This window comes from Streptomyces sp. 1331.2, assembly GCF_900199205.1.
Classification (GTDB): domain Bacteria; phylum Actinomycetota; class Actinomycetes; order Streptomycetales; family Streptomycetaceae; genus Kitasatospora.
The window spans coordinates 5,970,945-6,083,162 of the sequence record NZ_OBMJ01000001.1 but is presented as its reverse complement, the minus strand read 5'-3'; the positions used below and the strand labels follow the sequence as shown (position 1 = coordinate 6,083,162).

General features: G+C 73.0%; 100 protein-coding genes, 6 tRNA genes and 4 pseudogenes (2 of these 110 running past the window's edge). 32 read left to right on the top strand and 78 right to left on the bottom strand.

Annotated features, from left to right (window positions below; genetic code table 11):
* A protein-coding gene (locus tag CRP52_RS26415) for a chorismate-binding protein (protein ID WP_097238668.1) crosses the window boundary here: on the bottom strand, positions 1-731 show its 5' portion. 331 nt of this gene lie to the left of the window's left edge; the window shows 731 of its 1,062 coding nt (coding positions 1-731); the start codon lies at positions 729-731; the stop codon falls past the left edge of the window.
* Between the two features lie 350 nt (positions 732-1,081).
* On the opposite strand from CRP52_RS26415, the gene CRP52_RS26410 reads away from it, so the two are divergent.
* From CRP52_RS26410 to CRP52_RS26385, 6 genes are all read left to right on the top strand, one after another.
* Positions 1,082-1,154: transfer RNA gene (locus CRP52_RS26410), tRNA-Gly, on the top strand.
* Between the two features lie 40 nt (positions 1,155-1,194).
* A tRNA-Cys gene (locus CRP52_RS26405) sits at positions 1,195-1,268 on the top strand.
* Between the two features lie 34 nt (positions 1,269-1,302).
* Positions 1,303-1,374, top strand: a tRNA-Val gene (locus CRP52_RS26400).
* A gap of 44 nt (positions 1,375-1,418) precedes the next feature.
* Positions 1,419-1,490 (top strand) — tRNA-Val (locus tag CRP52_RS26395).
* A gap of 41 nt (positions 1,491-1,531) precedes the next feature.
* A tRNA-Val gene (locus CRP52_RS26390) sits at positions 1,532-1,603 on the top strand.
* Positions 1,604-1,644: 41 nt separating this feature from the next.
* Positions 1,645-1,716, top strand: a tRNA-Val gene (locus CRP52_RS26385).
* A gap of 292 nt (positions 1,717-2,008) precedes the next feature.
* Here the strand turns inward: CRP52_RS26385 and CRP52_RS26380 are convergent.
* On the bottom strand, positions 2,009-2,209 hold the full coding sequence (locus CRP52_RS26380; protein WP_097238667.1) for a hypothetical protein: 201 nt from the start codon (positions 2,207-2,209) through the stop codon (positions 2,009-2,011).
* Between the two features lie 406 nt (positions 2,210-2,615).
* On the opposite strand from CRP52_RS26380, the pseudogene CRP52_RS26375 reads away from it, so the two are divergent.
* Positions 2,616-3,899: pseudogene (locus tag CRP52_RS26375) on the top strand (protein kinase domain-containing protein); the annotation flags it as partial.
* A 1,011-nt stretch (positions 3,900-4,910) separates the two neighbouring features.
* Here CRP52_RS26375 and CRP52_RS26370 read toward each other — a convergent pair.
* Positions 4,911-5,717, bottom strand: coding sequence for a TrmH family RNA methyltransferase (locus tag CRP52_RS26370; RefSeq protein ID WP_097238665.1), 807 nt, complete (start codon positions 5,715-5,717; stop codon positions 4,911-4,913).
* An 89-nt stretch (positions 5,718-5,806) separates the two neighbouring features.
* Between CRP52_RS26370 and CRP52_RS26365 the strand changes: the two genes are divergently transcribed.
* Positions 5,807-8,548 carry a SpoIIE family protein phosphatase gene (locus tag CRP52_RS26365; RefSeq protein ID WP_097238664.1) on the top strand — a complete coding sequence of 914 codons (2,742 nt, stop codon included), beginning with the start codon at positions 5,807-5,809 and terminating at the stop codon, positions 8,546-8,548.
* A gap of 39 nt (positions 8,549-8,587) precedes the next feature.
* On the opposite strand, the gene cobA is transcribed toward CRP52_RS26365, so the two are convergent.
* The 16 genes from cobA to CRP52_RS26285 form a co-directional block, all read right to left on the bottom strand.
* Positions 8,588-9,835, bottom strand: a complete 1,248-nt coding sequence (gene cobA / locus CRP52_RS26360) for a uroporphyrinogen-III C-methyltransferase (RefSeq protein WP_097238663.1) — start codon at positions 9,833-9,835, stop codon at positions 8,588-8,590.
* A 109-nt stretch (positions 9,836-9,944) separates the two neighbouring features.
* On the bottom strand, positions 9,945-13,841 hold the full coding sequence (gene cobT / locus CRP52_RS26355) for a nicotinate-nucleotide--dimethylbenzimidazole phosphoribosyltransferase (protein ID WP_097238662.1): 3,897 nt from the start codon (positions 13,839-13,841) through the stop codon (positions 9,945-9,947).
* A gap of 482 nt (positions 13,842-14,323) precedes the next feature.
* Positions 14,324-15,580, bottom strand: coding sequence for a precorrin-6y C5,15-methyltransferase (decarboxylating) subunit CbiE (cbiE, locus tag CRP52_RS26350; protein ID WP_097238661.1), 1,257 nt, complete (start codon positions 15,578-15,580; stop codon positions 14,324-14,326).
* 130 nt (positions 15,581-15,710) lie between these two features.
* Positions 15,711-16,376: a GNAT family N-acetyltransferase gene (locus CRP52_RS26345; protein ID WP_097238660.1), complete on the bottom strand. Its 666-nt coding sequence runs from the start codon at positions 16,374-16,376 to the stop codon at positions 15,711-15,713.
* A 243-nt stretch (positions 16,377-16,619) separates the two neighbouring features.
* Positions 16,620-17,444, bottom strand: a complete 825-nt coding sequence (locus CRP52_RS26340; RefSeq protein WP_097238659.1) for a MetQ/NlpA family ABC transporter substrate-binding protein — start codon at positions 17,442-17,444, stop codon at positions 16,620-16,622.
* A 57-nt stretch (positions 17,445-17,501) separates the two neighbouring features.
* On the bottom strand, positions 17,502-18,230 hold the full coding sequence (locus CRP52_RS26335) for a methionine ABC transporter permease (protein ID WP_097238658.1): 729 nt from the start codon (positions 18,228-18,230) through the stop codon (positions 17,502-17,504).
* Positions 18,227-19,252, bottom strand: a complete 1,026-nt coding sequence (locus tag CRP52_RS26330) for a methionine ABC transporter ATP-binding protein (RefSeq protein WP_097238657.1) — start codon at positions 19,250-19,252, stop codon at positions 18,227-18,229. Before CRP52_RS26330 ends, CRP52_RS26335 begins: the two co-directional genes overlap by 4 nt.
* Positions 19,253-19,810: 558 nt before the next feature.
* Positions 19,811-20,326, bottom strand: coding sequence for a GNAT family N-acetyltransferase (locus CRP52_RS26325; protein WP_097238656.1), 516 nt, complete (start codon positions 20,324-20,326; stop codon positions 19,811-19,813).
* 227 nt (positions 20,327-20,553) lie between these two features.
* Positions 20,554-20,811, bottom strand: a complete 258-nt coding sequence (locus CRP52_RS26320) for a sigma-70 family RNA polymerase sigma factor (protein WP_097238655.1) — start codon at positions 20,809-20,811, stop codon at positions 20,554-20,556.
* 107 nt (positions 20,812-20,918) lie between these two features.
* On the bottom strand, positions 20,919-22,343 hold the full coding sequence (gene argH / locus CRP52_RS26315) for an argininosuccinate lyase (RefSeq protein ID WP_097238654.1): 1,425 nt from the start codon (positions 22,341-22,343) through the stop codon (positions 20,919-20,921).
* A 171-nt stretch (positions 22,344-22,514) separates the two neighbouring features.
* Positions 22,515-23,063 carry an arginine repressor gene (locus tag CRP52_RS26310; RefSeq protein ID WP_049652068.1) on the bottom strand — a complete coding sequence of 183 codons (549 nt, stop codon included), beginning with the start codon at positions 23,061-23,063 and terminating at the stop codon, positions 22,515-22,517.
* 23 nt (positions 23,064-23,086) lie between these two features.
* On the bottom strand, positions 23,087-24,292 hold the full coding sequence (locus CRP52_RS26305) for an acetylornithine transaminase (protein WP_097238653.1): 1,206 nt from the start codon (positions 24,290-24,292) through the stop codon (positions 23,087-23,089).
* A complete protein-coding gene (gene argB, locus CRP52_RS26300) occupies positions 24,289-25,164 on the bottom strand; it encodes an acetylglutamate kinase (RefSeq protein ID WP_097240358.1) in 876 nt (291 codons plus the stop codon). The genes CRP52_RS26305 and argB overlap by 4 nt, the downstream gene beginning before the upstream one ends.
* 240 nt (positions 25,165-25,404) lie before the next feature.
* Positions 25,405-26,577 (bottom strand): bifunctional glutamate N-acetyltransferase/amino-acid acetyltransferase ArgJ, encoded by a 1,173-nt coding sequence (gene argJ, locus CRP52_RS26295; RefSeq protein ID WP_097238652.1) that lies wholly within the window; start codon positions 26,575-26,577, stop codon positions 25,405-25,407.
* On the bottom strand, positions 26,574-27,602 hold the full coding sequence (gene argC, locus CRP52_RS26290) for an N-acetyl-gamma-glutamyl-phosphate reductase (RefSeq protein WP_097238651.1): 1,029 nt from the start codon (positions 27,600-27,602) through the stop codon (positions 26,574-26,576). Before argC ends, argJ begins: the two co-directional genes overlap by 4 nt.
* 169 nt (positions 27,603-27,771) lie before the next feature.
* Positions 27,772-28,986: a methyltransferase gene (locus CRP52_RS26285; RefSeq protein ID WP_097238650.1), complete on the bottom strand. Its 1,215-nt coding sequence runs from the start codon at positions 28,984-28,986 to the stop codon at positions 27,772-27,774.
* Between the two features lie 96 nt (positions 28,987-29,082).
* Between CRP52_RS26285 and CRP52_RS26280 the strand changes: the two genes are divergently transcribed.
* Both CRP52_RS26280 and CRP52_RS26275 read left to right on the top strand, forming a co-directional pair.
* Positions 29,083-29,487 (top strand): VOC family protein, encoded by a 405-nt coding sequence (locus CRP52_RS26280; protein WP_097238649.1) that lies wholly within the window; start codon positions 29,083-29,085, stop codon positions 29,485-29,487.
* A gap of 91 nt (positions 29,488-29,578) precedes the next feature.
* Complete coding sequence (locus tag CRP52_RS26275; protein ID WP_097238648.1) at positions 29,579-29,953, top strand: RNA-binding S4 domain-containing protein; 375 nt, start codon at positions 29,579-29,581, stop codon at positions 29,951-29,953.
* Between the two features lie 21 nt (positions 29,954-29,974).
* Here the strand turns inward: CRP52_RS26275 and CRP52_RS26270 are convergent, their stop codons facing one another.
* Both CRP52_RS26270 and CRP52_RS26265 read right to left on the bottom strand, forming a co-directional pair.
* On the bottom strand, positions 29,975-30,481 hold the full coding sequence (locus CRP52_RS26270) for an FBP domain-containing protein (protein WP_097238647.1): 507 nt from the start codon (positions 30,479-30,481) through the stop codon (positions 29,975-29,977).
* 115 nt (positions 30,482-30,596) lie between these two features.
* Positions 30,597-31,502, bottom strand: coding sequence for an SAM-dependent methyltransferase (locus CRP52_RS26265; protein ID WP_257032866.1), 906 nt, complete (start codon positions 31,500-31,502; stop codon positions 30,597-30,599).
* A 246-nt stretch (positions 31,503-31,748) separates the two neighbouring features.
* Here CRP52_RS26265 and CRP52_RS26260 point away from each other — a divergent pair, with 246 nt between their 5' ends.
* A complete protein-coding gene (locus CRP52_RS26260; RefSeq protein WP_097238645.1) occupies positions 31,749-32,666 on the top strand; it encodes a polysaccharide deacetylase family protein in 918 nt (305 codons plus the stop codon).
* An 11-nt stretch (positions 32,667-32,677) separates the two neighbouring features.
* Here the strand turns inward: CRP52_RS26260 and CRP52_RS26255 are convergent, their stop codons facing one another.
* On the bottom strand, positions 32,678-33,496 hold the full coding sequence (locus CRP52_RS26255; protein WP_097238644.1) for an SDR family NAD(P)-dependent oxidoreductase: 819 nt from the start codon (positions 33,494-33,496) through the stop codon (positions 32,678-32,680).
* A 282-nt stretch (positions 33,497-33,778) separates the two neighbouring features.
* Here CRP52_RS26255 and CRP52_RS26250 point away from each other — a divergent pair, with 282 nt between their 5' ends.
* Complete coding sequence (locus CRP52_RS26250; RefSeq protein ID WP_097238643.1) at positions 33,779-34,648, top strand: 3-hydroxybutyryl-CoA dehydrogenase; 870 nt, start codon at positions 33,779-33,781, stop codon at positions 34,646-34,648.
* 95 nt (positions 34,649-34,743) lie between these two features.
* Here the strand turns inward: CRP52_RS26250 and CRP52_RS26245 are convergent, their stop codons facing one another.
* From CRP52_RS26245 to infC, 11 genes are all read right to left on the bottom strand, one after another.
* Positions 34,744-35,586 (bottom strand): chitosanase, encoded by an 843-nt coding sequence (locus CRP52_RS26245; protein ID WP_097238642.1) that lies wholly within the window; start codon positions 35,584-35,586, stop codon positions 34,744-34,746.
* Between the two features lie 122 nt (positions 35,587-35,708).
* Positions 35,709-36,674 carry an ABC transporter permease subunit gene (locus CRP52_RS26240; protein ID WP_097238641.1) on the bottom strand — a complete coding sequence of 322 codons (966 nt, stop codon included), beginning with the start codon at positions 36,672-36,674 and terminating at the stop codon, positions 35,709-35,711.
* Positions 36,671-37,597: an ATP-binding cassette domain-containing protein gene (locus CRP52_RS26235; RefSeq protein ID WP_097238640.1), complete on the bottom strand. Its 927-nt coding sequence runs from the start codon at positions 37,595-37,597 to the stop codon at positions 36,671-36,673. Before CRP52_RS26235 ends, CRP52_RS26240 begins: the two co-directional genes overlap by 4 nt.
* Positions 37,597-38,034: a GntR family transcriptional regulator gene (locus tag CRP52_RS26230; protein ID WP_097238639.1), complete on the bottom strand. Its 438-nt coding sequence runs from the start codon at positions 38,032-38,034 to the stop codon at positions 37,597-37,599. The genes CRP52_RS26235 and CRP52_RS26230 overlap by 1 nt, the downstream gene beginning before the upstream one ends.
* A 125-nt stretch (positions 38,035-38,159) precedes the next feature.
* Positions 38,160-40,661, bottom strand: coding sequence for a phenylalanine--tRNA ligase subunit beta (gene pheT, locus CRP52_RS26225; protein ID WP_097238638.1), 2,502 nt, complete (start codon positions 40,659-40,661; stop codon positions 38,160-38,162).
* On the bottom strand, positions 40,661-41,782 hold the full coding sequence (pheS, locus tag CRP52_RS26220) for a phenylalanine--tRNA ligase subunit alpha (protein ID WP_097238637.1): 1,122 nt from the start codon (positions 41,780-41,782) through the stop codon (positions 40,661-40,663). Before pheS ends, pheT begins: the two co-directional genes overlap by 1 nt.
* 243 nt (positions 41,783-42,025) lie before the next feature.
* Entirely contained in the window at positions 42,026-43,129 is a 1,104-nt protein-coding gene (locus CRP52_RS26215) for a sensor histidine kinase (protein ID WP_097238636.1), read from the bottom strand.
* A gap of 109 nt (positions 43,130-43,238) precedes the next feature.
* Positions 43,239-44,105 (bottom strand): TrmH family RNA methyltransferase, encoded by an 867-nt coding sequence (locus CRP52_RS26210; protein ID WP_097238635.1) that lies wholly within the window; start codon positions 44,103-44,105, stop codon positions 43,239-43,241.
* A gap of 113 nt (positions 44,106-44,218) precedes the next feature.
* A complete protein-coding gene (gene rplT, locus CRP52_RS26205; protein ID WP_030055649.1) occupies positions 44,219-44,614 on the bottom strand; it encodes a 50S ribosomal protein L20 in 396 nt (131 codons plus the stop codon).
* 109 nt (positions 44,615-44,723) lie between these two features.
* Positions 44,724-44,918, bottom strand: a complete 195-nt coding sequence (rpmI, locus tag CRP52_RS26200; RefSeq protein WP_045701618.1) for a 50S ribosomal protein L35 — start codon at positions 44,916-44,918, stop codon at positions 44,724-44,726.
* Between the two features lie 244 nt (positions 44,919-45,162).
* Positions 45,163-45,795, bottom strand: a complete 633-nt coding sequence (gene infC, locus CRP52_RS26195) for a translation initiation factor IF-3 (protein ID WP_097238634.1) — start codon at positions 45,793-45,795, stop codon at positions 45,163-45,165.
* Between the two features lie 478 nt (positions 45,796-46,273).
* Between infC and CRP52_RS26190 the strand changes: the two genes are divergently transcribed.
* Complete coding sequence (locus tag CRP52_RS26190) at positions 46,274-46,651, top strand: DUF1844 domain-containing protein (RefSeq protein ID WP_097238633.1); 378 nt, start codon at positions 46,274-46,276, stop codon at positions 46,649-46,651.
* 67 nt (positions 46,652-46,718) lie between these two features.
* Here CRP52_RS26190 and CRP52_RS26185 read toward each other — a convergent pair whose 3' ends face one another.
* Positions 46,719-47,492, bottom strand: coding sequence for an SseB family protein (locus CRP52_RS26185; RefSeq protein ID WP_097238632.1), 774 nt, complete (start codon positions 47,490-47,492; stop codon positions 46,719-46,721).
* Between the two features lie 89 nt (positions 47,493-47,581).
* Here CRP52_RS26185 and CRP52_RS26180 point away from each other — a divergent pair, with 89 nt between their 5' ends.
* From CRP52_RS26180 to CRP52_RS26170, 3 genes are all read left to right on the top strand, one after another.
* Complete coding sequence (locus tag CRP52_RS26180) at positions 47,582-48,799, top strand: amino acid deaminase/aldolase (protein ID WP_097238631.1); 1,218 nt, start codon at positions 47,582-47,584, stop codon at positions 48,797-48,799.
* A gap of 43 nt (positions 48,800-48,842) precedes the next feature.
* Positions 48,843-49,277, top strand: a complete 435-nt coding sequence (locus CRP52_RS26175) for a hypothetical protein (protein WP_143685828.1) — start codon at positions 48,843-48,845, stop codon at positions 49,275-49,277.
* 241 nt (positions 49,278-49,518) lie between these two features.
* Positions 49,519-50,436, top strand: a complete 918-nt coding sequence (locus tag CRP52_RS26170) for a lytic polysaccharide monooxygenase auxiliary activity family 9 protein (protein ID WP_097238629.1) — start codon at positions 49,519-49,521, stop codon at positions 50,434-50,436.
* Between the two features lie 141 nt (positions 50,437-50,577).
* Here CRP52_RS26170 and CRP52_RS26165 read toward each other — a convergent pair whose 3' ends face one another.
* The 3 genes from CRP52_RS26165 to CRP52_RS26155 all read right to left on the bottom strand — a co-directional run bounded on the left by CRP52_RS26165 (position 50,578) and on the right by CRP52_RS26155 (position 54,114).
* A complete protein-coding gene (locus tag CRP52_RS26165; RefSeq protein WP_097238628.1) occupies positions 50,578-51,753 on the bottom strand; it encodes a DUF2510 domain-containing protein in 1,176 nt (391 codons plus the stop codon).
* Positions 51,754-51,883: 130 nt separating this feature from the next.
* Positions 51,884-52,684, bottom strand: coding sequence for a 3-oxoacyl-ACP reductase (locus tag CRP52_RS26160; RefSeq protein ID WP_097238627.1), 801 nt, complete (start codon positions 52,682-52,684; stop codon positions 51,884-51,886).
* A gap of 41 nt (positions 52,685-52,725) precedes the next feature.
* On the bottom strand, positions 52,726-54,114 hold the full coding sequence (locus CRP52_RS26155; RefSeq protein ID WP_097238626.1) for a glutamine synthetase family protein: 1,389 nt from the start codon (positions 54,112-54,114) through the stop codon (positions 52,726-52,728).
* 156 nt (positions 54,115-54,270) lie between these two features.
* Between CRP52_RS26155 and CRP52_RS26150 the strand changes: the two genes are divergently transcribed.
* From CRP52_RS26150 to CRP52_RS26130, 5 genes are all read left to right on the top strand, one after another.
* Positions 54,271-55,059 carry a gamma-glutamyl-gamma-aminobutyrate hydrolase family protein gene (locus CRP52_RS26150; protein ID WP_097240357.1) on the top strand — a complete coding sequence of 263 codons (789 nt, stop codon included), beginning with the start codon at positions 54,271-54,273 and terminating at the stop codon, positions 55,057-55,059.
* A 193-nt stretch (positions 55,060-55,252) separates the two neighbouring features.
* Positions 55,253-56,338 carry a cation diffusion facilitator family transporter gene (locus CRP52_RS26145; RefSeq protein ID WP_097238625.1) on the top strand — a complete coding sequence of 362 codons (1,086 nt, stop codon included), beginning with the start codon at positions 55,253-55,255 and terminating at the stop codon, positions 56,336-56,338.
* A gap of 75 nt (positions 56,339-56,413) precedes the next feature.
* On the top strand, positions 56,414-57,325 hold the full coding sequence (locus CRP52_RS26140) for a 5'-3' exonuclease (RefSeq protein ID WP_097240356.1): 912 nt from the start codon (positions 56,414-56,416) through the stop codon (positions 57,323-57,325).
* Between the two features lie 150 nt (positions 57,326-57,475).
* A complete protein-coding gene (locus tag CRP52_RS26135) occupies positions 57,476-58,270 on the top strand; it encodes a hypothetical protein (protein ID WP_097238624.1) in 795 nt (264 codons plus the stop codon).
* On the top strand, positions 58,267-58,617 hold the full coding sequence (locus CRP52_RS26130; RefSeq protein ID WP_097238623.1) for a winged helix-turn-helix domain-containing protein: 351 nt from the start codon (positions 58,267-58,269) through the stop codon (positions 58,615-58,617). Before CRP52_RS26135 ends, CRP52_RS26130 begins: the two co-directional genes overlap by 4 nt.
* Positions 58,618-59,043: 426 nt before the next feature.
* Here the strand turns inward: CRP52_RS26130 and CRP52_RS26120 are convergent, their stop codons facing one another.
* The gene (locus tag CRP52_RS26120) at positions 59,044-61,899 is read right to left on the bottom strand and encodes a DEAD/DEAH box helicase (RefSeq protein ID WP_097238622.1); all 2,856 of its coding nucleotides are present in this window, start codon (positions 61,897-61,899) and stop codon (positions 59,044-59,046) included.
* A gap of 253 nt (positions 61,900-62,152) precedes the next feature.
* Between CRP52_RS26120 and CRP52_RS26115 the strand changes: the two genes are divergently transcribed.
* Together CRP52_RS26115 and CRP52_RS26110 are read left to right on the top strand one after the other, a co-directional pair.
* Complete coding sequence (locus CRP52_RS26115) at positions 62,153-62,527, top strand: hypothetical protein (RefSeq protein WP_097238621.1); 375 nt, start codon at positions 62,153-62,155, stop codon at positions 62,525-62,527.
* A 30-nt stretch (positions 62,528-62,557) separates the two neighbouring features.
* Positions 62,558-62,917 carry an ArsR/SmtB family transcription factor gene (locus CRP52_RS26110; protein ID WP_257032865.1) on the top strand — a complete coding sequence of 120 codons (360 nt, stop codon included), beginning with the start codon at positions 62,558-62,560 and terminating at the stop codon, positions 62,915-62,917.
* Between the two features lie 78 nt (positions 62,918-62,995).
* Here the strand turns inward: CRP52_RS26110 and CRP52_RS26105 are convergent, their stop codons facing one another.
* Entirely contained in the window at positions 62,996-64,210 is a 1,215-nt protein-coding gene (locus CRP52_RS26105; protein ID WP_257032864.1) for an aminotransferase class V-fold PLP-dependent enzyme, read from the bottom strand.
* 121 nt (positions 64,211-64,331) lie between these two features.
* On the opposite strand from CRP52_RS26105, the gene CRP52_RS26100 reads away from it, so the two are divergent.
* From CRP52_RS26100 to soxR, 4 genes are all read left to right on the top strand, one after another.
* Positions 64,332-66,437: a S9 family peptidase gene (locus tag CRP52_RS26100; protein WP_306458890.1), complete on the top strand. Its 2,106-nt coding sequence runs from the start codon at positions 64,332-64,334 to the stop codon at positions 66,435-66,437.
* Positions 66,438-66,537: 100 nt separating this feature from the next.
* Positions 66,538-66,915, top strand: coding sequence for a YrdB family protein (locus CRP52_RS26095; RefSeq protein ID WP_097238619.1), 378 nt, complete (start codon positions 66,538-66,540; stop codon positions 66,913-66,915).
* Between the two features lie 155 nt (positions 66,916-67,070).
* Complete coding sequence (locus CRP52_RS26090) at positions 67,071-69,437, top strand: immune inhibitor A domain-containing protein (protein ID WP_097238618.1); 2,367 nt, start codon at positions 67,071-67,073, stop codon at positions 69,435-69,437.
* 166 nt (positions 69,438-69,603) lie between these two features.
* A complete protein-coding gene (gene soxR / locus CRP52_RS26085; protein ID WP_097238617.1) occupies positions 69,604-70,056 on the top strand; it encodes a redox-sensitive transcriptional activator SoxR in 453 nt (150 codons plus the stop codon).
* A 77-nt stretch (positions 70,057-70,133) separates the two neighbouring features.
* On the opposite strand, the gene CRP52_RS26080 is transcribed toward soxR, so the two are convergent.
* The 5 genes from CRP52_RS26080 to CRP52_RS26060 are packed head-to-tail and all read right to left on the bottom strand — an operon-like array spanning position 70,134 to position 75,907.
* Positions 70,134-71,171 carry an ABC transporter ATP-binding protein gene (locus CRP52_RS26080; RefSeq protein ID WP_097238616.1) on the bottom strand — a complete coding sequence of 346 codons (1,038 nt, stop codon included), beginning with the start codon at positions 71,169-71,171 and terminating at the stop codon, positions 70,134-70,136.
* Complete coding sequence (locus tag CRP52_RS26075) at positions 71,171-72,169, bottom strand: ABC transporter ATP-binding protein (RefSeq protein ID WP_097238615.1); 999 nt, start codon at positions 72,167-72,169, stop codon at positions 71,171-71,173. Before CRP52_RS26075 ends, CRP52_RS26080 begins: the two co-directional genes overlap by 1 nt.
* A complete protein-coding gene (locus CRP52_RS26070) occupies positions 72,169-73,155 on the bottom strand; it encodes an ABC transporter permease (RefSeq protein ID WP_097238614.1) in 987 nt (328 codons plus the stop codon). Before CRP52_RS26070 ends, CRP52_RS26075 begins: the two co-directional genes overlap by 1 nt.
* Positions 73,152-74,144: an ABC transporter permease gene (locus tag CRP52_RS26065; protein WP_097238613.1), complete on the bottom strand. Its 993-nt coding sequence runs from the start codon at positions 74,142-74,144 to the stop codon at positions 73,152-73,154. The genes CRP52_RS26070 and CRP52_RS26065 overlap by 4 nt, the downstream gene beginning before the upstream one ends.
* Before the next feature lie 11 nt (positions 74,145-74,155).
* Complete coding sequence (locus tag CRP52_RS26060) at positions 74,156-75,907, bottom strand: ABC transporter substrate-binding protein (RefSeq protein ID WP_097238612.1); 1,752 nt, start codon at positions 75,905-75,907, stop codon at positions 74,156-74,158.
* A 166-nt stretch (positions 75,908-76,073) separates the two neighbouring features.
* Here CRP52_RS26060 and CRP52_RS26055 point away from each other — a divergent pair, with 166 nt between their 5' ends.
* Positions 76,074-77,528 carry an aminopeptidase P family protein gene (locus tag CRP52_RS26055; RefSeq protein ID WP_257032863.1) on the top strand — a complete coding sequence of 485 codons (1,455 nt, stop codon included), beginning with the start codon at positions 76,074-76,076 and terminating at the stop codon, positions 77,526-77,528.
* Positions 77,529-77,655: 127 nt separating this feature from the next.
* Here CRP52_RS26055 and CRP52_RS26050 read toward each other — a convergent pair whose 3' ends face one another.
* The 3 genes from CRP52_RS26050 to CRP52_RS26040 are packed head-to-tail and all read right to left on the bottom strand — an operon-like array spanning position 77,656 to position 80,605.
* On the bottom strand, positions 77,656-78,684 hold the full coding sequence (locus tag CRP52_RS26050) for a nitronate monooxygenase (protein WP_097238611.1): 1,029 nt from the start codon (positions 78,682-78,684) through the stop codon (positions 77,656-77,658).
* Between the two features lie 44 nt (positions 78,685-78,728).
* Positions 78,729-79,361, bottom strand: a complete 633-nt coding sequence (locus CRP52_RS26045; protein WP_097238610.1) for a response regulator transcription factor — start codon at positions 79,359-79,361, stop codon at positions 78,729-78,731.
* Positions 79,358-80,605, bottom strand: coding sequence for a sensor histidine kinase (locus CRP52_RS26040; protein WP_097238609.1), 1,248 nt, complete (start codon positions 80,603-80,605; stop codon positions 79,358-79,360). The genes CRP52_RS26045 and CRP52_RS26040 overlap by 4 nt, the downstream gene beginning before the upstream one ends.
* Positions 80,606-80,784: 179 nt before the next feature.
* Here CRP52_RS26040 and CRP52_RS26035 point away from each other — a divergent pair, with 179 nt between their 5' ends.
* Positions 80,785-81,861, top strand: coding sequence for an ABC transporter permease (locus CRP52_RS26035; protein ID WP_097238608.1), 1,077 nt, complete (start codon positions 80,785-80,787; stop codon positions 81,859-81,861).
* Positions 81,858-82,538, top strand: a complete 681-nt coding sequence (locus tag CRP52_RS26030) for an ABC transporter ATP-binding protein (protein ID WP_097238607.1) — start codon at positions 81,858-81,860, stop codon at positions 82,536-82,538. Before CRP52_RS26035 ends, CRP52_RS26030 begins: the two co-directional genes overlap by 4 nt.
* Before the next feature lies 1 nt (position 82,539).
* Here the strand turns inward: CRP52_RS26030 and CRP52_RS26025 are convergent, their stop codons facing one another.
* The 3 genes from CRP52_RS26025 to CRP52_RS26015 form a co-directional block, all read right to left on the bottom strand.
* Positions 82,540-83,136 carry a Uma2 family endonuclease gene (locus tag CRP52_RS26025; protein WP_097238606.1) on the bottom strand — a complete coding sequence of 199 codons (597 nt, stop codon included), beginning with the start codon at positions 83,134-83,136 and terminating at the stop codon, positions 82,540-82,542.
* Between the two features lie 100 nt (positions 83,137-83,236).
* On the bottom strand, positions 83,237-83,947 hold the full coding sequence (locus CRP52_RS26020) for a GntR family transcriptional regulator (RefSeq protein WP_097238605.1): 711 nt from the start codon (positions 83,945-83,947) through the stop codon (positions 83,237-83,239).
* A 164-nt stretch (positions 83,948-84,111) separates the two neighbouring features.
* Positions 84,112-84,999: an NAD(P)-dependent oxidoreductase gene (locus tag CRP52_RS26015; protein ID WP_257032862.1), complete on the bottom strand. Its 888-nt coding sequence runs from the start codon at positions 84,997-84,999 to the stop codon at positions 84,112-84,114.
* Positions 85,000-85,130: 131 nt separating this feature from the next.
* Between CRP52_RS26015 and CRP52_RS26010 the strand changes: the two genes are divergently transcribed.
* On the top strand, positions 85,131-85,721 hold the full coding sequence (locus CRP52_RS26010; RefSeq protein WP_097238604.1) for a TetR/AcrR family transcriptional regulator: 591 nt from the start codon (positions 85,131-85,133) through the stop codon (positions 85,719-85,721).
* A gap of 107 nt (positions 85,722-85,828) precedes the next feature.
* Here CRP52_RS26010 and CRP52_RS26005 read toward each other — a convergent pair whose 3' ends face one another.
* From CRP52_RS26005 to arc, 25 genes and pseudogenes are all read right to left on the bottom strand, one after another.
* A complete protein-coding gene (locus CRP52_RS26005) occupies positions 85,829-86,776 on the bottom strand; it encodes an ornithine cyclodeaminase family protein (RefSeq protein WP_306458889.1) in 948 nt (315 codons plus the stop codon).
* A gap of 32 nt (positions 86,777-86,808) precedes the next feature.
* Entirely contained in the window at positions 86,809-87,837 is a 1,029-nt protein-coding gene (locus tag CRP52_RS26000; RefSeq protein WP_097238603.1) for a proline racemase family protein, read from the bottom strand.
* Positions 87,837-88,622: an aldehyde dehydrogenase family protein gene (locus CRP52_RS40615; protein WP_306458923.1), complete on the bottom strand. Its 786-nt coding sequence runs from the start codon at positions 88,620-88,622 to the stop codon at positions 87,837-87,839. The genes CRP52_RS26000 and CRP52_RS40615 overlap by 1 nt, the downstream gene beginning before the upstream one ends.
* The gene (locus CRP52_RS40610) at positions 88,508-89,203 is read right to left on the bottom strand and encodes an aldehyde dehydrogenase family protein (RefSeq protein WP_306458888.1); all 696 of its coding nucleotides are present in this window, start codon (positions 89,201-89,203) and stop codon (positions 88,508-88,510) included. Before CRP52_RS40610 ends, CRP52_RS40615 begins: the two co-directional genes overlap by 115 nt.
* 87 nt (positions 89,204-89,290) lie before the next feature.
* On the bottom strand, positions 89,291-90,295 hold the full coding sequence (locus CRP52_RS25990) for a proline racemase family protein (protein WP_097238602.1): 1,005 nt from the start codon (positions 90,293-90,295) through the stop codon (positions 89,291-89,293).
* 106 nt (positions 90,296-90,401) lie between these two features.
* Positions 90,402-91,265, bottom strand: coding sequence for a dihydrodipicolinate synthase family protein (locus tag CRP52_RS25985; protein ID WP_373560574.1), 864 nt, complete (start codon positions 91,263-91,265; stop codon positions 90,402-90,404).
* Between the two features lie 151 nt (positions 91,266-91,416).
* Positions 91,417-92,823 (bottom strand): FAD/NAD(P)-dependent oxidoreductase, encoded by a 1,407-nt coding sequence (locus CRP52_RS25980; protein ID WP_097238600.1) that lies wholly within the window; start codon positions 92,821-92,823, stop codon positions 91,417-91,419.
* Positions 92,804-93,121 (bottom strand): (2Fe-2S)-binding protein, encoded by a 318-nt coding sequence (locus CRP52_RS25975; protein WP_097238599.1) that lies wholly within the window; start codon positions 93,119-93,121, stop codon positions 92,804-92,806. The genes CRP52_RS25980 and CRP52_RS25975 overlap by 20 nt, the downstream gene beginning before the upstream one ends.
* 87 nt (positions 93,122-93,208) lie before the next feature.
* Complete coding sequence (locus CRP52_RS25970; protein ID WP_257032860.1) at positions 93,209-94,369, bottom strand: NAD(P)/FAD-dependent oxidoreductase; 1,161 nt, start codon at positions 94,367-94,369, stop codon at positions 93,209-93,211.
* 160 nt (positions 94,370-94,529) lie between these two features.
* Positions 94,530-95,426 (bottom strand): twin-arginine translocase subunit TatC, encoded by an 897-nt coding sequence (gene tatC, locus CRP52_RS25965; protein ID WP_097238598.1) that lies wholly within the window; start codon positions 95,424-95,426, stop codon positions 94,530-94,532.
* 148 nt (positions 95,427-95,574) lie between these two features.
* Positions 95,575-95,742, bottom strand: a pseudogene (gene tatA / locus CRP52_RS25960) (Sec-independent protein translocase subunit TatA); the annotation flags it as partial.
* A 222-nt stretch (positions 95,743-95,964) separates the two neighbouring features.
* A complete protein-coding gene (locus tag CRP52_RS25955; RefSeq protein ID WP_097238596.1) occupies positions 95,965-96,144 on the bottom strand; it encodes a hypothetical protein in 180 nt (59 codons plus the stop codon).
* Between the two features lie 88 nt (positions 96,145-96,232).
* Positions 96,233-96,463, bottom strand: a complete 231-nt coding sequence (locus tag CRP52_RS25950) for a hypothetical protein (RefSeq protein ID WP_097238595.1) — start codon at positions 96,461-96,463, stop codon at positions 96,233-96,235.
* A gap of 3 nt (positions 96,464-96,466) precedes the next feature.
* Positions 96,467-97,423: a helix-turn-helix transcriptional regulator gene (locus tag CRP52_RS25945; RefSeq protein ID WP_097238594.1), complete on the bottom strand. Its 957-nt coding sequence runs from the start codon at positions 97,421-97,423 to the stop codon at positions 96,467-96,469.
* A complete protein-coding gene (locus CRP52_RS25940) occupies positions 97,420-98,400 on the bottom strand; it encodes a helix-turn-helix transcriptional regulator (protein ID WP_097238593.1) in 981 nt (326 codons plus the stop codon). The genes CRP52_RS25945 and CRP52_RS25940 overlap by 4 nt, the downstream gene beginning before the upstream one ends.
* A gap of 199 nt (positions 98,401-98,599) precedes the next feature.
* On the bottom strand, positions 98,600-98,998 hold the full coding sequence (locus tag CRP52_RS25935) for an FKBP-type peptidyl-prolyl cis-trans isomerase (RefSeq protein WP_218893117.1): 399 nt from the start codon (positions 98,996-98,998) through the stop codon (positions 98,600-98,602).
* 148 nt (positions 98,999-99,146) lie between these two features.
* Positions 99,147-100,463, bottom strand: a complete 1,317-nt coding sequence (locus CRP52_RS25930; RefSeq protein ID WP_097238591.1) for an FKBP-type peptidyl-prolyl cis-trans isomerase — start codon at positions 100,461-100,463, stop codon at positions 99,147-99,149.
* 202 nt (positions 100,464-100,665) lie between these two features.
* Positions 100,666-101,655, bottom strand: a complete 990-nt coding sequence (locus CRP52_RS25925) for an FKBP-type peptidyl-prolyl cis-trans isomerase (protein ID WP_097238590.1) — start codon at positions 101,653-101,655, stop codon at positions 100,666-100,668.
* Between the two features lie 138 nt (positions 101,656-101,793).
* Entirely contained in the window at positions 101,794-103,155 is a 1,362-nt protein-coding gene (gene pafA, locus CRP52_RS25920; protein ID WP_097238589.1) for a Pup--protein ligase, read from the bottom strand.
* A gap of 112 nt (positions 103,156-103,267) precedes the next feature.
* On the bottom strand, positions 103,268-104,029 hold the full coding sequence (gene prcA, locus CRP52_RS25915) for a proteasome subunit alpha (RefSeq protein WP_097238588.1): 762 nt from the start codon (positions 104,027-104,029) through the stop codon (positions 103,268-103,270).
* 30 nt (positions 104,030-104,059) lie between these two features.
* Positions 104,060-104,857, bottom strand: a complete 798-nt coding sequence (prcB, locus tag CRP52_RS25910) for a proteasome subunit beta (RefSeq protein ID WP_373560573.1) — start codon at positions 104,855-104,857, stop codon at positions 104,060-104,062.
* A pseudogene (locus CRP52_RS40880) lies at positions 104,854-104,931 on the bottom strand (endonuclease VII domain-containing protein); the annotation flags it as partial. The pseudogene CRP52_RS40880 and the gene prcB, both read right to left, overlap by 4 nt.
* A 132-nt stretch (positions 104,932-105,063) precedes the next feature.
* Positions 105,064-105,282, bottom strand: coding sequence for a ubiquitin-like protein Pup (locus CRP52_RS25905; protein WP_030055588.1), 219 nt, complete (start codon positions 105,280-105,282; stop codon positions 105,064-105,066).
* 174 nt (positions 105,283-105,456) lie between these two features.
* Positions 105,457-106,967, bottom strand: a pseudogene (dop, locus tag CRP52_RS25900) (depupylase/deamidase Dop).
* 230 nt (positions 106,968-107,197) lie between these two features.
* Positions 107,198-108,964: a proteasome ATPase gene (gene arc, locus CRP52_RS25895; protein WP_097238586.1), complete on the bottom strand. Its 1,767-nt coding sequence runs from the start codon at positions 108,962-108,964 to the stop codon at positions 107,198-107,200.
* A gap of 284 nt (positions 108,965-109,248) precedes the next feature.
* On the opposite strand from arc, the gene CRP52_RS25890 reads away from it, so the two are divergent.
* Entirely contained in the window at positions 109,249-109,554 is a 306-nt protein-coding gene (locus tag CRP52_RS25890) for a ferredoxin (protein ID WP_030055585.1), read from the top strand.
* Positions 109,555-109,606: 52 nt separating this feature from the next.
* On the opposite strand, the gene CRP52_RS25885 is transcribed toward CRP52_RS25890, so the two are convergent.
* The 3 genes from CRP52_RS25885 to CRP52_RS25875 form a co-directional block, all read right to left on the bottom strand.
* A complete protein-coding gene (locus CRP52_RS25885; protein ID WP_143685827.1) occupies positions 109,607-110,266 on the bottom strand; it encodes a hypothetical protein in 660 nt (219 codons plus the stop codon).
* Between the two features lie 114 nt (positions 110,267-110,380).
* A complete protein-coding gene (locus CRP52_RS25880) occupies positions 110,381-111,340 on the bottom strand; it encodes a tRNA (adenine-N1)-methyltransferase (RefSeq protein WP_097238584.1) in 960 nt (319 codons plus the stop codon).
* A 73-nt stretch (positions 111,341-111,413) separates the two neighbouring features.
* Positions 111,414-112,218 carry the 3' portion of a site-2 protease family protein gene (locus CRP52_RS25875; protein ID WP_097238583.1) on the bottom strand. The gene runs 413 nt beyond the window's last position, so 805 of the gene's 1,218 nt are visible here — the last part of the coding sequence; the start codon falls outside the window, past its right edge — the gene reads right to left on this strand; it ends in the stop codon at positions 111,414-111,416.

The window sequence follows — 112,218 nt, the reverse complement described above, 5'->3', positions numbered from 1 at the left end:
AGGAGTTCGGGCCAGCCGGCGTCCTCGCGCAGGGTGCCCTCGACGGTGGAGACCAGGTGGACCAGGCCGGGGTGCTTCTCGACGGCGCAGAGGTCGGGGACGGTGACGCTGCCGGTCTCGCAGACCCGGCCGAGGTCGTTGCGGACGAGGTCCACGATCATCACGTTCTCGGCGTGGTCCTTGTCGAGGAGGTCGTGCTCGGTGCGGCCGGTGCCCTTGATCGGTCCGGAGGAGACGGTGCGGCCGGTGCGGCGCAGGTAGAGCTCGGGTGAGGCGGTGGCGATCTCGACGCCGTGGGCGGGCAGGCGGATGGTGCCGGCGTACGGGGCGGGATTGCCGTGGGCGAGGAGGCCGGTGAGGGCGTCGATGTCGCTCAGGGCCGGGTCGGGCAGCGGCGCGGACAGGACGCGGCAGAGGTTGGCCTGGTAGACCTCACCGGTGGCTATGTACTCGCGGATGCGGCGCACGCCCGCGGTGTAGGCGGTGCGGTCCATGGAGCTGTGCCAGCTGCCGGCGTCCGGGCCGCGCCAGCCGGCGCCGGAGGGCGGGGCGGGGGCGGGGCGGACCTCGTCGAAGCGGGCGCAGGTCAGTCGGCCCTCGAAGTCGTAGGCGACGGCCCAGTGGCCGGAGGAGTCGAGGGCGGCCGGGTCCGAGGTGACGTCGCGCAGTCCGGTGGCCAGGCGGCCGCCGAAACGGGCGAGCGGGGTTCTGGGGTCGGGGTGGCCGGACACGGTTCTCCTGCGCGGTGGTGCTGGGCGGCGGTGCCTGAAGTGTAGGTCGGGGGCGCGGACCCGGCTCGGGCGCCGCCTCGCGCGCCGACTCGCGCGACCGGGTGCGGGCGCGGGGCGTGAGCAGTTCCGGACGTCGCCCGGGTGTGCGCCGGGGGGCCTGCGGATGATCGTCCGGGAGCGCCGCAGGTGGCAGCCGGTGACCGCCCGGGAGGGCTGACGGAACGGCACGCGACGGGCACCCCCTCGGCACGCTGCGGGAACGGATTTTTAGCTGGCCCGGGAATCCGCTAGAGTTCAACACGTCGCCAGGGAGCGCAGCCGGGAAAAACGGCGAAGACCCCGGGAGACAGGCGGACGTGGCTCAGTTGGTAGAGCATCACCTTGCCAAGGTGAGGGTCGCGAGTTCGAATCTCGTCGTCCGCTCGATGGAGAACAGTGTAAGATCGTTCTTCATGTGTTGCCTGGTGGAGTGGCCGAGAGGCGAGGCAACGGCCTGCAAAGCCGTGTACACGGGTTCAAATCCCGTCTCCACCTCCAAGAGGCTCACCCGGTTCGTCCGGGAGACCTCCCCGCGCGATTAGCTCAGCGGGAGAGCACTACCTTGACACGGTAGGGGTCACTGGTTCAATCCCAGTATCGCGCACAGTAACGGGCCCTTCGAGGCCTGCTGCAAGACTGCCTCACCAGGCGCGATTAGCTCAGCGGGAGAGCACTACCTTGACACGGTAGGGGTCACTGGTTCAATCCCAGTATCGCGCACGTCGGATCCTCCGGGATCTGCTGCAGGACCGCCTCACCAGGCGCGATTAGCTCAGCGGGAGAGCACTACCTTGACACGGTAGGGGTCACTGGTTCAATCCCAGTATCGCGCACGTCGGGCCCTCCGGGGCCTGCTGCAGGACCGCCTCACCAGGCGCGATTAGCTCAGCGGGAGAGCACTACCTTGACACGGTAGGGGTCACTGGTTCAATCCCAGTATCGCGCACAGTAACGGCCGGGGCCGTGATCCGTCGGGATCACGGCCCCGGCCCTTTTGCGTCGGCTTCTCGTACAGGTGCCGGACGTACGGACGTAGACGTGGAAGAGCCGCGTACGGACGCCCTCACCGACGTCCGTACGCGGCATCTCCGCCTGCCGGGGCGCTCTGCGTACCGCTCTCGCCCGTCCGCGTGTCATCGCGGCCGCGGCCTCCCCGGCGGCACCGCTCCCCGTCCCCAGGGGACCGGTGCCCGTTCTGTGGCCGCCCCGGAGGGACGGCGTCCTTCTGCAGCTCCTCGTCAGCGGCTGATCATGTCCGCGACGGCCTGGGCCTGGTTCGCCATCTGCTCCCATCCTCCGAAGAGGAGCACCAGGAGCACCGCGCACGGCAGGGCCATGGCCAGCGCCACCGCGGGGTGCCGGGTGGGCTGCTCGGTGGTGGACCGGGACTGGAGGGAGGACGGCCGACGGCGGGACGTTCCCGTGATCTGCGGTGCCATGCCCTTACTCCTGATCCGGTCGAGTCTGGCGCGGTGGACGGCTTACCTCGGGGGACGAGCTCCCCGTCCACCGCTGGACACAACGCTATTGGCCAGGGGGTCCTCCGGACGTCATGCCGTCGTACTGTTCCTCGGACGTCCCGGAGGATGACGCCCGGACGCGGGGACTACTACCGCAGGGGGAGGGAGGGTTGACCCGACCCCCGGGGGAACCCTGAGGGGTAACCCCGAGAGGCGATCCGACACCCCTCTGACCTGCGGGTCAACGCAAGATCAGACAATCCCACGGCGGCTTGAGGTGTTGCGTATCAGCACACCGCAGCGGGCAGTCCGTAAGCTGTGCCAGACAGGAACTGACGACGGCCCAACCGACGGGGCCTCACCCACAGGCTGACGGGGACGGAACATGGCGATGATGCGGCTGAGGCGTGAGGACCCCCGCATCGTCGGGCCGTACCGCCTGCACCGGAGACTGGGCGCCGGCGGCATGGGCGTGGTGTACCTCGGCTCCGACCGCCGCGGGCAGCGCGTCGCCCTCAAGCTGATCCGCGCCGAACTCGCCGAGGACCTGGAGTTCCGCACCCGCTTCGCCCGCGAGATCGCCGCCGCCTCCCGGATCCGGGGCGGCTGCACCGCCCGCGTCGTCGGCTCGGACATCGAGGCCGACCGGCCCTGGCTGGCCACCGCCTACGTGCCCGGGCCCTCGCTCTACAAGCAGGTCGGCGACGAAGGGCCGCTGAGCTGGCCCGAGGCCGCCCGGATCGGGGCCGCTCTCGCCGACGGGCTGGTCAAGGTGCACGAGGCGGGCGTCGTCCACCGGGACCTCAAGCCGTCCAACATCCTGCTCTCCCCCCGCGGCCCGCGGATCATCGACTTCGGCATCGCGTGGTCGCGCGGCGCCAGCACCCTCACCCACGTCGGAACGGCCGTCGGCTCCCCCGGCTTCCTCGCACCCGAGCAGGTGCGCGGGGCCGCCGTCACGCCCGCCACCGACGTCTTCGCCTTCGGCGCCACGCTCGCGTACGCCCTCACCGGGGACACCCCGTTCGGATCCGGGGCCTCCTCCGAGGTGATGCTGTACCGGGTCGTCCACGAGGAGCCCGACCTGTCGGCAGTACCGCCGCAGCTGGCGCCGCTGATCCGGGCCTGCCTGGCCAAGGAGCCCGCCGAACGGCCCGGGGCAGCAGCCCTGCACGAGCGGCTCAGCGAGCTGGCGGCGCGCGGGGCGGCGGCGGGGGCTGTCGGCGGCGCGACGCGAACGGCGCGTCCGGGCCGCGGGGCGGTCGCGCCCGCCCCCCAGGACGGTGCCCGCCAGAACGTTCCGGCGCCCGGACGCTCGCCCGAGCCGCCCGCCTCGGCGCGAGCCCGGGCGGCGGCCGGTCGACCGGGGGCGCAGGCGTCCGGCGGCGCGGGACGGCGTCCCCAGGGAATGGGCGCACCGCTCCCCCGGCCCGAGCCGACGCCGGTGACCCGTCCGCTGCGGACGGACCGTCCGGACCGACCGCAGACGCCGCCCTCCGCGCGCCCCGGCACCCGCGACCGGGCCCGGCCCCGGGAGCGCCAGCACACCCCCGCCCCCGGCGGGCGGCCCGGCAGCGCGCGGCAGCGGCTGCTGCGCCAGCGGCTGGTGGTCTTCGTCACGGTGACGATCGGGGTGGCGCTGGCCATCGCGGCGGCGCAGGGGTGCGAGAACCGGAGCGACCAGGGGCTGCGGCCGCCGGCCGGGACGGTCGCGAGCGCGAAGGCCGGGACGGGCGGTGGCGGCGAGCAGGCGGTGCCGGGGACCTCGGTGGACGTCGCCCCGCCGCCCTCGGTCCCTCAGCCCCCGGTCCCTCAGCCCTCGGCCACGCCGCTCCCCGTTGCGGCGCGCAGCGGCGCGGCTGCGGACGGCGCGTTGACGCCACCGCAGGGTCCGGTGCCGGCGGTCGACTGGCCGAACCGCAGCTACCCCGACGGGGCGGGCGGGCCCGCCATCGCGCTGAAGGACGGACACTCCGTCGGAGCCGGGCCCCAGGTCGCGCTCAGCGCGGTGCTGCCGGCCCGGTACAAGAGCCTGCCGGCCGCAGTCGTCGTCCTGCGGCGAGCAGAGGGGTCGGCGCCGGTCGACCTCGTCCAGCTCTACACCTTCGCCGGGGACACCCCGGTCGCCACCACCTCCCGCACCTCGGCGGCCGACCCGCAGGCGACGGCCGCCTGGCGGCTCGACGGCAGCACGGTCGTCCGTGAGGAGCGCGTGGCCGCCACCGGCGCGGTCACCTCCACCCGCTACACCGTCCGCGCCGACGGCACCCTCGACGAGTCCTGGCCCGGCGCAGGCGCAGGAGCCTCCGGCGGCCTCACCCCGCCGCCCGCCGCCGCCCCGGCCCCGCCCACGGCAGCCGCGGGCTGAGCTGCGGAGCAGGAGGTCGGATCGGCCGACTTCTGGTGGTGCCCGGACTCCCTGGGGGGAGCCGAAGACAGCAGCATGGCGACCCGGAGCGGGCTGGGCCTGCACCAGAAGTCGGGGTGGGCGGCTTCTGCGGACGTGATGGCGGCGGGCGGGGCCGGTGGCCGGGAGACGTCGGCAGGCCCTGGCTGCGTAGGAGGTCGGATCGGCCGACTTCTGGTGGTGCTCAGGTACCCGGAGCGGCTGAAGGCAGCAGCATGGCGGTCCGGAGCGGGCGAAGCCTGCGCCGGAAGTCGGGGTGCGCGGGTTGGGGGGTCAGGGGGTGGTGACGGCGTAGAAGGCTACGGCGGCGGCGGCGCCTACGTTGAGGGAGTCGATGCCATGGGCCATGGGGATGCGGACGGGGTGGTGGGCGGCGGAGATGGCCTGGGGGGTGAGGCCGTCGCCCTCCGCGCCGAGCATCAGGGCGGCCTTGGGGAGGCGGTGCGGGGTGAGGATGGCGAGGTCGACGGCGTTGTCGGCGGGGGTGAGGGCGAGCAGCGTGAAGCCGGCGGCGCGGACCGTGTCGAGGGCGGCGGGCCAGGGGTCGAGGCGGGCGTACGGGACCGCGAAGACGGCGCCCATGGAGACCTTGACGGCGCGCCGGTAGAGCGGGTCGGCGCAGTCGGGTGAGAGCAGGACGGCGTCCATGCCGAGGGCGGCGGCGCTGCGGAAGATCGCGCCGAGGTTGGTGTGGTCGACCAAGCCCTCCAGGACGGCGACCCGCCGGGCCCCGGTGAGGAGGTCGGCGGCCTCGGGGAGGGGCTTGCGTTCCATCGAGGCGAGGGCGCCGCGGTGGACGTGGTAGCCGGTGACGGCTTCGGCGAGCCCGGGTTCGACCACGTGGACCGGTGCGTCGGCCTCGGCGATGACATCGGCCATCACGTCGAGCCACTTGGCGGTGAGCAGCATCGACCGCATCCGGTAGCCGGCGGCGAGGGCGCGGCGGATGACCTTCTCCCCTTCGGCGATGAACAGGCCCTCGGCGGGTTCGCGGCGGCGGCGCAGTTCGACGTCGGTGAGGCCGGTGTAGTCGGCGAGGCGGGGGTCGGCCGGGTCGGTGATGGTGCTGGGTTCGGACATCCTGCGATCTTGCCAAGCCGGGGTGGTGATGGCCAAACGGCCGATGGGACGGGGTGGTCCCGGGCTGGCGGGAGTGCAAATATGACCGTATGGCCCGTTATCCGGGCCGATCCTGGGTTCCGTCGGCCTCTGGCGCCACTGGCTCCACCGGCTCCACCGGTGGGCGCCCACACGGTCGGCCACAGCTGCCGCGCGCTAGGCGACGGTGGCCGGTGTGGCACCGGTCGGTGGCCGGGCAGGTGTTCGCGCTGCAGATCCTGGTTGTGCTGCTGCTGGTCGCGGCGGCCGTGGTGGCGCTGGTGGTGCAGTCGCACCGGGACGCCGACAACGAGGCGCGCAACCGGTCCGTGGCGGTCGCGCAGACCTTCGCCCACTCGCCGGGCATGGTCGAGGCGCTGCGCTCCCCCGACCCGACCGCGATCCTGCAGCCGAAGGCGCAGTCCGCGCGGGTCGCCTCGGGTGTCGACTTCATCGTGGTGCTGAACAACCAGGGGATCCGCTACACCCACCCGAACCCGGCCCGGATCGGCCAGAAGTTCGTCGGCAACTACGAGCCGGCACTGCACGGCCAGGTGGTGACCGAGCACATCAACGGCACGCTCGGGCCGCTGGTGCAGGCGGTGGTGCCGGTGTACGCGCCGGACGGCCAGGTGGTCGGGCTGGTCTCGGCGGGCGTCACGCTGGCGCACGTCAGCACGGCGAGCGAGCGCCAGCTGCCGGTGGTGCTGGGTGCGGCGGCGGGTGCGATCGGGCTGGCCACGCTCGGTTCGGCACTGATCAGCCGTCGGTTGCGGCGGCAGACGCACGGGCTGGGCCCGGTCGAGATGACCCGGATGTACGAGCACCACGCGGCCGTGCTGCACGCGGTGCGCGAGGGCGTGATGATCGTCGGCGGGGACGGGCTGCTGCTGCTCTGCAACGACGAGGCGCGGCGGCTGCTGGACCTGCCGCCGGACGCCGAGGGCCGCCCGGTGACCGAGCTGGGCCTGGAGCCGGCGCCGCTGGAGCTGCTGACCGGCAACCGCCAGGTGACCGACGAGGTGGTGCTGTCCGGGGAGCGGCTGCTGGCGGTGAACGTCCGGCTGACCGACCGGGCGGGCGGACCGCCCGGCTGCGTGGCCACGCTGCGTGACTCCACCGAGCTGCTGGCGCTGGCTGGCCGGGCCGAAGGCGCCCAGCGGCGGCTGCGCCTGCTGTACGACGCCGGGGTGACGGTGGGCAGCACGCTGGACGTGACGCGGACGGCCGAGGAGCTGGCGCAGGTCGCGGTGCCGCGGTTCGCGGACATCGTCACGGTCGACCTCGCGGAGCAGGTCCTGGCGGGTGAGGAGCCTCCGGCGGGCGCGCTGCTGGGGCAGATGCGGCGGGCGGCCTGCGCCGCGGTCCGGGACGACGCGCCGTTCTACCCGGTCGGCACCGTGCTGGAGGTGGTGCCCGAGACCCCGCTGGCCGGGGCCCTGAACAGCGGCGAGCCGGTCCTGGAGCCGCACCTGTCCGAGGCTCAGGAGTGGCGCCAGCAGGATCCCGAGGGGGCGGCTCGGGCGCTGGCGTACGGGGTGCACTCGCTGGTGCGGGTGCCGCTGCGGGCGCGCGGGGTGCTGCTGGGGGTGGCTCGGTTCTGGCGGGCGCAGCGGGCGGAGCCGTTCGAGGCGGACGACCTGGCGCTGGCGGAGGAGCTGGTCGCGCACGCGGCCGTGTGCATCGACAACGCCCGGCGCTACACCCGGGAGCACGCGATGGCGGTGACCCTGCAGCACAGCCTGCTGCCGCGCAGCCTGCCGGTGCAGAACGCGCTGGACGTGGCGCACCGCTACCTGCCGGCCCAGGCCGGGGTGGGCGGGGACTGGTTCGACGTGATCCCGCTGCCGGGCGCGCGGGTGGCGCTGGTGGTCGGGGACGTGGTGGGGCACGGGCTGCACGCGGCGGCAACGATGGGCCGGCTGCGCACGGCGATCCACAACTTCTCGACCCTGGACCTGCCGCCGGACGAGCTGCTGGGGCACCTGGACGAGTTGGTGAACCGGATCGACCAGGACGAGGCGGCGGGCGGGGACAGCGCCGGGCTGACTGGGGCGACCTGCCTGTACGCGATCTACGACCCGGTGTCGCGGCGCTGCACGCTGGCCAGCGCCGGGCACCCGCCGCCGGCCGTGGTGGACCCGCAGGGCCGGGTGGTGTTCCCGGAGCTGCCGACCGGGCCGCCGCTGGGGCTGGCGGTGCTGCCGTTCGAGACCGCGGACCTGGAGCTGGCGGAGGGCAGCCGGCTGGTGCTGTACACGGACGGCCTGGTGGAGGACCGCGAGCGGGACATCGACGAGGGGCTGGACCTGCTGCGCTCGGCGCTGTCCGGGCCGTCGCGCACGCCCGAGCAGACCTGTGCGGACGTGCTCGGGGCGCTGCTGCCGGCGCATCCCCAGGACGACATCGCGCTGCTGGTGGCGCAGACCAGGGTGCTGGCGCCGGACCGGGTGGCGGAATGGGACGTGCCGTCGGACCCGGCGGCGGTGGGGGCCGTCCGGGCGGAGGTGGCGCGGCAGCTGGAGGGCTGGGGACTGGACGAGGCCGCGTTCGTCACCGAGCTGATCCTGAGCGAACTGGTGACCAACGCGATCCGGTACGGCTCCGGGCCGATCCGGGTGCGGCTGCTGCGGGACCGTGCGCTGATCTGCGAGGTGTCGGACGGCAGCAGCACCTCGCCGCACCTGCGGTACGCGGCGACCGAGGACGAGGGCGGGCGCGGGCTGTTCCTGGTCGCGCAGTTCGCGGACCGCTGGGGGACGCGGTACACGGCGACGGGGAAGGTCATCTGGACGGAGCAGCCGCTGGAGTAGGAAGTCGGACGGGCCGACTTCCCACTCCGAAGACTCCCGCTACTGCTGGAAGGCGGCGGCCAGGACGTTGACCACGTCGCCGATGACGATGACCGCCGGGGGCTTGACGCCCTCGGCCTCGACCACGGCGGCGACGGTGCCCAGGGTGGCGTCCACCCGGCGCTGGGCGGCGGTGGTGCCCTCCTGGACGATCGCGACCGGGGTGTCCGCCGAGCGGCCGTACTCGACCAGCCGGGCGGCTATCGCGCCGATCTTGTCCACGGCCATCAGCAGCACCAGGGTGCCGCTCATCTTCGCCGCGGCCTCCCAGTTGGTCAGCGAACGCTCGTCGTCCGGGCCGACGTGGCCGGAGATCACGGTGAACTCGTGCGTCATCCCGCGGTGGGTGACCGGGACGCCGGCCGAGGCGGGGACGCTGATCGAGCTGGAGATCCCGGGCACCACGGTGACCGGGAGGCCGGCCTCGGCGCAGGCCAGCAGTTCCTCGCCGCCGCGCCCGAAGACGTACGGGTCGCCGCCCTTGAGCCGGACCACGAACTTGCCGGCCTTGGCGTGCTCGATCAGCGTGCGGTTGATCGCCTCCTGGGCCATGAACCGGCCGTACGGGATCTTCGAGGCGTCGATCACCTCGACGTGCTCGGGCAGTTCGGCGAGCAGCTCGCGCGGGGCGAGGCGGTCGGCGACCACCACGTCGGCGTCGGCGAGCAGGCGGCGGCCGCGCACCGTGATCAGGTCAGGGTCACCGGGGCCGCCGCCGACCAGGGCGACGCCGGCGCCGTGCGAGCGGTACTGGCGGGCGGCCAGCGAGCCGTCCCGCAGGCCGTCCACGATGGCGTCGCGCAGGGCGGCGGAGTGGCGCGGGTCGCCGGTGAGGACGGCCACGGTGGCGCCGGCGTCGCGGCCGCTGGCCGGGGTCCAGGCGGTGGCGGCGGAAGCGTCGTCGCTGCGGGAGCAGAACACCCGCTCGCGCTCGGCCTCCGCGCTGACGGCCGTGTTGACCGTCGGGTCGTCGGTGGCGACCAGGGCGTACCAGGCACCGGTCAGGTCGCCGTCCCGGTACGGGCGGGCGTGCCAGGTGAGCTCGCCCGCGTCGGCCATGGCCTGGACGGCCGGGGTGGTCGACGGGGAGATCAGGTGGAGGTCGGCCCCGGTGGCGATCAGGGCGGGCAGCCGCCGCTGCGCGACCTGACCGCCACCGACCACGATGACGCGGCGGCCGGCCAGCAGCAGTCCGACCGGGTAAGGGGTACGGCCCTCGGTGCTCGGGTGCGGGTTGGGCGCGGTCATCGGCGGTGCTCCTGATCGGGGGTGCGGGTGTGGGGGGAGGGGACGGCGAGACGCCGCTCCGCGGGCCGGCGCGCCCTCGGGCCGGTCCGCGGAGCGGTGTCGGAGTGCGTCAGGCCTTCTCGGTGACCCCGGCGGAGTCGAAGGTGGCTACATCGTGCATCGCCCGGGCCGCGCTCTGCACCAGCGGCAGGGCCAGCAGGGCGCCGGTGCCCTCGCCGAGGCGCAGGTCCAGGTCGATCAGCGGACGCAGGCCGAGCTTCGCCAGCGCGGCCTGGTGACCGGGCTCGGCGGAGCGGTGGCCGGCGATGCAGGCGGCCAGGACCTCGGGGGCGATCGCCTTGGCGACCAGTGCGGCCGAACCGGCGATGACGCCGTCCAGGATCACCGGGGTGCGCAGCGAGGCGGCGCCCAGCAGGAAGCCCGCGATGGCCGCGTGCTCCAGGCCGCCGATGGCGGCGAGGACGCCGATCGGGTCGGCCGGGTCGGGCCGGTGCAGGGCCAGCGCGGCGCGGATGACCTCGATCTTGTGGGCGTGGGTCTCGTCGTCGATGCCGGTGCCGCGGCCGGTGACCTCGGCCGGGTCGAGGCCGGTGAACACCGAGATCAGGGCGGCCGAGGCGGTGGTGTTGGCGATGCCCATGTCGCCGGTGACCAGCGCCTTGTTGCCCGCCGCGACCAGGTCGCGGGCGGTCTCGATGCCGACCTCGATGGCCTGCAGGGCCTCCTCGCGGGTCATCGCCGGGCCCTGGGTCATGTCCCCCGTGCCGGGGCGGACCTTGCGCGGCAGCAGACCGGTGGCACGGCCCTGCTGGACGGCGTCCGGCAGCTCGGCGGCCACGCCGACGTCGACCACGCAGACCTCGGTGCCGATCTGCTTGGCGAAGGAGTTGATCACCGCTCCCCCGGCCAGGAAGTTGCCGACCATCTGGGCGGTCACCTCCTGCGGCCACGGGCTGACGCCCTGGGCGTGCACGCCGTGGTCACCGGCGAAGATCGCCACGCAGGCGGGCTCCGGGATCGGCGGCGGGCACTTGCGGGACAGGCCGCTCAGCTGGGCGGAGATGATCTCCAGCATGCCGAGCGAGCCGGCCGGCTTGGTCATCCGCTTCTGCCGGTCCCAGGCCTCGCCGAGCGCCTTGGCGTCCAGCGGGCGGATGCCGCGCAGGGTGTCGGCGAGCAGGCTCTGCGGCTCCTCGCCGGGCAGCGCGCGGTTGCCGTACTGCTCCTCGTGGACGACCCAGGACAGCGGGCGCTTCTTCGCCCAGCCCTGCTGCTCCAGCTCCGGCTCGCCCGGGAAGGAGTCGACGAAGCCGACGCACAGGTAGGCGACGACCTCCAGGTGCTCGGGCAGGCCGAGCTCGCGGACCAGCTCCTCGTCGTCGAAGAAGCTCACCCAGCCGACGCCCAGGCCCTCGGCGCGGGCCGCCAGCCAGAGGTTCTCGACGGCCAGGGCGGCCGAGTACGGGGCCATCTGCGGCTGGGTGTGCCGGCCCAGGGTGTGCCGGCCGCCGCGGGTGCGGTCGGCCGTCACCACGATGTTGACCGGGGTTTCGAGGATCGCCTCGATCTTGATTTCCTTGAACTGCTTCGCCCGACCCTTGGGCAGCGAGTCCGCGTACGCCTCGCGCTGGCGCTCGGCCAGGGCGTGCATGCGCTTGCGGGTCTTGCGCGAGCGGATCACCACGAAGTCCCAGGGCTGCGAGTAGCCGACGCTGGGCGCGGTGTGGGCGGCCTCCAGGACCCGGATCAGCACCTCGTGCGGGATCGGGTCCGGGCGGAAGCCGTTGCGGATGTCGCGGCGCTCGCGGATCACCTGGTGGACGGCCTCGCGGCCGGCCTCGTCGTAACCGGGGGCGGCCGGGCCGCGGGGCTCGGCGGGCTCCTCGGGGTGCGGCTGGTCCTGCGAGACCTGCTGGTCCTGCGGCTCCGGCTGCTGCGGCTGCTGCGGTTCCTCGGGCGAGGGCTGCTCGGCGGCGGGCTGCTCGGCCTGCTGGTCGGCGGACTGCTCGGCCTGCGGCTCCTCGGCGGCGGAGGCCCCGGGGGCCTGCTCCTGGCCGGGCTCGGCGGGCTCGGCGGGCTCGGCGTTGTCGGCTGCCGCGATCGGCTCGGCCGCGGCTTCGACGGGGGCCTCGGTCGGCGCCTCGGCGGCGGGCTGGACCTGCTCGGCGACGGCCTCGGCCGGGGCCTGCTCGGCAACGGCCGCGGCGACGACCTCCGTGACGGCCTCGACGGGAGTCTCGGCAGCCGACTCGGCCGCAGCCTGCTCGGCCGCGGTCTCGGCCGACTCGGTGACGGCCTCCGGCGCGGTGTCGGCGACGGGCTGCTGCTCGGGCTCCTGTGCGACGGTCTCGGCAGCAGCCTCGGCAGCCGGCTCGGCCGCAGCATCGGCGGGAGCCTGCTCCGCCTGAACCGTGTGCTCGGTCTGTACGGCCTGCTCGATGACCGGCTCGACGGCGGTCTCCGCCGGGACGGCCTCCTGCTGCTGCGGCTGCTCGGCCTCCGTGCCGGACTCGCCGACGACCTGGCCGGACGGCATCTCGCCGGTGCCGGCGGCAGTCTCGGCCACCGGCGCGACGACGGCCTCGGACACGGCCTGGACGGCCTCGGCACCGGGAGCGGCCTGGGCCTCCTGGACCGCCTCGCCGCCCTCGGCGGCCTGCGGCGCGTCGGCGGCCGCTATGGGCGCGGGCTGCTGCGGCGCCGTCTCCTCGGCCGCCGGAGCCTGCCCGGTCGCCTCGACCTGGGGCAGGCCGTGCGGGGTGGGTGCGGCCAGGAAGGCGGAGATCCTGCGCGGCTGACCGGCCTGGGCGCCGGCCTCGGGCTGAGCGGCATCCTCGACGGCAGCACCCTCGGCGACAGCGCCCTCAGCAGCGCCACCCTCGACGGCGACCGGCTCGACGGCGACGGGCGCGGCCTGGGCGGCCTCCGCCACGGCCGGCTCGGCCACGGCGTCCTGCGGCGCGACAGCGATGGTGACGGCCTCCGCGACGGCCTCGACCACGGCCTCGGGCACCGTCGGGGCCGGGGCGGCGTGCGCGCCCTGGACGGCCTGGGCCGCGTCCGGCAGCTCCACGACCTCGACCACCTCGATCGCCCCGATCGTCTCGACGGCCATCACGGCCTCGACCGGCTGCGAGGCGAGCGGCACCTGCACCGCCTGCTGGGCGTCCTGCGGGTGCGGCAGCTGCTGCCCCTCCGTGACCGGAACGACCGACGGCACCGGGGCCGTCGGGGCCATCGGGGCCGCCGGAGCGGCCTGCGGCACGGCGGCCGGCGCCGGGGCGGCGGCCTCGGGCACCGGCGGCCGGCCGACGACGGGGATGCCGTGCGCGGGCGTGCCGCCCTGCGACGGGCCGCGGTCGGCCAGCGAGCGGACCGGGACCTGGCCGGTCATCAGCGACGGGTCCGGGATCGGCGGGCCGGCGTGCAGCGGGCGACGCGGCTGCTGAGCCTGCGTCATCGGCTGCTGCCCCGACGGCTGTACCTGGACGGGCTGCTGCAGGACGTGCTCGGCGCCGAGCACCGGCGGGTCCACCGGCGGCCAGGACGGCTCGACCGGCACGCCGTCCTGCTGCGGCGCGAGCGGCAGCTGGTCGGCCGGGACGGTCGCCACCGGCTCGCCCCAGGACCCCTGCGGGCCGGGCATCAGCAGCACGTCGTCCTCGTCGTCCAGGCCGTCCGGCTGGTCGAGGAAGTGGAAGGCCGGGCGCGGGGCCCCCTGGTCGAGGGCCCAGCCGTCGCCGGGGACACCGGGAGAAGGCACGCCGGAGACACCGGGGACGGTGAAGCCGGGCTGGCCCTGCGGCGGGATGACGCCCGCGCCCTGGGGCACCGCGCCGGGCATGCCGCCGACCGGGACCGCCTGGCTCGGGATCGCACCGCCGTCGGTCGCGAGGCCCTGCAGGGGGGCAACGCCCGCGACGCCCTCCGGTCCGCCGAGCGGGGCGGGCCCGGTGTGCGAGTGCTCCGGCAGTCCCTCGCCCGGGACGTGGCCGCCATCGGTCATTGTCAAAGCTCCTTCCAGGCCGCTGCCGCGCCCTTGGCGACACGATCACCGACCGCAGCGCCCATCCGCACGGGCCGGGCCTGGCCGACCCGCCCCTCAACCACACGCGGCCGCCGCGCCGTGGCGCTGCGGCCCAAGTCCTTCGGGCGCGCTGCGGCACCCGGCCGGGCGCACCACCCCCAAGGGGCGGCACATCGTCTGAAACAACGACAACCCGGAGCAACCGGCACGACCGCACCGGACCCTACGGCATTCTCCAGGTCCGGCACGAGGCCCGTCGAATTGCCCACACTCCGAGCGGAATCGGGTTGCACCCCGTCAATAAGGTGACAAACCGACCGAATCGGGTGGGTCGCCGACCGCTGCAGCCGCCCAGGACGTCACACTACCGGCCCGGCGCTGTCACCTCTCGAATCGGTGTCCGGATGCGACCTGGATCACCGTCGCCGCCACCGGACGGCCCCGGCGCACGCCCCAGGCCTTCACACGATCTGCTCACCCCAGAGCACCAGCACGCCGGTCCCGCCCGCCCCCAGCTCCAGTCCGCCGCCCTCCCCCGCAGGTCGCAGCGGGGTCGACTGCAGCAGCGCGCCGTCCGCCCGGTAGCCGGCCTCGCCGATCGCCCGGCGGACCTCCTCCGCCTCGGTGAAGGTCCGGGGCAGCGCGACGAACCGCTCCGGCCTGCGGGCCAGCACCGCGCGCACGACGTCCGGGCCGCCGGACTCCACCACCGCCGCGTCCGGCTCGGGCAGGCCGCCCAGCACCTCGGGGCCGCTGCCGTACACGGCCTCCACCTCGACGCCGTACCGGCGGGCGTTGACGGTCAGCCGGGCGCAGGCCGAGCGGGAGCCCTCGACCGCGACCACCGCGGCGCCGAACCGCGCCGCCTCCACCGCGAGGGCGCCGCTGCCCGCACCGACCGACCAGACCAGATCCCCCGGACGTGCACCCAGACGGGCCAGCACCAGGGCGCGCACGTGCGCGGGGAGCGCCTCCGACGCGCCCGCCTCAGCCCCCGTGCGCCCGGCGCCCGCGTAGGCGTCACCGGGGAGCGCCCAGCCGCGTTCCGCGCCGGGGTAGCCCACCGGGCGCCCCGCCAGCCAGCCGGCCGCCTGGTCCACCGCGGCGGCCTGGGCGGCGCCGCCGATCACCAGCACCACGTTCGGGTCGCGCCAGACGTGGTCGGCGATCCGGTCGGAGGTGAGGACGGTGACGTCCTCCTCCGGGGTGCCGAGGGCTTCGCAGACCACGAAGGTCCGGTGCACCCCGCGCAGCATCAGGGCGAGTTCGGCGGGCCCGGCGCCCGGGGCGGTGAGCACCGCGACCTTCGGGTGGGCCCGGCAGATGTTGGCCGCGCGGCGCAGTCGCCCGCCGTGGGCGCTGACCACCTGGGCGTCCTCCCAGGGCATGCCGGCCCGGGCGAAGGCGGTGGCGACGGAGGAGACGGCGGGGAGCACCTCCAGCTCCAGGCCGTACTCGGGGCGGCGCAGGGTGCGCACCACCCCGAAGAAGCCCGGGTCGCCCTCGGCGACCACGACGGCGGCACCGCGGTGCTCGGCGATCCGGCGGGCGGCGTGCCGGATGTCGCCGAGGGCGATCCGCTCGGCCGCCTCCGGCACCGGGAGGGCGTTCAGTTGGTAGGGGGCGCCGGCCACCAGGGTCGCCGCGGCGAGGGCCGCACCGGCGGCCTCGGTCAGCGGCGTGCCGTCCCACCCGATGACCGTGATCCGGTCAGCCATCTGCGGCCGTTCTCCCTCGACTCGGTGCGCCACTCGGTGCGCCGTCGTTGCGGCGCCGGTGGAGAGGCTACCGGGTGTCGTCCCCCGGACGCCGACATCTCGTACAGATGTCCGTACGGCCGGGGGCGGGTCAGTCCCGCAGCACGTAGCGGTGGTCGCCGTGCCAGCCGTCGCGGTGCAGTTCGGGCGACTCCAGGTCCTCCGGGAGCAGGCTCCACAGGATGAGGTCGCTGCGGCTCTCTCCCCCGGCCTGGCGGCTGGAAGGTGCCCCCACCAGCAGCTCGCCGGACTCGCCGCGCACTATCCAGGCGCTGCGCAGCACGCCCTCGCTGATGCCGCCGACCTTCTGGGCGACCTGCTGGGCGGCGGTGTTCCCGGCGGCGGTGCGCAGTTCCAGGCGCAGGAAGCCGCGGTCCTCGAACAGCCACTGGGCGACGCCGAGGACGGCCTCCGGGGCGTACCCCTCGCCGCGGGCCCAGGCGGCGGTGACGTAGGAGATCTCGGTGCTGCGCAGGCGCCAGTCGGTGTTGCGCAGCTCGACCAGGCCGACCAGGCGCTGGGTCAGGTGCTCGGTGACGGCGAGGACGATGCCGCGGCCGGCGGCCCGGTGGGCGGGGGCGAGGGCGCGGGCGAGTTCGGCCGCGTACTCCTCGGTGAAGGGGTGCGGGAGGTCCGTCCAGGCCCGCACGAGGTCGTCGGCCATCATCGTGGCCAGACCGGGGGCGTCGTCCTCCGCAAGGGGTCGCAGCAGCAGCCGTTCGGTGCTGATGGCGGTCTCGGGGAAGCTCGCTGCCATGCCGTCTCTCCTCGCCGGGTCGTGAACACAACACCGTACGCCTCCGTCGCGCTCCGGGTACCACCCGGTGCGCCGCCCGCACGACGGTACGTCAGAACGCCGTCGCCCGGGGCGTCCCGGGTGCATACTGCCCGACCGGGCCCCCGCCGAGGTGCGGCGGGGGCCCGGTCGTCGGGGCGTATCGCGGTACGACGGAGCGGTGCGAGGGAGCGGTACGCCCGAGCGGTACGGCGGATCGGCGGATCAGAAGGCCGGGATGACCGAGCCCTGGAAGGTGTCGTTGATGTACTTCTTGACCTCGTCGGAGTGCAGCAGCTCGGCGAGCTTCTTGACCCGCGGGTCGTCCTCCTTGCCCTTCTTGACGGCGAGGATGTTGGCGTACGGGTTGCCGTCGGCCTTCTCCAGCACCAGCGCGTCGGTGGCCGGCTTCAGACCGGAGTCGAGCGCGTAGTTGCCGTTGATGACGGCGGCGTCGAGGTCGGCGACGGAGCGGGGCAGCTGGGCGGCCTCCAGCTCCTTCCACTTGAGGTTCTTCGGGTTGCCCGTCACGTCGGCCGGGGTGGCGGTGGTGGTGACGCCGTCCTTGAGGGTGATCAGCTTGTTGTCGGCGAGCAGCTTGAGCGCCCGGCCCTCGTTCGTGGCGTCGTTGGGCAGGCCGATGGTGGCGCCGTCCGGCAGGTCGGTGATCGCCTTGACCTTCTTGGAGTACAGGCCCAGCGGCTCCAGGTGCACGGGCTCGACCGAGACGATGGTCGTACCGTGCTTCTTGTTGAAGTCCTCCAGGTACGGCACGTGCTGGAAGTAGTTGGCGTCGGCCGAACCGTCCTGCACCGCCGTGTTGGGGGTCACGTAGTCGGTGACCTCCTTGATGTCGAGCTTGAGGCCGGCCTTGTCCGCGAGGTTGTCCTTGACGAACTTCAGGATCTGCCCGTGCGGGGTGGGGCTGGCCACGACCTTCAGCGGCGCGTTCGGGTCCGAGGAGGACGAACCGGAGCTGCTGCAGGCGGCCAGCGAGAAGGCGAGGCCGGCGGTGGCGAGGACACTGGTGAACTTCACAACGGTGCGCACGAAAAGTGCCTTTCTGCGTGATTCGGGGAGCCGCGTCCGGAGTCGGACGAGGGAGGTCTAGGAGCCGACGAGGTCCTTGTCGGGAGTCGTCGGGGTGCGGCCCAGCAGGCGGGTCCGGCCGCCGGAACGGCCGCGGTTGGCCAGGCTGCGGACGGCGAAGTCGCCGATCAGCTGGACGGCGGTGACGATGATCACCAGCTCGGCCACGATGACCCACATGAAGGCCGTCTCGAAGCGCTGGTAGCCGTAGTTGACGGCGAGGGTGCCGAGGCCGCCGCCGCCGACCGTGCCGGCCATCGCGGAGTAGCTGACCAGCGTGATGACCGTGGTGGTGATCGAGGCCACGATGCCGGGCAGCGCCTCGGGCAGCAGGGTCTTGCGGACGATCGTCCGGGTGCTGCCGCCCATCGACTGGACCGCCTCGACCAGGCCGCGGTCGACCTCGCGGACGGAGGTCTCGACCAGGCGGGCGAAGAACGGGATGGCGCCGATGGTCAGCGGCACGGTCGCCGCCTGCCAGCCGATCGAGGTGCCGACCAGCCAGCGGGTGAAGGAGATCAGGGCGATCATCAGGATGATGAACGGCACCGAGCGGGCGATGTTCACCACGAAGCCGATGGCCTTGTTGACGGCGCGGTTGGCCAGCAGGCCGCCCTTGTCGGTGAGCACCAGCAGGACGCCCAGCGGCAGGCCGAGCAGCACGGTGACGAACGCGGACACGCCGACCATCTGGAAGGTCTCCTGCGTGGCCGGCCCCATCAGGGCCCACATCTGGTCCCAGGTCATGCCACCGCTCCGTTCGCCGCGCCGATCACGTCCACCTGCAGGCCCTGCTCGCGCAGGTAGCCGATCGGCACCACGTTGTCCTGGTGGCCGCCGGACAGCTCGACCCGCATCCGACCGACCATCCGGCCGGCGATGGTCTCCACCGCGGCGCCGAGGATGTTGATGTCGATCTGGTAGGTGCGGGCCAGCTGGGAGACGAACGGCTGGGCCGAGGTGTCGCCCTGGAAGGTGATCTCCAGCACGGTGGAGCCGGGGTGGCCGGTACCGAACTCGCTGAGCGGGAACAGCTCGCGGGCCAGCTCGGAGCCGGGCTCGGCAAGCAGCTCGGTGAGCTCGCCGGACTCGACCACCCGGCCACCGCGCATCAGGGCGGCGGAGTCGCAGACGGACTTGATGACGTCCATCTCGTGGGTGATCAGCAGGACGGTGAGGCCGAGCTGCTGGTTGAGGTCGCGCAGCAGCTTGAGGATCGAGCGGGTGGTCTCCGGGTCGAGCGCCGAGGTGGCCTCGTCGGAGAGCAGCACCTTGGGGTCGCCGGCCAGGGCGCGGGCGATGCCGACGCGCTGCTTCTGGCCGCCGGAGAGCTGGTTGGGGTAGCTGCGGGCCTTGTCGCCCAGGCCGACCAGGTCCAGGAGTTCGGCGGCCTTGCGGCGGCGCTGGGTGCGGTCCAGGCCGATGATCTCCAGCGGCAGCTCGACGTTCTGCTGCACCGTCCGCGAGGACAGCAGGTTGAAATGCTGGAAGACCATGCCGATCCGGCGGCGCGCCTCGCGCAGTTCCCGTCCCGCCCGGTTCTCGCCGCCGGACAGCGCGGTGAGCTCGACCCCGTCCACGGTGACGGTGCCGGAGGTCGGACGCTCCAGCATGTTCACGCAGCGGATGAGGGTGGACTTGCCGGCACCGCTGGTGCCGACGACTCCGTAGACCTCGCCCGGGCGGACGTGCAGGTCGACACCGGCGAGGGCGGTCACCTCGCGGCCTCGGGAGCGGTAGACCTTCGTGAGGTCCGTGGTGGTGATCACAGCGGCTTCCGTGGGTCGGGGGCGGGCGGCGTGGGTCGACCGGCCGACCGGATTGCGGTCGGCGGTGTCCTACGGCGCTTCGCCAGGAGGATCCGGACCTGCCACCCCTTGATCGTGACCGTTGGACGGCCGGGCCGCGCGACGGCGTGGCCCTTACGAGTCACCGGCGCCCGCGGGTGGGCGGGCACGGCAAGGGGAGGGGTCCGGAGAGGAAGGGCGCGCTCGCACGGGCGGGAGCGACGCCGGAGTCTCGCTTCGGGGCGCGAGGGGAAGGCACCTCAGGGGGCGCCGGGGGCGATGGCCCTCAGCAGTGACACATTCGACGGCACATGGCACGCTCACCTGCCGGCAGCGTGCCGGTGGGGGTCCAGTTCGTCGTCGCAGTCATGTGAGCCAGTAAAACAGATGGGCGGAAGTACGCCCAATTGTTTGACGCCGCTGTCCGCAATGCGGACACCTGTGGCCCTGACCAGCGAGGATACGGCTCGACGCCGCCACCGGATCGTCCGGATGGTGGCGGCGCCGAGGGGCGTGGTGCGGGCGGCGGGGCGGGCGGGCTCAGGCCGTCGCGGCAAGCGGGGTGCCGGCGAGCGGCGTGGCGACGGGCTTCTCCAGGTGGACGAAGCTGAGCCGGCTGCTGACCTGCTCGACCCGGGTCTGCCGGTAGCCCTGACGGGCGTACAGGCGCAGGTTGCCCAGGCTGCGGTGGCCGGTGTGCAGGCGGTAGGCGCTCACCGGACCCTCCTCGGCCAGGCGGCGCTCCAGCGCGTCCAGGAGGCGGCCGCCGAGGCCGTGACGCTGCATCCGCGGGTGGACGACCAGACGCCCTATCCGGCCGACGCCGTCGGCACCGATTCGGCCGCGGACGGTGCCGACCACCTCGTCGCCCAGCCGGGCGACCAGGAAGTGCTGCTCGGCCAGTTCGGCGCGCAGGCTCTCCAGGCTCTGTGTCAGGGGCTCCAGGGCCCAGTCTCCGTACAGCTCGGCCTCGGGTTGGTAGCCGAGGTACTGGAGCTTGAGGATCTGCTCCGCATCGTCGGCGTCCGCGGCCGAGATGATCACGCTCATGCCCATGTGGAGGGGCCTCCCCAGTCGTCGTGCCCGGCGCGCAGAGGGTGGCGCGCTCACGCTCAGTATCCGAGCGATCGCGTCACCGTCAAGAGCTGCGTTCGCCAGCGCTCTACCCGGGTGTCAGCTTCCCTCAACCTTCGGAGGGTCGGACGTGGCGAGGGTCACTCGGGGACGGAGGGGGCGGAGGGGGCTGATGAGGTGGAAGAGGGGCCGGGCCGCGGCCCCGGGGGTCATGGATAGCGCTCCGCGTGGAGCAGGGTCCGCAGGCAGGCCAGGCAGCGGGAGCGGGTGGGGCCGATGGAGCCGCGGGGCATGCCGAGGCGTTCGGAGAGCTCGCGGTAGGTGGGCGGCGGGTCCTCGGCGAGGGCGGCGATCAGCTCCGGGCAGCGGCCGGGCAGCGCGGCGACGGTCTCGCGGACCGCGCGGCGGCGGCATTCGGCGAGGTAGACGTCCTCGGCGGAGGGAGCGGCGGGAAGTGTGGTGCACACATCGTGCATGACGGCCCGGGGCTGGGCCGGTTACGCCCGGGCCGGGGCGCGGACGCCGGAGGGGCGCGCCGGTCGGACCGCCGCGCCCCATCCGTGCCGACCTCCGGTCAGCCCCGGGCCCATTCCTGCTGCCGCGCCAGGCCCGCCTTCACCTCGGCGAGCTGGCCCGCGACGGCCGAGGGGGCGGTGCCGCCGCGCCCGTTGCGGGAGGCGATGGCGCCGTGCACGCTGAGCACCGACCGGACCTCGGGGGTCAGGTGTTCGGAAATCGCGGCGAACTGCTCGTCCGTCAGGTCGGACAGTTCGATGCCCTCCGCCTCGCAGACCTTGACGCAGGCCCCGGCCACCTCGTGCGCGACCCGGAACGGCACACCCTGCTTGACCAGCCACTCGGCGATGTCGGTGGCGAGCGAGAAGCCGGCCGGGGCCAGCTCCTCCAGCCGCTCCCGGTGCACGGTGAGGGTGGCCATCATCCCGGTGAACGCGGGCAGCAGCACCTCCAGCGTGTCGCAGGAGTCGAAGACCGGCTCCTTGTCCTCCTGGAGGTCCCGGTTGTAGGCCAGCGGCAGCGCCTTGAGGGTGGCGAGCAGGCCGGTCAGGTTGCCGATCAGGCGGCCGGACTTGCCGCGGGCGAGCTCGGCGATGTCCGGGTTCTTCTTCTGCGGCATGATCGAGGAGCCGGTGGAGAAGGCGTCGTGCAGCGTGATGAAGCCGAACTCCTTGGTGTTCCAGATGATCACCTCCTCCGCGATCCGGGAGAGGTTGATGCCGATCATCGCGGTCACGAAGGCGAACTCGGCGACGAAGTCGCGCGAGGCCGTGCCGTCGATGGAGTTGCCGACCGAGCCGCCCTCGAAGCCGAGGTCGGCGGCGACGGCCTGCGGGTCGAGGCCGAGCGAGGAGCCGGCCAGCGCCCCGGAGCCGTACGGGGAGACGGCGGTGCGGGCGTCCCACTGGCGCAGCCGCTCGGCGTCCCGGCCGAGGGCCTGGACGTGCGCGAGGACGTGGTGGGCGAAGAGCACCGGCTGGGCGTGCTGGAGGTGGGTGCGGCCGGGCATCGCGGTGTCCGGGTGCGCCTCGGCGAGGTCGACCAGGGCCTGCTGGAGGTCGAGCAGCAGGGCGCCGATGATCCTGGCGTGGTCCCGCAGGTACATCCGGAAGAGCGTGGCGATCTGGTCGTTGCGCGAGCGCCCGGCCCGCAGCTTGCCGCCGAGGTCGGGGCCGAGGCGCTCCAGCAGGCCGCGCTCCAGGGCGGTGTGGACGTCCTCGTCGGCGACGGTGCCGGTGAAGGTGCCCGCCTCGACGTCGGCGAGCAGCTGGTCCAGGCCGGCCAGCATGCCGGCGAGCTCGTCGTCGGAGAGCAGGCCCGCCTTGTGCAGCACCCGGGCGTGGGCCTTGGAGCCGGCGATGTCGTACGGCGCGAGGCGCCAGTCGAAGTGGACCGAGGCGGAGAGCTTGGCCAGCGCCTCGGAGGGGCCGTCGGCGAAGCGCGCGCCCCAGAGGCGGACGTCGGCGGACTGGTCGGCGGTCATCGCGTCGAGCTCCTTACGAGGGGACGTGCAGGCGTACAGGTTTACGGCGTTGGGCATAAGTATGCACGAGGGTGCATGAAACGCCAACCCCGGCCGGTGGACGGGGTCGGCGCTCGGTGGACGCTGTCGGTGGTGCGGGCTGCTGCCCGTGGGTGCTACTGCCGGTGCGGGCTACTGGGCCTTGGCCTGGGCGAGTTGCATGAGGTGGTCGGCGAGCGCCTGGCCGCCGGCCGGGTCGCGGCTGATCAGCAGGACGGTGTCGTCGCCGGCGATGGTGCCGATGATCTCGAACACCTCGGCCTGGTCGATCGCCGAGGCCAGGAACTGGGCGGCGCCCGGCGGGGTGCGCAGCACCACCAGGTTGCCGGAGGCCGTCGCGGAGACCATGAGCTCGCCGGCCAGCCGGGCCATCCGGCCCTCGCTGGCCGACTCCCCCATCGGTGCGCGCGGCGTGCGGTCGCCGCCCTCGGCCGGGACGGCGTAGATCAGCGCGCCGTCCCGGTTGCGGATCTTGACCGCGCCCAGCTCGTCCAGGTCCCGGGAGAGGGTGGCCTGGGTGACCACGAGTCCGTCGTCGGCGAGCAGCTTGGCGAGCTGGCTCTGCGAACGCACGGGCTGGCGGGTGAGCAGGTCCACGATCCGCCGGTGGCGCGCCGTGCGGGTCTGCGGGACCTGCGGCGTCGGGCCGGCGGCGGAGGGGCCTGAGTGGGAAGCGGTCATGTGATTATTCTCCCGGACGACCGTCAACTCGCATCGGCCGGGGCGCCCTCGCGCACCGTCCGGAGGATGCCCGGCAGTGCCGCGAGGAAGGCGTCCGCCTCCTGCTCGGTCAGCACCAGCGGCGGAGCCAGCCGGACGGCGTCCGGGACGGCCGCGTTGACCAGGAAGCCCGCGTCCTGGGCCGCAGCCTGGATCGCGGCCGAGACCGGCTCGGTGAGCACGATGCCGAGCAGCAGTCCGGCCCCGCGCACGTGCGAGACCAGCGGGTCGCCGATCGCCTCGACGCCCTGGCGCAGCCGCTCGCCGAGCTTGCGGACGTGCTCCAGCACGCCCTCGGACTCGATGGTGTCCAGCACCGCGAGCCCGGCCGCGGCGGCCACCGGGTTGCCGCCGAAGGTGGTGCCGTGCTGGCCCGGGGTGAGCAGGTCGGCGGCCTCGCCGAAGGCGAGCACGGCGCCCATCGGCAGACCGCCGCCGAGCGCCTTGGCGAGGGTGACGACGTCCGGCTCGACGCCCTCGAACGCCTGGTGGGCGTACCAGTGGCCGGTGCGGCCGACGCCGGTCTGGATCTCGTCCAGGACCAGCAGGGTGCCGGTGGCCCGGGTGATCTCGCGGGCCGCCCTGAGGTAGCCGTCCGGCAGCGGGATCGCGCCGTTCTCGCCCTGGATCGGCTCCAGGAAGACGGCGGCGGTCTCGGTGGTGACGGCCGCGCGCAGCGCCTCGACGTCGCCGAACGGGACGTGGGTGACGTCACCGGGCAGCGGGCGGAACGGGTCCTGCTTGGCGGGCTGGCCGGTGAGCGCGAGCGCGCCCATGGTCCGGCCGTGGAAGGCGCCCTGGAGGGCGACCAGGTGGGTGCGGCCGGTCCGCCGGCTGATCTTGAACGCGGCCTCGTTGGCCTCCGCGCCGGAGTTGCAGAAGAACACCCGGCCGTCCTCCCGGCCGTCCAGCGCCAGCAGCCGCTCGGCGAGGGCGATGGTGGGCTCGGCCATGAAGAGGTTGGAGACGTGGCCGAGGGTGGCGATCTGCCGGCTCACCGCCTCGACGACGGCCGGGTGGGCGGTGCCCAGGGCGTTGACGGCGATGCCGCCGAGCAGGTCGGTGTACTCCTTGCCGTCGGCGTCCCAGAGCTTGCTGCCCGCGCCGCGCACCAGCGGGATCCGCGGGGTGCCGTAGTTGTCGGTGAAGGTGTGCTGCCACCGGCCGGTGAGCTGCTCGTTGTGCGTCATGCCAGTCCCCCGGTCACGGTCGGTTCGTCGTCCGGCACGACCATCGTGCCGATGCCCTCGTCGGTGAAGATCTCCAGCAGCAGGCTGTGCTGCACCCGACCGTCCAGCACGCGGGCGGTGCCCACGCCGGAGCGGACGGCGCGCAGGCAGCCCTCCATCTTGGGGAGCATGCCGCTGGCCAGCTCGGGCAGCAGCTCCTCCAGTTCGCTCGCGTTGAGCTGGCTGATCACGTCGTCGGAGTGCGGCCAGTCCTTGTAGAGGCCCTCGACGTCGGTGAGGACGACGAGCATCTCGGCGCCGAGCGCGACCGCCAGCGCGGAGGCCGCGGTGTCGGCGTTGATGTTGTAGACGTGGCCGTCGGCGCCGCGCGCGATCGAGGAGATGACCGGGATCCGGCCGTCGGCGATCAGCGCCTTCACCGCGCCGGCCTCGATGTTGACGATGTCCCCGACCAGGCCGATGTCCACCTGCTCGCCGTCGACGACCGCGTAGCGCTTGACGGCCGTCATGGTGTGCGCGTCCTCGCCGGTCATGCCGACGGCGAACGGGCCGTGCTCGTTGAGCAGGCCGACCAGCTCGCGCTGCACCTGGCCGGCCAGCACCATCCGGACCACGTCCATGGTCTCGGGGGTGGTCACCCGCAGCCCGTTGGTGAAGTTGGACTCCAGGCCGAGCTTGTCCAGCTGGGCGCTGATCTGCGGGCCGCCGCCGTGCACCACGACCGGGTGGAGGCCTGCGTAGCGCAGGAAGACGACGTCCTGGGCGAAGGCCGACTTGAGGCTGTCGTCCACCATGGCGTTGCCGCCGAACTTGATCACGACGGTCTTGCCGTGGAAGCGCTCCAGCCACGGCAGCGCCTCGATCAGCGTCATGGCCTTGGGCAACGCGGTGTTGTTGCGGGCCTGTTCGCCCTTGGGTGCGATCTGCACGGGGTTCCCTCGTCGATGGGGTCCCCCGGCCGGAGGCTGGGGGAGGAAGTCGCGGACCGGGTGCCGCAGCCGGCCTGTCGTGACCGGTTGGTTGCGGCCGGTTGGTCGCGGCCGGTTGGTCGCGGCCGGTTGGTCGCAGCCGGCCTGTCGCGGCTCAGGATGCCGCGGACGAAGTGACGCGGATCAGGTCGAGTAGGCGCTGTTCTCGTGAACGTAGTCGGCGGTGAGGTCGTTGGTCCACAGCGAGGCGCTCGCCGTACCGGCGTTGAGGTTCGCGGTGATGACGACCTCGCGGCCCTTCATGTCCACCAGGTCGCGGTCCTCGGCCACGCCGCCGTCCCGGCAGACCCAGACGCCGTTGATGGCGACGTCCAGCCGGTTCGGGTCGAAGGCGGCGGTGGTGGTGCCGATCGCGGCCAGCACCCGGCCCCAGTTGGGGTCCTCGCCGTGGATGGCGCACTTGAGCAGGTTGTTGCGGCTGATCGTCCGGGCGACGTCGACGGCCTCGTCCTCGGTGGCGGCGCCGGTGACGTCGATCCGGATGTCCTTGCTGGCGCCTTCGGCGTCGCCGATCAGCTGGCGGGCCAGGTCGGCGCTGACCGTGCGGACGGCCTCGGCGAACTCGGCCGGGTCCGGGGTGAGACCGGTGGCGCCGGAGGCGAGCAGCAGCACGGTGTCGTTGGTCGACATGCAGCCGTCGGAGTCGATCCGGTCGAAGGTGGTGCGGGTGGCGCCGCGCAGCGCGTCGTCCAGGCCGGCGCTGTCCACGGCGGCGTCGGTGGTGAGCACGACCAGCATGGTGGCGAGGCTCGGGGCGAGCATGCCCGCGCCCTTGGCCATGCCGCCGACCGTCCAGCCGGCCGGGCTGGTGACCTGGGCGGTCTTGTGCACGGTGTCGGTGGTCTTGATGGCGATCGCGGCGGCCTCGCCGCCGGTCTCGCTGAGCTCCCCGACGGCCAGGGTGACGCCGGGCAGCAGGACGTCCATCGGCAGCCGCTGGCCGATCAGGCCGGTGGAGGCCACGGCGACCTCGCCGGCGTTGAGCTCCAGCTCCGCGGCGACCTTCTCGGCGGTGGCGTGGGTGTCCTGGAAGCCGAGCGGGCCGGTGCAGGCGTTGGCGCCACCGGAGTTGAGGACGACGGCGGAGACCTGGCCGCCCTTGAGGACCTGCTCGGACCAGAGCACGGGCGCGGCCTTGACCCGGTTCGCGGTGAAGACGCCGGCGGCGGCGAGCGAGGGGCCGTCGTTGACCACCAGGGCGAGGTCGGGGGTGCCGGAGGCCTTGATGCCCGCGGTCACGCCGGCGGCCCGGAAGCCCTTGGCGGCGGTGACTCCGAGGTTGTCGGGACTGGTCACGGTGCGACTCCGTTCACGGGAAGGCCCAGCTCCTCGGGCAGGCCCAGGGCGATGTTCATGCTCTGCACCGCGCCGCCGGCGGTGCCCTTGACGAGGTTGTCGATCGCGCTGATCGCGATGATCCGCCCGGCGGTGGCGTCCAGGGCGACCTGGACCAGGGCGGTGTTGGCGCCGTAGACGCTGCTGGTCTGCGGCCACTGCCCCTCGGGCAGCAGGTGGACGAAGGGCTCGTCCGCGAACGCCTCGGCGTAGGCGGCGCGCAGGCTCTCGGCGCTCACCCCGGGCCGGGCCTTGGCCGAGCAGGTGGCGAGGATGCCGCGCGGCATCGGGACGAGGGTGGGGGTGAAGGAGACGGTGACCGGCTCGCCCGCGAGCGGGGTGAGGTTCTGCACCATCTCCGGGGTGTGCCGGTGGACGCCGCCGACGCCGTACGGGCTGACGCTGCCCATCACCTCGCTGCCCAGCAGGTGCGGCTTGGCGGCCTTGCCGGCGCCGGAGGTGCCGGAGGCGGCGACCACGACGGCCTCCGGCTCGGCGAGACCGGCCGCGTAGGCGGGGAACAGCGCCAGGGAGACCGCGGTCGGGTAGCAGCCGGGTACGGCGATCCGGTTGCTGCCCTTCAACGCGGCGCGGTGGCCGGGGAGTTCGGGCAGGCCGTAGGGCCAGGTGCCGGCGTGCGCGGAGCCGTAGAACTGCTCCCAGTCAGCGGCGGCCCTGAGCCGGAAGTCGGCGCCGCAGTCGACCACCAGGACGTTCTCGCCGAGGGCTTCGGCGACGGCGGCGGACTGGCCGTGCGGGAGCGCCAGGAACACCACGTCGTGGTCGGCCAGCACCTCGGGGGTGGTGGGTTCGAGCACGCGGTCGGCGAGCGGGATCAGGTGCGGCTGCAGTGCGCCCAGCCTGGTGCCCGCGTTCGAGCCGCCGGTCAGCGCTCCGATCTCCACCTCGGGGTGGCCGAGCAGCAGGCGCAGCACCTCGCCGCCCGCGTATCCGCTCGCGCCGGCGACGGCGACTCGCAATGCCATGGCGTTCCTCCTTTGTCGTGGCATGAATATACGCGTGAGGGAAAATCCATGCAAGGAGTATGCGCGGAAGCCCCGACCCGGGGGTGAACCCCCGGTCGGCGCTTGACGGCGCGCGGCACCCGGCGCCCCACACGCTGCTCGGCACTCGGCGCCCGGCGGCGCCCGGCACTCAGCGCTTGACGGCGCGCAGCACCACGAACTTGGGGTTCCCGGCCACGAGTTGGCAGTTGCCGAAGAGGCGGCGCAGCTTGACGTGGTACCCGAGGTGGCGGTTGCCGACCACCCAGAGTTCACCGCCGGGCCGCAGCGCCCGCTTCGATCCGGTGAACATCCGCCAGGCGGTGGCGTCGGTGGTGGCCTGATGGGAGTGGAACGGCGGGTTGTTGAGCACCAGGTCCACCGAGCCCGGGGCGATCACGTCCGCCGCGAGCGCGTCGGCGGCCAGGAACTCGGCCCGGGCGTCGGGGCCCAGGTTGGTGCGGAAGGTCTCCTCGGCGGAGGCCACCGCCTGGTGCGACTCGTCCACGAACAGCAGCTCCGCGCCCGGCCCGGCCAGCGCGGCGGCCGTCCCGACCACACCGTTGCCGCAGCCCAGGTCCACCACCCGGTCGCCGGGGGCGGGGGTCGGCAGGTGGGCGAGGAGGAACCGGGTGCCGATGTCGAGCCGCTCGGCGCAGAACGTCCCGGCGTGGTTGACGACCGTACGGCCGGAGGCGGGGCCGATGCCCGACGGCAGCGCGTAGCGGTGCGGCCACGGGCTGGGACCGGGGGCGAGCGCCGGGTCCGGTGTACAGAGGATCAGCCGGGCCTTGCGGACGGCCAGCGAGGTGCGGGTCGGACCGAGGATCCGCTCGAAGAGCCGGAGCGTGGAGGTGTGGATCTCGGTCACCATGCCGGAGCCCACCACCACGGTGCCCTCGTGGACGGCGGGGGCGAGCCGGTGCAGCTGGTCCTCCAGCAGGGCCAGGCTCTTCGGGACGCGCACCAGCAGGACGTCGATCCGCTCCGGCGGGCTGTCCCGGGTGGTGAGCAGCCGGGCCTCGTCGACGGCGGCGCCGGCCCGGGCCAGGTTGGCCGCGGTGGCCTTCCGGCCGAGGTGGGAGTCGCTGATCTGGAGCGGCCGGTGCTCGGCGAGCGCGGTGGTCAGTGCGCCCCAGCGGTCGCCGAGGACGGCGATCCGGCGGCCGGCCAGCTCGGTGGCGGCGCCGGCCGCGCTGTCCGTCTCGCCCGCGAGGTGGCGCAGCAGGTACTCGTCGGCGGCGTCCCAGGCCCGCAGCCGCTCGCGCGGGTCCTCGGGGAAGCGGGTGAGGTCGAAGGTGCCCCACGGGGTGGCGAACGGGGTCGCGGCGGGCGGCGCCGCGGCGGGCGTGGTCTGCGGATTCATCGTGTTCTCAGGCTATCGGACGGGCTCCGGGGAACAGTTTTGGATGGAAGCCGCCGGACGGATACTGGAAGTGCCCGACCGAGAGGGGTGAGGGCGATGGACTGGAAGCTCGAAGTCGTGGTGGTCCCGGTGTCCGACGTGGACCGCGCGAAGCTCTTCTACGAGGAGCAGGCCGGCTTCACGGTCGACCACGACACCCGGCTGCGGGACGGACTCCGGGTGGTCCAGCTGACTCCTCCCGGATCGCGCTGCTCGATCGTGGTCGGCAAGGGCGTGATCGACTCGCCGCCCGGCTCGGTCAAGGGGCTCCAGCTGGTGGTGGCCGACATCGAGAAGGCGCACGCCGAACTCGCCGCGCGGGGCGTGCAGGTCAGCCCCATCCAGCACTTCGTGGCGGGAACCCGGGTCGACGGCCACGGCGAGGCGTGGAACAACTTCGTCTTCTTCAACGACCCGGACGGCAACGGCTGGGCCGTCCAGGAGGCGCCGGCCGCGGCGTAGGCCTCCGGCGTGGGCGCCGGGCACGGGGCTCCGCCGTGGGCTCGGGCCCAGGCCTCCGGCTTCCGTCCGGGCCCTTGGGTAGGCTCCGAGGATGGCTGAACACGAGGGAAGCGTGCGGGTGGACAGCTGGATCTGGTCGGTCCGGCTGGTCAAGACGCGGGCGCTGGCGGCGGCCGCCTGCCGGGCCGGGCACGTCCGGGTGAACGGCGAACGGGCCAAGCCGGCCCAGGCGCTGAAGCCCGGGGACGAAGTGCGGGTCCGCGAGGAGGGGTACGAGCGGGTCGTGGTCGTACGGCAGCTGATCCGCAAGCGCGTCGGCGCCGCGGCCGCGGCGGAGTGCGTGGTCGACAACAGCCCGCCGCGGCCGCCGCGCGAGTTCGTCGCAGCGGCCGGGCAGCGGGACCGCGGGACGGGACGCCCCACCAAGCGGGAGCGCCGCGACCTGGACCAGCTGCGCGGGCACTGACGCTCCCCCGCCGGGACTCGGCTACGCGGCGGTGTCGGTGAGCACCTTGGCCAGGAAGGCGTCGAGGTTGCCCACCGTACGGGCGATCTGCTGCTCCAGCGGCAGCGACTCGTCGGGCCTGGTCACCAGGGTGGACTTCTTCAACCCGCGCACGTAGAGGGAGCAGGCGAGGTCGGCGCAGATGTACGTCCCGACCGTGTTGCCCTCGCGGCCGGCCACCCCGGCCCGGCGGGCGGCGAGCAGCGCGACGCCGGTACCGGCGTGGGTGGTGATGCACAGCGAGCACACGTTGCTCTTGGTGAGGCTGCGCCGCACCGTCGGCACCCGCAGCGTCACCCCGACCGGCTCACCGCCGTGCACGGCCACCAGGTAGGCGCGGTCGGGCGCGCCCTGGTCCCGCCAGCCGAGGAAGTCCAGGTTCTCCCACGGCAGTTCGGCCAGACCCCGGGGCAGGTTGAGCCGACGGGCCTCGCCCTTGGAGCAGTTGACGAAGGACGCGCGGATCTCGTTCTCACTCAGGGGTTCCATGGCGCGGAAGCTAACACCGTCGCCCGCGGCCTGTCGCGTCAATTTCTCCCGGTACGTACCGGGCCATCCGGGCGGGCGCGGGCTCGCCGGTGGGCCTGGGTCCGCCCCGGGCTGCCTACGGCTTGAAGGCGACGCCCGCGTAGGCGGAGACGTCCTGCCAGCCCTCGGGGAGTTCGGTGGTGGGGACGTGGCCGGGGGTGGGGCGCCAGAGCGGGAGTTGGACGAGGCCGGGGCCGGCGAACTCGAAGTCGCCGAAGAAGGGTTCGACGCCGGCCCGGGGGCGCAGGACGAGGGGGGCGCTGGCGCTCTTGTAGATGCGGGTGCCCTCGGCGGCGCTCTCCCGGGAGGCGAAGTCGGGGCTGCCGTGGGAGAGGATCAGCGCGCTGCCCGGCGCGAGCGCGTCGCGCAGGGCGCGGACGATCTGCTGCGCACCGTCCTCGTCGCGGATGAAGTGCAGGACGGCGACCAGCATCAGCGCGACCGGCTGGGAGAGGTCGACGGCGGCGGCCAGCGCGGGGTGGCCGAGGATCGTGGCCGGGTCGCGCAGGTCGGCCTCGATCACCGAGGTGTGCCCGGTGGGGTGGCCGGCGAGCAGGGCGCGGGCGTGGGTGGCCACGATCGGGTCGTTGTCCACGTACACCACGCGGGCGTCCGGGGCGACCCGCTGGGCGACCTCGCTGGTGGAGCCGACGGCGGGGATGCCGGTGCCGATGTCGACGAACTGGCGGATGCCCCGGCCGGCCACGAACTCCACGGCGCGGCCGAGGAACTGCCGGTTGGTGCGGGCGAGCAGCGGCAGTGCGGGGTAGGCGGCTATCGCGGCCTGGGCGGCCTTGCGGTCGGCCTCGAAGTTGTCCTTGCCGCCCAGGTAGTAGTCGTACATCCGGGCCGTGTGCGGGATGCCGGTGTCCAGTTCGCTCGGCGGCTGCCAGTCGTCCGCTCTGACCCAGTTCCAGTCGGTGTCGGCCGCCCGCCCCGCCGCAGTGTCCTCGTACATCCCGTCCCGCCCCCAATGCGCCATGCCGGAAGTGTGGCGACCGCGCGTCGTCCCGCGGTGCGCGGTGATCGTATCCAACGACAGGCCGTGGAAACAGCGGGAGTTCAGGTTTACGCAACACCCGTAGACAAGATGTGTGCACGTCAAACACGCCATGGACAGCGAACGGACAGCGAACGGACAGCGATACGGACAGCAGTACGGGCAACGGCCCGGACACCGGTCGTACCGGATCGCCCGCCGGGCCCGTCGTCTCTATGCTGGCTGCCGATGACTGCCGACCGCCGCACCGTGCTGCGCACCACCGCCAAGATGGCCGCCCTCACCGCCACCGCCGGCCTCCTCACGGCCTGCGGTACCGGCACGCCCCGCCGGGCCGACCCCGGGGCGCTGGCCGCGCACCCCGGCACCGTCGATCCGCAGCACACCACCGACCCGGCGTGGAACGGCGGCGAGGGCCCGGCCTCCCCCGCCCCCACGGCCCCGGCCGAGCCGGCCGAGCCGCAGGCCGCCGCCGGGGCGGGCGCGACCGCCGCCCAGCCCTCCGCCCCGCCGACCCCGCCCCCGCTGCCCCCGCTCGCGGCCGGCACCCCGGTCGAGGTCGTGTACGGGCCGCGCACCGGCAGGAACGTGGCGCTCACCTTCCACGGCAGCGGCGACCCGAAGCTGGCCACCGCCCTGCTGGAGATCGCCGAGCAGCGCGGCGCCAAGCTGACCGTGATGGTCGTCGGCAGCTGGCTCGACCAGCAGCCGCAGATGGCCCGACGGATCCTGGACGGCGGCCACGAGTTGGGCAACCACACCCAGAACCACCTCAACATCTCTGCCATGACGCCCGACCAGGCGCGCGCCGAGATCGCCCAGTGCGCCGAGCGGCTGCAGCGGCTCACCGGCTCGATCGGCCGCTGGTTCCGCCCCTCCGCCGCCCAGTACGCCACCCCGATGGTGCGCGAGCAGGCCAGGGCCGTCGGCTACGAGCACGTGCTGTCCTTCGACGTCGACCCGCGCGACTACAGCGACCCTTCGGCCGCCGAACTGCAGCGCCGGGTGCTGAACTCGGTGCGCGGCGGTTCGGTGGTGGCCCTGCACATGGGCCACCAGTGCACGGTGGACGCGCTGCCGGCCATTCTGGACGGCCTGGCCAAGGCGGGGCTCAAGCCGGTGACGGCCAGCCAGTTGTGCGCCTGAAGGACTGCTGATCAGACCATCGGGTCGTCGTCCTTGTACGGGCGCAGCCGCAGGGTGCGGGCGTCCGCGGCGCGGATCTCCTCGGCCCGGGTGACCAGCTCCTCCAGGTCGTCCCGCCCGGCGTGGATGAACCGCCCGTGCAGCGCGTCGAAGCGCCCGCGGGCGGCGTCCGCGGTGACCGCGACCATGTACGGGATGGAGCCCCAGGTCTTCATGTCCTTGAACATCGGCATCCCGGCGGTCATGTCGGTGGCCACCGCGCCCGGGCTGATGTCCAGGACGACGACGCCGTGCCCTGCGAGCGAGTCCGCCATGTTGTCGGAGAGCTGGAGCAGCGCGCCCTTGGAGGTGGCGTAGGCGGTGTAGTGGCCGTCGGGGCGCAGCGCGAAGCCGGAGTTGAGGTTGAGCACCCGCCCGCTCCGCCGGGCGACCATGCCGGGCAGGACGCAGCGCAGCAGGTTGTAGGGGCCGCGCAGGTTGGTCTCGACCACCTGCCACCACTGGTTGGCGTCGGTCTCCCAGATCGGCACCTCGGCGCGGTCGACCTGTCCGGCGTTGTTGACCAGCAGGTCGATCGGGCCGAGGTCGCGTTCGACGAGCCGGACGGCCTCGCGCACCGAGCCGGGCCGGGTGACGTCGGCAGTGACGGCCACGCCCCTGGAGCCGTGCTTGACGCACTCCTTGAGGGTTGCGGTCAGCGTCTCGTGGGTGCGGCCGACCAGGCCGACGGCCATCCCCTCGGCGGCCAGGCCGATGGCGATCTCCCGGCCGATTCCCCGGCCGGCGCCGGTGACCAGGGCGACCTGTCCTGTGAGCGATCCCGTCGGCACCGTGTGCTCCCTTCCCGTCCCCGGCCCCCGTCTGCGGCATTCTGTCGGCCGGCGGGCGGTGGCGGCCCCGGGCGCACCCGCCGGGGGCGCGGGCTCACCCTTTCGGGGGACTCCCGGCGGTGGCACTCCTCCGGGGAGGGGGTGACCTACCGGCCGGTACGGAGTAGTAACGTCGTCGGGGCGGTGACCGGTGCACCCATTCCGGCGCACCGGCCCGTTGACCAGCAGCTTGCTGGGCCACCAGTCGCTGGGTGACCCCCAGCACCACCGAAGGGCAACTGAGTGAGTGACATCGCGCGCGTCGGAGTAGTCGGCTGCGGTCTGATGGGGTCGGGCATCGCCGAGGTCTTCGCCCGGGCCGGGCTGGACGTCCTGGTGTCGGAGGCCAGCGGCGAGGCGCTGGAGTTCGGCCGTACCCGGCTGACCAACTCCCTGGAGACGGCCGTCAAGCGCGGCAAGCTGACCCCCGAGCAGCGGGACGAGGCGATGGCCCGGCTGTCCTTCACCACCGACCTGTCCGACTTCGCCGACCGTGACCTGGTGGTCGAGGCGGTCGCCGAGCGCGAGGACATCAAGGTCCAGATCTTCCAGACCCTGGACCAGGTGATCGAGCGCCGCGACGCGATCCTGGCCTCCAACACCTCCTCGATCCCGATCGTGAAGCTGGCCGCCGCCACCTCCCGCCCGGAGCAGGTCATCGGCCTGCACTTCTTCAACCCGGCGCCGGTGCAGAAGCTGGTCGAGGTCATCCCGACCCTGACCACCTCGGCGACCACCACCGAGCGGGTCGAGGCCTTCGCCACCCAGGTGCTCGGCAAGGAGCCGATCCGCGCCCGCGACCGGGCCGGCTTCGTGGTCAACGCGCTGCTGGTGCCGTACCTGCTGTCCGCGGTGCGGATGTTCGAGTCGGGCGTGGCCACCGCCTCCGACATCGACAAGGGCATGGAGGCCGGCTGCGCCCACCCGATGGGCCCGCTGCGGCTGTGCGACCTGATCGGCCTGGACACCATCGTCTCGATCGCCGAGTCGATGTACGACGAGTACAAGGAGCCGCTGTACGCCGCTCCGCCGCTGCTGTCCCGGATGGTCGACGCGGGCCTGCTGGGCCGCAAGTCGGGCCGCGGCTTCTACGACTACACCGCGAGCGCCTGACCCTTCCGGCGGGAGCGACAACGGGGCCCGGCGGCCGTGATCCGGCTGCCGGGCCCGGTGCATTGACGATACGTCAGCTACTGATGATGCATCAGCTAGCTGTTGATGGCGTAGCTGTCGCCGTAGACCTTCCACTTCAGCGGCGGGTTGAGGTCGAAGTTCTTCGCGTTGAGGAAGACCAGCTGCTCGGTGTCGACCCGGCTGGTGTCGGAGTGGGCCTCCTCCTTCTTCATGACCACCTTGCGGGCGTCCAGGAACGCCTTCAGGTAGGTGGCCTCGTCGCCGCCCTGGGCCGGGGTCTTGGCCTTCTTCATGGCGGCGGCGCGGATGCCGCCGAAGCTGTCCGAGCTGTTGCCCGGGCCGTGCATGACGATGGCGTCGTAGTAGGCGAACTGGCCGAGCGCGCGCAGGCCGTCGGCCTTGGCCTGGTTGACGGCCGGATTGAAGTAGACCCGGTCGCGCTCGTCGTTCTGGGCCTGCTGGAAGACGGTGTCCTTGGCGGCCGTGGCCCAGTCGCGCTCGAACGCGGAGCCGAGGCCGGCGTGCGAGTCGGTGCCGTTGACCTTCTTCAGGGCCGGCAGGTACTTGGCGAGGATGTTGCCGGGCTTGAGGTCGGTGTAGTGCTGGACGAGCTCCAGCATGTCGCCGGTGCCGGAACAGAAGCCGATGATGCCGGCGGTGTAGCCGCGGCCGTCCTTGATGTCCTCGATGTACTTGTACTGGGCCTTCCAGTCCAGCGAGGAGTTCTCCGCGCTGGACACCAGCTGCATCGCGATGTCCTTCTTGTGCGGGTCGTCCAGCCCGACCCCCTTGAGCCGGACGGACGCGGCCGGCGCCGGGGCGGCCTGGGCCGCCGTGGTGGCCGCGACGGTGAGGGGCGCGGCCACCAGGGCGGCGGCGAGGGCGATGCGGAGGGCACGGCGGGGCTGAGGGCGCATGGGACGCTCCGATTCCTCGTGGGTTAGGAAACTTTCCTAACGAGAGGAAAGGAAACGCCCTCCGGACCCGCCCCCGCAAGGGTTTTGACGGAAACTCTTCAAGCGATCAAGGGAGTCGCAGGTCAGGCCGCCCGGCGCCGGACCCACCAGACCGCCGCCGCGCAGGCGGCCAGCCCCAGGGCGGTCATCCACCCGAACTCGATGAACTGGAACGGCCAGAAGCGGTCCGCCGGCTGGTACACCTGATGGGCCGTGTAGCCGCCGTCCCGCAGCAGTGCCTGGAGCTGCCCGAAGTCGCCGTGCCGGTAGAACTCGTCGACGGAGATCCGGTTCCCGGCCGGGTCGGAGTACCAGACCTCCCCCAGCCAGCGCCCGTCCAGCGCCATCGCCCGCATCGAGTGCACCGGCTCCTCCAGCGGCTGCAGGTAGTGGAACCGGAAGGACGCGGCCACGTACGGCAGCAGGACCGAGACCGCCAGGCCCGTACCCACCGCCACCACCGTGCGCCGCAGCACGGCGCCGACCAGGGCGGCCACGCCGAAGGGCAGCACCACGCGGCCGATCATCACCGGCCAGGTCTGCGCGAACAGGTCCTCGGAGAACTGCCCGTCCGCCAGCTTCAGCGGCGAGCTCCACCAGCGCAGCAGGAGCCCGAAGAGCCCGGCCACCACGGCCACCACCCCGCCGGCCAGCGCCAGCGAGCCGGCCGTCCAGCGGGTGCGGCCGACGCCCTGGGTCCAGACGAAGCGCACCGTCCCGTGCTCGAACTCCCGCGCCAGCAAGGGACCGCCGACGAAGGCGCCGAACGCTCCGCCGAGCACGTACAGCACCAGGTCGAGGGACTGCAGCCCCGCGCCGCCGTACTGGTGCAGGAACTGCTTGAACTTCTGCAGGCAGGCCTCCGAGGCCGGGTCGCAGGACGCGGCCCCGGAACGCTCCAGGCCGTCGTGGACGTACCAGCCGTGCAGCAGCAGCGCGAGCGCGATCGCGGCCATCACGGCGAGCAGGGTCACCAGGGTCGTCCGGTGGCGCAGCCCGGCCGCCCGCAGGACGGCGGAGCGGGGCGGGGCGATGGTGGTGGCACTCACGGCAGCAGCACCCTCTCGTTCGGGCGAACCGCTCCGCGCGGGCCGGGCAGGGCGGAAGCGGTCGGCTCGCGCAGGTAGGCGAGCACCAACTCCTCCAGGCCGACGCGCTGTTGGCGCCAGCCCTCGGACACCGGGGCGTCCGGGCCGCCGGTGCGGACCAGTAGGTGGGACTGGACTCCGGCCCGGCGGTCGCGGACCACCGGCAGCCGCCCGGCGACCGCGTCCGCCTCGGCGGTCGGGCCGGTGAGCATCCGGTGGCCGGCCAGCAGGTCGTCCACCTCCCCCGCCACCTGGACCCGGCCGCCGCCGAGCACCACCAGGTAGTCACAGCTCTGCTCCAGCTCGTTGACGGCGTGCGAGGAGAACACCACCGAGAGGCCGTCCTCGGCCACGGCGGTCAGCAGCACGGACATGAAGTCGTGCCGGGCCAGCGGGTCGAGCGCGGCCAGCGGCTCGTCCAGGAGGAGGAGTTCAGGCCGCTTGGCGAGCGCCAGCGCGAGCGAGACCTGCGCCTGCTGGCCGCCGGAGAGACGGCCGTACTTGCGGTCCAGCGGGATGCCGAGGCCGTCCAGGTGGGTGCGCGCCCGGGCGGCGTCCCAGCGGCGGTTGAGGTGGCGGCCCATCGCGAGCAGGTCGCGCACGCGCAGGCCCGGGTAGAGCACGGCGTTCTGGGCGACGAAGCCGATCCGGTCCAACGCCCGGGGAGAGCCCGGGAGTTGGTCACCCAGGACGGTCATGGCGCCCACGCTGGGCAGGGTCAGGCCGGCAGCCAGGCCGAGCAGCGTGGTCTTGCCGGCGCCGTTCGGGCCGACCAGGGCCACCACGTGCCCGGCCGGGACGGCGAGCCGGCAGTCCCGCAGCGCCCAGGAGCGGCGGTAGCGCTTGCCGAGCCCGGCGCAGTCGATCACCGTGTCCGCGGCCATCAGGCCACCACCCCGTCCCGGCCCTCGCGCAGGTCGCGCAGCGCGTCCTCGAACACGGCGGCCATCCCCTCCTCGTCCAGCCCGGCGGTCCTCGCCGAGCGCATCCAGTCCAGCAATCCCCGCCGCAGCGCGGCCCGTTCGCGCAGCGGCACCACCCCGGCGGGCAGCCCCCGGACGAAAGTGCCCTGGCCCCGGCGGCCGACCGCGAGGCCACGGTGCTCCAGCTCGCGGTACGCCTTGAGCACGGTGTTCGGATTGATCGCCAGCCCGGCCACCACCTCGCGCACCCGGGGCAGCCGGTCCCCCTCGGTCAACCAGCCCATCCGCAGCGCCTGTTCGACCTGCTGCACGAGCTGCAGGTAGGTCGGGACGCCGGAGGCCGGGTCCAGGCGGAACTCGATCGGAGAGGGCCGGTCCTCGCCTTTATCTACTTCCATAGGTAAAGAGATAAGCGATGACCTGATGTCCGGTCAACCCAAGACACCGTCAAATCCGGAACATGCAAAGGGCCCCACCCCGACCTCTCGGTCCGGAGTGGGGCCCCTGGCAGGGCGCTGCGGGATCAGGCGCCGCGCAGCACCGCGCCCGTACGGGCGACGGCCTCGGCGACGGCCGCCTCGCGGGCCGCGCTGGCCTCGTCGGCGGTCAGCGTCCGGTCGACGGCGCGGAAGCGCAGCGCGTAGGCCAGCGACTTCTTGCCCTCACCGATCTGCTCGCCGGTGAACACGTCGAACAGCCGGATGGCCTCCAGCAGTTCGCCGGCGCCCGCACGCAGCGCGGACTCCACGTCGGCGGCCGGGACCTTGGTGTCGACGATCAGCGCGACGTCCTGGGTGGCCACCGGGAAGCCGGAGACGGTCGGGCCGCTGACCCGCTCGGCACCGTCGGCGGTCAGCAGGTCGATGTCGATCTCCATCGCGACACTGCGGGCCGGCAGCCCGAGCGCCTTGACCACCCGCGGGTGCAGCTCACCGGCGTGGCCGACGACCCGGTCGGTGCCGGCCACGACCAGCTCGGCGCAGCGGCCCGGGTGCCAGGGCGCCAGCTGCCCCTGGCGGACGGTCAGCTCGACGCCGGCCGCACGGGCCACCGTACGGGCCGCCTCGACGGCGTCCGCCCAGGAGGCCTGGTCTCCCTTGCCCCACCAGCCCGAGGGCAGCCGCTCGCCCGCGAGGGCGACGGCGATCCGGCGCGGCTGGTCCGGCAGCGCGGCGTCCAGCTCGGCCAGCTCCTCGTCGCTGGGCCGGTGGTCGACGGCCGGACGCGGGGCGACCCGCAGCTCGTCCTTGGGCAGGAAGACGGTGCCCGCCTCGAAGATCGCCAGGTCGGTGTTGCCGCGGCCGACGTTGCGGCGCAGCGCCCCGAGCAGGCCCGGCAGCAGCGTGGTGCGCAGCGCCGGCTCCTCGTCGTTGAGCGGGTTGACCAGCTTCACCGTACGGCGGCGGCGGTCGTCCGCCTCCAGGCCGAGCGCCTCCCAGGCGGCGTCGCCGAGGAACGGGTAGTTGTTGACCTCGACGTAGCCGGCCGCGGCCAGCGCGACGCCGATCCGGCGGTTGACCCGCTGGTCCTCGGTCAGGCCCTTGCCCGGCGGCACGTTGGGCATCCGGGCGGGGACGTTGTCGTAGCCCTCCAGCCGGATGACCTCCTCCGCGAGGTCGTACGGGTCGGTGAGGTCGGGGCGCCAGCTCGGCGGGGTGACCTCCAGGACGTCCGCACCGGCGACCGCGCAGCCGACTTCCTGCAGGCGCCGGGTGACGGTCTCGCGGCCGTACTCGGTGCCGGCCACCCGGTCGGGCAGGTCGGCGGCGATGGTGATGGTGCGCACCGGGTGCGGGCCGGCGATGTCGGTGACCCCGGCCTCGGCGGTGCCGCCGGCGATCAGCACGAGCAGGTCGACGGCGCGCTGCGCGGCGGCGCGGGCGGCCTCCGGGTCGACGCCGCGCTCGAAGCGCTTGGACGCCTCGGAGGGCAGCTTGTGCCGCTTGGCGGTGCGGGCGATGGCGACCGGGTCGAAGTGCGCCGCCTCGATGATCACCTCGGTGGTGCCCGGGCCGGCGGCCGGGTCGAGGATCTCGGTGGAGGCGCCGCCCATCACGCCGGCCAGGCCGATCGGGCCGCTGTTGTCACAGATCAGCAGGTCCTCGGCGGAGAGCTTGCGCTCCACACCGTCGAGGGTGGTGAGGGTCTCGCCCTCCTCCGCCCGGCGGACCGTGATCGGGCCGTTCACGCGCTGCTTGTCGTAGGCGTGCAGCGGCTGGCCGACCTCCAGCATCACGTAGTTGGTGATGTCGACGGTCAGTGAGATCGGGCGGATCCCGGCCTTCTGCAGGCGGCGCTGCAGCCAGATCGGGGACTTGGCGTTCGGGTCGACGCCGACGACCGTCCGGGCCACGAAGCGGTCGCAGCCGGCCGGGTCGTTGACCTTGACCAGGTAGCCGAAGGAGTTGGCCGGCGGCACGTCGAGCAGCGCCGGGTCGGCCAGCGGCAGACCGTACGCGGCGGCGGCCTCGCGGGCCACGCCGCGCATGGACAGGCAGTAGCCGCGGTCCGGGGTGACGGCGATGTCGAGCACCTCGTCGACGAGCTGGAGCAGCTCGATGGCGTCGGTGCCGGGCTCGTACTCCGGCGGGAGCACGATGATGCCGCTGTGGTCGTCGCCCATGCCCAGCTCCCGGGCGGAGCAGATCATGCCGGCCGAGGTGTGGCCGTAGGTCTGGCGGGCGGCGATCGGGAAGGGGCCGGGCAGCACGGCGCCGGGGAGCACGACGACGACCTTGTCGCCGACCGCGAAGTTGGTCGCGCCGCAGACGATCTCCTGCGGCTCGCCGGTGCCGTTGGCGTCGCCGACGTTGACGAAGCAGTGCCGGATCGGCTTCTTGAAGCCGGTCAGCTCCTCGATGGAGAGCACCTCGCCGACCACCAGCGGGCCCTTGAGCTCGCCGCCGAGCTGCTCGACGGTCTCGACCTCCAGGCCGGCCCGGACCAGGCGCTCCGCGACGTCACGGCCGGTCTCGCCGGCCGGCAGGTCGACGTACTCGCGCAGCCAGGAAAGCGGGACGCGCATCAGATCTCCATCCCGAACGGGAGGGTGAAGCGCACGTCACCCTCGACCATGTCGCGCATGTCGGCGACGTTGTGACGATTCATCAGGATCCGCTCCAGGCCCAGGCCGAAGGCGAAGCCGCTGTAGCGGTTCGGGTCGACGCCGCAGGCGATCAGCACCCGCGGGTTGACCACGCCGCAGCCGCCGAGCTCGATCCAGCCCTCGGAGGAGCAGGTGCGGCACGGCCGGTCCGGGTTGCCGACGCTCTCCCCGCGGCACACGAAGCACTGCAGGTCGACCTCGGCCGACGGCTCGGTGAACGGGAAGTACGAGGGGCGCCAGCGCAGTTCGAGGTGGTCGCCGATCAGCTTCTCGACCAGCACCTCGATGGTGCCCTTGAGGTCGGCGAAGGTGATGCCCTCGTCCACCGCGAGACCCTCGACCTGGCGGAAGACCGGGGTGTGGGTGGCGTCCAGCTCGTCCGTCCGGTAGACCCGGCCGGGGCAGACCACGTACAGCGGGGGCTCGCGGTCGAGCATGGTGCGGGCCTGGACCGGGGAGGTCTGGGTGCGCAGCACCACGCCGGAGTCGGCGGAGCCGTCCGGGGCCTGGACGAAGAAGGTGTCCTGCATCGACCGGGCCGGGTGGTCCGGGCCCAGGTTGAGGGCGTCGAAGTTGAGCCACTCGGCCTCGACCTCGGGGCCCTCGGCGACCTGGTAGCCCATGGCCACGAAGGTGTCCTCGATGCGCTCGGCCATGGTGGTCAGCGGGTGCCGGGCGCCGCGCGGGGTGCGGTCGTACGGCAGCGTGACGTCCACCGCCTCCTCGACCAGCACGCGGGCGTCCCGCTCCGCCTCCAGCTCGGCCTGGCGGACGGCGTGGGCCTTGCCGACCCGTCCGCGGGCCTCGCCGATCATCTTGCCGGCGGCGGCCTTGGCGTGCGGGGGCAGGGCGCCGATCTCGCGGTTGGCGAGCGAGAGCGGGGACCGGTCGCCGGTGTGGGCGACCTTGGCCTGCTTCAGCTCGTCCAGGGTGGTGGCGGCGGCGAAGGCGGCGATGGCCTCGTCCCGCGCCTGCTCCACCACCTCGGGCTTGAGGGCCTCGACCTCGACCGGGTCGTACGACTTGTTGGGTGCCGACATCTCTATCTTTCCCGTGCTCCTGCTCGTCCGTGCTCAGGTGGGTGGGCTCGCCTTCGCGTCACGCCCGGCGGGGCCGGAGGCACGGGCAGCCGATCTCCGTTCACCGGAGGCTCACGGGAGGGGGTGTCCGCGGCTCAGCCGCGCAGGGCGTTGCGCGACGCCAAAGGTCGAGTGTAGTCGCAGCGCGTAGCGCGGCTGCCGCGAAGCCCGTCCGGCGGGACCTCCGTGACCTGTCGGAACAGGTCAGAGCATGAAGTCCGGAATGCCGGCGGGCAGGATAAATCGGAACCGGGCGCCGCCGCCGGGTGCGCGGTCGACGCGGATCGAGCCGCCGTGCGCCTCCACGATGCCCTTGACGATGTAGAGGCCCAGGCCCGTGCCGCCGCGCTTGGAACCGCGCCAGAACCGCGTGAAGACGCGCGGCATCGACTCCTCGGGAATGCCGCTACCTTCGTCGCTCACGGTGACCGCTGTGCCTTCCACGATGCGGGGCGGGGTGCCGGAGCGCTCCCAGACGGGCGCCTCGACGACCTCCTTGGCCGGTGCCACTTCGATCGTGACAGTTCCCTCACCGTGGCGCACCGCATTTTCCAGCAGGTTGGCGAGCACCTGGTCGACCTTGTCCGGGTCGGCCCACAGGACGGTCAGCGGCTCGTTGACCCGGACGTCGAAGCGCTCCTCGGGGATTCCGGTGGCGACCTTGCGCTCGACGTGCCGGCGCACCGCCGCGGCCAGGTCCACCACCTGCTTGCGCAGCTCCAGCCGGCCGGCGTCGATCCGGGAGATGTCCAGCAGCTCGGCGATCAGCCGGGTGACCCGGTCGGCGTCGGCGTCCACGGTCTCCAGCATCAGCCGCTTCTGCCCGTCGGTGAACCGCTCCCACTTGGCCAGCAGCGTCGCCGTGAAGCCCTTGACACTGGTCAGCGGCGAGCGCAGCTCGTGCGCGACGGTGGCGATCAGCTCGGCGTGGCTGCGCTCGGTGCGGCGCCGGGCCTCGGTGCCGCGCAGGGCGATCACCAGGCGCTCCAGCCGCCCGCACGGCTCCGTACGGACGTACCGGGCGGAGACCAGCACCTCGCGGCCGCCGGGCAGCAGCAGGTTGCGCTCCGGCTGGCGGGTGCGGGTGGCCAGGCCGCCGTACGGGTCGGTCAGCTGCCACCAGCGCCGGCCGTCCAGGTCCTCCAGCGGGAGGACGTCCTCCAGCTCGTGGCCGAGCGCGGCCTCCGGGGACACGCCGGTGAGCCGGGCCGCGGCCCGGTTGAAGCAGACCACCCGGCCCAGCCCGTCGGCGACCACCAGGCCGTCCGGAAGGTCGTCCGGGTCGAGCTCGGGCCCGCTGCCGACCATGGGTTGCCTCCCCGATTACCCACCGTGCCGTTCCCCCCACCGAGGCAGACCCTAGCGCCTCCCAGGCCCAGGCAGTAGGGCTTGCAACGGGTGATCCGCACGCGCCCGGTCAGGCGTTCGAGCGGCAGCCGCCCGGGGAGCGCTGCGCCCGGGCGGAGGCGTACAGGCAGACGGCGGCGGCGGTGGCCAGGTTGAGGCTCTCGGCGTGGCCGTGGATCGGGACGCGCACGACCTCGTCGGTGAGCGCGCGGGTCTCCTCCGGGAGCCCCCACGCCTCGTTGCCGAACACCCACGCGCCGGGTGCGCCCAGGGTGCCCTCGTCCAGTTCCTGGTCCAGGTCGCGCTCCCCCGCGCCGTCCGCCGCGAGCACCCGGACGCCGGCCTCGCGCAGCCTGCCGACGGCCTCCTCGACCGGCACGCCGACGGCCACCGGCAGGTGGAAGAGGCTGCCCACGGAGGCCCGGACGGCCTTCGGGTTGTAGAGGTCCACCGAGGCGTCGGTGAGCACCACCGCGTCCGCCCCGGCCGCGTCGGCGGTGCGCAGCACGGTGCCGGCGTTGCCGGGGTCGCGCACGTGGGCGAGGATCGCGACCAGCCGCGGGCGGGCCTTGAGCACCTCGTCGAAGGGGGTGTCGATGAAGCGGCAGAGCGCCACGATGCCCTGCGGGGTCACGGTGTCGCAGATCCCGGCGATGACCTCGTCGGTGGCGGTCAGCACCGGCAGCCCCTCGGCGAGGGCGGCCTCGACGATGTCCGCGTGCCGCTCGGCGGCGTCCGGCCCCACGTACACCTCCACCACGGCGTGCTCGGCCGTGCCCGGCAGCCTGCCGAACGCGATGGCCTCCCGGACGGCCTGCGGGCCCTCGGCCAGGAAGCGGCGCTCCTTGGTCCGCTGGTTGCGCTTGGCCAGCCGGCGGGCGGCCACGACGCGCGGCGAGCGCAGGGAGGTCAGCAGGGGGGTGTCGGTGCTCGGCATGGTCTCGTTCTCTGGAGGCGCTGGCGGACGGAGGTCGCTGAGGGGCTGGAATGCAGAACCGGACCCGCAGGAGAGCCTGCGGGTCCGGTCAGAGCTCAACCGATCTCGGAAGATCAGGCGGCGTCCGCGGCGGCCTTCGGGGCGTTCACGTCGGCCGGCAGCGCCTTCTGGGCGACCTCGACCAGGGAGGCGAACGCACCCGGGTCGTTGACGGCCAGGTCGGCCAGCATCTTGCGGTCGATCTCGACGCTGGCGGCCTTCAGGCCCTGCACGAAGCGGTTGTAGGTGATGCCGTTGGCACGGGCCGCAGCGTTGATGCGCTGGATCCACAGCTGACGGAAGTCGCCCTTGCGCTTCTTGCGGTCGTTGAAGTTGTAGACCAGCGAGTGGGTGACCTGCTCCTTGGCCTTGCGGTACAGGCGCGAACGCTGGCCACGGTAGCCGCTGGCGCGCTCCAGGATGACCCGGCGCTTCTTGTGGGCGTTGACTGCCCGCTTGACGCGTGCCACTTGATTACTCCTTGGGTTGGACCACGGACTACTTCACGTGGTCCGTCATTCGAATGGGTCGGGAAGGATCAGCTGCCCCGCTCACGGCTCGCGCCGGGCGGGAGGGCGATCACTTGCCGAGAAGCTTCTTGATCTTCTTGGCGTCAGCGGGGGCCAGCTCGATCGTCCCGGCCAGCTTGCGGGTCAGCGTCGAGGGCTTGTGCTCCAGGAGGTGGCGGCGGCCGGCGCGCTCGCGCAGCACCTTGCCAGAGCCACTGATCTTGAAGCGCTTGCTGGCGCCACTGTGCGTCTTCTGCTTCGGCATTTCGCCGTATCTCCTCGTCGGTCCCGTTCGCGCCCGCGCGGCGCGTGCCACGCGGGCGTGAACTGGATGGATCTGCGGTGACCGGGCGGGCTGCCCCGTCACCTTGGGGGCCGGTCCCCCGGACTGCCCGAGCCGGTGAAGGCTCAGGCGCCCTGGGAGGCGGCCGGCTGCTCGACCGGAGCCTCGGCCTCGGTGGCCGGCGCCTCGGCCGGGGCGTCCTGCGCCTCGGTCTCGGCGTCCTCGGTCACCAGGTCCTCGGCCACCGCGTCGTCGTCCGCGGGGCGGCGTCGGAGCCGGGGGTGCGGCCCTGACGCTCGGCCTTGCGGGCGTCCGCGAGGGCGCGGGCCTCGGCCATCGCCTCGGTCTTCTTCTTGTGCGGGCCAAGAACCATGATCATGTTACGGCCGTCCTGCTTCGGCGAGGACTCGACGAAGCCCAGGTCCTGGACGTCGTCGGCGAGCCGCTGCAGCAGGCGGAAGCCCAGCTCGGGGCGGGACTGCTCACGACCGCGGAACATGATCGTGATCTTGACCTTGTCGCCCTGCTTGAGGAACCGAACGACGTGACCCTTCTTGGTGTCATAGTCGTGCGGGTCGATCTTCGGCCGGAGCTTCATCTCCTTGATGACCGTGTGCGCCTGGTTCTTGCGCGCCTCACGGGCCTTCATGGCCGACTCGTACTTGAACTTGCCGTAGTCCATGAGCTTGCACACCGGCGGCCGGGCGGTCGCCGCGACCTCGACCAGGTCGAGGTCGTACTCCTGCGCAAGCTCCAGCGCCTTGGCAAGCGGCACGATGCCGACCTGCTCGCCGCTGGGACCGACGAGTCGCACCTCGGGGACGCGAATCCGGTCGTTGATGCGGGGCTCGGTGCTGATGGGGCCTCCTCGGTTGCACCTTCTGCGATGCGGCCGTCGGACGGCGGTCGCACGTAGTGGACTCGACCACTGGGCGGGGCTTCATTCGTGCTGCGCTGCCCGGCACCCTCCGGCACCGTGTGCACCCGCGACACGAAAAAAGCCCCGCTCGGTACAAGCGGGGCTCCACACAACCGGGGGCGGCGCCCGGTGAGGGGCGCTGCGGCGACTCGGCGCCAGAGCGCCCGTCGCGGACCGGGACCCGTCGACCGCGAGGTCGATCAGGTGGGAGACTTTCGCGGTTGCCCTCTCGGGCCTCCTCAGTGGAGCCTCCACTTGCTGGCCAGGCGCCCATGCGGGATCCCGGCCGGTCAGTCTCGAAGCTTACAGCGTCGCGCCGTCGAACGCTATTCCGCCCCCGCGCACTGCCTTTCCGGCGCGTTCCGGAGCCCTTGTACGCTCCACGTGTACCCACTTGGCACGAAGGAACGAGCCCCTCTTGAGCAGCGAGCCCACCCAGACCCCCGGCGCGGACGACGACGCGATCGGCTTCGACGACCTCACCCGCGACATCGCCGAGGTCCCGGCCGTCGAGGTGATCACCACCGTTGCCGTGCACCTGATGAGCGCGGCCGCCGTCAAGTGCGGTCTCGCCGAGGGCGGCGAGAAGGACAAGGACCTGGACGAGGCCCGCAAGCTGATCACCGCGCTGGCCGGGCTGGTCACCGCCGGCGCCCCGGAGATCAGCAACTTCCACGCCGCCCCGCTGCGGGACGGGCTGCGCTCGCTGCAGCTCGCCTTCCGCGAGGCCTCCCTCGTCCCGGACGCGCCGGGCGCGGGCCCGGGCGAGAAGTTCACCGGGCCGGTCTACGCCTGAGAACCTGCGAGAAGGGCCACCTCACCCATCCGGGCAGGTGGCCCTTCGGCGTCTCCCAGGGCCTGTCCTAGCGCCGGTACAGCGGCTCCCCCGGCAGCTCGGCGCTCGCCGGCAGCACCGCGAGGTCCAGGCCCCGGTCCAGCCGCACCCGCAGTACCGGGTCGGCGGCCACCGCCTGCCCGACGCGCTGTGCGGCGGCCTGCAGCGCCGACTGGTCGAGCGCCGCGTCGAACACCACCGCGAGCACCCCGTCCGAGCTGTCGGAGGGCGCCAGCAGCCCGGCGGCCACCTGCGGCTCGGCTGCCAGCAGTGCCCGGACCGCCTCGCGCACCTCGGGGTCCCGGGCCGGCGGCAGGAACGGGCGGTTCTCCGCGAGCGCCCGCAGCCGGGCGCCGGTCAGCTGGAAGGCCACCGGGCCGGCCGGGTCGATCAGCAGGGTGTCGGCCCGCTCCGAGAAGGCCACCATCGCGGCCTGCGGGGCGGCCACCGGCGCCGGGCGGGCGTCGGCCCGCCAGCGGGCGAGCGTCTCCAGCGAGGTGAAGGCCGGCAGCGCCCGGCGACCGTCCGGGGCCTCCAGCACCGGGACGGCCATGTCGCTGCTCTTGTCGTGCTTGTGCCCGTGCTCGTCCACCTCGACCTCGCCGAGGAGCGCGACGATCGGGACCATCAGCCGGGTCGGGGTCAGCGCCGCCAGCACCCCGGGCTCCGCCGTACGGTCCTGCGACCAGCGGGCGAGCGCCTCGGTGAGCGCCGGATCGGCCGTGCCGTCGTCGTCGCCGAAGCCGGGGTTCGGGATGTTCTTGCCGACGAACGCCGGGTTGGAGAAGTCTTTGCGGTCCACCCGCCGACCCTATGCCACTGCACCCGACCGGCCCCATTTCGCTGCCCGCACCCCCTACCCCCGGTAGCCCGCTGTGGCACCCTGCGGCCATGGTGATCCTCGACGCACCCGCGCCCGCCCCGGTCTCCGACCGCCTCCGGTACGACCGGGCCACCGCCCACCTGGACGGACCGGTCGCCGTCGTGGACCTCGCCGCCTTCGACGCCAACGCCGCCGACCTGGTGCGCCGGGCGGGCGGCAAGCCGGTCCGGGTGGCCAGCAAGTCGGTGCGCTGCCGGGCCCTGCTGGAGCGGGTGCTGGCCACGGACGGCTTCGCCGGCGTGATGGGCTTCACCCTGGACGAGTCGCTCTGGCTCGCCCGCTCGGGCTTCCGCGACATCCTGCTCGCCTATCCCTCCGCCGACCGGACCGGCTTCGCCGAACTGACCGCCGACCCGGAACTCGCCCGGGAGATCACCGTCGTCCTGGACGACCCGGCCCAGCTGGACCTGATCGACAAGGCCCGGGGCGGCGACGCCGAGGTCCGGGTCTGCCTGGAGCTGGACACCGCCCTGCACCTGCTCGGCGGACGGGTCCGGGTCGGCGCCCGCCGCTCGCCGCTGCGCACCCCCGAGGACCTGGGCGCCTTCGCCGAACTCGTCCAACGGCGCCCGGGCTTCCGGGTGGTCGGCCTGATGGCGTACGAGGGGCACGTCGCCGGGGTGGGCGACCGGGTACCCGGACGGCCGGTGCGCTCGCAGCTGGTCCGGCTGATGCAGGCCAGGTCCCGGGCCGAACTGGCCGAGCGGCGCGCGGCGGTGGTCCGGCGGCTGCGGCAGGTGGCCGAGCTGGAGTTCGTCAACGGCGGCGGTACCGGCAGCGTCGAGTCCACCGTGGCCGAGCGCGCCGTCACCGAGGTGGCGGCCGGCTCCGGGCTGTACCAGCCGCAGCTGTTCGACAACTACCGCGCCTTCCGGGGCCGTCCGGCCGCCCTGTTCGGCCAGCCGGTGGTGCGGCGCCCCGGCGTCGGCGTGGTCACGGTGCTCGGCGGCGGCTACCCGGCCTCCGGCGCGGCCGGCCCGGACCGCTCCCCGGTGCCGTACCTGCCGCCGGGCCTGCGCTACGACCCGATGGAGGGCGCCGGCGAGGTGCAGACCCCGCTGCTCGGCTCGGCCGCGGACGACCTGCTGATCGGCGACCGGGTCTGGTTCCGGCACGCCAAGGCGGGCGAGCTGTGCGAGCGCTTCGCGGAGCTGCACCTGATCGAGGGCGACCGGGTCGTCCGGACCGTGCCGACGTACCGGGGCGAGGGGAAGACGTTCCTCTGACGCTCCGTCCGGCCTTGCCCTACCGTGGTGGCGACACTGCGTCATGAGCGAGGGAGTGGCATTGGACGCCGAGATCACGGAAATCGCAACGAGGGGCGCGACCGTTCTGGCCGGCCTCATGGTCACCTCGGCCTGGGAGCGGGTCAGGCCGCGCATCGCGGCGATGTTCGGCCACCGGGCGGAGTCGGTCTCCGAGGAGCTGGACGAGACCCAGGCCGAGCTGGTCGCGGCGCAGGAGGGCGACAGCGAGTCCGCCGCCCGGAGCGCGCAGGGCGAGTGGGCGCCGAAGCTCCGCCGACTGCTGGCCGGGAACCCGGCCATGGTCACCGAACTCCGGTCGATCCTCGACGAGTTCGAGCCGGAGGTGTCCGAGCAGGCGACCACCGTGAACTACATCACCAACACCCACAACGGCGGCGGATCGACGTACAACGACGCCGTGATCCAGGCCGGCATCATCCACAACCTGAAGCGCTGACCTTTCCGGAGCCTTAAGAGGGCCCGATGGAAGAGCCAACTCCGGCCTTTCATCGGGCCTTTGTGCTGCTCTGGGGCCTACGGCCCGTCAACAACTGCTCCACGCACGACTATTGCGCGATGGTCCAGACCAATCCTACGCTCTGGCCGGGGGTCGCGCGCCGGGCCGGCGACCCCCGAGCGGGCAGGCGTGCCCGTTCCCCCACACTCGCCCGGAACGACGGTCAAGGAGTCCCCACCCCATGTCCCTCAATCGAACTGCCCTGTCCGTCGGCGTGGTCGGCGCCGCGGTCCTCGCGGTGGCCGCGACCACCGCCGGTACCGCCAGTGCCCACGGCACGATGACCAATCCCGTCAGCCGGGTCGCCGCCTGCTATGCGGAGGGCCCCGAGCACCCGGTGTCCCAGGTCTGCAAGGACCTCGTCGCCGCGAGCGGCACCCAGCCGCTGTACGACTGGAACGAGGTCAACATCGCCAACGCCAACGGCAACCACCAGGCGCTGATCCCGGACGGCAGGCTCTGCTCGGCCAACCGCGACAAGTACGCCGCACTGGACTGGCCGCGCACCGACTGGCCGGCCACCCCGGTCAAGGCCGGCGCGTTCACCTTCCAGTTCCGCACCACCGCGCCGCACCTCGGCACCCAGACCGTCTACCTCACCAAGCCGGGCTACGACCCCACCAAGCCGCTGAAGTGGTCGGACCTCGACCCGACCCCGGTGGCCCGGGTGCAGGTCGACCGCACGGCCACCAACGGCTACTACACCTACTCGGGCACGCTGCCGCAGCGCACCGGCCGTCAGCTGCTGTACATGATCTGGCAGCGCAGCGACAGCCCGGAGGCGTTCTACAGCTGTTCCGACGTCGACTTCGGCTCGGCCTCCGGCGCTGCAGCCCCGGCGCTCGCCGCCGAGGCCCCGGCCGCGCCCAGCGACGCCCAGATCGCGGCCGACGCGCCCAGGTCCACCGTCGCCCACCACGGCCACGGCGGGGATCCGAACGCCCCCGCGGGCCGGATCGCCCCGACCAGCTCCGCGGCCGTGGCCGGCACCTCGGCCACCGGTCCGCTGCTGCTCGCCGGTGCCGCCGCGATCGGCGTCGGCTGGGCCGGCATGGTGCTCCGGCGCCGTCGTGTCGAGGCTGTTCGACGCGACTCCTGACGCCGGACGCGGGACCGGGCCGGCCACACCCCCGTCCGGCCCGGTTCCCGCGGCACTGCGGGAACCCTGAACGTGAACGGCGGCGGCCCACCCGGGGGTTCACGTCCCGGGTAGGCCGCCGCCGTGTGAGGAGCGCGGGGCTCAGGTGGTGGTGCCCCCGGTGCCTCCCGTACCGTCGGCCCCGGAACCGGAACCCGATCCCGAACCCGAGCCGGGCAGCCCGGGGATGCTCGGGATCTTGCCCTTGAAGTCGGCGATGCCCTGGACGATGGTGTCCATCACCGCGACGTCCGGCGCCTTGTCGGCGATGTCGAAGCCGAAGTGCACCGAGACCAGTGCCTTGCCGTCAGCGGACGGGAAGACCACCGTCTGCACGTACCCGTTGTTGCCCTTGGGTGCGTCCACCTTCCAGCGGACCAGGTAGCCGTTCCGGCCGTCGACCTTGACCGCCTCGGACTTGAGCTCCTGGTGCCCGGTGATGTCGCCGTACGACTCCTTGGCGGCCTTGGCGATGTCGGCGTTGGCCGCCGCCTGGACGTCGGTGCCGCCGCCGTCGATCCGGCCGGTGGTCACGCCGCCGAGGGTGCAGTTGTCGGTGCCGTCCGCGCAGGTGTACGAGCCGACGGTGATCATGGCGTAGCCGTCGCCGGAGGTACCGGCCTGCCAGCCGGAGGGGACGGGCAGGGTGAGCCGGTTCACCACGTCGATCGCCTGGCCGGCGCCGGGCCGGGACTTGCCGCTGCCCTTGCCGTCCCCGCTGCCGCCGCCCTTGCCGCCCTTGCCGCCGTTGCCGCCGGGCGCACCGTTGCCGCCGGGCGCACCGTTGCCGCCGGGGTCGCCGAAGCCCGGGAAGCCGTCCCAGGGCCCGTACCCGCCCTGCGGGGCCTGCCGGGCGGAGGCCTTCGGACGGTCGCCGTGCCCGTCCATCGCGAGGTAGGTGATCCCCGAGCCGGCGCCCAGCCCGAGCAGGGCGGCGACGGCGGTCGCCACGACCAGCTTGGACGGCTTGCGCCAAGCCTTGCGCGGCGGTGGCGCGACGGGCGAGCCGTAGGCCGTGCCGAACGGCGGCGGCTCCGGGTAGCGGACGGTCGGGCCGCTCTCCAGGACCTCGCCCTCCAGCACCGTGGCCTGCTCGGCCGTCCCCGGCGCGGCCGGCTCGGGGGCCTGCGGTGCCTGCGCGGCCGGCTCCGGGGCGTCCGAGGGGGCGGGCCGGGTGTCGGCCGTCCAGCCCTTGCCGTCCCACCACCGCTGCGCCCGCGGCTCGCCGACGGTGTCCTTGGGGTCCGGGTACCACCCGGCGGGGATCTGCTCACTCACAGCAGAGAATCTAAAGGCAGCCGGATAAACGCGAAATCAGCGCGGCACGGAATTCCCCCGGTTTTCGATGAGATTACGGTGAGAAGCCCTTCCAGGCCCCCGCCACACCCCCGTCCCGCCCCCGCTCCGCTTACGGCGGGGTGACGTACGCCCCCGAGATTCCGCCGTCCACCAGGAACTCGCTCGCCGTGATGAAGGAGGAGTCGTCACTGGCCAGGAAGGCCACCGCGGCGGCGATCTCCTCGGCCCGGGCGAACCGGCCGAGCGGGATGTGCACCAGCCGCCGCGCCGCCCGCTCCGGGTCCGCGGCGAACAGCTCGCGCAGCAGCGGGGTGTCCACCGGCCCCGGCGAGAGCGCGTTGACCCGGATCCCCTCCCGGGCGAACTGCACGCCCAGCTCCCGGGACATCGCGAGCACCCCGCCCTTGGCGGCGGTGTACGAGATCTGCGAGGTGGCCGCGCCCATCCGGGCCACGAAGCTCGCGGTGTTGATGACGGAGCCCCGCCCGTGTCGGCGCATGTACGGCAGGGCGGCCTTGCAACACAGGTACACCGAGGTCAGGTCGGCCTCCTGGACCCTGCGCCAGGCGTCCAGCCCGGTGGTCAGGATCGAGTCGTCCTCCGGCGGCGAGATGCCCGCGTTGTTGAACGCCACGTCCACGCTGCCGTAGGTCTCGTACGCCTCGTCGAACAGCGCCTCGACCATGTACGGGTCGGTGACGTCGGTGTGCACGAACAGCCCGCCGACCTCCTTGGCGGCGGCCCGGCCGGTCTCCTCGTCGAGGTCGGCGCAGACCACCTTCGCCCCCTCCGAGGCGAGCCGGCGGGCGGAGGCCAGGCCGATGCCGCTGCCCGCGCCGGTGACCACGGCGGTGCGGCCGACCAGCCGGCGGCAGACCGGCCCGTCCTGCGCGGCGTGCTTCTCGCTCATCGGGCCGACCCTCCACGTCCGTTCGTCACGCGCCACATCCGTCACATCCGTTCGAAGGACCGGTAGCGCTCCCAGTCGGTCACGGAGCCGTCGTAGGCGGCCTGTTCGACCCGGGCCATGTTCAGGTAGTGCTCGACCACGTCGTCGCCGAAGGCCTCCCGGGCCAGTTCGCTCCCGGCCCACGCGTCGGCCGCCTCCCGCAGCGATCCGGGCACCCGGGCGTACTCCTCCACCGCGTACGCGTTGCCCAGGCAGGGTGCGGGCAGCTCCAGCTTGCGCTGCAGCCCGTACAGGCCGGCCGCGATCATCCCGGCCACCGCGAGGTACGGGTTGACGTCGCCGCCCGGCACCCGGTTCTCCATCCGCAGGCCGGGGCCGTGGCCGACCACGCGGTAGGCGCAGGTACGGTTGTCCCGGCCCCAGGCGACGGCGGTCGGGGCGAAGGAACCCGGGCGGTAGCGCTTGTAGGAGTTGATGTTCGGGGCGTACAGCACGCTGAACTCGCGCAGTGCGACCAGCTGGCCGGCCAGGAAGTGCCGCATGGTGTCGGTCATCCGGCCGTCCCGGTCGGCGAAGGCGGGAGCGCCGACGGCGTCGCGCAGCGAGAGGTGGATGTGGCAGCTGTTGCCCTCGCGCTCGTCGTACTTGGCCATGAAGGTGAGCGCGCAGCCGAGTTGGGCGGCGATCTCCTTCGCGCCGGTCTTGTAGACGCTGTGCTGGTCGCAGGTGGTGAGGGCGTCGGCGTAGCGGAAGGCGATCTCGTGCTGGCCGAGGTTGCACTCGCCCTTGGCGGACTCCACGACCAGGCCGGCGCCGGCCATCTCGTTGCGGATCCGGGAGAGCAGCGGCTCGACCCGGGCGGTGCCCAGCATCGAGTAGTCCACGTTGTAGAGGTTGGCCGGGGTCAGGCCGCGGTAGCCGCCGAGCCAGGCCTGCTCGTAGGTGTCGCGGAAGACCAGGAACTCCAGTTCGGTGCCGATGTCGGCGGCCAGGCCGTACTCGGCGAGCCGGGCGATCTGGCGGCGCAGCAGTTGGCGCGGGGCGGCGTCCACGGGGTGGCCGCCGTGCCGGGCGAGGTCGGCGGTGACCTGGGCGGTGCCGGGCTGCCAGGGGGTCAGCCGCAGGGTGCCGAGGTCGGGGCGCATCGCGAAGTCGCCGTAGCCGGTGGCCCAGGAGGAGAAGGCGTAGCCGTCCACGGTGTTCAGGTCGACGTCGACGGCCAGCAGGTAGTCGCAGGCCTCGGCACCGTGCTCGGCGACCTCGTCGAGGAAGAACCGGGCGGCGAAGCGCTTGCCCTGCAGACGGCCCTGCATGTCGGTGAAGGCGAGCGCGACGGTGTGCACCTCGCCGGCGTCCACCAGGGTGCGCAGCTCGTCCAGGGTCAGCGGCGGCCGGGGGGTGGTGTGCTCGGGGGTGTTGTGCTCGGGCATGGCTGAACCCTCCTTCCTCGATCACTCTTCGAGATCAAGCGGTCACAGCGAACCGTACGGCCTGCGACTCGTGGGGCGGAAGAGGGCGGTCGGGTGTGGCGCGCCGATGCGCGTGGCTGACGGTCGATCCGGCAGCTCGGGGGCAGAATGCCCGCCATGGATCGCAGGCCTTTGATCGGCGTCAGCACCTACCTGGTGGACGCGAGTTGGAGCGACTGGCGGGACCGCCCGGTGGCCCTCGTACCCGAGCGGTACACCACGTACGTCCAGGACGCCGGCGGTATCGCCGTCCTGCTGCCGCCGGACGCACCGGAGCGCGCGCCGGAGGTGCTGGCCCGGCTGGACGCCCTGGTCATCGCCGGCGGGCCGGACATCGACCCGGCGTACTACGGGGCGCCCGCCCATCCGGCCACCGAGGCGGACTCGCCGCGGCGGGACGCCTGGGAGGTCGCCCTGCTGCGAGCCGCGCTGGCGGCGGGGATGCCGCTGCTGGGGGTCTGCCGGGGGATGCAGGTCCTGAACGTGGTGTGCGGGGGGACGCTGGTGCAGCACCTGCCGGACGTGGTGCCGGTGGACGTGCACCGCGGCTCCCCGGGGCGGTACGGGTCGCACCTGGTGCGGCCGGTGCCGGGGACACTGCTCGGCGGGCTGCTGCCGGAGAGCGAGCTGTCCGTGCCGACCTTCCACCACCAGGCCGTCGACCGGCTCGGCAAGGGCCTGCGGGTGAGCGCGCACGCGCCGGACGGGACGGTGGAGGCGGTGGAGGGGCCGGGCTTCACGCTGGGGGTGCAGTGGCATCCGGAGCAGGGGGACGACCTGCGGGTGATGCGGGCCCTGGTCCGGGCCGCCACCGCCGCGGCGCTGGACATCACGGTGCTGGACGCGATGGAACTGGACGCCGCCGCACCGGACCCGGCCGCGCTGGACGCAATCCCGCTGGGCTAGCACAACTGGGCGCGATCACACGGGACTTCCGCCGACCGGGGGCTGCGGCCTGCACCGGGTACGGCCGCCCGAACGGCAACGACAACGGTCACCAGTACAGCCTTTGGATCTTTGTCGATTCTGCGGTTCACTTCGGGTGCAGGGCGGTCGCGCCGCGCCCCTGTTCCCACCCGTGCGCCCAGAGAGGACTTCCATGGCCGGGCACGAGCACTCGCACGATGATCATGCGCATGACCACACGAACTCGCGTGGCCACGCGCACGGGGGCCACGCGCACGGTCCCGGGGGGCACGGGGGCCACTCGCACGGCGTCGCCGCCGACGCGGACCGCCGCTGGCTGCTCAGCGCCCTCGCCCTGATCGTCGTCTTCATGGCCGGCGAGGTCGCGGTCGGCTTCGCCGCCCAGTCCCTCGCGCTGATCTCCGACGCGGCGCACATGCTCACCGACGCCGCCTCCATCGTGCTGGCGCTCATCGCGATGCGGCTCGCCGCCCGCCCGGCCCGCGGCGGCTACACCTACGGCCTCAAGCGCGCCGAGATCCTCTCCGCCCAGGCCAACGGGGTGACGCTGCTGGTGCTGTCGGCCTGGCTCGGCTACGAGGCCGTCACCCGGCTGATCACGCCGCCGGAGGTCGCCGGCTCGCTGGTGCTGGTCACCGCGCTGGTCGGGATCGTCGTCAACCTCGCCGCCACCTGGTGCATGTCCAAGGCCAACCGCAGCTCGCTGAACGTCGAGGGCGCCTTCCAGCACGTGCTCACCGACCTGTACGCGTTCATCGCCACCGCCATCGCCGGCCTGGTCGTCCTGACCACCGGCTTCGCCCGGGCCGACGCCATTGCCTCGCTGATCGTCGTCGCCCTGATGCTCAAGGCCGGCATCGCGCTCGTCCGCGACTCCGGACGGATCTTCCTGGAGGCCGCTCCGGCCGGCATCGACCCGGACACGGTCGCCGACCGGATGGTCACCGAGCCGCTGGTCGAGGAGATCCACGACCTGCACATCTGGGAGATCACCTCCAACCAGCCGGCCCTGTCCGCGCACATCCTGGTCACCCCCGGCGGCGACTGCCACGCCGTCCGGCGCCAGCTCCAGCGCCGGCTGGCCGACGAGTACGGGATCACCCACAGCACCCTCCAGGTCGACCACGTAGGCGAGGACGAGGCGGGCGCCCTGCTGCAGATCACCGCCCCCGACGACACCGCCGACGACGACACCACCGCCGAACACTGCGCCGAGGCCCACGGCCCGGTCCACCGTGCCGGGCCGCACGAACACTGAGGCCGCCCGTCCGTCGAAGCGGCCCGTCCGTCAGTGCGGTGCGGCATGATCTGACGCGTGACCGCACCGCGACTGATGCTGCTCGACTCCGCCAGCCTGTACTTCCGGGCCTACTACGGCGTACCGGACACCCTGCGCTCGCCGCAGGGCGAGCCGGTCAACGCCGTCCGCGGCCTGCTGGACTTCATCGCCCGGCTGGTCCACGACCACCGGCCCGACCAGTTGGTCGCCTGCATGGACGCCGACTGGCGCCCGCAGTGGCGGGTCGACCTCGTCCCCTCGTACAAGACCCACCGGGTCGCCGAGGATCCCGAGGCCGCTGCGGCCGGCGAGGAGGAGGTGCCCGACACGCTCGCCCCGCAGGTCCCGGTGATCGAGCAGGTCCTCGACGCCCTCGGCATCGCCCGGGTCGGCTCCCCCGGCTACGAGGCCGACGACGTCATCGGCACCCTCACCGCCCGCGCCGAGGGCCCGGTCCAGATCGTCACCGGCGACCGCGACCTCTTCCAACTCGTCGACGACGCCCGCCAGATCACCGTCCTCTACCCGGTCAAGGGCATGGGCAACCTGCAGGTCACCGACGACGCCCTGCTCCTGGAGAAGTACGGCGTGCGCGGCGCTCAGTACGCCGACATGGCCGCCCTGCGCGGCGACCCGTCCGACGGCCTGCCCGGCGTCAAGGGCATCGGCGAGAAGACCGCCGCCCAGCTGATCAACGAGTACGGCGACATCGCGGCCGTCCGCGCCGCCGCCCTCGACCTCGGCTCCAGGCTCACCCCGGCCCGCCGCCGCAACATCGTCGAGGGCGCCGGCTACCTCGACGTCGCCCCGACGGTCGTCCGCGTCGCCGTCGACGCCCCCCTCCCCGCCTTCGACCCGGCGCTGCCGCGCGAACCCCTCGACCCGATGACGCTGGAGCACCTCTCCACCCGCTGGGGCCTCGGCACCTCCCTGGAACGCGTCATCGAAGCCCTCGCCACCCGCTGACCCCGCGCACCCCGGAGGGGCCCGTCGCACGCGACGGGCCCCTCCGGCGTTCCCGGACCGCCTTCTGCTTTGCCTTCCCGTGAACTCTTGACCACAATCAACTTTGCGATGCAAAGTGAAGTCCACGATCAAGCACACCAGAGGTGGACCATGGACACACTGCACAGCGACGACCCGTCCGAACTGCTGGCCGCCACCGAAGGGTTACGGGCCCGCACCCGCAACCGGCTGCGCGGCGCGGGAGTGCCGCTGCTGGGCTTCGGCCTGCTCTCACTGGCAGCCGCCCCGATCGCCGGACAGGCCTACAACTTCGGCGCCAACGGACGGAGCGTCGCCTCGTACCCGGCCTTCGCGTACGCGCAACTGACCGGCCTCTGCGTCTCCCACGCGCCGGACGTCGCCTGCGACACCCACGAATTCGACGGGGCGATCCTCCGTTTCCTCGGCTGGGGGATCTGGTTCGCGCTGCTCCCCCTCGCCTGGCTGGCCCTGGCCCGCTGGTACCGACGCCGTGGCGAGGCCCGCGGCATCGTCCCGCGCCGCACCCCCTGGCTCGCCACCGCGGCCGGCGCCGGCGCCCTGGTCACCGCCGTACTGCTCGTGCTGCTCCTCGCCGACCGGACGCCGTTCACACTGTCCCTGCTGGCGAACAGCTACGCCTCGCCCTGGTACGTGATCGGCATCGGCCTGCTCGTCCTCGGCCTGACCGAACGCAGCCCGCTCGTCGCCGGCGCCGGCCTCGCCCACACCGCCCTGCTCACCGCCTACCTCGCGGCCTCCTGGGACAGCGGCTGGCTGCCGTGGCTCCACCGGAACGACGACGGCTGGACCGACGGCCCCCAACCCAAGGCCCTCCTGCTGGCCACGATCCTGCTGGCCGCCGGGCTGGCCCAGTGGACCGCGGCCCGCCGCAGCCCTGCACCGTCCCGTACGGTCAACCCATGAGCTTTGCCGACGAAGCCGGAGAACAGCACCCGACCCTGGCCCTGGACGACACCGTCCACCAGCGGGTCCGGCTCGGCATCCTGACCATCGCCCGCGAGGCCGAGAGCGTCGAGTTCGGCTTCCTCAAGGAGCAACTCGCCGCCACCGACGGCAACCTGTCCCGCCACCTCAAGGTTCTGGAGGACTCCGGCCTGGTCACCGTCACCAAGGGCTACGTCGGCCGCCGCCCCCGCACCTGGGTCTCCCTCACCCCCCAGGGCGCCCAGGCCCTCGACCACGAACTGCGCGCCCTCCGCGCCCTGGTCCGCCGCCTCGACACCGCCGCCTCCGAACGCCCCCGAACATAGGAAGTCGGCCCGGCCGACTTCCCGTGCAGCGGCTTCCACAGTTCGCCGCCGAAACCTCACCCGGCATACCAAGGGGCCGACTCCGCTCCGTCCCCGATGCTGGTGAGCATCCGCACGTCCGCGAACTGGCCGTACGACTCGACCAGGTTGACGACCCGGTCGACATGGGCCATTCCGGGAACGACGATGTCCTGGCTAGCGCTGGTCAAGGACAGGCCGGTCTCCGATCTGGTGTCCCGGCTCCGGCGCGCTGTGGACTCCCAAACGTCCAACCGGGCCCGCTCGAAGGCGATCGACACTGCCAAGCTGGCCACTGTGCTCTACCGCCAAGGTGCTCGGGAAGAAGCCGAGCACTATGCCCACACCGCGACCGACCGGGCCCGCGCAATCAGCGCGGGCCCGGCCTTCGAGCTTGGTGGGCGGGGGTCAGCCCACCGAGGAGTAGGCGATGATGCCGCGGCGGAGGCTGTCGACGGCCTTGCGGGCGGTCTTGCGGAGTTCGGCGTCCTGGCCGGCGGCGTCCTGGATCTGGCCGAGGACGTCGATCAGTTGCTTCGTCCAGCGGACGAAGTCGCCGGCGGGCATGTCGGCGTCGCGCAGGACCTGGTCGAGGTTGTGGCCGAGGGCCCAGCGGTAGGCGGCCCAGGCGAAGCCGAGGTCGGGCTCGCGCTGGCCGACGCCTTCGGCGGTGTTGATCCGGTGCTGCTCCTCCAGGGCGTCGAGGTGGCCCCAGATCCGGACCATCTGGCCGAGCGCCTCCTTGGCGGCGCCTTCCGGTACGCGGGGGGCGCCGGCGTCGTCGGACTGGCGGGCCTCGTACACCAGCGCCGAGGCGCAGGCGGCGAGTTCGGCGGCGGCGAGGCCGTTCCAGACGCCTTCGCGGATGCATTCGGAGGCGAGCAGGTCGAGTTCGCCGTAGAGCCGGCCGAGGCGCTTGCCGTCGTCGGTGACGGTGTCGCCGCGCAGGTAGCCGAGGTCGGTGAGCAGGGCGCAGACCCGGTCGAAGGTGCGGGCGATGGTGTGGGTGCGCGAGCGCATCCGGCGTTCGAGCAGTTCGGTGTCGCGGTGCAGCCGGTGGTAACGCTCGGCCCAGCGGGCGTGGTCCTCGCGGTCGGAGCAGCCGTGGCAGGGGTGTTGGCGCAGTTCGGTGCGCAGCCGGGTGATCTCGGGGTCGTCGGCGGCGGCGGCGCGGCCGCGGCGGAACCGCTCGGGTTCGAGGTGGCCGGCCTTGGTGCGCAGCGCGGAGGCGAGGTCGCGGCGGGACTGCGGGCTGCGCGGGTTGAAGGACTTGGGGATGCGCACCCGCTCGATCGCGACGACCGGGTGCGGGAAGTCGATCATGGCGAGCCGCTTGACCTGGCGTTCGGCGGTGAGCACCACCGGGCGCGGGCCGTCCTGGAAGTCGGGGTGGCGCGGGCCGCCGCGGCCGGAGCGGTGGACCGGCGGCAGGCCCGGGTCGAGGACCAGGGCGAGGCCGGCGAACTTGCCCGTGGGGACGTGGATGACGTCGCCAGGCTTGAGCTGCTCGATGGATTCGACGGCGGCCGCGCGGCGCTGGCTGCTGCCCTCGCGGGCGAGCTCGTTCTCCCGGTCCTTGAGCTGCCGCCGCAAGGACATGTACTCGTCGAAGTCGCCGAGGTGGCAGGTCATCGACTCGCGGTAGCCCTCCAGGCCCTCCTCGTTGCGCTGCACCTGGCGGGCGATGCCGACGACCGAGCGGTCCGCCTGGAACTGGGCGAAGGAGGTCTCCAGCAGTTCGCGCGAGCGGTGCCGGCCGAACTGGGAGACCAGGTTGACGGCCATGTTGTAGGAGGGCCGGAACGAGGACTTCAGCGGGTAGGTGCGGGTGCCGGCCAGACCGGCCAGCGCCTCAGGGTCGAGGCCGCGCTGCCAGAGCACCACGGCGTGGCCCTCGACGTCGATGCCGCGGCGCCCGGCCCGGCCGGTGAGCTGGGTGTACTCGCCGGGGGTGATGTCGGCGTGCATCTCGCCGTTCCACTTGACGAGCTTCTCCATGACCACCGAGCGAGCGGGCATGTTGATGCCGAGCGCCAGGGTCTCGGTCGCGAAGACGGCCTTGACCAGGCCCTTCACGAAGAGCTCCTCGACGACCTCCTTGAACCGGGGCAGCATCCCGGCGTGGTGGGCGGCGATGCCGCGCTCCAGCCCGTCCAGCCACTCGAAGTAGCCGAGGACGTGCAGGTCCTCGTCGGGGATGTCGGCGCAGCGCTCCTCGACGATGGCGCGGACCTGGGCGCGCTCGGAGTCCTTGTTGAGCCGCAGCCCGGAGCTGAGGCACTGCTGGACGGCGGCCTCGCAGCCGGCCCGGCTGAAGATGAAGGTGATCGCGGGCAGCAGGCCCTCGGCGTCGAGCCGGTCGATGACGTCGACCCGGCCCGGCGTCCAGACCTTGCCGGGGCGGCCGTTGGGCATCGAGCGGCCCCGGCCGCGGCCGAAGCGGTCGCGGGGGTTGCGGTCGAGTTCGGAGCGGGCGAGCCGGACCAGCTCGGGGTTGACGGCCTTGCCGGGGTTCTTCAGGTTGTTCTTGGGGCGGCCGTCGCGGTCGGGGTCGGCGAACAGGTCGTACATCCGGTTGCCGGCCATGACGTGCTGCCACAGCGGCACCGGGCGGGTCTCGGAGACGATCACCTTGGTGCCGCCGCGCACGGTGTCCAGCCAGTCGCCGAACTCCTCGGCGTTGGAGACGGTCGCGGAGAGCGAGACGAGGGTGACCGACTCGGGGAGGTGGATGATGACCTCCTCCCAGACGGCGCCGCGGAAGCGGTCGGCGAGGTAGTGCACCTCGTCCATGACGACGTAGCCGAGCCCGTTGAGGGTGCTGGAGCCGGCGTAGAGCATGTTGCGCAGCACCTCGGTGGTCATGACCACCACGGGGGCGTCGCCGTTGACGGTGTTGTCGCCGGTGAGCAGGCCGACCTTGGCGGCGCCGTAGCGCTTGACCAGGTCTCCGTACTTCTGGTTGGACAGCGCCTTGATCGGCGTGGTGTAGAAGCACTTGCGGCCGGCGGCCAGGGCCAGGTGCACGGCGAACTCGCCGACGATGGTCTTCCCGGAGCCGGTGGGAGCGGCGACCAGGACGCCGGATCCGGCCTCCAGCGTCTCGCAGGCCTCCAGCTGGAAGTCGTCCAGCGGGAAGTCGTACAGCTGCTGGAAGCCGTACAGGGCGGTGGCCTGCTCCTTGGCCCGGCGACGGCTGGCCGCGTACGCCTCGGCGGGGCTGAGCTCCCGGTCGTCCTGGGGCTCTGGATCGGGGGTGTTCATCGCCGTCCGGGTGTGATTGGTGTGATCTCGCATCTCAGCGAGAGGTTACCCGGGAGGACTGACATCGATAGCACCGTTTTTCTGCACCTCGGGATCAGTTCTCTCTCAGGTCCATAGTTGCAAATGTCTTCAAGTGATCATGGACGGACTGACTTCGAACGTCTTCGGTCATTGCCGGTGGAACACCGTCCGGCCTCCCTACCTTCGACGGCACTGCACCACGCAGCCACCGACACACGGGAGGACAGCCACGATGGCGAACCTGGAGACGGCCCTCAAGGAGGCCATGGCGATCGAGGGCGCGATCGGCGTCGCCCTGGTCGACTACGGCAGCGGCATGGCCCTCGGCAGCCTCGGCGACGGGGGCGAGCTGGACCTCAACGTCGCCGCGGCCGGGAACACCGACGTGGTCCGCGCCAAGATGCGGGCGATGGAGGCGCTCAACCTGCACGACAACGAGATCGAGGACATCCTGATCAGCCTGACCAGCCAGTACCACATGGTCCGGCCGCTCACGACGCACGCCGGACGCGGCCTCTTCCTCTTCCTGGCGCTCAACCGCAGCCGGGCCAACCTCGCGATGGCCCGCCACCGGCTCAAGCAGATCGAGGGCTCGCTGGAGATCTGACCCCGGACCGACACCAGGAAGGGGGGCCTCGTGACGTCGGGGACACCTCCCGGCCAGCGGCTGGGGGAGCTCTACCAGGTCAAGGCAGAGTTCTTCCGGATGCTCGGCCATCCCGTCCGGATCCGGGTGCTGGAACTGCTCCAGGCCGGGCCGACGCCCGTCCGCGGCCTGCTCGCCGAGCTGGAGGTCGAACCCTCCAGCCTGTCCCAGCAGCTCGCGGTGCTGCGCCGGTCCGGCATCGTCACCGCCACCCGGGAGGGCGGCACGGTGGTCTACGCGCTGGCCGGCGGGGACGTGGCCGACCTGCTGCGGGCGGCCCGGCGGATCCTCACCGGGCTGCTCGCCGACCGGAACCGGCTGCTCGCGGAGTTACGGGCGGGGCCGCAGTAGCTCCTCCGCGGGCCGGCTCGCCGGTCCCTCCGCGGGCCGCCTCACCGTCCCTCCGCCGGCCGCCGGCCGCCGGCCGCCTCACTTCAGCAGCTCCGCCAGCCTGTCCGCCAGCCGCTCGTACTCCCCCGGCCGGTTGTAGAGCTGGGCGCTGACCCGCAGCACCCCGCCGCCGGCCCACGGGCGGACGGCGATCCGGGTGCGGAGCCGCCGCCACACCTCGGCCATCAGCGCCTTAGCCTCCGCCTCGACCTCGCACCGGCCGGCCGGCAGCCGCACGGCCCGCATCCACACCCCGGGCGTCGCGGGCAGCGGCGGCAGGCCCGCCCGCTCGGCCAGCACCCGCTGGCCGTACGCGGCGAGCGCGGCGTTGTGGCCCGCGACCGCCGCCGGGCCGAGTTCGCGCAGCAGCCCGAAGCCGGCCGGGGCGGCCAACCAGGGCGTGTAGTCGCAGGTGCCGCGCCACTCGACGTTGCCGGGGAAGCCCTTGTCGTGTTCCCAGGACAGCGCGAGCGGGCGCACCCGCCCCGTCCACTCGGGACGGACGGCGAGCACGCCGGTGGCGCGCGGGGCGAAGGCCCACTTGTGCAGGTTGCCGAACCAGAAGTCGGCGTCGGGCTCGGCCGGGGCGGGCAGCATGCCGGGGGCGTGGGCGCCGTCCACCACGGTGGTCACGCCGCGGGCGCGCAGCTCGGCGAGCAGGGCCGGGCCGGCCACCAGGCGGGCGGTGGGCGAGGTGAGCTGGTCGAGGACGGCGACGGTGGTGCGCGCGTCCACGGCGGCGAGCACCGCCTCGCGGACGGCGTGCTCGTCCGGTGCGTCCAGCGGCAGCGCGGCCACCACCAGCTCGGCGCCGGTCTCGGCGGCCTTGCGTGCGACGGCCTGGGTCACCGCGCCGTAGCCGTGGTCGGTGACCAGGATCCGGTCACCGGGGGCGAGCGGGATGCTGTCCAGGGCGATCGCGGTGGCCTCGGTGACGTTGGTGAGCAGGGCGAGCCGGTCCGGGTCGGTGCCGAGTTCGGCGGCGATCAGGGCCCGGGCGGCGGCGATCCGGGCCGGGAGGTCGGCGAAGAAGCCGTCCGGGTCCAGCTCGTGCTCGGCGCGCAGCCGTTCCTGCGCCCGCTGTACGGGGACGGGCACCGCGCCGAAGGAGCCGTGGTTCAGGTGGGCGGCCTCCGGTGACACGCTGAACAGCCCGTCGGCGGCGGGCAGCGGGGCCGGCGGTTCGGCCGTCCACAGGTCCTCGATCACGCCGTCCTCCCGCACGACGGCCTCAAGCGCCCTTTCCTCAGGCACTCGCTCCCCACCCGCTGTGTCTTCCCGCACGACGTCCTCCCCCAACGCAATGACATGGTGTGTGACATTTCACATGGTAGACTACTGGTCGAGGCCCGCACCGCGCGACCACGATCGGGCCGTGACCATCACCGACGCCTTCCTTGCCCTCAGCGCCCGCACCGGCCGGTTCACCTACGGGGCGCCGCGCGCGTACACCCTCGCCGAGGACGGTACCCGGCTGCTGCTGCTCCGCTCGACCGGTTCCGAGGACCCGGTCGACCGCCTGCACCTGCTCGACACCGCCACCGGCGAGGAACGCCTGGTCGCCGACCCCGCCGCGCTGCTGCCCGGCCGCAGCGGCCGCCGCGACGACCTGCCCGCCGTCGAGCGCCGGCTGCGCGAACGCACCCGGCTGGTCGCCGCCGGAATCGGCAGCTACGCCGCCACCGCCGACCTCGCGGTCGCCGTCTTCACCCTCGACGGCCGGCTGTTCCGCACCGACACCACCACCGGCAGCAGCGACGAACTCCCCGTCGCCGGGCCCGCGTTCGACCCCCGCCCGGACGCCACCGGACAGCGCGTCGCCTACGTCACCGAGGAAGCCGGGCACGGCACCGCCCTGTACGTCACCCCCGGCCTCGACCCGCTCTCCCCCGCCGACGGCGCCCGCTGGGGCGTCGCCGAGTTCGCTGCCGCCGAGGAACTCGGCCGCGCCCGCGGCCACTGGTGGCGCCCGGACGGCGGCGCGCTGCTGGCCGCCCGGGTCGACGAATCCGCCCTCCCCCGACGCCACTTCGCCGACCCGGCCCACCCCGGCGAGGCACCCGAGGACTTCGCCTACCCGCAGGCCGGCGGCCCCAACGCGGACGTCCAGCTCTGGGTGCTCGGCCTCGACGGCAGCCGCACCCGGCTGCACTGGGACGCCGACGCCCACCCGTACCTCTGCGCCGCCTCCTGGGCCTCCGACCACGAGGTGCTGCTCACCGTCGCCGACCGCCTGCAGCAGAACGTGCTGCTGCTCAGCGCCGACCCGGCCACCGGCCTGACCCGCGAACTCTCCCGCACCACCGACGAGTTCTGGGTGGACGACCTGCCCGGCACCCCCGCCAGGCTGCCCGGCGGCCGGCTGCTCACCGCCTACGACACACCGCAGGCCCGCGGCCTCGCGCTCGACGGCAAGCCGCTGGACACCACCGGCCTGCAGATCCGCCGGGTGGTCGGACGGCTGCACGGCCGGCTGCTCTGCGAGACCGGCCAGGGCGACCCGGCCGACCAGCACGTCCACCTGGTCGACCCGGACGGCGGCGCCCCCGAACCGCTCACCACCGGCCCGGGCGTCCACTCCGCCCTCGCCGCCGCCGACACCCTGCTGCTCATCGCGGCCGGCCCCGGCGGAATCCGCCGGACCGTCCGCCGCACCACCCGCGGGGCCGACGGCCGGGACGGCCCCGAACTTCCGCTCACCGACCTCTCCGCCGCCCTGCCGTACCCGGTCCGCCCGCAGTTCGCCCGGGTCACCGACCGCGAACTGCCGAGCGCCGTGGTCTACCCGCGCGATCACGTCCCCGGCCGGCGGCTGCCCGTCCTGCTGGACGTCTACGGCGGGCCCGGCTACCAGGCCGTGGCCACCGAGCCGCGCCGCTGGCAGCTCCGCCAGTGGTGGGCCGACCAGGGCTTCGCCGTCGTCACCACCGACAACCGCGGCACCCCCTTCGTCTCCCCGGACTTCACCCGGGCGATCTTCCGCCGCTTCTCCCGGGCCGCCCTGGACGACCAGGTCGACGCCCTGCACGCGCTCGCCGCGCACCACCCGGACCTCGACCTCCGCCGGGTCGGCGTGCGCGGCTGGTCGTACGGCGGCTACTTCGCCGCCCTCGCCGTGCTGCGCCGCCCCGACGTCTTCCACGCCGCCTGCGCGGGCGCCCCGCCCACCGACTTCCGGCTGTACGACACCGCGTACACCGAGCGCTACCTCGGCCTGCCGCAGGACAACCCGGAGGGCTACGCGGGCGACTGCCTGCTCACCGACGCGCCCGGGCTGACCAGGCCGCTGCTGCTGATCCACGGGCTGGCCGACGACAACGTCCACCCCGCGCACACCTTGCTGCTCTCCCAGGCGCTCACCGCGGCCGGCCGGCCGCACGCCGTACTGCCGCTGCCCGGCGTCACCCACATGACCCCGGACGGCATGAACGAGCAGCTGGCCCAGGCCGAACTCGCCTTCCTCCGAGACGCCTTGGGCTGAACCGTCGCCCCCGCTCCATTGCACGGCCCGGGCCGGACTGCGACACTCCGCGTGATCGCCGCCCGGCCCGGGCGGCACGACGCACGGGGAGCACGGACGGATGAGGATCGAAAGACCCGGCCCGGTCGGGCAGCGACGGTGGACGCCGTTGACCGCGGTCAACGGCGGGCTCGCGTTCGGACTGGAACTCGCCATGCTGGCGGCGCTCTGCTACTGGGGCTTCAAGACCGGCTCCAGCCTCGGTACCCGGCTGCTACTGGGGCTCGGCGCCCCGGCCCTGGCGGCCGGCATCTGGGGCCTGTTCCTGGCCGCGGGCGGGCCCAGGTTCCGGCTGCCGCTCGCCGCGGAGATCGTGCTCAAGCTGGTCGTCCTCGGCTCGGCCGCGCTCGCGCTGCATGCGACCGGACGGACCGCCCTCGCCGCGGTGTACGGCGGGCTGGTGGTGGTCAGCGTGGCGGTGGAGTACACCACCGGCTGACGGAGGAGCCGGGACGGGGCGTCGCACGCCGGTGCGGCGCCCCTTCGCTTGCCCCGAACCTCTTCCACGTGACCCGTGACATGTGAAATATTACCTGCGCTTCACCGACCCACCCATGCCCGAAGCACCCTCATCCCCCGGAAAGGACCGGTCAGTTGCGCAGACTGTCCGCGGCCCTCGCAGCCGCGCTCACCACGAGCGCGATAGCGGCCACCCTGCTGGGCACCCCCGCCCAGGCCGCACCCCCGACCCCCGTCACCGTCGCCGCGGCGGCGGACCCCGCCGAGCAGGGCGCCGAGGCCCCGCCCGCCCCGCTCGTCCCGCAGGAGCGCGAGCGCCAGTCGCTCCGCAGCAAGGCCCTGGAGCAGCTCAACAAGGGCGCCGTCGCCAAGACCGCCGACAAGCGGGCCCCCGCGAAGGTGAAGATCGGCAACGACTACGTCCAACTCGCACACCAGCGCACGGACAAGGTCTTCGTGATCCTCGCCCAGTTCGGCGACGAGGTGGACGACACCACCCAGTGGAACGGCCAGCCCCGCTACGGCGGCACACCCGGCCCGCGCCACAACCAGATCCCCCAGCCGGGCAAGGACGACAACCACACGCTCTGGTCGGCGGACTTCGACCGCTCTTACTACCAGAAGATGTTCTTTGACGACACGCCCGGCGCAGTATCGATGCGCAACTACTACCGAACCCAGTCCTCCGGCCGCTACGACGTCGAGGGCACCGTCAGCGACTGGGTCACCGTCCCGTACAACGAGGCCCGCTACGGCAGCAACAAGGGCCCACAGGGCTCCGGCGCCTGGACCCAGGCCCAGGAGTTCGTCCGGGACGCCGTGAAGGCCTGGTACGACGGCGAGATCGCCAAGGGCCGCCCGGTGGCCGACATCAAGGCGCAGCTCGCCCAGTACGACGTCTACGACCGCTACGACCACGACAAGAACGACGAGTTCAACCAGCCCGACGGCTACCTGGACAACGTCATCGTCGTGCACGCCGGCGTGGACGAGACCTGGGGCGGCGGCGCCCAGGGCGCCGACGCGCTGTGGGCGCACCGCAGTTGGGCCTTCCCGGACGCGACCGGGCAGACCGGCCCGGAGGGCGACAAGATCGGTGGCGCGCCCGTCGGCGACACCGGCCTCTACGTCTACGACTACGTCCAGGGCGGCGAGAACAGCGGCGTCGGCCTGTTCGCCCACGAGTACGGCCACAACCTCGGCCTGCCCGACCTGTACAGCACCACCGGCGGCGACAACAGCGTCAACTTCTGGTCGCTGATGTCCTCCGGCTCGTACCTGGGCAAGGGCCCCAACACCACCGGCGGCTACCCGGGCGACCTCGACGCCTGGAGCAAGCTGCAGTTCGGCTGGCTCAACTACGACGAGGCACAGGCCGCGACCCGCTCCAGCCACGCCCTCGGGGTGAGCAGCTACAACACCGACCAGGCGCAGGCCGTCCTGGTGCACCTGCCGGACGGCACCACCAGCACCGACCTCGCCGACCCGTACGAGGGCGCCAAGCAATGGTGGAGCGACACCGGCGACAACCTCGACAACTCCCTGGCCCGGGACGTCGACCTGCGCACCGCCACCGGGCCGGCCGCGCTGGACGCCGCCGCCTGGTACGACACCGAGCAGGACTACGACTTCCTGACCGTCGAGGCCTCCACCGACCAGGGCAAGCACTGGACCGCCCTGGGCGGCACCGTCGACGGCGCGCCGATCGGCAACACCAGCGCCAACACCCCCGGCCTGAGCGGAAGTTCCGGCACCTACCGAAAGCTGCACATCCCGCTGGACGGCTACCTCGGCCAACAGGTCCGGCTGCGCATCCACGCCACCTCGGACGGCAACACCCACGGCCGCGGCGTGCTGGTGGACGCCGTACGGGCGACCGCCGGCGGCACCGAACTCTTCGCCGACGGCGCGGAGAACGGGCTCAACGGGTGGACCGCCAGCGGCTTCACCGTCATCACCGGCCGCACCGCCGTCAAGCAGCACCCGCGCGCGTACCTCGCCGAGAACCGCCGCTACACCGGCTACGGGGCGTTCCTGAAGACCGGCCCGTACAACTTCGGCTACGGCGGCGTCGCGGGCAAGGCCAACGTGGTCGACAACTACCCGTACCAGGAAGGCGTCCTGCTCTGGCTCTGGGACACCTCGTACGGCGACAACAACACCAAGGACCACCCCGGCGGCGGGCTGATCCTGCCGATCGACGCCCACCCGACGCCGATCCGCTTCACCGACGGGACGCTGGTCAACGGGCGGGCGCAGACCTTCGACGCACCGTTCTCGCTCAAGCCGACCACACCGTTCACCCTGCACAAGGGCGGGGTCGCGGTGCGGATCCCGGCCGAGCCGGCCGTCCCGGTCTTCAACGACCACAGCGGGGTGTACGCCGACCCGGCGACGCCGCAGCTGACGGTGAAGGTGCCGGACACCAACACGAAGATCGAGGTCGTCCGGGAGTCCCAGGGCGGGCGGATCACCACCGTCCGGGTGGGCCCGGCCTCCTGAGGCGGTCGTGAGCAGGCCCCGGATCCCCTGACGAAGGGGATCCGGGGCCTGCTGCCGTGTGGCGCCCAGCCGGTCCGGCAATCGGCTGACCAGCGTTGATCCGGTCACGTCCGGTACGCTGGGACTTCAACAGAACTTGAAGTCAGGGAGAAGCCGAGGAGCCGCCATGAGCACCGCGCCGGTCGATCTGCTGAGCGTCGGCGAGGTGGCCCGACGGGCCGGGATCGCCACCTCGGCGGTGCGCTTCTACGAGGACCAGGGGCTGATCTCCTCCGAGCGGTCGGCCGGCAACCAGCGCCGCTACCGCCGGCACGTGCTGCGCCGGATCTCCCTCATCCTGGTCGCCAAACGGCTCGGCATCCCGCTCTCCGAGGTCGCCGAGGTCTTCACCGGCCTCCCGGAGGACCGGATGCCCGGCAAGCACGACTGGGAGCGCATCTCGCTGCGCTGGGCCGAGCAGCTGCGCGCCCGCCGGATCGAGCTGGAACGGCTGGAGGGCGAGCTGACCGGCTGCATCGGCTGCGGCTGCGTGTCGCTGCGCCGCTGCCGGGTGCTCAACCCCGGCGACGAACTGGCCGCCGAGGGCCCCGGCCCGCGACTGCTGCTGCCGGAGGAGTGACCACCCCGGCGAAAAGGTTGGAACCCGGTCGGACGCGGCCCTCGTAAGGTTCCCCGCCACGCCCGACCGGGGGTCTCTCAGCTTCCCGGTGTCTCCGGGAAGTGGCAGGCCGCCTGCCGGCTGCCCGGCCCGGCGATCCGCAGCAGCGGCCGCTCGGTACGGCACAGGTCCTGCGCCTTCGGGCAGCGCGGGTGGAAGCTGCACCCGGGCGGCGGGGCGGCCGGGCTCGGCGGGTCGCCGAGCAGCACGATCCGCTCCCGGGTCCGCTCCGCCTGCGGGTCCGGCAGCGGCACGGCGGACAGCAGCGCCCTGGTGTACGGGTGCGCCGGGCTGCCGTACACCTCGGCCTTGTCGCCGATCTCCACGATCCGGCCCAGGTACATCACCGCGACCCGGTCGCAGACCCGCTTGACGACCGAGAGGTCGTGCGCGATGAACACGTACGCCAGCCCGAGCTCCCGCTGGAGCCGTTCCATCAGGTTGACCACCTGGGCCTGGATGGACACGTCCAGCGCGGAGACCGGCTCGTCGGCGATGACCAGGCGCGGCGAGGTGGCCAGCGAGCGGGCGATGCCGATGCGCTGCGCCTGACCGCCGGAGAACTCGTGCGGGTAGCGGTCCAGGTGCTCGGGGATCAGCCCGACCAGCTCCATCAGCTCGGCGGCCCGCTTGCGCGCCGCCGCCGCGCTCTCGCCCTGGACCAGCAGCGGTTCGGAGATGATCCGGGCCACCGTCTGCCGGGGGTTGAGCGAGGAGTACGGGTCCTGGAAGACCATCTGCAGGTCCCGCCGGTGCGGGCGCAGCCGAGCCTGGGAGAGCCCGCCGATCTCGGTGCCGTCGAAGGTGACGGTGCCCGAGGTCGGGTCGAGCAGCCGGACGATCATCCGGCCGGTGGTGGACTTGCCGCAGCCGGACTCGCCGACCAGGCCCAGGGTCTCCCCCGCACCGACGTCGAAGCTGACGCCGTCCACCGCCCGGATCGGCGCACCGGGCCGCCCGGTGCGGCTGCGCCGGCCGGGGAAGGTCTTCACCAGGTCCCGTACGGACAACAAGGGTTCGGCCCGCACGGCCGGTTCGGTCGGCAGGTGTTCGGCCTGCCCGGTCGGTTCGGCCATCACAGCACCCCTTCCGGCACCAGCGGCAGGTGGCAGGCGGCCTGGTGGCCGGCGGCGAGCGGGCCGAGCACGGGGCGCTCGGCCAGGCAGCGGGCGTGCTCCTCGGCGGACGCGGCGGTGGTGCGGGCGCAGCGCGGGGCGAAGGAGCAGCCGGGGGCGGGGGCGATCAGCGACGGCGGGCTGCCGGGGATGGCCCGCAGCGGGGCGTCGTCGGTGTCGTCCAGGCGCGGCAGCGAGTCCAGCAGGCCGCGGGTGTACGGGTGCGCGGGCTGCGCGAACAGCCGGTCCACCGGGGCCTGTTCGGCGGCCCGGCCGCCGTACATGACCAGCACCTCGTGGGCGACCCGGGCGACCACGCCGAGGTCGTGGGTGATCATCACGACGCCGAGGCCGCGCTCCTGCTGGATCCGGGCGATCAGGTCGAGGATCTGCGCCTGGACGGTGACGTCGAGGGCCGTGGTGGGCTCGTCGGCGATCAGCAGGTCGGGCTCGCAGGCGAGCGCCATGGCGATCATGACGCGCTGGCGCATGCCGCCGGAGAACTGGTGCGGGTACTCGTCGATCCGGCGGGCCGGCTCCGGGATGCCGACCTCGGCCAGCATCTCCAGCGCGCGGGCCCTGCCCGCCTTGCGGTTGGCCTTGAAGTGCACCCGGTAGTGCTCGGCGATCTGCTCGCCGACGGTGTAGAAGGGGTGCAGGCTGGACAGCGGGTCCTGGAAGATCATCGCCGCCCGGCGGCCCCGGACGGTGCCCAGTTCCTTCTCGCCGAGCCCGTTCAACTCCTGTCCGTGCAGCCGGATCGAGCCGGTGACGGCGGCGCCGCGGTGCAGCCCCATGACGGCGAGCGAGGTGACGGACTTGCCGCTGCCGGACTCGCCGACCAGGCCGAGCGTGCGCCCGGCCTCGACGCTGAACGAGATGCCGTCCACCGCCCGGACCGTGCCGCGCGGGGTGTCGAAGGCGACCTTGAGGTCCTCGACCTCCAGTAGCGGAGCCATCAGTACCTCACTCTCGGGTCGACATAGGCGTAGAGCAGGTCGACCAGCAGGTTCGCGGCGACGATGAAGGCGGCCGCGAGCAGGGTGACGCCGAGGATGACGGGCTGGTCGGAGCGGACCAGCGCGTCGTAGAAGAGCCGTCCGACCCCGGGCAGGCCGAAGATCGACTCGGTGATGACGGCGCCGGCCAGCAGTCCGCCGAGGTCCATCCCGAAGATGGTCAGGATCGGCGTCATCCCGGAGCGCAGCCCGTGCTTGACGGTGACCGTCCGCGGCGGCAGGCCCTTGGCCCGGGCGGTGCGGATGTACGGCTCGGCCATCGCCTCGATCATCGAGTTGCGGCTCTGCCGGGCGTACATGGCCGCGTACAGCAGGGCCAGGGCGATCCACGGCAGCAGCAGGTTGGAGGCCCACGCGAAGGGGTTGTCGGTGAACGCGTGGTACGCCGGGTAGGGCAGCAGTCCGGCCGTCCTGACGACGCCCCAGATCAGCATGATCGAGGTGAAGTAGACCGGCAGCGAGGCGGCGCCCACCGAGAGCACCATCAGCGTCCGGTCGGTCGTGCTGCCCTTGCGCAGCGCCGAGGTGACGCCCGCGCCGAGGCCGAGGACCAGCCAGAGCACGGAGGCGCCGACGGCCAGCGAGACGGAGACCGGCAGCCGGTCGGTGAGCAGGTTCCAGACCGGCAGCGAGTACTCGTAGGAGTACCCGAGGCAGGGGAAGCCGCAGTGGGTGGCGCTCGGCCCGCTGCCGTAGTCACGCCCGGCGAAGATGCCGGTGAGGTAGCTGAGGAACTGTTCCCAGACCGGCTTGTCCAGGCCCATCGCCACCTTGACCTCGGCGATCCGCTCGGGGCTGCAGGTCTTGCCGCAGGCGGCCACGGCGGGGTCGGAGGGCAGCAGGTAGAAGATGGTGAAGGTGATCGCGCAGACGGCGAGCAGGATGCCGGCCGCGGCGAGCAGCCGGCGGCAGAGGTAGAGGATCACGACCGGCCTCCTCTGGGGTCGAGGATGTCGCGCAGCGCGTCGCCGAGCAGGGTGAAGGCGAGCACGGCGAGGAACAGGAAGGCCGTCGGGATCAGGAAGTACGTCGGGTCGGTCTCGTAGAAGCTGATGCTCTCGGCGATCATCTGGCCCCAGGACGGGGTCGGCGGACGGACGCCGACGCCGAGGTAGCTGAGCGCGGCCTCGGTGGCGATCATGCCGGGGACCAGCAGCGTGGTGTAGGCGATGATCGGGCCGGAGACGTTCGGCAGGATCTCCCTGGTGAGGATCCGCCAGGAGCGGGCGCCGCCGACCTTGGCGGCCTCGACGTACTCGCGGTGCTTGAGCGAGAGGGTCTGGCCGCGCACCACCCGGGCGATGCCGGGCCAGCCGAACAGGCCGATCACCAGGGTCATCAGGACGACCCGGTTGACGTCCTTGGCCACCGACATCATCGAGATCATGAAGATCAGGGACGGGAAGGACATGGTGAGGTCCATCAGCCGGGAGAGCACGGCGTCGGTGCGGCCGCCGAAGTAGCCGGCCGCGATGCCCGCCAGGGTGCCGACGACCACGACGACGGCGGTCGCGGTGAAGGCGATCAGCAGGGAGACCTGGCCGCCGTGCAGGACCCGGGCGAACAGGTCGCGCCCGGTGGCGGGTTCGACGCCCAGCCAGTGCCGGGTGCCGACCCCGCCGAAGTCGCCGATCGGCAGGCCGCCGAGGTACGGGTCCACCGCGCGCTTGTCGAACTCCTCGGGGGTCCAGCCGCCGAGGTCGCTCAGCGGGCCCGCCAGCGCGGCCAGCAGGACCAGCAGCGCGACGGTGACCAGGCCGAACCGGGCCGCGCCCTTGGCCCAGAGCTGGTCCCAGACCAGCCGCCAGGGCCCCCTCCCGGTGGGACCGGCGGCCGAGGCGGGGGCCGCCTCGACTGTGACTCCTCGCTCGGCGCCGGCGCGGCCTTCGGCGCCCGAGGGGGTGGTGGTACTCATCGGACGGTCCCTCAGCCCTGGCTCTTGGAGGGGTCCTTGAGGCCGATCGTGGCGAAGTCCCACTGACCGGTCCACACCGGGTGGCCGAAGGCGCCGGCGATGTTCGTCCCGGCCAGCAGCGGGCGGCGCTGCCAGATCAGCGGCACGGTCGGCGCCTTCTTCAGCAGGTCGTCGTTGAGCTGCAGCCACGCCTTGTTGGCCTCGGTGACGTCGGTCATCGCGCTGATCTGGTCGATCCGGTCCGAGGTGGCCTGGTCGCGGAACTGCTCGACGTTGCCCTGGTTGCCCTTCTCCTTGATGGTGCGGCCGTCGAAGACCATCGGCAGGAAGGTGGCGCCCGAGGGGTAGTCCGGACACCAGCCGAGGATGGCCAGGTCGGGCGCGTTCTTGGTGTCGCCGATGGTGTCGTAGTAGACGGACGGGTCGGCGGTGGTGATGGTGACCTGGATGCCGACCTTGGCCAGCGACTGCTGCAGCGCCTCGGCCCGGGTCTTGTCGCCGGAGGAGACGGTCAGCGAGACCTTCAGGTCGGTCTTGCCGGCGTCCTTGAGCAGCTGCTTGGCCTTCTCGACGTCGCCGGTGGCGGGGATCTTCAGGCTGTCGACCTTGGTTCCGCCGGTCAGCGCGGGCGGCAGGTAGGAGGTGGCCGGGTCGGCCATCGCCGGGCCGCCGTTGGCGGTCACCTGCGCGTCGCGGTCCACCGCGTACAGCAGCGCCTCGCGGACCTTCGGGTCGTCGAAGGGCGCCTTGGAGGTGTTGGGGTAGAGCATGTCGGTGCAGCCCTGCTGCTCGGCGATCAGCCGGTTCTTCACGTCCGGCTTGGGCAGCACCTTGGCGATCGACTCCGGGCGCAGGCCCATCCACTCGACGGTGGAGGCGTCCGCGCCCTCGCTCGCGATGATCCGGTCGTCGACCTGGCCGCCCTTGAGGCCCTGGGTGACCACGATCTTGTCCGGGTAGGCCTTGCGGACCGGGTCGGTGGACTGGTCCCAAGCGGCGTTGCGGACGAGCACCAGCTGCTTGCCGCGGTCGTAGGTCTCGATCTTGTACGGGCCGGAGGAGAACGGCCGCAGGTCGTACTGGGTGCCCTTGTCCTGGGACTGCGGCACGGGCGCGAAGGTCGGCAGGGTCGCGGTGTACGAGAACTCGGCGACCGGACGCTTGAGGTGGAAGACGATCGTCTTGTCGTCCGGGGTCTCGATGCCGGCCAGGTGCTCGCCGGTCAGCGGGCCCTTGTAGTTCTCGCCGCCCGCCAGGTACTGCTGGGCGTAGTCGGGGCCGCCGGTGAGGTCCGGGGCGAAGGAGCGCTCGACGTTGTACTTGATGTCGGCGGACTTGATCGCCGTGCCGTCCTCGTACTTGACGCCGTCCTTGAGGGTGAAGGCCCAGGTCTTCCCGCCATCCGAGGAGCGGCCGAGGTCGGTGGCGAGGTCGGGGACGATCTCGCTGCCGGCGGCGCCGGGTTCGGCCTTGAAGGTGACCAGGGTGCGGTAGAGCAGCCGGATGCCGAAGTCCATGTTCGGCATGGTCCAGTTGCGGGCCGGGTCGAGGTGGGCGAAGTCCTGGTTGGACAGCACGGTCAGGGTGCCGCCCTTGACCGGGGTGCCGCCGACGATGGATCCGGACGCGGCGCCCGGGGCCTGGGTGCTGCCGGCCGTGGTGCTGCCGCCGCTGTCGCTCTTGTCGTTCTTGCAGGCCCCGAGGCCGAGGGTGAGGGTCGCCGCGAGGGCCGCCGCGAGGGCGGCGTGGGTGCGCCTGGTCATGTTGCAACTCCGCTGTGGGGGGCCTGATCCGGCCGCTCCGCTGTGTGACCCGTAACATAGTAATGTGAAATTGCACTGCACAAGAGGTGACGCCACCCGTTACCGAGCTGTGTCCGTGCCCACGACCGTGCCGCACATCTCCCCAGCCCCGCCTAGGAGTTCACCGGTGACCACGCCCCCGACCGGCCTCAACACCGGGAGTCACGACCTCCCGGTCTCCCCCGCCCTCGCCGCCTTCATGGGCACCCAGTGGGCCGCCACCCCCCTCCCCGCCGACCTCCGCGTCCCCGGCCACCACCACTTCCCCGGCCGCCGCGCCCGCCTCTCCGCCGCCTTCCCCGGCGAACGGCTGATCGTCCCGGCCGGCCGGCTCAAGGTCCGCTGCAACGACCTGGACCACCGCTTCCGCCCGCACAGCGCGTACGTCTGGCTCACCGGACTCACCGGCGAGGACCAGGCCGACCACGTCCTCGTCCTCGAACCGGCCGGCCCCGAAGGCCACGAACCCGTCCTCTACCTGCGCCCCCGCTCCCCGCGCGACGGCGGCGAGTTCTACCGCGACCGCCGCTACGGCGAGTTCTGGGTCGGCTCCCGCCCCGACCTCGCCGAGGCCGCCCGGCTCACCGGGGTGCGCACCGAACACCTCGACGACCTCGACACGTTGCTCTCCGGCCCGCAGCCGCCCACCCGCGTCCTGGCCGGCACCGACGCGCGGGTGGACGACGCCACCGGACGGCCCGGCGCCGGCACCGCCTCGGACGGCGAACTCGCCGCCGTCCTCTCCGAGTTGCGCCTGGTCAAGGACACCTGGGAGGTCGAGCAGCTGCAACTCGCCGTCGACCACACCGTCACCGGCTTCGAGGACGTCGTCCGCGCCCTGCCCACCGCACTGCGCCACCACCGCGGCGAACGCTGGATCGAGGGCGTCTTCGACCTGCGCGCCCGCGCCGAGGGCAACGGCACCGCCTACACCACCATCGCCGCCTCCGGCGCCCACGCCTGCGTCCTGCACTGGATCCGCAACGACGGCGCCCTCGACCCGAACTCCCTGCTCCTGCTGGACGCCGGCGTCGAAACCGACACCCTCTACGCCGCCGACATCACCCGCACCCTCCCGCTCTCCGGCACCTTCACCCCCGTCCAGCGCCAGGCCTACGACCTCGTCCTCGCCGCCCAGAGCGCCGGCATCGCCGCCCTGCGCCCCGGCGCCCGCTTCCGCGACTTCCACCGCGCCGCCATGCGGGTCATCGCCGAAGGCCTCGCCGACTGGGGCGTCCTGCGCATCCCCGCCGAACAGGCCCTCGCCGAGGACAACGGCCTCTACCGCCGCTACACGCTCTGCGGCAGCGGCCACATGCTCGGCCTCGACTACCACGACTGCGCCAAGTCCCGCGCCGACCGCTACCTCGACGGCACCCTGGAGGAAGGCATGGTCCTCACCGTCGAGCCCGGCCTCTACCTCCAGCCCGACGACGAAACCCTCCCCACCGAACTGCGCGGTCTCGGCATCCGCATCGAGGACGACCTCGTCATCACGCAGGACGGCGCCCACCTGATGTCGAGTGCCCTCCCCCGCACCGCCGACGCCATCGAGTCCTGGATGGCCACCCTGCTGAGCTGAGGAGGGGACCGGAGCGGACGATCAGGCCACCTCGGTGACTTCGACCTCGCCGCCGATGGCCGCGGCGTACGCCCGCAGGTTGTCCCTGCGAGCGACAACGCGCCCCGCCCGGCGCGCGCCGGGCGCTCTACCCCCGCGCGCTGCTCCACAGGTCCGCGACGATCTGCTCCGCCGGGCCGGAGCGGGCCAGGTGGTGGGCCGTGCCGGCCCAGAGGTGCATGGCGGTGGTGTCTCCGCGGCGGGCGGCAGCGGCCCGCAGGGGGGCAGTGAGGTGGTGAACCTCGGGGTAGGCGGGCGGGGCGTACGGGCCATGGCGGTCGATGAAGGCGTTGCGCAGGCCGCGGGCGGGGCGGCCGGTGAAGGCGCGGGTGACGGTGGTCTCCGGGAGTTCGGTGAGCGCCGCCCGGTGGGCGGCCGAGGCGCCGGACTCGTCCGAGCGCAGCAGCGCCGTCCCCAGCTGCACCGCGACCGCCCCGGCCCGCAACGCCGCCGCGATCGCCGCGCCGTCCCCGAGGCCGCCGGCGGCGATCAGCGGCAGCGCCGTCACCGCCCGTACCGCGGGCAGCAGTCGGAGCAGCGGCAGCTCCCCCGGCAGGTCCGCGGCGCGGTGGGTGGCCCGGTGGCCCCCCGCCTCCGGGCCCTGCACGCACAGCGCGTCCATCCCGGCCGCCTCTGCCGCCCGCGCCTCCTCGGGCGTGGTGACGGTCCCCACCTGCAGCGTCCCGGCCGCCCGGAACGCGGCCGCCTCCTCCGCCGTCGGCAGCCCGAAGGTGTACGAGACCACCGGCACCGGGTCGGCGAGCAGCGCGGCGAGCTTGGCGTCCCAGTCGTCCCGGTCCGGCCCGATCTCGGCCGGCAGCTCCACCCCCCACCGTTCGGCCTCGGGCCGCAGCCGCTCGCGGTAGGCGGCCACCGCCTCCCCGTCCCCAGGAGGGGCGGGGACGAAGAGGTTCACCCCGTACGGCCGTTCGGTCGACTTCCGCAGCAGCGCGATCTGTTCGACCATCGCCGCGGCGCTGCGGTACCCCGCCGCGAGGAACCCCAGCCCGCCGGCCCGGTTCACCGCGGCCGCGAGTTCCGGCGTGGAGGCGCCGCCCGCCATGGGCGCGGCGATCACCGGCACGGCGAGCGTTTCGAGGGCGGGACGGACGGCCATCGGTGGCTCCTCACGCTGCTGCGGGTACGGACGGCGTCCTCAGCCTACGCGCGGCGGATCAACCCCCGCCCGCGCGCCTCCCGCACCGCCGCCGTACGCGAGTCCACCCCCAACTTGGTGTAGATGTGCACCAGATGGGACTTCACGGTGGCCTGGCTCAGGTGCAGCCGCTGGCTGATCTGCTGGTTGGTCAGCCCGTCCGCGACCAGCCCCAGCACCTCGGTCTCCCGCGCGCTGAGCGCCGCCGCGGGCGTCCGCATCCGCTCCAGCAGCCGGTCGGCGACGCTGGGCGCCAGGGCCGAGCGTCCGGCCGCGGCGGCCCGGACGGCCTGCGCCAGTTCCTCCGGCGGCGCGTCCTTCAGCAGGTAGCCGGTCGCACCGGCCTCCAGCGCGGGCAGGGTGTCGGCGTCGGTGTCGTACGTGGTGACGACCAGCACCCGCGGCGCGCCCGCCCGGGCGGTGATCGCGGCGGTGGCCTGCGCCCCGTTCATCGCCGAGCCGGGCCCGAACTGCAGGTCCATCAGCACCACGTCGACCTCCGGCCCGGCTGCCAGTTCGACGGCCCGCTCGGCGGTCGCGGCCTCCGCGACGATGGTGAAGTCCGGCTCGCTCTCCAGCACGGCGCGCAGCCCGGCCCGCACCACCGGGTGGTCGTCGGCGATCAGCAGCCGGATCACGGCGCCACCTCCGGGCTGGGAGCTTCGAGCCCGCCCGGCCCGACCGCGCCGACCGGCAGCTGCACCGCGACCGCCGTGCCCTCCCCCGGCGCCGACTCCACCGTGAAGCTCCCGCCGAGCGCCCGGGCCCTGGCCCGCATCGAGGGCAGCCCGAACCCCCCGTCCCCGCCCGCGCGGCCCGCGACCGCCGCCGGATCGAACCCGGCCCCGTCGTCGAACACGTCCAGCGCCACCTCGCCCTCCATGTAGCTGAGTGTCACCTCGGCCCGCGCGGCCTGCGCGTGCCGCACGGTGTTGCCGAGCGCCGACTGCGCGATCCGCAGCAGCGCCACCTCCTGCGCCGCCGGCAGCCGCACCGGGTCACCGGAGAGGTGCAGCTTCACCGGCAGGCCGGACTGCGCCGTCGTCGTCGCGCACAGCCGCTCCAGCGCGACCGGCAGCGAGTCGCCGTCCAGCGCGGGCGGGGTGAGCGCGCGGACGAACCGCCGGGCCTCGTCCAGGTTGTCCTGGGCGGCCTGCCGCGCCTGCTCGACGTACCCGGCGGCGGCCTCGGTACGCTCGGGCAGGGCCCGCTGGGCCGCCCGCAGCAGCAGCTGGATGGAGCTGAGGCTCTGCGCCAGGGTGTCGTGGATCTCCCGGGCCAGGCGCTCGCGTTCGGCGAGCACTCCGGCCGTGTGGTGGGCGGCGGCGAGGTCGGCGCGGGCGGCGGTGAGTTCGTCGATGAGTCGGCGCCGCTGCTCGCTCTCCCGGTACAGCGCCTGGTAGCCGAGCACGGTGGCGGTGGCGACGGCCGCGCCGAGCGCGGGCCCGATCGAGGCGGCGAGGCTGAAGCTGTGCTGGTGCCAGGACCACGCGGCGATCGCCCCGGCGGCGGTCAGGGCGACGGCCACCGGCCCGCCGCGCCGCCCGAGCAGGTGCAGTTCCAGGAAGTACAGCGGGAAGGCCAGCCAGACCCCGTCCTGGGTGGCGAGCAGCACGCCCGCCCAGGTGACCCCGAGCAGGGCCAGCCAGAGCGCGGCCGCCCGGCGCGAGCGGCGGACGGCGGCCAGCTGCGGCCCGACGGCGTAGGCGGCTCCCATCGCGGTGGCCGCGGCGGCGACGGCGGCCGGATCGCCGCCGGGCCCGGTACCGCCGGCGAGGACGGACCGGGCGACGGCGAGCACGAGCAGGCCCGCCACGAGCAGGTGCAGGCAGACCTGGAGGACGCGGGCGACGGGGGTGGTGCGGGATCGTTCGGTCGCCATCCCTCCAGCCTAAGTTCCGCCCACCGGCCCCGGCATCAATCAAAAGGTTGAGCTCCGCTTCTGCCCTTCGATGCCCAGGATGCAATCCGCGGCGCGATGCCCCGGAGCCCGGCGGTCCGCGACGGTGGGAGCGTCGGAAACACCGTGTCCGGCAGACACCCGTGCAGAGGAAGGCCACCGTGTTCGTCGCCTGGAGGGACCTGGGGTTCGCCAAGGGGCGGTTCGCCCTGATGGGAACCGTCATCGTGCTGATCACCGTGCTGGTCGGCCTGCTGTCGGGGCTGACCGCCGGGCTCGGCCGGCAGAACATTTCCGCGATCACCGGCCTGCCCGCCGACCACCTGGTGTTCGGCCGGCCGGCCGACGGGCAGAAGCTTTCCTTCACCGACTCCCAGGTCACGCCCGACCAGTGGCAGGCCTGGGCCCGCGAGCCCGACGTCACCTCCGCCCAGCCGCTCGGCATCACCACCACCAAGGCCGCCGCCGGAAAGCGCACCGCCGCCCTCTCCGCCTTCGGCGTGCCGGACGGCTCCGGGCTGGCCCCCCAGGGCAGCCGGATCGCCCCCGGCCGGGCCGTGCTGTCGAAGACCGCCGCCGAGAACCTGGGCGGCCTCACTCCCGGCGCCGATCTCACCCTCGCCGGGCACCCGCTGCGGGTCGCCGCCGTCGACGGCGACGCCGCGTACAGCCACACCCCGGTGATCTGGACCAGCCTCACCGACTGGCAGCAGCTCGCCCCGGGCGGCGCCGGCCACGCCACCGTCATCGCCCTGACCACGGCGAAGGGCGCCGACCTCGCCGCCGCCGACGCCCGCCACGGCACCGAGAGCCGCACCCGCGACGACGCCCTCGCCGCGATCGGCTCCTACACCTCGGAGAACGGCTCCCTCCAGCTGATGCGCGGCTTCCTGTTCGCCATCTCCGCGCTGGTGATCGGCGCGTTCTTCACCGTCTGGACGATCCAGCGCAGCGGCGACATCGCCGTCCTCAAGGCGCTCGGCGCCTCCACCCGCTACCTGCTGCGCGACGCCCTCGGCCAGGCGGTGCTGCTGCTGGTGCTCGGTACGGCCGTCGGCACCGCGATCGCGGCCGGCTTCGGCGCGCTGATCGGCTCCGCCGTCCCCTTCGTCCTGGACGCCCCGACCGTCCTGCTGCCCGCCGTCGTCATGATCGCCCTCGGCGCGGTCGGCGCGGCCCTGTCCATCCGCCGGATCACCTCCGTCGACCCGCTGACCGCTCTGGGGAGCGCACGATGACTCTGCACCTCGACCGCATCACGCTCACCTACCCGGACGGCGACGACCGGCTCACCGCCCTCGACCAGGTCTCGCTGACCGTCCCCAAGGGCTCCGTCACCGCCGTCGTCGGCCCGTCCGGCTCCGGCAAGTCCAGCCTGCTGGCGGTGGCCGCCACCCTGATCACCCCGGACTCCGGGCACGTCGTCATCGACGGCACCGACACCGCCGACCTCGGCCGCGCCGAACTCACCGCCCTGCGCCGCACCCGGATCGGCATCGTCTTCCAGCAGCCCAACCTGCTGCCCTCGCTCACCGCCGTCGAACAACTCCAGGTGATGGCCCACCTCGACGGCCGTCCCCCGCGCGCAGCCCTCCCCCGCGCCCTGGACCTGCTGGACGCCGTCGGCCTGCGCGACCAGGCCGCCCGTCGCCCGCACCAGCTCTCCGGCGGCCAGCGTCAACGCATCAACATCGCCCGCGCCCTGATGAACGACCCCACGGTCCTGCTCGTGGACGAGCCCACCAGCGCCCTCGACCACGAACGCGGCGCCGCCGTCCTGGACTTGATCACCGACCTCACCCACCGCCGCGCCACGGCGACCATCCTGGTCACCCACGACCGCACCCACCTCACCGCCGTCGACCGGATCGCCGAAGTCCACGACGGAAGGCTGACGGTGCTGTCAGCGGTCTGAGCTACTTCTTGGCGGCAAGCACGTCGTCCACCGCGAGCGTCACCGGCGCTCCGATCGACTCCGGCAAGGTGAACGACTGACCCCGGTGGTGGACGGCGTGCACGCGGTACTCGTCGTCCTGCGGCTCGGTCAGCACCATGACGCGCTGGTTCGTGCGGTCCACGATGACGTAAACGGGTACCCCGGCCGTGGCGTACACGGTGGGTTTCCGCTTCAGATCATCGCTCAGGTTCGATGAGGTGACCTCCAGTACGAGACGGAAGACCGCTGGGTCGTAACAGTTGTACTCGATCAGGTGGTCATCGATGTCGGAGTCAGCGATCGACAGATCGGGCACGGCATAGTCCGATGGCCCAGTCGGCAACCAGATCCCGACGTTCTGCAGGACGTCGACCTCGTCCCCGTCGAGGCCGGCCGCGAACAGCACCCGCATGAGGCGGCTCAGCGACTTGCCGTGCGAAGCCTTCGGCAGTGGCGTCACGGTGATCTGGCTCCCGACGATCTCGACCCGGTGCCCGGCGAACTGGTTGGAGATCAGCTCGGCGGCTTCGAGCAGCGTCGGCTGCTCCATGGGCTCTTCCACTGCTGCGGCGGACACGGAATTCCTCCTGACTGCCGATGTCGGGACCGTCAACGTAGGACCCGGGCACCCCCGACGCCCGATCCTCCGTATTCACCCGAAGGGGCGGTTCAAGCCCCTACCGGGCCCGCAGCCGCAGGGCCGGGCGGTCCGCTTCCGCCGCCTCGTCCTGGCCGGCCCACAGCGAGCGGACGTGGCTGAGGTGGCGGGTCATGCAGGCCTCGGCCGCCTCCGCGTCGCCGGAGATCATCAGGTCCAGCAGCTCCAGGTGCTCCTCCGCCGAGGACACCAGCTCGCCGCGCTCGTCCAGCCGGTTCAGCCCGTACAGCCGGGACCGCTTGCGCAGGTCGCCGACCACGTCGACCAGCCGCGCGTTGCCGGCCAGGCCGAGCAGGTCGAGGTGGAACTGCCGGTCGGCCTCCAGGTAGCCGATCAGGTCGTGCTTGCGGGCGGCGGCGACGATCGCCTCGGCCTGCGGGCGCAGCCGCTCCAGCTGGTCCTTGCTCGCCGCGCGGGTGACCCGGCCGACGGTCGGGACCTCGATCAGGGCGCGGATCTCGGTGTAGTCGTCCAGGTCTCGCTCGGTGAGCTCGGTGACCCGGAAGCCCTTGTTGCGGACGGCTTCGACCAGGCCTTCGCGGGCGAGGTCGAGCATGGCCTCGCGGACCGGCGTGGCGGAGACGCCGAAGTCGGCAGCGAGGGCGGGTGCCGAGTACACGACGCCGGGGCGCAGTTCGCCGGAGATCAGGGCGGCCCGGAGTGCGTGGGCGACCTGGTCGCGAAGCCGCTCCTGGACGGAGATCAGGGTGCGGGATTTGAGGTCGGCCATGGTGTTCCTCCGGGTGGGTGCAGAACCCCAGCGTACAATGTCACGTTACGGTGCGTGCGCAACCGTCCGTGATTCGAATGCCTCCCGGGCCTGCCGACGCTCATGGTGGCAGCGGCCGTCGGCCGTGACAACGGCCGACGGCACACGATCTGCCCCACCCACGGCTATGCCCGGCGGAACTGCCCGACCAGCGAGGTCAGGCTCGCCGCGCCGTTGCCGGCCTCCACGGCCCGCCGGAACGCCGCCTCCAGGACGGCCGGCAGCGCGCCGTCCACCCCGGAGGCCTCGGCGGTGTGCCGGACGTGCTCGATGCCGGCGAGCCCCATCGCCACCCGGTCGACGTCCCCGCGGTGGTCCCCGGCGGCGATCCGCGGCGCGTAGAAGGCCTGGAAGCCGGCCATCGAGGCGGCGGTCGAGCTCAGATAGGGCAGGAACTCCTCGGCCGAGATGCCGTTGGCCTCGGCGATCGCGGTGGCGTGCAGGTAGCCGACCAGGGAGGTCCAGAACAGGTCCATCTGGATCTGGTAGTACAGCTGCGCCAGCCCGGGGTCGTCGCCGCGGTAGTCGGCGCCGGTCAGCACCTCCAGGGCCACCCGGTGCCGCTGGAACGGCTCGACCGGACCGCTGTAGAAGGTGGACGATTCGGGGCTGCCGATGCCCGAGGGCGGGGTCTGCACGCCGCCGGTCAGGTGCCCGGCCCCGCGGTCGGCGAGCCACGCCGCGACCTCGCGGGCCCGCTGCGGGGTGTCGGAGGTGAGGTTGGCGAAGACCTTCCCCTTCAGGGCCGGCTCCGCCTGCTCCAGGATCGCGAACACCGCGTCGTAGTCGGTGAGGCTGAGCACCACCAGCTCGTTGGCCGCCACCGCCGCCTCCACACTCGGCGCCAACTCGGCTCCCCGGGCGACCAGTTCGGCGGCCCGCTCGGGCGTACGGTTCCACACCGTGACGGCGTACCCGGATTCCAGGTACGCCCCGGCCATGGCCTGCCCCATCGGGCCGAGCCCGATCACCGTCACGGACCTCGCGGCGGAACCAGCGGAACCAGCGGACACGGCGGACGACGTAACAGACACAGCAGCAGATCCCCTCGATTGGAACGAACGCTCTACCCAGAGCGACGAGGTCGACGTTAGCACAGAAGTAGAACGAACGCTCTACCCAGATCCTCGACTAGGATTCCCCCGTGAAGACGTCCGAGAAGACCACCACCGTCGGCACCCGCGAGCGGATCATCCGGGCCACCTCCCGCCTGCTCCAACGCCAGGGGTACGAGGGCACCGGAATCAAGCAGATCTCCCGTGAGGCCGAGGCCACGCTCGGCTCCGTCTACCACTTCTTCCCGGGCGGGAAGCAGGAGTTGGCCGCCGAGGCGATCCGGCACGGGGACGAGGAGTTCGCCGTCCTGCTGCGCGCCGGGCTGGGCTCCTCCGAGGACCTGGGCGAGGCGGTGAACGCCTGCACCCGGTTGCTCGCCCACGAGCTGCGCGCCTCCGACTGGCAGGACGGCTGCCCGATCACCACCACCGCCCTGGAGACGGTCGGCCGGGTGCCCGTCATCGAGCAGGCCGTGACCGAGGCCTTCGCCAACTGGCAGGCCATCGTGGCGGAGCGGCTGCGCGCCTCCGGCATCGCCGAGCAGGACGCCCGCGAACTGGCCGGCACGGTCATCAACACCCTGGAGGGCGCCGAGCTCGCCGCCCAGGTCGCCCGCAGCGAGGAGCCACTGCTGGTCACCGGCCGGCACCTGGCCCGCCTGCTCGCCGGCTACTGCTGACGCCCGGCCCGCTGCCGACGCCCTCCCGAGAACGCAAAGGAGCCGGCCCGGCGGGGGATCCCTTCCCGCCGGGCCGACTCCAGCCCCACAACCAGGCCTGCGAACGCCTACGCCTGCGCCTGCCGGTACACCTCCGCCGCGACCGCCAGGTCCTCCCAGGCCATCCCGACGCTCTTGAAGAACCGCGGCCGCCCGGCCGGCAGCAGCGCGTCCCCGCGCACCAGTTCGGCCAGGTTCCACAGCTGCCGCCCGGCGACCCCCGCCAGCAGCAGGTCCCCGGCCTCCCGGGCCGCGACCGACCGCGCCTCCACGTACAGCTCGGCCCGCCCGACCAGCGCCCCGTCCACCTCCCGCACGTCCGGCTCGTGCGAGCCGACCGCCGCCACCGCCGCGTGCGCGGGCACCAGGGTGCCGTCGAACAGCGGGGTGCGCGCGGTGGTGCAGCAGACCACCAGGTCCGCCTCCGCGACGGCCTCCGGCCCGCCGACGGCGGCCGCCAGGCCGAGCCCCCGGCCGTACGCCGCCAGCGCCTCGGCCCGACCGGCGTGCCGCGCCACCACCGTGAGCCGGCTCAGCGGCCGCACGGCCAGCAGCGCGTCCAGGTGCCCGTACGCCTGCGGCCCGGAGCCGAACAGCACCAGGTGCCGAGCCTCCGGCACCGCCAGCCGGCGCAGCGCCGCCGCGGTGACGGCGGGCGTTCGCAGCGCGGTGAGCGCGGCGCCGTCCAGCAGCGCGAGCGGTTGCAGGGTGGGCCCGTCCAGCAGCAGGTAGCTGCCGGTGATCCGGGGCAGGCCGCGCGCCGGGTTGACGGGCGCGACCCCGGCGATCTTCACGCCCGCGTACGACCCGTCGGCGGCCGGCATCATCAGCAGCTCGCCGGCGGGCACCGGCACGGCCGACCGGGCGGGTGCCGCCTCCGGGTCGAACCCGTTCAGCAGCACCCGCTCGATCGCCCCCACCGCCTCGGCGGGCCCGATCCCGCCGGTGCCCGGCACGGCGTACTGGAGCGGCACAACCGCCGTACCGGGCAGCGCAGTCGGACTCGAAGGAGTCACACCCGGAACCGTCACTCCCGACCCGTCCGGACTCACAGGAGGAACCCCGTCCCCAGTTCGTCGTCCGCGTCCAGCACGAACCCGTGCTCCCCGGTGCGGAAGGCCGTCCCGCCGACCTCGGTGACGACGCCCTCCCCCAACGGGTCGCCGCCGGGGAGCACTCGACCGGTGAACACCGTCCCGATGACGGACTCGTGCCGCAGGATCTCCCCAGGGGTCAGCCGGCCCTCTGCGGCGAGCACGGCGAGCCGGGCTGAGGTGCCGGAGCCGCAGGGCGAGCGGTCGATCTGCCCGTCCGCGAACACGGTGACGTTCCGCTGGTTCAACATCCCGTCCGCCAACGGCAGTTCGTCGTGGAGGATCACCCCGTACACCCCCGACAGCCGGGCGTCCGTCGGGTGCGCCACCGCCTCCGCGCCGGCCAGCGCCGCCCTGATCTCCCGCCCCACAGCGGTGAGTTCGGGCAGCCGGGCCGGCTCCACGGCAAGCCCCAGGGCCGACGCCGGTACGGAGACGTAGCAGGCGCCGGAGTGCGCCACCGCCACCTCGACCGTCCCCCGCGAGGTCTCCACCGGCAGCTTCAGCGCGCTGACCCGGGTGGGCACGTTGCGGAAGGTCACCCCGGTGGTGCGCCCGCCGGCCCGGTGCACCAGTGCGGTGACCCGCCCCGAGGGCACGTCGATCCGGACCCGCGCCACGCCGTCCTCGGGGGCCCGGACCAGGCCGGACTCCACCGCCCACGCGCCGAGCGCGATGGTGCCGTGCCCGCAGGCCGTCGAGTAGCCGTCCTTGTGCCAGAACAGCACGCCGAGATGGGCCTCGTCGTCGTCCGGCGGCACCAGGAACCCGCCGTACATCCCGGCGTGTCCGCGCGGTTCCCGGGTGAGCAGCTGCCGGATCTCGTCCAGCGCGCTCGGCCGGGGCGCGGTGGCGCTGCCGCCGGCGCCGAGCGCGATGGCCCGCCGCTCGGCGACGGTGTCGCCGGGGATCGGCGGCGTGCCGTCGAGCACGATCCGGAACGGCTCGCCGGCCGTGTGGTAGTCGACCGTCCGCACGAACATCAGAGCGCGCCTCCGCCCGGCAGCACGCTGACGGTCCGGCCGGCGGTGTAGAAGTCCAGTGCCGCCTGACCCTGTTCGCGCTCGCCGTGGCTCGCGCCCTTGGCCCCGCCGAAGGGCAGGTGGAAGTCGACGCCGCTGGACGGGGCGTTGACCCGGATCATGCCCGCGTCCAGCCGGTCCGCGGCGGCCAGCGCCACGTCCAGGCTGCGGGTGTGCACCGAGGTGGCGAGGCTGTGCGGGGTGTCGTTGGCGAGCGCGATCGCCTCGTCCAGGTCGGCGGCGGCGTGCAGCACGGCGATCGGGCCGAAGAACTCCTCGCGGGCCAGCGGGTGTTCGGCCGGCACGTCGGCGAGCAGGGTCGGCTCGACGTACCAGCCGGCCCGTTCGGGCACGCCGCCGCCGGTGAGCACGGTCGCGCCGGCTTCGACGGCCGAGTCCACCGCGCCGGTCAACCGGTCCCGGGCCCCGGAGTTGACCACCGGGCCGCACACCGAGTCGTCCACCGCCGCCAGCGCCTTGACCAGGGCCTCGCGCAGCGGCTGGTACGCGGCGCCGACCGCGATCACCCGGCTGGTGGCGGTGCACTTCTGCCCGGCGTACCCGGCGATGGCGGCGGCGATGTGCGCGGCGGCCAGCTCCAGGTCGGCGTCCGGCAGCACCAACGCGGCGTTCAGCCCGCCGAGTTCGGCCTGGACCGGCACCCCGCGCTCGGTCGCCGCCCGCACCACGGCCCGGCCGACGCCGGTCGAGCCGGTGAAGGAGACCACGTCCGCCGTCTCGACCAGCGCCGCGCCCTCCTCCGCCCCGCCGGGCAGCACGGTGAACACGTCCTCCGGCAACCCGGCCCCCGGGCCAGCTCCGCCAGCCGCAGCGCGCACGCCGTCGCCTCGGGCGCCGGCTTGAGGACGGCCGTGTTGCCGACCGCCAGGGCCGGCGCCGCCTTCCAACTCGGGATCGCCAGCGGAAAGTTCCAGGGCGCGATCAGCCCGGCCACCCCGTACGGGCGGCGCCGGGTGAACAGCAGTCCGGGCCCGGCGGCGGTCTCGTGCACCGCCCCGGACGGCGTGTACGGCGCCTGCGCGTAGTAGCGCCAGATCGCCGCCGTCCGGGCGACCTCGCCGCGGGCCTCGGCGAGCGGCTTGCCGACCTCGCGCACGATCAGCGCGGTCAGCTCCTCCGCATGCGCCTCGACCGCGTCCGCGATCCGGCCGAGCGCCGCCGACCGGGCGGCCGCCCCGGCGGCGAGCCAGCCGGTCTGCGCCGCCCGGGCCCGGCCGACGGCGGCCCGCACGGCCTCGGCGCCGGGTTCCTCGACGGCGAGCACCAGGTCGGTGGGGTCGGCGGGGTTGTACGAGGTGATGGTCACAACTGGCAGCCCTTCGGGGGTGGTTCAGCAGGCACGGGCAACGCGGGTGCTGCTCGGAGCAGGGCTCTGCTCGGAGCAGGGCTCGCCTCAGAGCAGGAAGCCCGCCGGGAACGGGTCGCTCGGGTCGAGGAAGTACTGGGCGGTGCCGGTGACCCAGGCCCGCCCGGTGACGGTGGGCACCACGGCGGGCCGCCCGGCGACCTCGGTCTCCTCGACCAGCCGCCCGATGAAGGTCGTGCCGATGAAGGAGTCGTTGCGGAAGTCCTGCCCGAGCGGCAGCTCGCCGCGCGCGTGCAGTTGGGCCATCCGCGCGGAGGTGCCGGTGCCGCAGGGCGAGCGGTCGAACCAGCCGGGGTGGATGGCCATGGCGTGCCGGGAGTGCTCGGCGGTGGAGCCGGGCGCCAGCAGCTGGACGTGGTGGCAGCTGTGGATGGACGGGTTCTCCGGGTGCACCGGCCGGTCGGGGCCCGCGTTGATCGCGTCCATCAGGGCGAGGCCGGCGTCCAGGATCTCCTGCTTGCGCTCGCGTTCGAAGGGCAGCCCGAACCGGTCGAGCGGCAGGATGGCGTAGAAGTTGCCGCCGTAGGCGAGGTCGTAGCTCACGGTGCCGTAACCGGGCACCTCGATCTTGCGGTCCAGCGCGACCGAGTAGGACGGCACGTTGTGGATGGTCACCGCCTTGGCGGCGCCGTCCTCGACCTGCACCTCGGCGACCACCAGCCCGGCCGGGGTGTCCAGCCGTACGGTGGTGACCGGCTCGACCACCGGCACCATCCCGGTCTCGACCAGCACGGTGGCGACGCCGATGGTGCCGTGCCCGCACATCGGCAGCAGCCCGGAGACCTCGATGTAGAGCACCCCGAAGTCGGCGTCCGGCCGGGTCGGCGGCTGCAGGATGGCGCCGCTCATCGCCGCATGGCCGCGCGGCTCGTACATCAGCAGGGTCCGGAAGTGGTCCAGGTGCTCCTGGAAGTGCACCCGGCGCTCGGCCATGGTGGCCCCGGGGATGATGCCGAAGCCGCCGGTGATCACCCGGGTCGGCATGCCCTCGGTGTGCGAGTCGACGGCATGGAACACATGACGGCTCCGCATGGGTCACAACTCCCGTACAGGTTCTGGTGGTTGGTGGGGCCTGGCCGGCTGCCCCCGCAGCCGGCCGGGAAGTCGGGCGCGGCCAGGACACGCCCCGGGGCAGGCCTTACGCCAGACCCTCGGCCAGCGCCTTCTCGGTGGCGGCGCGCACGGCCGCCTCGACCTCCGGGGTGAGCGGCAGCCGCGGCGCCCGGGCCGGCCCGCCGGGGCGCCCGGCGATGTCCATGGACAGCTTGATGGCCTGGACGAACTCGGTCTTGGAGTCCCACCGCAGCAGCGAGTGCAGCGACTTGTACAGCGGCAGCGCGGTCTCCAGGTCGTGCTTGACCGCGGCGTCGTAGAGCGCGACCGAGGCCTCGGGCAGCGCGTTCGGGTAGCCGGCGATCCAGCCGACCGCGCCGGCCAGCGCCAGCTCCAGCAGCACGTCGTCGGCGCCGATCAGCAGGTCCAGCCCGGGGGCCAGCTCGGCGATCTCGTACGCCCGGCGGACGTCTCCGCTGAACTCCTTGACCGCGACGATCGAGCCCTCGCCGTGCAGCTGGGCGAGCAGCGCCGGGACGAGGTCCACCTTGGTGTCGATCGGGTTGTTGTAGGCGACGATCGGCAGGCCCGCCTTGGCGACCTCGGCGTAGTGCGCCCGCACCGAGGCGTGGTCGGCCCGGTAGGCGTTCGGCGGCAGCAGCAGGACGGAGCCGGCGCCGGCCTCGGCCGCCTGCTCGGCCCAGCGGCGGGACTCGGCGCTGCCGTACGCGGCGACCCCGGGCATGACCCGGGAGCCGTCGCCGGCCGCCTCGACCGCGACCTCGACGACCCGGGCGCGCTCCGCGGCGGTGAGCGTCTGGTACTCGCCCAGCGAGCCGTTGGGGACGACGCCCTCGCAGCCGGAGTCGATCAGCCAGCGGACGTGCTCGGCGTAGGCGTCGTAGTCGACGGAGAGGTCCGGGCGCAGCGGGATCGTGGTGGCGACCATGATGCCGCGCCAGGGACGGTTGGTGTCGTGCTGGGTGATGGACACGTGCAACTCCTTGGTGAGGTGTGACATTTTATAGGAGCGGACAGGCCGGAGACAAGGTCCCCGACCGACCCGTTCGACAACAGGCCGAGCGGCCGAGCGGCAGGCCCTACCCCGGCGACGGCCCCGCCGCCAACTGCGAGAGCGGCACCGGGCACCCCAGCGGCCGCCGATCCGGCCCCGAGGCCGAACCCGCCCCCGCCAGACAGGCCACCGCCGGCCCGCACATCCGCCCCTGGCACCAGCCCATCCCGGCCCGGGTGAGCAGCTTGACGGTGCGCGGATCCCCCGCGCCCAGCTCCTCCACCGCCTCCCGGACCGCCGAGACCGGCACCTCCTCGCACCGGCAGACGTCGGTGTCCGGACGCAGCCACCCGGTCCAGCCGGGCCCGGGCCGGTGCGCGGCGGCCATCAGCTCGGCGAAGGCCCGCAGCCGCGCCCGGCGGCGCAGCAGCGCGGCCGCCGGCAGCGCCCCGGACACCGCGTGCGCGGCCAGTTCGCCCTCGGCGAGCGCCAGGTCCGCGCCGCCGACGCCGTTGGTCTCCCCCGCCGACCAGAGGCCGGGCACGCTGGTGCGCAGCCGGGCGTCGACCTCCAGCGCAACCGCACCGTCCGGCCCGGTCCGGGTCCGCGCCCCCAGCTCGGTGGCGAGGTCGATCTGTGGCAGCAGGCCGTGGCCAACGGCGAGCGCGTCGCAGTCGATCCGCCGCTCGGTGCCGGGCACCGGCCGCCAGTCGGCGTCCAGCCGGGCGACCGTGACGCCGGTGACCCGGTCCGTCCCGTGCGCCTCGACCACGGCGCTGCGCGGCCGCAGCCGTACGCCGTGCCGCAGCAGCGCGCCGCCGTGCCCGGCGCCCTCGACCAGCTTGCCGGGGACGCCCGCGAGCACTCCGGGGCGCCGCGCGTACCCGAGGTAGGCGGTGGCCTCGACCACCGCGGGCACCTCGGCCCCGGCGGTGACCAGCGAGGACGCCGCCGCGAGCAGCAGCGGTCCGCTTCCGGCGACCACGATCCGCCGCCCGGGCAGTACGAGCCCGGCCTTGAGCATCGCCTGCGCGCCGCCCGCGGTGACCACTCCGGGCAGGGTCCAGCCGGGGAACGGCAGTTGCCGCTCGTACGCGCCGGTGGCGAGCAGCACCGACCGGGCCCGGACGGTGGCCCGGTCGGTGCTCTCCGGCCCGCGTGTGACGTGCACCGCGAAGCCGTCCCCGGTGCGCTCCAGCGCCCAGACCTGGTGCCCGCCGCGGAAGGCGGCCGCCCCGGACCGTTCGTGGGCGGCGAGCCGGTCGGCCAGGCCGGTGTAGGCGGACCAGTGGTGGTGCAGCCGGTCCGGGCGGGCCGCGCCGAGGCCGGGCGCCGGGTGGCGGTAGTACTGCCCGCCGGTGCTCGACCCGCCGTCCAGCAGGACGCACCGCAGCCCGAGGTCGGCGGCGGTGACGGCGGCGGCGAGCCCGGCCGGGCCTGCGCCGACCACCGCGAGGTCGAACAGCGAATCGTCAGACGGCGAGGTCGGCACGGCCGTGGCCCTCCTGGGTGGTGACGGTGGTGCCGGGCTCGGCGGGCAGCAGGCAGGTGCGCTGGTTGGGGCGGCCGTTCACGACGGCCAGGCAGTCGAAGCAGGCGCCGATCCCGCAGAACGCCCCGCGCGGCTTCCCGCCGACCCTGGTGGTGCGCCAGGCGAGCACGCCGTCGGCCCAGAGCGCGGCGGCGATGGACTGCCCGGGCAACGCGGGGACGGGCCGCCCGTCGAACTCGATGTGGTGGGCGGGCCCGGGCTCGGCCTCGACCAGCCCGGCGGGGGTGCGGCGGCGCATCGGCGGCTTCTCCAATCCAGGACGGAATCTCATACGGGGCGGTGACGGGGCGGTGGCGGGGCCGGTCTCACCGGCCGGGAACCGGTCTCACCCGGCCGGGAACCGGTCCGCCCGGAACGGCGCGAGGTCCTGCTCCGGCTGCTTGCCGGCGAGCTGCTCGCTGATCAGCAGTCCGGTCGCCGGAGCCAGCCCGATGCCGGCCCCCTCGTGCCCGCACGCGTGGTACAGCCCGGCCACCCGGGGGTCCGCGCCGATCGCCGGCAGGTGGTCCGGCAGGTACGGGCGGAAGCCCCGGTAGGCCCGCATCACGGCGACCTCCGCGAGCACCGGGAAGAGCTCCGCGGCCTGGACGGCCAGTCGGCGCAGCACCTCCTGGGAGAGGGTGCGGTCGAAGCCGACCCGTTCCCGGCTGGCGCCGATCAGCACCGGCCCGCCCGGGGTGCCCTCGATCACGGCGGAGGTCTCCAGCCCGGCCGAGCTGCTGGCCACGTTGGCCACGTAGTCGGCGGCGTAGACCTTGTGCCGGACGACCCGCGGCAGCGGTTCGGTGACCAGCACGAAGCCGCGCCGGGGCATCACCGGCAGGTGCACCCCGGCCAGCGCGGCCAGTTCACCGCCCCAGGTGCCGGCCGCGTTCACCACGGCGGGTGCGGCCAGCCGGCGGCGGTCGGTGCGCACACCGCGCACGGCGCCGTCCGGCCCGCGGTCCACGGCGGTCACGGTCTCCCCGGTGATCAGCTCGGCGCCCATCCGGCGGGCCGCGAGCAGCAGCCGGGCAGCGGCGAGGGCGGGCTGGACCTGGGCGTCCTGGGGGTAGTGGAAGCCGCCGGCCAGGTCGGGGGCGAGGTGCGGCTCCAGTTCGTGCAGCCGCTCGCCGGGGACCTCCTCGGCGACCACCCCGACGGCGCGCTGGCCCTCCGCGAAGGCCCGCAGCGCCTCCTGCCCGGCGGCGGTGGAGGCGACCACCACGCCACCCTTGGGCTCGTACTCGACGGCCGCGCCGAGCTCGTCGGCGAGTTCGCGCCAGAGCCGCGCACTGAGCAGTGCGAGGTCGAGTTCGGGGCCGGGCTCCTTGTCGGAGACCAGCACGTTGCCCTCGCCCGCGCCGGTGGTGCCGCCGGCCACCGGCCCGCGGTCCACGACGGCGACGGCGAGCCCGGCGCGGGCGGCGTAGTAGGCGCAGGCGGCGCCGACCACTCCGGCGCCGACCACGACGACGTCCAGGGGAGGTCTCTGGGTCTTCAGCACGCCAGTAATATGTCACATGCCATCAACCCTGCCAAGACCACCCGCCGAAACCCGGGGGAGCCCCCGACCAGCGAAAAGCCCCGGCCCGCCGCTCGGAAGCGACGGGCCGGGGCTCACGAAGGCCTACGCCGGCCACGACGGCCTACGACGGCTCACCGGCTCAGGTGATGTCGTCCATCTGCTCGTGGCGGGCGCCCGGCACCGGGGCGCTGCTCGCCGTCGGCGCCGCCGACGCCCGGACGGCCTCCGCACCGGCCACCGGCTGCACGGACAGGTCCAGGTGCGAGGCCTCCTCGTCGTCCAGCCCCGCGTCCGGGTTGCGCCGCGCCTTCCGCTTGTCGTTGAAGAGCGCGATCGCCACGGCGATGAAGTACAGCGCCCAGATCGGCGCCGACAGCAGCAGCATGCTGACCGGGTCGGCGCCCGGGGTGGCGAACGCCGCGAACACGGTGATGGCCATGACCATCCCGCGCCACCAGCCGAGCAGCCGCCTGCCGGTCACGATGCCGACCAGGTTGAGCATCACCAGCAGCAGCGGGAACTCGAAGGCCAGACCGAAGACCAGCACCATCCGGGTGGCGATGTCGAAGTAGTCCTCGGGCGGCAGGATCGGCGTCGTGTCGCTCGGGGTGAACGAGATCAGCATCTCGACCATGGTCGGCATCACCATGATCGCGCAGCCCACGCCCGCCAGGAACAGCGGGGCGCCGCAGACCATGAAGAGGATCGCGTACTTCTTCTCGTGCCGGTGCAGACCGGGCGCCACGAAGGCCCACACCTGGTACAGCCAGACCGGGACGGCCGCGACCACGCCGGCCGTCAGCGCGACCTTCAGCATCCAGTTGAAGCCCGCGGTGAGGCCGATGTTGGACACCTGGGCGCAGCGCCCGTGGTAATGGTCGGCGGCCACCTTGGTGTTGCACTGCGGCAGCGGCTGGAGCAGGAAGTGCTCGATGTCCTTGTGGAAGACCGCCGCGATGGCCGCGAACAGCACGATCGCCAGGACCGACTTCACCACGCGGTTGCGCAGTTCCCGCAGGTGGTCGGCGAGGGCCATCCGCCCCTCAGGGTCCTTTGGCGCCTTCGACGCCTTGGAGAGCTTGCTCAACCCCGGTCCTCAACTCGTGCGTCGAGGCCCGCCGGTCGACGGGCCTGCGTGGTCGTGTGCGTCGCGTGCGCCGTGTGCGTCGCGCTCAAGGCCGACGCTCGCCGTCGGCCCCGGACTCCCCGTCCGAACGCATCGCCTTGGCCTCGCTCTTCAGGATCCGCAGCGACTGGCCCAGCGACCGCGCCACCTCCGGCAGCCGCTTGGCTCCGAACAGCACGATGGCGACTACCACGATCACGACGATCGCGGTCATCGAGATGCGCATGGCCGACCACCTTCAGTCATGGCGGCCCGACGGGCCGTCCGCTGCGGATGGTAACCGCTGCGGATGACGCCACGACGACGGCCGCCCGAACAGGACAGCGGCCCCCGGTACACGGTTCTCAGGAGCCATCTGAGAGCGTAACCCGCCCCTACCTCCGCGCAGCAGCCCCCGTACCGCGAACGGTTTCGCCGTGCTACGGGCCGCGGGCGCCGCGCCAGGGCGCTACGCCCGGCCCGGCACCGCCTCCGCGAGGTCCTCCGCCGCCGAGGCCAGCGCCCGCGAGGCCGCGTCCACGCCCTTGGCGAGCGTCCGCACGTCCAGCCAGAGCCGGATCGCGAGGACCCCCAGGACCAGCAGGCCCGCCGTGGCGAGCAGGACGGCGGCGACGAGCATCCAGGACATGCGCCCCACCCTATACGGGCCCCGAGCGGGGCCCGCCCCGACTCCTACCCCAGCTCGCCCCGCCCGCTACCCCCGCTCACCCCGCCCGCTACCCCTCCGCCGGCACGAGCCGCATGGTGCGGACCCCGGCCCCGGTGAGCGCCTCGACGATCTTCTCCCCGGCCTGCTTGCGCACCGCCGCCCCGCACTGCGGGCAGCCGAAGCTGTAGTGCGCCTGGGCCGGGGTGCGCCCCAGGGTCAGCCGGAACTCCTCGGCGGGCAGCTCCACCTTCTCCCGGCACTCCGAGCAGTACACCTTGAATCTGGTCCCGGGTTCCACCGCTCAGACCTGCCCCTCCCCGTAGGCGGCCAGCGCCTCGCGCGCGGCCGAGCGCGCCTGCTCGGCCGGCTCGGGCGGCGAGACGATCCGGCCGTCCCGGCCCAGCCGCAGCGCCAGCGGGCGCAGCTGGGAGGGGTCGGCGCTGCGCAGGGTGATCCGCAGCCCGCCGTCGGGCAGTTCCTCGGCCCGGTCGTGGGTGTAGTACTCGGCGACCCAGCGTCCGGCGGAGGAGACCTCGATGACGACCTCGGGGTCGTCGGCCGCCGGGTTGACCAGCCCACCGCTGAGGTCGCGCGGCTCGCGCCGGGGCGGGTCGGCGGGTACGTCCAGGACGCGGATCTCGGCGACCCGGTCGAGCCGGAACATCCGGTGGTCCTCGGAGGTGCGGCACCAGGCTTCGAGGTAGGTGTGGCCCTCGGTGAGCAGCCGGATCGGGTCGACCTCGCGCTCGGTCATGCCGCCGCGCCCGTGCGAGTAGTAGCGCAGCCAGAGCCGGCGGCCCTCACTGAGCGCCCGGTCGATGTCGGCGAAGACGTGGCTCTCCGCCTCGAAGGTCACGCCGACGCGGGCGCTGCCCTCGGCGCTCTCCCCCGCCGCGTTCTCGATCTTGGCGACGGCCCGGGTCAGCGCCTCCCGGTCCCCGGCCCGCAGCCCGGGCAGTCCGGCGACCGCGCGGGCGGCCACCAGCAGCGCGGTGGCCTCGTCGGCGGCCAGCCGCAGCGGCTGGGCCACGTCGTCGACGTTGTGCCACCAGATCCGCTCGCCGTCGGTGTCGATGTCGAGCAGGTCGCCGCCGCGGAAGCTGGTGCCGCACATCGGCAGCACGTTGAGGTCTCCGATCAGCTCGCGCTCGCTGATCCCGAAGGCCCGGGCCACCTCGGCGACCTCGGCCCCGGGCCGCTCGCGCAGGTAGGTGACCAGCGACAGCATCCGTCGCGTCTGGTCGATTGCGTTACTCATGCCCGAACGTCCTCCGAGTCCAGCCCCGCGACCGCCCGCAGCCGGTCGATCACATCCGCCCGCAGCTCCTCCGGCCCGAGCACCACCACGTCCGGCCCGAACTCCGCGAGGTCGGCGCCCAGCCCGTTGCCGTACGGGATCTCCAGCTCGTCCCAGACCTCGTCCACCCGGGTGCTGGCCAGCGCCTTGGTGCGCAGCGGGAAGCCCGCGCCCCGCCGGACCCGCACGGTGGCGGTGGCGGTGGCGCCCTCGCCGGCGAACTTCGCCACGGTGGCCCGGACGTCCACGTGCTCGGGCACGGTGCCCAGGAAGGCCCCGTTCTTCGCCCGCACCTTGCCGGTGATCCGGCTGAGCCGGAACACCCGGGCGTCGCCCCGGTCGCGGTCGTACCCGGCCAGGTACCAGTGCCCGCGCCAGCACTCCAGCGCCCACGGCTCGACGCTGCGCTGCTCGACGGCGGCGGCGCCGGCCTTGCGGTACTCGAAGGTGACGGGGCGGCGGTCCCGGGCGGCGGTGAGCAGCGGCTCGAACGCGGCCTCCCGGGCGGGGATGCGCGGCTCCAGGGCGGTACGGCCCTCGGCCTCGGTGAACGGCACTCCGGCCGCACGCAGCTTCTGCAGCGCGCCGCTGGCCGCGCCGGACATCTTGGCCTGCTGCCAGACCCGGGCCGCCAGGGTCAGCGCGGCCGCCTCCTCGGCGTCCAGCGCGATCTCGGGCAGCCGGTTGCGGTCGGCCCGGGCCAGGTAGCCCAACTCGCCGTCCAGGGCGCTCTCGTCGACGTCGATCACCAGTCCGAGTTCGCGCAGGTCGTCCTTGTCCCGCTCGAACATCCGGTTGAAGGCGTCCTCGCTGCTGCTCTGCCAGGCCTCGCGGTACGCCTCGATGGATTCCCGCAGCTCCTTCTTGGAGAGCGGCCTTCTGGTGTTCATCAGGCACAGGGCGAGATTCATCAGCCGCTCTGCCTTGGCGATCGCCATCGCTGACCCTTCCGGTGTGCCGCGCCGCGCGCGGGGTGCGCCAACCGGGCGATCTCGACCCGGCGGGACCGACCGTACCGGTAGCGGTACGCACTGCAAAAGCCGCCTCCCGAACCCGGTCCTCCGCCCGTGCCCTCCGGGCCCGGACACGCCCGTGGGCCGGGCCCCCGGAGGGGTCCGGCCCACGGCGCGAAGGGCCTCAGACGGCCAGCAGGTCGACCACGAAGATCAGGGTCGAGTTCGCCGGGATGAGCGGCGACGGCGACTGCGCGCCGTACGCCAGCTTCGCCGGGATGGTCAGCTCGCGGCGGCCGCCGACCTTCATGCCGACGACGCCCTGGTCCCAGCCCTTGATGACGCGGCCGGCGCCCAGCGGGAAGCGGAACTCGTTGGGGCTCCGGTTCCAGCTGGCGTCGAACTCCTCGCCGGTCTCGAAGGTCACGCCGACGTAGCGGACGCTGACGTTCTGGCCCTTCTTGGCCTCCGCGCCGTCGCCCACGACGATGTCGCGGATCTGCAGCTCCGTCGGGGCGTCGCCGATCGGGAAGTCGATCTCGGGCTTCTCGTTGAGGTTGACGCTCACAGTCCCTCTTCTCATGTCTCGCTTTGCATTTCACGACCAAGCAGCGGGCGCCCGTACCGTGGTCCCGGAATGGACCACGGTACGGGCGCCCGCCGCCCGTCCGGGCCCGGCCACGCGGCCGGACCCGAAGGTCACACGCACACCATTCTCACCCGAAAGTGGATCAGCCCACACCGGCGTCCAGGATGTCCACCACGAAGACCAGCGTCGCGCCGGGCGGGATGTCGCCCTGGCCCTTGTCGCCGTAGCCCAGCGCGGCCGGGACCACCAGCTCGACCCGGCTGCCGACCGTCTGGCCCTCCAGGCCCTGGTCCCAGCCCTGGATGACCTGGCCGCCGCCGAGCGGGAAGGCGTACGCCTGGCCCTTGCCGAGCGAGGAGTCGAAGACCTTGCCGTCCTTGAACAGCGCACCGGTGTACTGGACGAGGACCTTGTCGCCCTTCTCCACCTTCGGCCCGGTGCCCTTGATCAGGACGTGCGACTTCAGCTCGGTCGGGTCCTTGGCGCCGGCCACCGGGGTGATCTCGGCCGGCTTCTTGCCGTTGTCCTTGACCTGCGGGAAGTCCGCCGGCGGCGGGGTGACCGTGCCGCTGACGACCGCGTCGGGCGCGTTGGCGTTGCGGATGTCGATCACGAAGATCAGGTCGTCCTTGGGCCCGATCGACATGTCGGCCTTGCCCTGGGAGCCGAACGCGGCGGCCGGCGGGGCCACCACCAGCACCCGGCTGCCGGCCTTCTTGCCGAGCACGGCCTGGTCCAGCGCCGGGATCAGCGAGGACGTGCCGGCCTGGAAGATCTGCGGCTTGCCGTTGGCGTCGTACGAGCTCGGGATGTCCTTGCCGGTGTTCCAGTCCTTGGCGGTGTAGTCCACCGAGGTCCAGGAGTTCTTGTCCACCTTGGGCCCGGTGCCCTCGGTGAGCACCTTCACCACGAAGGAGCCGTCGGACTTGTCGGCCGGCACCTGGATGTCGGCCTTCTTGCCGAAGTCACCGGCGACGGTCGGCAGCACCTTGGCGCTGTCCTTGACCGGCGGCACCGGGTCGGCGGTCGGCGTGGGCGGCGCGGTCTTGGCCGCGTCGGGCTTGGCCGCCGACGCGTCGTCCTTGGAGCCGTCCTTGTTCACCATGTAGAGCGTCACGGCACTGCCCGCCAGCAGCACGGCCAGCACCGTGCCGAGGATCACGCCGAGCCTGCCGACACCGGGCGGGTTCTCGTCGTACCCGGCCTCGGAGGTGTCGCTCTTGCGCACGTTGGAGGCGAAGATCTGCGGGGTGTCGTCGGTCTTCGTCCCGCCCGCGGCACGCGGCGCGTCACCGGGCCGGGCCCAGCCGGCCTGCTGCTTCAGGATCGACGGCGGAACGACGATCGACTCGCCGTCCCCCGGAAGCGGGCCGCCGGGACGGGAGGCGGCCGGGTCACCCGCAGGGCTGTCGTTCGCCGCGGTGCCGGCCCCGCCCGGGCTCGGCGTCTTCTCAGTCATGACTCCCCATCCATCTCGCCACAGGTCTTCCAGGTCTGCGCCCGGCGTGCTGAGCGCCGGCCTGCCGCCGCACCGCCCGCCCGTACCTTGGCGCCGGACGGCGCTTGCCACAGCGCGAGGGCAGTATGACAGCTCAGGATGAGGGCGGACGCTTCGTTGTACGAGCGTCCGCCCAAGCGTACGGAATCCCCCGGGTGACTTCCTAGACCGCTTCCAGAATGTCGATCACGAAGACCAGCGTGGAGTTCGCCGGGACGGCGCCCTGGGCCTGGTCCTTGTACCCCAGCGCGGGCGGCACCACCAGCAGCACCCGGCTGCCCACGTTCTGCCCGACCAGGCCCTTGTCCCAGCCCTCGATCACGCTGCCGGTACCGATCTGCACCGCCTGCGCGCCGCCGTGCGTCCAGGAGGCGTCGAACTGCTGGCCGTTGCTCCACAGCACCCCGGTGTACTGCACCACCAGCGTCTGCCCGCTCTTGACCTGCTTGCCCTCGCCCTTGATCAGCACCGCCTGCTGGAGGTCGGTGGGCGGCGCCTGACCGGTCGGGATGGTGATCGTCACCGGCGCCTTGCCGTTGTCCTTGACCTGCGGCAGCGTCGCGGCCGGCTGGGTCATGTTCCCGGTGAGCGTGGAGTCCTGCGGCAGGCTCTCCATGATGTCCAGCACGAACACCACGGTGTCGCCCTTGTTGACGCCCAGCTGGCCGGAGCCCTGCTCACCGAAGGCCGCCGCCGGCGGGGCCACCACCAGCAGCCGGGAACCCACCTTCTTCCCGATCACGCTCTGGTCCAGCGCCGGCACCAACTGCCCGCTGCCGGCCTGGTAGAGCTGCGGCTTGCCGTTCGGGTCGTACGAACTGGGCAGGTCCTTGCCGGTGGTCCAGTCCTTCGCGGTGTAGTTGACCGTCACCCAGTCGCCCTTGTTGACGGTCGAGCGCTCGCCGTCGATCACCGTGTTCACCACGAACTGGCCACTGGGCTGCTGGCCTTCGGGGATGGTGATGGTGGCCTTGCTGCCGAAGCCGCCGCCCGAGAGGGTGGGCATCGGCGACGCCTCGCTGACCGGCGCGGGCACCGTCGGAGCGGCGCTCGCCGTGGACGGCGTCGCCGGACCGGCCGCCTTGGGGGAACTGCTGCAGGCGACCGCCAGCAGCAGCGGCAGGGTGAGAAGCAAACCGGCGGTGCGGCGCACGGTGGTCCTAACTGTCGGTCGAAGTCGGCTCTCCTGACTCGACGGACAGCGTATGCCCGGCGCGCGTCCGGCCCCGGTAGACACCACCGGGGCCGGTCACGACCTTGATCACATCGCCGCGGTCGCGGCGCCCACGGGCTACATCCCCGCGATGAGCTTCTCCACCCGCTCGTCGACCGAGCGGAACGGGTCCTTGCACAGCACCGTGCGCTGCGCCTGGTCGTTCAGCTTCAGGTGCACCCAGTCCACCGTGAAGTCCCGGCGCTGCTCCTGCGCCCGGCGGATGAAGTCCCCGCGCAGCCGGGCCCGGGTGGTCTGCGGCGGGATCGACTTGGCCTCGAAGGTTTTGAGGTCGGTGGTCACCCGCTGCGCCTGGCCCTTGCCCTGGAGCAGGTAGAACAGGCCCCGACGGCGGTGGATGTCGTGGTACGCGAGGTCGATCTGGGCGACCCGCGGGTTGGACATGCTCATCTGGTGCTTCTCGCGGTAGCGCTCGATGAGCTTGTACTTCATGATCCAGTCGATCTCGGTGGCCACCCCGTCCAGCCGCTCGCTGCGGACGGCCTCCAGGGTGCGGCCCCACAGGTCGAGGACCCGGCCGATGGTGCCGGTGTTGATGCCCTTGCGGTCGGCGAACTCCAGCGCCTTGCTGTAGTACTCCTCCTGGATGTCCAGCGCGCTGGCCTCGCGGCCGTTGGCGAGCCGCACCTGGTGGGTGCCGGTGAGGTCGTGGCTGACCTCGCGGATGGCCCGGATCGGGTTCTCCAGGGTGAGGTCGCGCATCACCACGCCGGCCTCGATCAGCCGCAGCACCAGGTCGGTGGCGCCGACCTTGAGCAGCGTGGTGGTCTCGGACATGTTGGAGTCGCCGACGATCACGTGCAGCCGGCGGTAGCGCTCGGCGTCCGCGTGCGGCTCGTCCCTCGTGTTGATGATCGGCCGCGAGCGGGTGGTGGCGGAGCTGACGCCCTCCCAGATGTGCTCGGCCCGCTGGCTGACGCAGTACACCGCGCCGCGCGGGGTCTGCAGCACCTTGCCCGCCCCGCAGATCAGCTGCCGGGTGACCAGGAAGGGGATCAGCACGTCGGCCAGCCGGGAGAACTCGCCGTGCCGGGCCACCAGGTAGTTCTCGTGGCAGCCGTAGGAGTTGCCGGCCGAGTCGGTGTTGTTCTTGAAGAGGTAGACGTCCCCGGCGATGCCCTCCTCGTGCAGCCGCCGCTCGGCGTCCACCAGGAGGCCTTCGAGGATGCGCTCGCCCGCCTTGTCGTGGGTCACCAGCTCGACCACGTCGTCGCACTCGGGAGTGGCGTACTCGGGGTGGGAGCCGACGTCGAGGTAGAGCCGGGCGCCGTTGCGCAGGAAGACGTTGCTGCTGCGGCCCCAGGAGACGACCCGGCGGAACAGGTACCGCGCGACCTCGTCCGGCGACAGCCGCCGCTGCCCGCGGAACGTGCAGGTCACGCCGTACTCGTTCTCCAGCCCGAAAATCCGGCGGTCCATGAGCACTCCTTGCTTTGTCGGAGCTGTCCGAAACCGCCTCCACGGCGGCCGGGCCGCCGCAGGGGCACCGGAGTCCCGTACGGCGATCGCGCCGCACGGGACTCCGAAGGCACTACTCGTCCGACGGCGGGGTGGCCGCCGGCTTGTCCTCGTCGTCCGCCTCGGCGGACTGGTCCCCGTCGAGCAGTCGGCCGAGCTGGTTGCCCAGGATCCGCTTGAACTTGCGCTGCTGGAACCGCTGGCGGTCGAGGACCGCGACCTCCAGCTGTTCCGGGGTGAGGCTGCGCGGGCTGCCGCCGTTGGGATCGCGGGCGAGCGAGTCCACCGCGACCTTCACCGCCTCGGTCAGGCTCAGGCCGACGCGGTGGCGCTGGCCCAGGTAGTTGCCGATGGAGTCGGCGTTGCCGCCGACCACCACGTAGTTCTTCTCGTCGACGACCGAGCCGTCCGGCGTGAGCCGGTAGATCTGGTCGTTGTCGGCGGATCGGCCGACCTCGGCCACGATCAGCTCGACCTCGTACGGCTTCTCGCCGACCGAGGAGAAGATGGTGCCCAGCGTCTGGGCGTACACGTTGGCCAGGCCCCGGGCGGTGACGTCGGCCCGGTCGTAGGAGTAGCCGCGCAGGTCGGCGTAGCGGACGCCGCCGATGCGCAGGTTCTCGAACTCGTTGTAGCGCCCGACCGCCGCGAAGGCGATCTTGTCGTAGATCTCGGAGACCTTGTGGAGCGCCCTGGAGGTGTTCTCGGCGACGAAGACGATGCCGTCGGCGTAGGTGAGCACGACCACGCTGCGGCCGCGCGCGATGCCCTTGCGGGCGTACTCCGCGCGGTCCGCCATGGCCTGCTGGGGCGAGACGTAGAACGGTGTCGACACCGGCGGTCGTCCCTTTCCTGTGAGGTGTGGCTAGAGCAGCGGGGCCTGCGGGCCGTTGGGGTGGACGAGCCGCTCGTCGGTGATCGAGACGGCGATCTCGGCGACCTCCGCGTCGGTGAGGCGGCGGAAGCCGTCCTCGGTGATCAGCGAGACGAGCGGGTAGATCTTGCGGGTGAGGTCGGGGCCGCCGGTGGCGGAGTCGTCGTCCGCCGCGTCGTAGAGCGCCTGGACGACCAGGGTCGAGGCCTGGTCGGCCGTCAGGCCCTCGCGGTAGAGCTTCTTCATCGAGCCGCGGGCGTAGACCGAGCCCGAGCCGGTGGCGGCGAAGCCGCGCTCCTCGGAACGCCCGCCGGTGACGTCGTAGTTGAAGATCCGGCCGCGGCCGAGGTCGAGGTCGTAGCCGGCGAACATCGGCACCACCGCGAGGCCCTGCATCGCCATGCCCAGGTTGCCCCGGATCATGGTGGTGAGGCGGTTCGCCTTGCCCTCCAGGGAGAGCACGGTGCCCTCGATCTTCTCGTAGTGCTCCAGCTCCAGTTGGAACAGCCGGACCATCTCGACCGCGAGGCCGGCGGTGCCGGCGATGCCCACCGCGCTGTACTCGTCGGCCGGGAACACCTTCTCCATGTCGCGCTGGGCGATCACGTTGCCCATCGTCGCCCGGCGGTCACCGGCGATCACCACGCCGCCGTCGAAGACCGCGGACACGATCGTGGTGCCGTGCGGGGCCTCGACGACGACTCCCTCGGGGAGCCCTCTCAGGCCGGGGATCAGCTCCGGCCTGTGCTCGGCGAGGAAGTCGAGGAACGAGGACGACCCCGGGGTCAGGAAGGCAGCCGGTAGACGCCCGGTGCCACGAGTGTTGGCTTCCACACGATTCCTTCCAGGTAGCTTGAAGCGCGCATTGCCCGCACCCTACCCGCCCGACGATCTTTGTCCACGCCTGGAGCGGAGGTGCCGAGCGGCCGGGCGGCAGAAGCCGCCCGACCGCCCTCGACGGTCTCGACCGTGAATTCCCGATGACCGGGGAGGGGCTATTGCCCGCCCTTCTGCACGAATCCCCGGACGAAATCCTCGGCGTTCGATTCGAGGACTTCGTCGATTTCGTCCAGTACCGCGTCGACGTCGTCGCTCAGCTTTTCCTGGCGCTCCTTGAGGTCGTCGGAATTCTGGGATTCCGCAACCTGCTCCTCGACCTCCTCGGAGGAGCGGTTCGCCCGCTGCTGGCCGCCGCCGGTGTCCTTGCTCGCCATTTCCCTCACCCCGCTCGATTCGTCTGGCACGGTTGGGTCGCTGCTTGCTGCACCGACCCTATACACAAGGTGCGACTGCCGCTCCCGGTTTGCCGGTGGCGCTTCCTGTCCAACACCCGCTGCCACCCCGGATGATTCCCATTCGGCGGACGTTCACCCGTGGTGATCGAAAAGTTACCCGCCGGACAGGACCCGTAGCAGGTCCTCCGCCGTGCGACAGCGGTCCAGCAGCTCCTTGACGTGGTTGCGGGTGCCGCGCAGCGGCTCCAGGGTGGGCACCCGCTGCAACGAGTCCCGGCCCGGCAGGTCGAAGATCACCGAGTCCCAGGAGGCCGCCGCGACGTGCTCCGCGTACTGCTCCAGGCAGCGCCCGCGGAAGTACGCCCTGGTGTCCTCCGGGGCTTGGAGACGGCCCGCTCGACCTCGTCCTCGGTCAGCAGCCGCTCGAACCGCCCGCGGGCCACCAGGCGGTTGTAGAGGCCCTTCTCGGGCCGCACGTCGCTGTACTGGAGGTCGACCAGGTGCAGCCGCGGGTTGGACCACTCCAGGGCGTCCCGGGTGCGGTAGCCCTCCAGGATCTCCCGCTTGGCGATCCAGTCCAGCTGCCTGGACAGCGACATCGGGTCGCGCTCCAGCCGGCCCAGCACGTCCTCCCAGCGGACCAGGACGTCCACGGTCTGCTCGTCCGCGTCGTTGCCGAAGCGGTCCTCGACGTACTTGCGGGCCAGCTCGAAGTACTCCAGCTGGAGCTGGACCGCGGTGAGCTTGCGCCCGTTGCGCAGGGTGATCAGGTGCTTGAGCGTCGGGTCGTGGGAGACCCGGTGCAGGGTGCGCACCGGCTGGTCGACGGCGAGGTCGGAGGCGATGAAGGAGTCCTCGATCATCGACAGGACCAGCGAGGTGGTGCCCAGCTTGAGGTAGGTGGAGATCTCGGAGAGGTTGGCGTCCCCGATGATCACGTGCAGCCGGCGGTACTTCTCGGCGTCGGCGTGCGGCTCGTCCCTGGTGTTGATGATCGGGCGCTTGAGGGTGGTCTCCAGGCCGACCTCGACCTCGAAGTAGTCCGCCCGCTGGCTGATCTGGAAGCCGTGCGCCGAGCCGTCCTGGCCGATCCCGACCCGGCCGGCGCCGGTGACCACCTGGCGGGAGACGAAGAACGGCGTGAGGTGGCGGACGATGTCGGCGAACGGGGTCGCCCGCTTCATCAGGTAGTTCTCGTGGGTGCCGTAGGAGGCGCCCTTGTTGTCGGTGTTGTTCTTGTACAGGTGGATGGTCTGGCCGTTGGGCAGTTCCAGCGCGCGCTGGGCGGCGGCCGCCATGATCCGCTCGCCGGCCTTGTCCCACAGCACGGCGTCGCGCGGGTTGGTCACCTCGGGCGAGCTGTACTCGGGGTGTGCGTGGTCCACGTAGAACCGGGCCCCGTTGGTGAGGATGACGTTGGCGAGGCCGATGTCCTCGTCGGTCAGCTGGCTGGCGTCCGCCACCTCCCGCGCGAGGTCGAAGCCCCGGGCGTCGCGCAGCGGGTTCTCCTCCTCGAAGTCCCAGCGGGCCCGCCGTGCCCGGTGCATCGCCGCCGCGTACGCGTTGACGATCTGGGACGAGGTGAGCATGGCGTTGGCGTTGGGGTGGCCGGGCACGGAGATCCCGTACTCGGTCTCGATGCCCATCACGCGCCGTACGGTCATGCGGCCCTCCTTGCCCGGTGCCCCGCCCCCGACGGGCGGGACACGCTGACGTACCGCTGAACAACACCGACGCCGGCGATCTGCCCGCGAACGGTGGGTCGAGCCTAGAACCCGGCGCCGGACGGCGGGCCCCGAGACGCGCCGTCCGGCTGCGGGGCCGCGAGGCGCCACAGCCGGACGGTGTGCGTACAGCTCCGGGGACCGCTGCCGGCCCGGGTAACCGTGTGTGCTTACAGGTACTGCCCCGTGTTGGCGACGGTGTCGATCGAACGGCCGGACTCGGCGCCCTGCTTGCCGGTGACGAGCGTGCGGATGAAGACGATCCGCTCGCCCTTCTTGCCGGAGATGCGGGCCCAGTCGTCCGGGTTGGTGGTGTTCGGGAGGTCCTCGTTCTCCTTGAACTCGTCCACGCAGGCGGCGAGCAGGTGGGAGACGCGCAGACCGCGCTGACCGTGGTCGAGGAAGTCCTTGATGGCCATCTTCTTCGCGCGGTCGACGATGTTCTGGATCATCGCGCCGGAGTTGAAGTCCTTGAAGTACAGGACCTCCTTGTCACCGTTGGCGTAGGTGACCTCCAGGAAGCGGTTCTCCTCGGTCTCGGAGTACATCCGCTCCACGACCGACTGGATCATCGCGGCCACCGTCGCCTCGACGGAGCTGTCGTGCTCCTTGAGGTCGTCCGGGTGGAAGGGCAGCGACTCCTTGAGGTACTTGGAGAAGATGTCCTTCGCGGCCTCGGCGTCCGGGCGCTCGATCTTGATCTTGACGTCCAGGCGGCCGGGCCGCAGGATCGCCGGGTCGATCATGTCCTCCCGGTTCGAGGCGCCGATGACGATGACGTTCTCCAGCCCCTCCACGCCGTCGATCTCGGCGAGCAGCTGCGGGACGATGGTGTTCTCCACGTCCGAGCTGACGCCGGAACCGCGGGTGCGGAACAGCGACTCCATCTCGTCGAAGAAGACGATGACGGGCGTGCCCTCGCCCGCCTTCTCCCTGGCCCGCTGGAAGACCAGGCGGATCTGCCGCTCGGTCTCGCCCACGTACTTGTTGAGCAGCTCGGGGCCCTTGATGTTGAGGAAGTAGCTCTTCCCCTGGGGGCGGCCGGTGACCTCGGCGACCTTCTTGGCCAGCGAGTTGGCCACCGCCTTGGCGATCAGCGTCTTCCCGCAGCCGGGCGGACCGTAGAGCAGGACGCCCTTGGGCGGGCGCAGCTCGTACTCCTTGAAGAGGTCGGCGTGCAGGTACGGCAGCTCGACCGCGTCGCGGATCAGCTCGATCTGGTTGCTGAGGCCGCCGATCTGGCGGTAGTCGATGTCCGGGACCTCTTCGAGGACCAGCTCCTCGACCTCGGACTTCGGCACGACCTCGTACACGTAGCCGGAACGGGGCTCCAGCAGCAGGGCGTCCCCCGCCCGGATGTTGGTCTCGCGCAGCGGTTCGGCGAGGCGCACCACCCGCTCCTCGTCGGTGTGGCCGAGAACCAGGGCGCGTTCGCCGTCCTCCAGGACTTCCTTGAGGGTGACGATCTCGCCGATGCGCTCGAAGGCCATCGCGTCCACGATGTTGAGGGCCTCGTTGAGCATCACTTCCTGGCCGCGCCGCAGTTCGTCGAGGGCGACGTTGGGGCTGACGTTCACGCGGAGCTTGCGCCCGCCGGTGAAGATGTCCGCGGTCCCGTCCTCGTTCGCTTCGAGGAAGGTGCCGAAGCCGGCCGGGGGCTGTGCCAGCCGGTCCACTTCCTCCTTGAGGGCCACGATCTGGTCGCGGGCCTCGCGCAGGGTGGAGGCGAGCCGTTCGTTCTGGGCGGTCACGCCCGCCAGGTTGGTCTGGAGCTCGACGATCCGCTCTTCGAGGATCCTCGAATTGCGCGGCGAGTCGGCGAGCTTGCGGCGCAACACTGCGATTTCCTGCTCTAGGTACGAGACCTGAGCGGCCTCGTCGGAACCACGAGCGGGCCTGCCGGTGCTGCGGTTGTAGTCGTCATCGTGGGCTGCCACGGTCCTCACCTCCTCCGGGGAGCTGGACGCTTCCAGACCCTACCTGGGACCAGGGGTCCGTAAACCCCTAGATCAAGAAAGATGGAACGGGCGTGTCCGATCTTCGCCCCAGCGTGCTTCCCCTCTGCATAGGGGATACCCACCGCGCACCACCCAAAGCGGGCCAGATGTATCGTCGAGCGAAGTGATATCCGATCGCGACCGCCACTCCGGCTCCGATCGTTGTACGAATGGCGGGATTGCTCCAGGAATAGGGCGACCCGGGACAGAAACGGCAGGGGACCATGTCGGTGACCGAGCAGACGGCTGCGGCGACCGAGGCGCTGGAGGTGTGGATCGACCAGGATCTGTGCACCGGCGACGGAATCTGCGTCCAGTACGCACCGGAGGTCTTCGAGCTGGACATCGACGGCCTCGCCTATGTCAAGGGGCCGGACGACGAACTGCGCCAGCAGCCCGGGGAGAGCGCCCCGGTGCCGCTGACGCTCCTTCAGGACGTGGTGGACTCGGCGAAGGACTGCCCCGGCGACTGCATCCACGTGCGCCGGGCGTCCGACCGGGTCGAGGTGTACGGGCCGGACGCCGAGTAACCGCCCCGAGGCACCGGGCCTGAGCGCCCGGAGGCGAGCGGGCGAGTTGCTGTCAGGCCACGGAGACCGGGGCGGCGGTCTGGGAGCGTTCCCAGCCGCCGCCCTTGTGCGTCCAGCTGAGGTCGAGTGAGATGTCGGGCCGGAAGCGCGGCACGTCCTCGCTCGAATACCCCTGCGCGTGGCCGGTGATGGCGCCGTCGGAGCGCACCGCGAGCCGGTTCACGGTGAGGTTCTCGCGCTCGGGGAGCAGGGTGGCGACCACCGCGGGGCGGCCGTCGGAGCCGAAGCCGAGCAGGAAGACGGCGTCCGGCGGGGTGCCGGTCTCGGTGTCGCAGTGCGCCGCGACCACCGTGCCGGGGCGGCCGCCGCCGAGTTCGGCGGGCACGCTGAGCACCGTCTTCACCGGGAACGGTCCGCAGTCCAGCGGGAGTTGGACCTCGGCCGGATCGGGGGCCGCGCTCGCGGCGAGGGCCTTGGGAGTGCCGTGCCCGGGCACCGGGGTGCCGGTCGCCGGGGAGGCGGCGAGGGCGGCGGCCACCACCGCGCCGCAGCCGGCCAGGGCGAGGGCCCAGTGCCAGGGGGCGGTGCGCGCGTGCCCGGGCCGGGTGCGGCCCCGCGGTGTCTGCTGTCCAGCCGTCGCCGTCGTCCCGACCGCGGTCTCCACCAGGCGTCCCCTCCAGAGCTCCAGGAGCTGGTCTGCGTGAGCGAGCATCCTCCCACACCGTGCTGACGGAAATGCCGGCCGGGGCGTTGCAGGGGCGGGCCGGCCACGACAAAAGGGGTGGCACGAGAATTCTCGTGCCACCCCTGTTCCGGTTGTGCGGACTCAGCCCAGGTCGGGCTGGTCGGTGTCGCCGGCGCGGGCGGCCTTGCGGGCGGCGGCGCGCTCCTGCAGCGACGGCTCGGGCGCCCCGCTGTCGTAGTCCTCGCCGTACGCGCCCTTGGCCGGGCGGCGGCGGCGCAGCGGCGGCTCGACGCCGTCCGCCAGGCGGCGGGCGGTGAGCAGGAAGCCGGTGTGGCCGATCATCCGGTGGTCCGGGCGGACGGCCAGGCCCTCCAGGTGCCAGGTGCGGACCATGGTCTCCCAGGCCTGCGGCTCGGTGAAGGTGCCGTGGTCGCGCAGCGCCTCGACGGTCTTGGACATCTGCGTGGTGGTGGCCACGTAGCAGCAGATGAGGCCGCCGGGGACGAGCGCCTTGGAGGCGACGTCCAGGCACTCCCAGGGGGCGAGCATGTCCAGGATGATGCGGTCGACGTCGGTCTCGACCAGGTTGTCCTGGAGGTCGCCGACGGTGAGCTTCCACGCCGGGTGCGACCCGCCGAAGTAGCGCTCGACGTTCCCCTTGGCGATGTCGGCGAAGTCCTGCCGGCGCTCGTAGGAGGCCAGCATGCCCTGCTCGCCGACGGCGCGCAGCAGGTACGTGCTGAGCGCGCCCGAGCCGACACCGGCCTCGACCACGCGGGCGCCGGCGAAGATGTCGGCCATGGCCAGGATCTGCCCCGCGTCCTTGGGGTAGATCACGGCGGCGCCGCGCGGCATGGACAGGACGTAGTCGGGGAGCAGGGGGCGCAGCGCGAGGTACGGGACGTTCCCCGTGGTGCGCACGACCGTGCCTTCGGGGGCGCCGATCAGCTCGTCGTGGGGGAACGCACCCTTGTGGGTGTGGAACTGGTTCCCGGCCTGGAGCGTGAACGTGTAGTGGCGACCCTTGGGGTCGGTCAGCTGGACCTGGTCCCCGACCTGGAAGGGCCCGCGTCGGCGGGCGGCACCGGTCGGTTCGGACATGCGGCCAATCCTAAGGGAAGCGTGCGCTCCGGCCGACCACGGTGATCACCGCCCGGTGGTCACCACCCCGCGGTCACCGCCCGGCGACGGCCGCGGTCAGCCGCTGCTCGATGTCGGTGAGCGCGACGACGCCGTACACCCGGCCGTCCGCCTCGATCACCAGGTACTCCCCCGCCGGGGTGGCCTGGACGGCCCGCAGCAGCTCCTCGCCGCTCAGGTCGGCGTCCAGTCTCAGCCCGGGTTCGAGGTCGCGGGCGAGCGGGCCGACGGCCACCCAGGGGCGGCGGTGCTCGGGTACGCCCCGGACCGCGGACTCGCGGACGATGGCGATCGGCTCGCCCCGGCCGTCCACCACGACCACCGCGCCGGCCCGGGCCTCGTGGGCGCGGCGCATCGCCTCGCCGAGCGGGGTGTCGGCGGTGACCTCGACGGCCCGCCGGGCCAGGTCGCGCAGCCGCAGGGCGGGCAGCGCCTCCTTGAGCCGGGCGTTGCGCACGCTGCCGGTGGCGCCGTTCCAGATGATCGCGGCGAGCACGGCGGCCAGCACCGCGTCCACCAGGGTGTCGGTGGTGCTGCGCTCGACCCCGCGGGCGGCGCTGACCAGCGGCAGGCCGAACAGCACCGCGACCGCCAGCGCCCGGCCGACCCAGGCGGCGACCACGGTGCCGGTCATCGCCTTGCCGGTGACCGCCCAGACGACGGCGCGCAGCATCCGCCCGCCGTCCAGCGGCAGGCCGGGCAGCAGGTTGAAGGCGGCGACGACCAGGTTGGAGACCATCAGGCCGGTGAGCAGCACCCCGGGCACGGTGGCGAGGTCCACGGCCCGTACGGCGAGGTAGAACAGGCCGCCGAGCGCCAGGGACAGCAGCGGGCCGACG

What these genes read in the sequence shown, in the direction of transcription:
- CRP52_RS26060 (WP_097238612.1), bottom strand. Translation starts at nt 75,907, where the DNA reads ATGACCAGGCGCACCCACGCCGCCCTCGCGGCGGCCCTCGCGGCGACC.
- CRP52_RS26095 (WP_097238619.1), top strand. Translation starts at nt 66,538, where the DNA reads ATGAGGATCGAAAGACCCGGCCCGGTCGGGCAGCGACGGTGGACGCCG.
- CRP52_RS26325 (WP_097238656.1), bottom strand. Translation starts at nt 20,326, where the DNA reads ATGGGCATGAGCGTGATCATCTCGGCCGCGGACGCCGACGATGCGGAG.
- CRP52_RS26150 (WP_097240357.1), top strand. Translation starts at nt 54,271, where the DNA reads ATGGATCGCAGGCCTTTGATCGGCGTCAGCACCTACCTGGTGGACGCG.
- CRP52_RS26270 (WP_097238647.1), bottom strand. Translation starts at nt 30,481, where the DNA reads ATGGAACCCCTGAGTGAGAACGAGATCCGCGCGTCCTTCGTCAACTGC.
- CRP52_RS25935 (WP_218893117.1), bottom strand. Translation starts at nt 98,998, where the DNA reads ATGAGAAGAGGGACTGTGAGCGTCAACCTCAACGAGAAGCCCGAGATC.
- CRP52_RS26365 (WP_097238664.1), top strand. Translation starts at nt 5,807, where the DNA reads ATGGCCCGTTATCCGGGCCGATCCTGGGTTCCGTCGGCCTCTGGCGCC.
- CRP52_RS26140 (WP_097240356.1), top strand. Translation starts at nt 56,414, where the DNA reads ATGCTGCTCGACTCCGCCAGCCTGTACTTCCGGGCCTACTACGGCGTA.
- pheS (WP_097238637.1), bottom strand. Translation starts at nt 41,782, where the DNA reads ATGTCGGCACCCAACAAGTCGTACGACCCGGTCGAGGTCGAGGCCCTC.
- CRP52_RS25940 (WP_097238593.1), bottom strand. Translation starts at nt 98,400, where the DNA reads ATGGCGATCGCCAAGGCAGAGCGGCTGATGAATCTCGCCCTGTGCCTG.
- CRP52_RS26115 (WP_097238621.1), top strand. Translation starts at nt 62,153, where the DNA reads ATGGCGAACCTGGAGACGGCCCTCAAGGAGGCCATGGCGATCGAGGGC.
- CRP52_RS26075 (WP_097238615.1), bottom strand. Translation starts at nt 72,169, where the DNA reads ATGGCTCCGCTACTGGAGGTCGAGGACCTCAAGGTCGCCTTCGACACC.
- CRP52_RS26210 (WP_097238635.1), bottom strand. Translation starts at nt 44,105, where the DNA reads ATGCCGAGCACCGACACCCCCCTGCTGACCTCCCTGCGCTCGCCGCGC.
- cobA (WP_097238663.1), bottom strand. Translation starts at nt 9,835, where the DNA reads ATGACCGCGCCCAACCCGCACCCGAGCACCGAGGGCCGTACCCCTTAC.
- CRP52_RS26260 (WP_097238645.1), top strand. Translation starts at nt 31,749, where the DNA reads ATGACTGCCGACCGCCGCACCGTGCTGCGCACCACCGCCAAGATGGCC.
- soxR (WP_097238617.1), top strand. Translation starts at nt 69,604, where the DNA reads ATGAGCACCGCGCCGGTCGATCTGCTGAGCGTCGGCGAGGTGGCCCGA.
- CRP52_RS26235 (WP_097238640.1), bottom strand. Translation starts at nt 37,597, where the DNA reads ATGGCCGCGGACACGGTGATCGACTGCGCCGGGCTCGGCAAGCGCTAC.
- argC (WP_097238651.1), bottom strand. Translation starts at nt 27,602, where the DNA reads ATGGCATTGCGAGTCGCCGTCGCCGGCGCGAGCGGATACGCGGGCGGC.
- CRP52_RS26135 (WP_097238624.1), top strand. Translation starts at nt 57,476, where the DNA reads ATGGACACACTGCACAGCGACGACCCGTCCGAACTGCTGGCCGCCACC.
- CRP52_RS26080 (WP_097238616.1), bottom strand. Translation starts at nt 71,171, where the DNA reads ATGGCCGAACCGACCGGGCAGGCCGAACACCTGCCGACCGAACCGGCC.
- CRP52_RS25880 (WP_097238584.1), bottom strand. Translation starts at nt 111,340, where the DNA reads ATGTCCGAACCGACCGGTGCCGCCCGCCGACGCGGGCCCTTCCAGGTC.
- CRP52_RS26160 (WP_097238627.1), bottom strand. Translation starts at nt 52,684, where the DNA reads ATGAGCGAGAAGCACGCCGCGCAGGACGGGCCGGTCTGCCGCCGGCTG.
- CRP52_RS26065 (WP_097238613.1), bottom strand. Translation starts at nt 74,144, where the DNA reads ATGAGTACCACCACCCCCTCGGGCGCCGAAGGCCGCGCCGGCGCCGAG.
- CRP52_RS26275 (WP_097238648.1), top strand. Translation starts at nt 29,579, where the DNA reads ATGGCTGAACACGAGGGAAGCGTGCGGGTGGACAGCTGGATCTGGTCG.
- CRP52_RS26175 (WP_143685828.1), top strand. Translation starts at nt 48,843, where the DNA reads ATGAGCGAGGGAGTGGCATTGGACGCCGAGATCACGGAAATCGCAACG.
- CRP52_RS26130 (WP_097238623.1), top strand. Translation starts at nt 58,267, where the DNA reads ATGAGCTTTGCCGACGAAGCCGGAGAACAGCACCCGACCCTGGCCCTG.
- CRP52_RS26280 (WP_097238649.1), top strand. Translation starts at nt 29,083, where the DNA reads ATGGACTGGAAGCTCGAAGTCGTGGTGGTCCCGGTGTCCGACGTGGAC.
- rpmI (WP_045701618.1), bottom strand. Translation starts at nt 44,918, where the DNA reads ATGCCGAAGCAGAAGACGCACAGTGGCGCCAGCAAGCGCTTCAAGATC.
- CRP52_RS26180 (WP_097238631.1), top strand. Translation starts at nt 47,582, where the DNA reads ATGGTGATCCTCGACGCACCCGCGCCCGCCCCGGTCTCCGACCGCCTC.
- CRP52_RS25985 (WP_373560574.1), bottom strand. Translation starts at nt 91,265, where the DNA reads ATGGTCGCCACCACGATCCCGCTGCGCCCGGACCTCTCCGTCGACTAC.
- CRP52_RS26305 (WP_097238653.1), bottom strand. Translation starts at nt 24,292, where the DNA reads ATGACGCACAACGAGCAGCTCACCGGCCGGTGGCAGCACACCTTCACC.
- CRP52_RS26120 (WP_097238622.1), bottom strand. Translation starts at nt 61,899, where the DNA reads ATGAACACCCCCGATCCAGAGCCCCAGGACGACCGGGAGCTCAGCCCC.
- CRP52_RS26380 (WP_097238667.1), bottom strand. Translation starts at nt 2,209, where the DNA reads ATGGCACCGCAGATCACGGGAACGTCCCGCCGTCGGCCGTCCTCCCTC.
- CRP52_RS26310 (WP_049652068.1), bottom strand. Translation starts at nt 23,063, where the DNA reads ATGACCGCTTCCCACTCAGGCCCCTCCGCCGCCGGCCCGACGCCGCAG.
- pafA (WP_097238589.1), bottom strand. Translation starts at nt 103,155, where the DNA reads ATGGACCGCCGGATTTTCGGGCTGGAGAACGAGTACGGCGTGACCTGC.
- CRP52_RS25955 (WP_097238596.1), bottom strand. Translation starts at nt 96,144, where the DNA reads ATGTCCTGGATGCTCGTCGCCGCCGTCCTGCTCGCCACGGCGGGCCTG.
- CRP52_RS26285 (WP_097238650.1), bottom strand. Translation starts at nt 28,986, where the DNA reads ATGAATCCGCAGACCACGCCCGCCGCGGCGCCGCCCGCCGCGACCCCG.
- CRP52_RS26265 (WP_257032866.1), bottom strand. Translation starts at nt 31,502, where the DNA reads ATGGCGCATTGGGGGCGGGACGGGATGTACGAGGACACTGCGGCGGGG.
- CRP52_RS26020 (WP_097238605.1), bottom strand. Translation starts at nt 83,947, where the DNA reads ATGGCCGACCTCAAATCCCGCACCCTGATCTCCGTCCAGGAGCGGCTT.
- CRP52_RS25905 (WP_030055588.1), bottom strand. Translation starts at nt 105,282, where the DNA reads ATGGCGAGCAAGGACACCGGCGGCGGCCAGCAGCGGGCGAACCGCTCC.
- CRP52_RS26040 (WP_097238609.1), bottom strand. Translation starts at nt 80,605, where the DNA reads ATGGCGACCGAACGATCCCGCACCACCCCCGTCGCCCGCGTCCTCCAG.
- cobT (WP_097238662.1), bottom strand. Translation starts at nt 13,841, where the DNA reads ATGACCGATGGCGGCCACGTCCCGGGCGAGGGACTGCCGGAGCACTCG.
- CRP52_RS26370 (WP_097238665.1), bottom strand. Translation starts at nt 5,717, where the DNA reads ATGTCCGAACCCAGCACCATCACCGACCCGGCCGACCCCCGCCTCGCC.
- CRP52_RS26155 (WP_097238626.1), bottom strand. Translation starts at nt 54,114, where the DNA reads ATGCCCGAGCACAACACCCCCGAGCACACCACCCCCCGGCCGCCGCTG.
- CRP52_RS26215 (WP_097238636.1), bottom strand. Translation starts at nt 43,129, where the DNA reads ATGGTCGGCAGCGGGCCCGAGCTCGACCCGGACGACCTTCCGGACGGC.
- CRP52_RS26000 (WP_097238603.1), bottom strand. Translation starts at nt 87,837, where the DNA reads ATGTTCGTGCGGACGGTCGACTACCACACGGCCGGCGAGCCGTTCCGG.
- CRP52_RS26145 (WP_097238625.1), top strand. Translation starts at nt 55,253, where the DNA reads ATGGCCGGGCACGAGCACTCGCACGATGATCATGCGCATGACCACACG.
- CRP52_RS26170 (WP_097238629.1), top strand. Translation starts at nt 49,519, where the DNA reads ATGTCCCTCAATCGAACTGCCCTGTCCGTCGGCGTGGTCGGCGCCGCG.
- tatC (WP_097238598.1), bottom strand. Translation starts at nt 95,426, where the DNA reads ATGGCCCTCGCCGACCACCTGCGGGAACTGCGCAACCGCGTGGTGAAG.
- CRP52_RS26335 (WP_097238658.1), bottom strand. Translation starts at nt 18,230, where the DNA reads ATGACCTGGGACCAGATGTGGGCCCTGATGGGGCCGGCCACGCAGGAG.
- CRP52_RS25945 (WP_097238594.1), bottom strand. Translation starts at nt 97,423, where the DNA reads ATGAGTAACGCAATCGACCAGACGCGACGGATGCTGTCGCTGGTCACC.
- CRP52_RS26050 (WP_097238611.1), bottom strand. Translation starts at nt 78,684, where the DNA reads ATGGCCGTCCGTCCCGCCCTCGAAACGCTCGCCGTGCCGGTGATCGCC.
- pheT (WP_097238638.1), bottom strand. Translation starts at nt 40,661, where the DNA reads ATGCGCGTCCCGCTTTCCTGGCTGCGCGAGTACGTCGACCTGCCGGCC.
- CRP52_RS26230 (WP_097238639.1), bottom strand. Translation starts at nt 38,034, where the DNA reads ATGGAAGTAGATAAAGGCGAGGACCGGCCCTCTCCGATCGAGTTCCGC.
- cbiE (WP_097238661.1), bottom strand. Translation starts at nt 15,580, where the DNA reads ATGGCTGACCGGATCACGGTCATCGGGTGGGACGGCACGCCGCTGACC.
- CRP52_RS25930 (WP_097238591.1), bottom strand. Translation starts at nt 100,463, where the DNA reads ATGACTGAGAAGACGCCGAGCCCGGGCGGGGCCGGCACCGCGGCGAAC.
- argH (WP_097238654.1), bottom strand. Translation starts at nt 22,343, where the DNA reads ATGACCGCCGACCAGTCCGCCGACGTCCGCCTCTGGGGCGCGCGCTTC.
- CRP52_RS25890 (WP_030055585.1), top strand. Translation starts at nt 109,249, where the DNA reads ATGTCGGTGACCGAGCAGACGGCTGCGGCGACCGAGGCGCTGGAGGTG.
- CRP52_RS25885 (WP_143685827.1), bottom strand. Translation starts at nt 110,266, where the DNA reads ATGCTCGCTCACGCAGACCAGCTCCTGGAGCTCTGGAGGGGACGCCTG.
- CRP52_RS26345 (WP_097238660.1), bottom strand. Translation starts at nt 16,376, where the DNA reads ATGGCAGCGAGCTTCCCCGAGACCGCCATCAGCACCGAACGGCTGCTG.
- CRP52_RS25990 (WP_097238602.1), bottom strand. Translation starts at nt 90,295, where the DNA reads ATGCGGAGCCGTCATGTGTTCCATGCCGTCGACTCGCACACCGAGGGC.
- argB (WP_097240358.1), bottom strand. Translation starts at nt 25,164, where the DNA reads ATGACGCTGATCGAGGCGCTGCCGTGGCTGGAGCGCTTCCACGGCAAG.
- CRP52_RS25975 (WP_097238599.1), bottom strand. Translation starts at nt 93,121, where the DNA reads ATGCGCCGCCGCACCCCCGCCGGGCTGGTCGAGGCCGAGCCCGGGCCC.
- CRP52_RS26245 (WP_097238642.1), bottom strand. Translation starts at nt 35,586, where the DNA reads ATGCGCCCTCAGCCCCGCCGTGCCCTCCGCATCGCCCTCGCCGCCGCC.
- CRP52_RS26030 (WP_097238607.1), top strand. Translation starts at nt 81,858, where the DNA reads ATGACTCTGCACCTCGACCGCATCACGCTCACCTACCCGGACGGCGAC.